Source organism: Dietzia sp. JS16-p6b (genome assembly GCF_003052165.1).
Classification (GTDB): Bacteria; Actinomycetota; Actinomycetes; order Mycobacteriales; family Mycobacteriaceae; genus Dietzia.
Genome location: NZ_CP024869.1, coordinates 1 through 115,343, shown reverse-complemented (window position 1 = coordinate 115,343; position 115,343 = coordinate 1). Strand labels below are relative to the sequence as shown.

The window sequence follows — 115,343 nt, the reverse complement described above, 5'->3', positions numbered from 1 at the left end:
CCGCACCCGACCCCCCGGGACGGGGACTCACCGGGGCGGGGACTCACGGGCCTGACTCACCGCGGGGCGACCTGCGCGAGCAGGCCCGCGAAGTCCTCGTCCCGCGCCTCCAGGAACCGGTGCGCCTGCTCGGCGAAGTCCGCCAGCCCGGTCAGGCGCCCCGAACTGCGGGTCGCGCACACCGCCGCGGCGCCACACGCCCGGTCGAGAGCGGACGCGATCGCCGACCCCCCGGGCAACGCGGCCGCCACCCCCGCCGCCACGTGGGGGAAGGTCACCTCCGCGACGCGGACCCCGGACTCGCGGAACACCGTGACGGCGGAGGCGATCCTGTCCGCGTCCGCTCTGATCGTCCCGTCGGGCATATGCTCACCTCGTCGTCGTGGTCGAGTGGCGGTCATGAGGTACGACGTCCCCGGTTCGTCGGACGGTTCCGCCCGACCGGCTGGTCCCATCCCCGAGGAGAGCACGATGTCCCTGACCTGGACCCCCGCCATCGACCGCGCGCTCGCGGTCGCGGCCCGCTGCCACGCCGGCCAGACACGCAAGGACGACCCGACGCCTTACATCGCCCACCCCGTGGCGGTCGCGATGATCGTGTCCGACTTCACCGACGACCCGGACGTGGCGGTGGCCGCGCTGCTGCACGATGTCCTGGAGGACGTCCCGCCGTCGGTCTACTCGGCCGATGACATGACCGCCGAGTTCGGCGATCGGGTCACCGAGCTCGTCCGCGGCGTCTCGGAGGAGAAGACCGCGGGTGAGACGACCCCGCCCTGGCGGGTACGCAAGGAGGGGTACCTCGCCGCGCTCGCGGAGGACTCCGAGGAGTGCCTGCTCATCTCGGCGGCGGACAAGATCCACAATCTGCGCTCGATGGTCGCCGCCCACGAGCGACTGGGTGACGACATGTGGGGGCTCTTCAACGCCGGTCCGCAGGAGAAGCTGTGGTTCTACCGGTCGATCTCGGATGCGGTCGCCCGACGCCTCGGGGACTGCGCGGCCTCGCGGGAGCTCCGCCGGGCGGTGGACGACGTCGCGGCCCTGGCGCCGGCGGACGGCGGGAGAGTGGTCACACCGCCGGGAACTCGGCCTTGATCCGCAGCAGGGTCTTGGCCTGGGTGCGCCCCTCGAGTCCGAGCACCAGCCCGGCGGACTTGAGGCGCCGGGCGAGGTCCGAGTCCGCGGCGAACTCGGACTCGGACTCGATCGTGATCTCCACGCGCCGGCCGCCGTTGAGCAGCACCGACTGCTTGGCGGCGTCCAGTCCGGGGATGTTGGTCCAGCGGATCGGCCCGGGGTCGCGCGGCGAGGCCCCCGAACCCGAGAAGGAGTAGTCGAAGTCCGTGCTCTGGGTGCGGGTCACCTTGCCCCACCCGGCCATCGGGCCCACCCCCACGCGCGCGGCGACGGCGTTGCGGCGGGCGCTGTAGGTGGCGCACTCGATCTCGCAGGCTCCCAGGGTGTTCATCACTCTCAAGGCTTCCTCGAAGCGCTGCCGCAGGCTCCACGCGTCGTACTGGCCGAACGGCACCAGCAGCGGGCGGCCCTCTATGGGCGCCTGCACGTAGACCACCCGCGGGACCACCTCGCCCTCGACCACGTCATATCCCGACCTGACCTGCATGGGCCGCTGGATGACGTCGGTGAGCAGCCCGCGCCTGTCGGTGACCGGCGCGGTCTCGTAGAAGGACACGAGCTGACTCACTGGCGCTCACCTCACTGTTCGAGGTCGCGACGGGTGCGGGACCTGACCCCCAGCGTATCCGCCGCGGGCCGTCGACCCGGCCACCTCACCCGGCCCAGAACTCCACCATCGGCTGGGAGGAAAGCAGGACACCGCCCTCGTAGATCTCCATCCCACCGGCATCGATCGAGTAGACGACGTCGTTGTTGGACACCCACGCGTAACCCCCGGCCACCACCGGGTCGTCCACCTCGACGCCCGCGCCACCCGACGACCCGCGGTAGTAGTACCGACCGTTGTCGGGATTGACGCAGATCGAGAACGCCGCCTGGGTGGTCCGGCCGATCATCACGGCCGGGTCGCCGGCGTTGCAGCGGGCCTGCCGGTTGTCGGTCCACCCCGAGGCGTCGGCTCCCGTCGGGTATCCCGAGGACCCCTGCGGAGCCCGGGCGCCCGGCGCGGGCCGGGTGACCGTGACGGTCTCGCGCTCGGTCGGAGTGGCGTACGCCGTCTCGGTCACGGGTGGGAGCGCGGAGTCGGACAAAGGGGTCGAGGACGTCGAGGAGGTCGTCAAGGCACGACCGGAGGTCTCCCCTGTCATCCCCCCGGGTCGGAGGAGCAGGTAGGCGAGCGCGCCGAGGAGGACCAGACCCAGGACCGCCAGGATCGCGACCAGGGCGATCACCGCGCCCGACACGGAGCGCCGCGGTTCAGGCCGATAACCCTGCTGCCCCCACCTCTCGCGCGGTCCGTCGGACCCGTCATCCCAGCCATACGACATCGGACCACTCCCCCGCTACGGCCGGCCCGGATCCGGACGGCTCGTACAGTTCTGTAGGGAAGGTAGCAGGCCTCCGCGTCGCTGTCGGCCCCGTCGCGACCCGCCCCCGGGCCGAGTCCCGCGTGCTCACCCGATCGGCCACTCCCCGAGGTCCGTGAGGTCGTCGGCCTCCGCGGTGACGGCGGTGGGTTCGCAGCCGAAACCGACCACCTCCGTGCCGTCCGCCAACGTCACGCGGCCGAGCTGCATCGGCCTGGGCAACTGGTCGAGGAATGTACCGAGTGCCGCCGGGGAGACGCTCCACCTCTCGCCGAGCAGTGGAGCGCCGTCCGGATGCCGCAGGACCCCGGGCTTGGGCGGCTCGGTGGCCAGGCGGTACATCCGGTAGTCGGCGCTGGACCGCACCGGCCCGCGCCAGGCCGCGCCCCTGCTGATGAGCTGGTGTTCGAGAGGGCCCCCGCGACGGTGGGCGCCGAACACGACCAGGTCCACCGTCGGCGCCCCCGCGCTCAGCGGCCACGGAACGAACGGCTCCGCGCCGGATCTCCGTTCCCCGGACAGGGCTGCGGCGATGTCGGCCACCGGCCCGTCGTGGAACGGCCTGCCCACCACGGTCACGCCGAATCGCGCTGTTCCACGGTCCCCCTCGTCGATCTCGGTGGTCGGCACCGCCACCGCACACAGGTCGAAGAGGTTGCAGAAGTTCGTGTACGTCCCCATACGGCTGTTGAGGGCGATCGGATCGGCCTCCACCTCGGCGATGGTCGGGTGGAAGGGCGCGGTGGGGACCAGCAGCGCGGCCGCGCCGAGACGATCGAGTTCGGCCACCGCCTCGGCGCGCAGGGCCTCGACCTCCCGGCGGTCGTGCAGCAGATCGACCGCCGCGATCCCGCGGGCCGGGGTGATGATGGCGCGGACGGTCGGGTCGACGCCCGCGTCCGCGTCCGGGGCGGAGTCGAGGAAGTCACCGACCGCCTCGTAGCGCTCGGCCACGAGCGCGCCGTCGTAGAGCAGCCTCGCCGCGGCGAGGAACGGCCCGAGATCGATCTCCACCACCCGGTACCCGAGCGCGCGGGCCCGGTCGACCGCGTCGGCGAACGCCGCCGCCCACCCCGGGGCCATGGCCACGAGTTCACGCGGAACGGCGATCGTCGCGCCGGGTCCCGCGTCCAGCGGCGTGTCGGTCGGCCAGTGACGGGTTCCCTCCCCGCCGGCCATCACCCCGGTCGCGCGGGCGGCGGTCCGGACGTCGCGGGCGAGGATGGTCACGCAGTCATAGCTCGCGCAGGCGGGGACCACCCCGTCGGTGGAGACGACGCCGAGCGTGGGCTTGATGCCCACGACCCCGTTGAGCCCGGCCGGGACGCGGCCCGACCCGGCGGTGTCGGTGCCGATCGCCAGATCGCAGATCCCCAACGCCACCGCCACCGCCGATCCCGAGCTCGACCCGCCCGACACGTGGTCGGGGCGGTGCGCGGCACGCACGGCCCCGTACGGACTGCGCGTGCCGACCAGGCCGGTCGCGAACTGGTCGAGATTCGTCACCCCCAGCACCACCGCTCCGCCCGCGCGGAGGCGCGCGACGGCCACCGCGTCCCGATCGGGCAGGTAGGCGAACCCGGGGCACGCGGCGGTGGTGGGCACCCCCGCCACGTCGACGTTGTTCTTGACCGCCAGTGTCATCCCGGCGAGCGGGCCCCCCGCGGCGAGGGAGGCCGTCATGTCGTCCACCAGCTCCTCACGCGGTCGGACCTGGATGAACACCTCGGGCCGGTCGGCCTCGGCCAGTCGCTCCAACACGTGGTCGACCTCCGCCTCGGCGCGTGCCCTCAGGTCGGTCCCGGTCGTCTCGGTGCTCATGCGCTCAGCTCCCCACTGGCGGCCCAGCGCGAGAATTCCTCGGCGCGGGCGTGCTCCATCCGGCGTCTGGCGGAGGCGATCGACTCGGCCTCCCGTTCGCAGAACGCGGTGTGTTCGGCCAGCGAGAAGGTGTCGTCGGCGATGTCGACGCGGCCTCGTCCGGCGGCGGTGTCGGCGCGGAGGTCCGCCAGTTCCTCGGAGGTGACGGGGTACCAGGAGATGCGGTCGAAGTGCCGCAGCAGCCACGGGTGCTCGGGGTCGAAGCCCGGCGCCGGTTCGGGGTGACGGTGGTTCCACACCTGGGTGGTGCGGCCCACGAACTGGTAACCGCCCGGCCCCTCCATCCCGTAGATGCACAGGTACGCGCCGCCGATGCCGACGGAGTTCTCTGCGGTCCATGTCCGGGCGGGGTTGTACTTGGTCGTCACCAGTCGGTGGCGCGGGTCGAGCGGCGTGGCCACGGGGGCGCCGAGGTAGACGTCCCCGAGCCCGAGCACCATGTACTCGGCGTCGAAGACCGTGCGGTAGACGTCGTCGGCGGTCTCCAGGCCGTTCATCCGGCGGATGAACTCGATGTTCCACGGGCACCACGGGGCGTCGTCGCGCACGCCGTACATGTACCTCTCGATCGCCTCCTTGGTGGCGGGGTCGTCCCAGCTCAGCGGCAGCCGGACGCGTCTGCTCGACACCGCGAGGTCCTCGGCGGCGGGCAGGGCCGCCTCGGCCTCCCGCAATGCCGCCAGGGTGGCGCCGATCGTGCTGTCGCCGGGCGTGATCTTGACCTGCAGGGAGCGGATGCCGGGCGTGAGGTCCTGCTGACCGGGCACGGGGTTCGCCTGAAGGTGCAGATACAGGGCGTGAGCTCGGGCGCGTAGCTCGAGGTCGAGCTCCATGCGCCCGTACTCCACCAGCACGTTGTCGTCGCCGCCCCGACGGTAGGTCACCTCGGTCCCCCCGTCGGCGGTGTGACCGCGGCCCAGCACGCCGTCGTCGCGGTCACCGCCGTCACCGAGGACGTACGGGCGACCGGCCCCCCGCGCACCGGCGATCCCGGTGCGGCCGCCGACGGCGTCGACCTTGACGCGGACGAACCGCACGGTGTCCCCGGGGGCGAGCTGCCCGAGCTTCCACCGGTCGCCGCTGACCACGGTGACGGGGCAGACGAATCCCCCCAGGCTCGGGCCGTCCGGGCCGAGCAGGATCGGGGTGTCCCCGGTGAAGTCCAGGGCCCCCACCGAGTAGGCGTTGTCGTGCACGTTCGACGGGTGCAGGCCGGCCTCCCCGCCGTCGGGTCGGGCCCACTTCGGTCGTGGCCCCTCGAGCCGGACCCCGGTGCGGTCCGAGTTGAAGTGCACCGTGTAGCTGGCCGCGTAGAGCTCGTCCATCCCCGCGCGGGTGAGGAACTCCGGTGCCCCGTGCGGCCCCTCGGCCACCGCTATGTGCCAGTGGTGGCCGATGGCCGGGACCTCGTCGGCGAGGATCCGGCGCGGCTCGCCCGGTCCGGGCTCCCCGACGGCGAGGGTGTCCCCCGTCGCGAGGGTGCGTCCCTCGTGTCCCCCGAACCGCCCGAGGGTGAAGGTCGACGACGACCCGAGATACTCCTCCACCTCGATGCCACCGGCGACCGCCACGTAGACACGCATACCCGGCCCGTCGAGCACCGGGATGTCGAGCACGGATCCCGCCTCCAGGTGGACCGGCTTCCACTGGGCCACCGGGCGGCCGTCCACCGTGGGCCGCACGTGCGCCCCGCCCACGCAGACCGTGACCGCGGCATCCGGCCGGACCCTGAGGCCGCCCCGGGTGCACTCCAGGCCGGCGGCACCCTCCGGGTTACCCACGGCCGTGTTGGCCAGGCGCAGCGAGTAGTCGTCCATCGCACCGGACGGCGGGACGCCCACGCCCCAGTACCCGATGCGGCCGGGCCAGTCCTGGACGGTGGTGATGAGTCCCGGGTTGAGGATCTCGAGGCGGGTCATGGTGACGTCTCCTGTGGTGGCGGTGTCGCGGGCGGCGGGCTCAGGCGGTGACGATCATCCGCACCGGCGTGGGGTCGAAGCCGTTGCACGGGTTGTTGATCTGCGGGCAGTTGGAGACCAGGACGATCACGTCGCGGTCGGCACGCAGCGCCAGGCGCTTGCCGGGCGCGGAGAGACCGTCCACGATCCCGAGGGTGCCGTCGGGGTCCACGGGCACGTTCATGAAGAAGTTGACGTTGGGGACCAGGTCCCGTTTGCCGAGTCCGTGCCGGGCGCCCTCGCGGAGGAAGTTCTCCACGCAGGCGTGTTGGTGTCGGGTGTGGTGGCCGTACCGCAAGGTGTTGGACTCCTGCGAGCACGCGCCACCGAGGGTGTCGTGGTTGCCCACCTCGTCGGCCGTGATCGTCACGAGGGGCTCGCCGGCGTCGTCCCGCAGGACGCTGTCCGTGGTCAGGAAGATCGACCCCTGGGCGGCGACGGTCGCCGGGGCGCTGTAGCGGCGGGTGGGGTCGTGCGCGTCGTAGAACAGGGTGTCGACGGCCTGGTTGCCCTCGAGATCCACGATGGTCAGGGTCTGCCCCCGGTGCAGGACTCGGGACCATGCGGCCCGGGCGGCGACGATCTCGTCGGCGACCACGGCCCCGCCGGCCAGCGCGAGGTCCTCGGCGGCACCGGTCCGCGGCTCGGTGGTCGGCTGCTCGGTGGTCGGCTGCTCGGTGGTCGGCTGCTCGGTGGTGGCGGTCAGACGTGTCATGGGGTTCTCCTCAGTCGATCTGCGTGGAGGCGCGGTGGGCCGCCTCGGAGTTGGCGACGGCGCGCCGGTACTCGAGGTCGTCCTCGACGCCGGGGAATGAGCCCGCGACGAGCGCATCGAGGTCCTGTGGGGCGCTCCAGGCCAGCAGTTCCACGCTCCCGGCGTGGTACCGCGTCGACGGGTCGAGCGGATGGTCCGCGACCGCGACGGCCACGATGACGGGCAGGTGCAGGACCAGGTCGACGGCCGCCCCGGCCCCGGCGCCGCCGGTGGACACGAGCGCCCCGTCGTCCGCGACCCGGACGCCATGGAAGAACGACACGGTGTGGGGCAGGTCCCGCTCGGCCAACCCGTGCTTGAGAGCGGCCAGCAGCAACAACTCCCGCCCCGCCGGCGACTCGGATTCGGGTGTCCCGGCCCCGTACCGGGCGATGTTGCCGGCGAGCGTCGAGGCGCCGCACAGGGCGTCATGGTGCCCGGAGCCGTCCGCCACGATCGTCGCGAGCACCCGCCCCTGGTCCGAGAGCAGCGGATGGCCGGTCCCGAGGTATGCCTGCCACGGGACCTTGACCGTGTCGGCGGTGTTGAGGCGCTCCCAGGGGGCGTCGGCGCGCCACATCATGAGCGAAGCACAGGCCGTGCCGTCCCGGTCGGTGAGGCGGATCCGGGTGCCCCGGGCCAGGGTGATCGCCGTGTACCGGCCACCGGGGACGGACTCCGCCCAGGTGAGACGGTCGGCCGCCACGTCCGCCGGCGGGTGGGGCCAGTCGGTGGCCGGGACGACCGGCATGGCGTCGGTGATCGCGCCGGCCTGGGCGCGGGCGTGCTGGCGGGCGCCCGAGGTCGTGGACGTGCTGTCGGTGGTGCTGGTTTCGGTCGTGCTGGTCATCAGGTCACTCTCCGATCGTGACGGGTTTGGGATGGGTCTTACCGCGGGGGAAGCACAGGATTCCGAGCCCCACCACGGCGAGGACGGTCAGGACGCCGGCCCATCGCATCCACGGGGTCTGCCCGGAGGGGTCGAAGATCTCCGTCCGCGGCCAGGCGAGGTTGACCGTCATGAGCAGGCCGTACCCCACGGCGAGGACGTTGACGGGGATCCCCCAGCGGCCCAGCGAGAACAGGGGTTTGCCCTCGGCGTCGGTGAGGCGCGGGCCGTTCGGCCATCCCCGGAGTCGGCGCAGGAGCAGCGGCGCGGTCACGCACAGGTAGGCGAGGTAGATGAGGATGATGCACACCGAGGCGAGGGTCGCGAAGATGGCGGCGTTGCCCATGTTGACCAGCAGGATCGCGATGCAGGACACGCCGATGAGCACGGCCGGGGCGATCGGGGTGCCGGTGCGGGGGTTGACGCGGGACAGGGTCGCCGAGAAGGGCAGGCGCCCGTCGCGGGCCATCGAGAACATCAACCGGGTGGCCGCGGTCTGGATGGCGAGGGTGCAGATGAAGATGGCCACGACGACCACCACGAGGAGCACCTTGCCCCAGAAGTTCCCGAGCACCGAGTTCAGGACGTACGGCAGTCCCTCGGTGGCCAGCCGGCCGTCGGTGAGACTGGGCGCGGCCATGAGCGCGGCGAGGATCATGAGTCCGCCACCGAGGGCCGAGACCGTCAGGGCCATCCGGATGGTCCGCGGAGCGACCCTGCGGGGGTTGACGGTCTCCTCCGCCAGCTCACCGGCCGAGCCGAAGCCCACCATCACGTAGGCGGCCATGAGTCCGGAGACGACCCAGGCCCAGATGTACCCGGGCTGGTCCCCCATGCCCGCCGTGTCGAAGACGACCTGCGGTCCGCGGACGGCGTGGGTCACCAGCGCGAGGATCACCGCGACGACACCGACGATCTCGCAGGTCACGCCGATGTTGTTGACGTAGGCCATCCATCTGATGCCGAGGGAGTTGATCGTGGTGGTGATGACGAGCAGCACCGATCCCAGCAGGACGGCGTTCGCCGCACCGGAGGGTGAGGTGAGGGCCGGGTCGTCGCCGATGACCTGGAAGCCGGACCAGATGCTGGGAAGCACGACCTGGAGCGCGATGGCCGCCGCCGAGGCGGTGACGATCTGGGCGAGGATCATGAACCAGCCCCCGAACCACCCGATTATCTCGCCTCCCATCCGCCTCGACCACTGGTAGATCGCTCCCGAGAGGGGATACCGCGCCGCGAGCTCGGCGAAACACAGCGCCACCAGGAACTGGCCCGCGAACACGATCGGCCAGGTCCAGAAGAACGCCGGTCCACCGAACCCGTACCCCAGTCCGAACAGCTGGAAGATGGTGGTGAGGATCGAGACGAAAGAGAACCCGGCCGCGAACGACGCGAAGGTGCCGAGGCTGCGGTGGAGCTGCTGGTCGTAACCGAGGTCGGCGAGGTCGTCGTGGTCGCCCCGACGTGCGGCAGCCGAGGTGGACGCGTCGCTCCGACCAGTGGGGACCGGGGTGGTGAGGCCGGAGGGATCGCTCATGTCCGGGGCTCCTCTCGGGGTGGGGTCCGAGCTGCGCCGGGACCATTTCCTGTCTGCCGATAGTTTTCCCATCGCGTGTGACCCCCGGGTTGCCCGGTGTTTCGATCCGATTAACAGGCCCTCACGCCTTCGCCCACCCCTCGCCGGGCGGCCCGACCGCATGATCGAATGCCCCCATGCCGACCCCTCGTGACCCCCGAGACGAGCGCGCGAGAGCCTGGTCCGATGCGGTGCGGCGCGAGCTCACCGCGCGACTGGGTCCGTCGGTGTCCCCTGCCGTCTGGGTCACCGGATCGGTGGGTCGCGGGGAGGCCGTCCCGGGGAGTGACCTGGAAACCCTCGCCGTCGTCGTCGATCCCGGCGACCCCGGTCGACCCGACGACCGAACGGTGCGCCGCGCTGTCGCCTCCACAGATCTCTCGCACGAACCGTGGTTCGCCGAGACCTCCCCCGCCTCGGCCGCTGATCCCCGTCTGATCAGGAGCGTCGCCGGATGGACGCGGGCCGCCGACGGGTGGGCCGACGCCCCCGCCCGCGACCTGGGGGTCGTCCACCTCGGACTGCTGTCCGACGCCCGGCCGTTGACGGACGACCACGACGACCCTGGACTCCTGCCACGTATCGCCGTCCGGGCCGTGGCCGACCATCCGGTGATCCTCACGGACATCCTCGCCGACGCATTGTCCACCCGCGCGTCGGTGCCGTCCCGGCTCACCCGCGCCCTGCGGTCGGACCCGGTCGTCGACCTCAAGGCCTGCGTCCTCACCCCGGTCGTGAAGCTCGCCCGGTGGGCCGCGCTGCGGGCCGGGGTGACGGCCACCTCGACCGACGCACGCCTCGAACTCGCCGCCGACCCCCGGGTCCTGCCCGACGACCGCTGGGAGGCCCTGCGCGCGGCCACCCGCTTCGCCGCCCGGTTGCGGTGGGAGGTCCGCCTCCGTGCCCGGTCCGACGGCCCCGGGAGCGACCGGGTCCCCCTGTCCGCGCTCACCACCGCCGAGCGCGCCGGACTGCGCTCCACCGCTCGCGAGATCGCGGGCGCGCAGCGCACCCTCGACTACCTGCGGTCCACCGGCGAACTCCGGGAGTCGGGGTGACCCGCCACCCGGCCACCACCGCGATGCTGGCGATCTCGGCACTGGAGGGGTGGAGACCGGAGGAGGACGACGACGAGATCCTCGACCTCGTCGACGGCGCGGCCCCGGGGCGGCTGATCCGCCTCCACGTCCGAAACGCGTTCCCCCCGGAGGCCACCCGGCGTCCCCGGCCGCGGATCCTCGCCCGACGCACCCCTTACCTCATCCGAGGGACATCCGTGCTGGAGAACTCGCTCGGCCTCACCTCGGCCCGGGCACTCGGCCGCGCCGAGGCCCTGCTCGCCGTCGCCGCGGGGGCACGTCTCCTCCGCGATCCCGCCCGCGCCCCCCAAACGGTGTCCGGGGTCCACGCGGCGCTGTTCTGCGACGTGTACGCCTGGGCCGGTCTGCCGCGGATCGTCGGCCTCAGCAAGCAGGGGTCCGCGTTCGCGCCCACGGCCCGCGTCGCCATGATGACCGCGCCGCTCGAGAGCCCCGCGGATCTCATCGCCGACGCCCTGGCCTCGGCGCCCGGTACCGCCGCCCGGGCGACGACGGTCGCGATCGCACTGGCCAACTGGTACGCGCGGTTCAACTACGTCCACCCCTTCCGTGAGGGCAACGGGCGCGCCGCCGCGGTCGCCGCGCTCCTCGCCGCGCGCGCCCACGGGGTGGATCTCGACTTCACCCGGACCGATCGCGGGTCGTGGGTCCAGGCCGCGGTCTCCTCGATGCCGGTGCCCCCTCGCCGGAGCGTCGATCCCACGGCGCACCGGTTCGAGTTCCTCCGTGTCACGATGGATCGCAGCGTCACCCCCTAGGACCCGTATCCCGGGTCTCCATCAGAGAGGAGCACCGTGTCCTCACCCGGACGACCCCGCCTCGTGGACCGGCGGCGTCCCGGGGCCACCCCGGCCGAGGAGATCCTGGACGCGGCGGCGGAGTTGTTCACCACCCGCGGGTACACGGCGACCTCGACCCGGGCCATCGCCGACGCCGTGGGGTTGCGGCAGGCCTCGCTGTACACGCACTTCCCCACCAAGGCCGCGATCCTCGTCTCCCTCCTCGACACAACGGTGCGCCCCACCCTGGACAGGGCCCGGGAGTTGCGCGACGGGTGCCGGGATCCGGTGGAGGTCCTCCTGGAACTGGCGACGATCGACGTCGAGGGGCTTCTCGCCTCGCGCTGGAACATCGGGATGCTGTACGTGCTCCCCGAGTTGGCAGGGGAGGACTTCGACGAGTTCCGCGCCGCCCGCTCCGAGCTGCGGGGGATCTACCGGGAGCTCGTCTCAGGGTGTCGCCCCGACCTCGATCCCCGAGACCCGGTCCTGGACCTGCCCTTCCGTGTGGTCGAGGCGGTGATCCCCCACCGTCAGGACCACCCGGGGATCGCGGTGGACCCCGCGCGGTGGGCGGCGGCCGCGGTCCGCGTGATCGGCACGGGGTGAACCGACCTGTCGTAGTCGTGCGGCACGATGGCGATGTGACCGGCCCCCAGTCCCCCGCCGCCGACTCTCGAGTCGCTGACTCCCCCGTGGTGGCCGAGATCCGTCGACTCCGTGCGCTCGACGCCCTCGGTCGCATCACCGTCATCGTCGCGTCGTTCGGTGCCGCGCGGGACCTGGTCCGGGCGTTGGCCCTGTCCGGCGGGGCGGCGGGCGTCGCCGTGCGGACCGCCGACCAGGTGGTGGCCGACCTGTCCGCACCGGCCCTGGCCCCCCGCGCCGCGCTGCCGTTCCCCCTCCTGGAGGCGGCGGTGGAGAAGGCCCTGGACGCGGACCCCGGCGAACTCCGGGCGGTGGCCGGCGAGCCGGTCACCGGCCAGGCGGTGGCCCGCGCATGCCTGCGGCTGGGAACCGTGGAGGCAGGATCGGTGGCCGCGGAGAACCGGCTCCATTCCGAGGTGCTCCGGTTGTCGGAGCAAGCCCGTGCCATGACCGGCTCCGCCTACTACACGCAGTTCGAGGCCGTCTCGGGCGCGATCGAGAGGCTGGACGGTCTCGGCCGCGTGGTCCTCGCGGCCCCCTTGAGGGGGACGGAGGCCGAGCGACGTCTGCGCGCCGCCCTGCACTCTCGCGGGGTCACGCCGATTCCCGGGACGGGAGCCGACCACCTGGCCTCCGCGGCGGAGCCCGACGGCGACGGCGCCGTCACGGGAACCCATGTCCTGCACGCGTCGGACCCGGATGACGAGGTGCGGGCGGTGGTCCGGTTCGTCCGCTCACGCCTGGCGGACGGGCTCCCGGGGCACCGGATCGGCGTCTATTACCCGTCGCCGGACCCCTATCTCCGACTGCTGATCCGGGCGTTCTCGGAGGCGGAGATCGTCGTCAACGGGCCCTCCGCCACCGATCTCGGTCGCACGACCGCCGGCCGGTCCCTCGTCCGACTGCTCGCGATCGACCCGGACCTCATGCCGCGCGCCGACCTGCTCTCGATCGTGGCCGAGGGGGCCGTGGCACTCCTCGACGACCGGGGCACGGCGGTCTCGTCCCGTAGGCTGGAGATGCTCACCCGCATGCGTGTCCCGGTCATCGGAGCGGGCGACTGGACCCGCCTGGCCGACCACCTCGCGGACCGTGGTGATCAGTCCGGGGACGGGTTCACCGACTCCGACCGGGCGGCCGCCGCGGCGCTCCTACACCTGGTCGACAGGATCAGGTCGACCCTCGGCGCCCTCGAGTCCGCACGGACCTGGTCCGAGGTCGGAGAGACGCTGGACACCCTGCTCACCTCCCTCTTCCGCCAGACCCCCGACCGCGCGGCGGTGCAGGCCGCGGTGGGATCTCTCGCCGACCTCGACACCCTCTCGCCCGCGATCACCCGCGAGCGGATCGTCGGAGCCGTGTCCACCCGGCTGGACTCGATCACCGAGCGGGTCGGCGAGGAGGGGGCGGGCGTGAGCCTGGGCCCGATCGACGACGCGGTCGGCCGGGACCTCGACACGGTGTGCGTGGTGGGCATGGCCGAGGGACTGTTACCCGTCCTGCACCGACCCGATCCGCTGCTGCCCGAGGGAGCGGTCGAGCCACCCGCCTCCGAACTGCTCGACGAGCGGTACCGGGTCCTCCAACTGGCCCTGTCGGCGGGCGCGAACCGACGACTGTGTTCGTTCCCCCGCGGGTCGATGCGGGGTGGCGGACACCGCATCCCGTCCCGGTGGCTCCTGCCCACGCTCTCGCGCCTCTCCGGCGAGCAGGTCCACGCCACCCGGTGGCAGGAGGCCGTCGCGGGGTGCCCCGCCGTCACCGCGGTCCCCTCGTTCGTCGACGGCGTCCTCTCACCCGCGCCCCTCCTGGGCCCCGATCCGGCCACCCCCACCGAGCTGCGCCTCCGTGAACTGGCGGCACGCGGGTGGCGGGCGGGACCCACCGCGCCGGAGCCGCTCATCCGGGCACACGAGATGCGTCGGGACCGGAGGCTCGGTGTGTTCTCGCGGTTCACCGGAGACGTCTCGTCCGTGAACGAGCTGGTCACGGTTCTCGACACACCCGTGTCGCCGACCCGCCTGGAGGACTGGGCCCAGAGCCCCTACCTGTTCTTCCTCGCCACCGTGCTCCGGGTCCGTGTGCTCGACGACCCGGCGGCGGACATCGAGATGGACCTCCGCGACTACGGCGACCTGGTCCACGCGATCCTGCAGAGATACGTGGGCGAGAGACTCGCGCTGGGGGTCGGTCCGGATCGTGACCTGCTCATGCGCGCCCTGTCCGACGAGTGCGACAAGGCCGTCGCCGCGGCTCCCGGGCTGCTCACCCCCCTGTGGCGCCGGCGACGCATGCTCCTCGCCGCCGAGCTCGGCCGGTGGTTCGAGGAGGACAGCGCTGATTCGGACGCGGGCTGGCGTCCCACGGCCACCGAGCTCGGATTCGGACGCGGACTCCCCGGAGAGCCGTCGGCCGGGATCGCGCTCGAGGTGATCACCTCCCGCGGCCCGGAGACCCTGCTCCTGGCCGGATCGATCGACCGGCTCGACGTCCGGGATGGAGCGCAGCGCGTGACCGACTACAAGACCGGGAAGCCACCCGGGGTGGAACTGCGCCCGGGCGAGGACGACCCCACCGTGGCCGGCACCCGGTTCCAGCTCCCCCTGTACGCGGCGGCCGCCGCCTCCGCCAGGCACATGCCCGTGAGCGAGGCCCGCTACTGGTACTGCACCGAACGCGGGGGCTTCGAACAGATCTCCCTCACCATCTCGGATGCCGTCATGGACCGGGTCCGCTCGGACGTCGGCCACCTGGTCGACGCCATCCGGCGGGGATGGTTCCCCCTCAAGGGCGGGCGCGGGTCCTCCCGCGACCTGGCCGACCTGCTCGGAGGCGCGGATCTGGACCGCACGTGGGAGCGACTGTCCCGGCGGGAGCCACTCGCGTCCCATCCCGCGTTCGTCGGCATCGTCGCCGGTGACACGGCCGGGACCGGAACGGAGTCGACCCCATGAGCGCGCTCCACGACCAACCCGCCCGGGACCGGGTCGAACGGGACACCACCGCCACCCTCTTCGTCGAGGCCGGGGCGGGCACCGGCAAGACCCACGCCCTGGTCGGTCGGCTCAGCACCCTCCTGCTCACCGACGGCGTGCCCGTGGACAGGATCGCCGCGATCACCTTCACCGAGAAGGCGGCCGCCGAACTGCGTGACCGGCTGCGGGTCCACCTGGTCGACCGACGGGAGGGGGGAGACCCCCGCGCGGACGCCGCGCTCGCCGGGCTCGACACCGCGGCCATCGGGACCCTGCACTCGTTCGCACTGCGGCTGCTCTCGGAGAATCCGCTCGAGGCCGGGACACCGCCGAAGGTGACCGCCCAGCAGGACACCGCCGAGGCCACGGCCGTGGAAGCGATGTGGCAGGAATGCGCGAGCGTCCTGTTCGGCGGAGACCGGGACGGGTCGCGCTCCGGCATACTGGCCCAGGCGGTCGACGACATGCTCGACGCCGGCGTCGGCACGCATGCTTTCCGCGAGATGGTGGAGGCGCTGCACCGCGACTGGGACCGACTCCCGCGTGGTCCTCTCCACTCCGGCGGGGCTCCCGGTTCCGAGCTTCCCGCCACCCCCGATCTCGCGGAGATCGTCGCCGCGATCGGGTCGATCATCGGATGGCGAGAGTCCTGCCAGGACGAGACCGACAAGCTCTACCAGACCCTCGCCAGGCACGAGGAATGGCTGACGGACCTCCAGTCGGCGGCCACGGATCGGACGGCGTCTCCCACCTGGGTCGAACTCCTCTCCACGCCCCTCGGTCCGGGAAGCGGGGGAAAGGGGCCCAACTGGGGCGGCGCCGACACCGTCAGGGAGATCAAGGAGGAGATCAAGCGACTGCCCTCTATCTGCACCGAGGTCCTGTCCGCCCACTGGCGCCCCCGCATCGCGATCGTCCTGGACGCCCTCATCCCGGTGATCCGCGGACGCGCCGAGGACCGGCGCAGGCGCGGCACGTTGCAGTTCCACGACCAACTCGTCCTGGCGCGTGAGCTGCTGCAGGACCCCGAGGTGCGGGACCGGGTCAGGGCCCGTTACACGCGCATCCTCATCGACGAGTTCCAGGACACCGACCCCATCCAGCTCGACCTCGCCACCCTCCTCACCGCCGAGGACGGCCGACGGGGCGCGGGGTCCACTGGTGGGTCGGCACCGAGCCCGGAACCGGGCTCGGTGTCCGGGAGATTGTTCACCGTCGGTGACCCCAAACAGTCCGTCTACCGTTTCCGCCGGGCGGACATCTCCACCTACCTGCGGGCGCAGCAGATGGACGGGGTCGAGATCGAGCGCCTGAGCACCAACTTCCGGTGTTCGCGGGCGGTGCTGGACTGGGTCAACTCGGTGTTCTCGGAGGTGATGCTCGCCGCGCAGGGCGTGCAGCCCGAGTACCGGGAACTGGAACCGGGTCCCGATCGGCCCCCGTACGACCCCGCGCACGGGCCCCGTCCCTTCGTGTTCCGCACCGAGGACGTGCCCGCGCTGCCCGATCACTGTCCCGCGGACGCGAATGACGACATCACGCGGCACTGGACCGAAGCCTCCGATGTGGCACGGGTGATCGCGACCGCCGTCCGGGAGCAGTGGACACACGAGTCCAAGGACGGTGGCCACACCCCGCTCCGCCTCGGGGACATCGCAATCCTCCTGCCCTCCCGGGGTTCTCTGCCGATGATCGAGAAATGCCTCGACCACGCCGGGATCGACTTCCGGACCGAAGCGTCGTCCATCGTCTACGGCACCCCCGAGATCAGGGACCTCCTCCTCGCCGTGCGGGCCGTGGCCAACGCGGCCGACGAGGCATCGCTCGTCGGAGCGCTCCGCTCCCCGCTCTTCGGATGTGGTGACGACGACCTGCTCCGGTGGCGCGCGGCCGGAGGGGTCTGGGCCCCCGGCGCCCCGGCGCCCGACCACCTCGTGGACTCCCCGGTCGCCGTGGGGATCGACTACCTCTCCGACCTGTCCCGGCGGAGCCGACGACCGGGCGAGATCCTCGAGACACTCGTCCACGAGCGGATGGTCTTCGAATCGGTCGCCGAGTCGCCCCGCCGGCGCGACCTGTGGCGACGCATCCGATTCGTGATCGAACACGCCTGGCAGTGGGAGGACTCCGCCGCCGACCCGGCCCGCGCCGACCTGCGCGAGTACGCGGACTGGGCGCTGGCACTCACCGCCGAGGACGCCCGGGTCCCGGAGGCGGCGATCCCGGAGATCGGGGTCGACGCCGTCCGCATCACCACGATTCACGCCGCCAAGGGGCTCGAGTACCCGATGGTCGTGCTCGCCGGGATGAGCCGCAAGTGGCCGGGTGACCGGGACAGACTGCTGTGGACGGACGACGAGCCTCCCCGACCCGCGGCCTCGTTCTCCACCTCGGTGCGCGATCCCGGGTTCGCACGGGCCGCGGAGCGGGAGGCAGAACACTCGCTGGCGGAGCGGATCAGGCTGCTGTACGTGGCCGCCACGCGCGCGGAGAGTCGCCTCGCCGTCTCCGGACACGGATACGTACTGACCAAGGAGAGGAATCCGAAGCCCCGGAGACTGTGGGGTTCCCTCCTCGGTTCGGTCATGGAGATGCCCGACGCGCCGGAGCTGGTGCCCTACGGGCAGGATCTGCTCGAACCGGCGTCCGCACCCCCCGTCGACGTCCCCGGACGGGACGAGTGGGACGACCGCAGCCGCGAGGTCGTCGCCCGATCCGCCGAGCGAGCCGGGTGGTCGGCGACCCGGATCGCCCATCACCCCGCGGGCGGGCCCGACCCCTCGCTACCCCAGCAACTGGCCGCCGCCCTGCGGGACCGGTTCGCGCCCGCTCCCACACGTGAGGAGGAGCTGCCGCCCGCACCCCGGACGGTCCCACTGGCCTCCGGCACCGACGTCGGCACCGCCGTCCATCACCTGGCCGAACACACCGATCTCGCCGAGCTCCTCACAGCAGCACCCTCTGCGGACATCCGGGAGTGGGAGTCGTGGGCGGCCGATCAGCTCACCTCCCTCGGTCTCGGTGGCGGCGTCCGCGACGCCAGGTCCCCCGAGGCCGTCGAGGAGATGGTCGCCGTCGCCCGCACGGCCCTCACCTCGGACCCCGTGCGCAGGGCCGCTGGCCGTCCGCACTGGGCGGAGCTGCCGGTCGCGGGATCCCTCGCCACGACCAACGGCACGTCCGTCGCGGTGGACGGGGTGGTCGACCTGGTCGTCGACCACCCCGACGGGTCCCTGTCCGTCATCGACTACAAGACCGATGTCGCCGTCACCTGCGCCACCGTGGACGATTACCTGCTCCAGCTGTGCGCGTACGCCGAACTCCTGCGGGCGACCACCGGCCGGACCGTCAGCCGCGTCGAGCTCGTGTTCTGCCGCGGCGGCCGGGCCACCGTCATTGGACGGGATCTCAGTTGAGGTTCGTCCACGCCACGCGTCCGTTCGTCGCGGCGGCGATCGCCGCGTCGCACGATTCGCCGGTGGTCACCGCCCGGTACACCTCCACCAGCAGGTCCACGACCGAATCCCACACCCGGTAGAGCGGTTCGTCTCCGCCGTACGCCCAGACCGCTCCGGCATCCGGACCGTCCCGGTAGGCCACGGCGTACCCGTAGCCCCGCCTCTCCGCGATCGGCCACAGTCGACCCGCCCAGGTCACCCCGGGCCCCGGCTCCGAACCCAGTCCACCGGTGGCCATGGCGTGCTCGAACATCCTCGCCTGCACGTCGAAGCCCCGGGCGGGGTCCACCGGGTCCGCGAACGGTAACAGTCCCTCGACCGCGTCCAGGCCCGTCCGGCGGAGATGCCAGAGAAGCGTGCGGATCCCCACCGAATCGTCGACGCCGCAACTGTCGAGCAACATGCCCGACCGGGAGTCGGAGGCCCGGGGATCATCCAGCCACGCACCGGGCGCTCCCTCCACCTGCACGATCTCGGCCAGCGCGTCGCACAGCTCCCCGACCTGTTCGTCGAGCACCACCGCGGCGTCATCCACGCGGCCGGACCGCGATCGACGAACCACTGGCGCGGTGGATGCGGGAACCCCGGTGGTCACGGACTCCTGGGGAGTCGAACCATCCCCCCTCTCCCCGTCCATCACCCACCGGATCCGTTCGAGGGCTCCGTCGATGTCGGCGGCCCACTCCGGCCGGGCGACGGATGGATCCGGGCCCGCAGGAGCCAGTGCCGGTGCCGATCGGACGTCGTCCTGCCGCAGCGCCGGGATCGACCCGGTGACGTCGGCGAAGAGCTCCAGCCGGTCCCGGCGGCTGTCGCGCATCCGGTCGCGTTCGGATCGGGTGAACGACATCACCGGGAGCGTGAGGAGCAACGCGGCCTGCCTCCCGGAGAACCCGAACCCCGTCTTGAGGGCGCGCCGCGCCTCGACCGGGGAATCCGAGTGCCGGATGGTCTCCATCACGGCGGTGAGGTCCTCACACGCCATGAGCAGCGCCTCGGCCTCGTCGAAGGCCCTCCCGGCATCGTCTCCGGGCTCGAACCACCCTCCCAGTGCACCCGTAGCTGCCACGCCGATCCCCCGATCTTCCCCGCTGTCGAACTAGTCCCGGCCCCCACCGGTTCCAGGCGAGATCCTACGCGGGCGGACACTGTGACGGTCCTGCAGCCGCACGGCCCCGGCAGCTGCCCTAGCCGACGTTGTGACCGATCTCTCCGGCCGAAATACCGCCCTTGACCAGTCCTTTCCATTTTCCGATCAGTTTCCTAAGGTCGCCCGAGCGTTCCCGTGGAAATCGGACGTAGGGTCCTGGACATGAACGGACATCTGACGCTAGAGGACGGGGGCCGGAGCCATTCCGTCCCGGATCCTCCTGCTGAGGGCCCCGGGGCGGAGGCCCGGCCCGGCGTCGACGACCGCGGGATCCGCGACACCGCTCCGGCCGCGGTCTTCCCTGCGCCGCTGACCACGGTCTCGGCCGCGGCGACGGGAGGGTTGATCGGCCTCGGAGCCGTCTACGGCGTCGCGGCACTCCTCGCCGACACCCTGGTGGGTGTGGCGCTGCTGGTGCTGGTGTTCGCGCTGACGATGGCGGGCCCCAGGGTTCATTCGATGGCACGGACCGAGGTGGGCCGCACGGTGGCGGTGGTTCTCGAGGCGATCGCCTTCGGGGGGTGCTCGGCGCGGTCATCGTGGTGTTCTGAGCCGGGCCCCCAACTCGTCCACCAGGCCCTCCTCCACACCGGCGCCCTCCACGAGGTAGCGACGGACATCGCCGAACTCACGGGTCAACGCTGTCAGCGACCGCCTGATGTTGACCTCCTCGACCCCGATGAGCACGTCGATCGCCTCCAGGCGTTCGGGCATCTCCGCGCGGACGTAGGAGCGGATGGCGTCGACGAAGTCGACGGACAGCTCGCGCGTCAGCATGTAGTCGGCGATCACGTCCTCCTCGCGGACGCCGGCGAGCAGCTGCAGGACGGCAGAGGTCCAGCCGGTCCGGTCCTTGCCGGCGGTGCAGTGCACGATCGCCGGGCCCGTCGACCGCGCCACGGCGCGGACCGCGCGTCCGAAACCCGTCCGCTCGGCGTCCCCGACGACGAACCGCTCGTACATGATCGCCGTCTCCCGCCGGGCGTCCTCGACGCTGTACGTGCCGGCCCCGGTGAAGGCGGCGGCGGAGGTGTTCCCGGCGAGGACGTCGATCGCGAGGTAGTGGGCCCCGTCCGGGATCACGTCGGGCTGTCGGACGATCTCCTCGTCGGTCCTCAGGTCGACGACGGTGCTCACCCCGAGCCGGTTGAGCACGCCGAGATCGTCCTCACCCACGGACAAGGTGGTGGACCGGTAGACCAGACCGCGGGCCATGGTCCCGGACGGCTCGAGTGCGTATCCATGGCCGGCGACGTCCCTGAAATTGTGGACGCTGGTGAGTCGGACGTCGCCCGGCGCCGGACCGGACGCGCCGGCCGCTGCGCTGACATCACGGACGACCTCGGCGTCGACCCCGGTGTTCATGCGCGCATCTGCGCCCATTCCGCGTCCCTTCGGCTCCCGCGCGCCCGGATGGCGCGCCGCCCCCTCTCGTTACTACCGGATCGCCGGGACCGGTGCGAGGCGGCGGCGCCGCGTCGGTGGGAGGGGCCGACGACGAGTTCCGCGCGCTGACCGGGGGGAGCGGGGTCGTCAGCTCAGGATGCGCAGCTGGAACGGGTAGTTGATGGTCCGGCCCCGGGTCGCGCGCACGACTCCGATCAGGTGACCGACGATCTGGAGGACGAAGGAGACCGCCAGCAGGACCAGTCCGATGGGGATGCCGATCACGGTGATGATGAAGACCCAGCCGACGATGCTCATGATCCACAGACCGACGTTGAAGTTGAAGGACCCGGCCGCGGCCTGCCGGACGAACGGGCTGCGGTCCTTGTAGATAAGCCACATGACCAGCGGGCCCACGAAGGAGAGCCACCCCGCCGAGAGCGCCATGGCGATGAGGCTGGACGCGTGCGCCAGGGCCGCGGGGGTGCGGTCGTCGGGTCCGGCCACGGGCTGGCCGTACTGGGGTTCGCCGTACTGGGGGGATCCGGGCTGCTGCGTCATGCCCCCAGTGTGCGCCTCTCGGGGGCGTCGGGGCATCAGGGATGTCCCCCGTGTCGCCACTGATCCCCGCCCGTCCCCCTCCCCCGATCCTCTGCCGCCACGGGCCCCCGCCGCCCCGGACCCCCACGACCCCGGGTTTCACCCAGGTGTCACATCCCCCGCCTACCCTGGCGGCCATGACAGACACCGCACAGGATCGCCTCGCACCCGATTCCGGGACCGATCCTCTCGCCCGGGCGGTGGCCCCCCTGCGGGAGGACGTCCGGTTCCTGGGTTCCCTGCTCGGCGACACGATCCGGGAACACGCAGGGGACCGGGTGTTCGATCTCGTCGAGACGGCCCGCCGGACGGCGTTCGCGGTCCGGCGCTCGGAGGCCGACAGGGACGAGGTGTCCGCCCTGTTCAAGGACATCAGCGCCGCCGACGCCATTCCGGTGATCCGCGCGTTCTCCCTGTTCGCCCTGCTCGCCAACGTGGCGGAGGACCTGCATCAGGAGCGCCGCAGGCGGATCCACCGGGCCGCGGGAGAGTCGCCGCCCGACGGGGACCTGGAGGTCACGTGGACCCGGGTCGCGGACCTGCTGGCGGCGGACGACGACGAGCGACTGGCCGCCGTGCGGGCGACCGCCCGCGTGTCCCCGGTGCTCACCGCGCACCCCACGGAGACCCGTCGCCGGATGGTGTTCGAGGCCACCCGCCGGGTGCATCTCCTCATGGGTCGCCGGGACGATCTGCGCTCGAGGGACCAGGACCCGGTGACGGAGGCGGAGATCGCGGAGATCGAGCTCGAGCTGCGCCGCCTCGTGCTCGCGCTGTGGCAGACCGCTCTCATCCGTAACGAGCGTCCCCACATCGAGGACGAGGTGATGGCCGGTCTGCAGTACTACGAGGCCACCCTGCTGGAGGTGATCCCGCCGCTCAACGCCCAGATCGACGACCGCCTCGGGTGCGGGGGTCGTGCGGTGGTGCGGCCCGGTTCGTGGATCGGCGGCGACCGCGACGGCAACCCGTACGTCACGGGTGACGTGGTGCGGTTCGCCACCGACCGGGCGGCCGAGCTGCTGCACGGTCACTACGCCGAGCAGCTGCGACTCCTCGAACGCGAGTTGTCGATGTCGGCCCGGATCGTCGAGGTCGACCCGGGGATAGCCGCGTTGGCCGATTCCCTCGAGGACACCCAGGTCGAGGGGAGCCCGGCCCGGGAGGACGTACCGTTCCGCCAGGCGGTCCGCGTGGTCCGTCGTCGGCTCGCCGCGCGTGCCCGCGCGACCGGGTCGTCGCTGCCCCGCTCGGTACTCCTGTCCGCCGGGCGTCTCATCGGCCTGGACGACGATCCCCCGTACGAGGACCCGGAGGAAATGGCGGCGGACCTCGAGACCATCGACGCCGGACTCTCCGCGGTGGGGTCAGACCTGCTGCGGGCCCCGCGACTGCGGGACCTGCGGTGGGCGCTGAACTCGTTCGGGTTCCACCTGCAGTCCCTGGACATGCGCCAGAACTCGGAGTCGCACGAGGACCTGCTCACCGAGCTGTTCGCGCTCGCCGGGGTGTCCGAGGACTATTCGGCTCTCGACGAGGACGCCCGTGTCGAGCTCCTGCTCGCCGAGCTCTCCCACGATCGCCCGCTGCTGGGCGTCCGTGCGGAGCTCTCGGAGTTCGCGGACAAGGAGATGGGCGTCCTGCGTGCGGCCGCGGAAGCGGTCGCCGGGCTCGGACCGGACGTGGTGCCCCATTACATCGTGTCGATGTGCGGTTCGGTCTCCGACCTGCTCGAACCCGCCATCCTCCTCAAGGAGGTCGGACTGTTCTCCGGTAGCCCGGACGAACCCCGGTCGACCGTGCGCCTCATCCCGTTGCTGGAGACCATCGACGACCTCGCCGGCGGGGCACGGATGCTCGACGCGGTGCTGGCGCTGCCCCAGTTCCGCGCGCTGGTGCGGTCCCAGGAGGACGTGCTCGAGGTCATGCTGGGCTACTCGGACTCCAACAAGGACGGGGGGTACCTCGCCGCCAACTGGTCGCTGTACGAGGCCGAGCTCGCTCTGGTCGACGCGGCCGCCCGTGCGGACGTTCACCTGCGCTTCTTCCACGGCCGCGGCGGCGCGGTGGGGCGCGGCGGCGGGAACTCCTACGACGCGATCCTCGCGCAGCCCCCGGGCGCGGTGCAGGGCGCGCTTCGGATCACCGAACAGGGGGAGATCATCTCCGCCAAGTACTCGGAGCCCGTCCGGGCCCGCCGCAACCTCGAGGCACTGGTGGCGGCCACCCTCGAGGTCTCGCTGCTCGACGTGGAGGGTCTGGGGGACGACGCGGAGCAGGCCTACGCGGTGATGGCCGCCCTCGCCCGCCTCGGTCGCGAGGCGTACGCCGAGCTGGTCCACGAGGACCCGGGGTTCATCGAGTACTTCACCACCTCCACCCCGCTCAGCGAGATCGGCGAGCTCAACATCGGCTCCCGCCCCACGTCCCGGAAGCAGACCTCCTCGGTCGACGACCTCCGGGCGATCCCGTGGGTGTTGTCGTGGTCGCAGTCCCGTGTGATGTTGCCCGGCTGGTTCGGCGTGGGCAGCGCCCTGAAGCGCTGGATCGACGACGGCGGGCCCACGGACTCGGAGGGCCACGACGCGGGGGGCGCCAACGCCGAGGAGCGGTTGGCCACACTGCGCCGCCTCTACCGGGACTGGCCGTTCCTCCGCACCACGCTGTCCAACATGGCCCAGGTCATGGCCAAGGCCGACATGAGTCTGGCGGGCCGGTACGCCGAGCTGGTCCCGGACGCCGAGGTGGGCAGGAGGATCCACGGGGTGATCTCCGACGAGTTCGAGCTCACCCGCGAGATGCTGCTGGCCGTGACCGGTCAGGAGACCCTGCTGGACGACAACCCGGCCCTCGCCCGCTCCGTCCGGAACCGGTTCCCGTATCTCGAACCGCTCAACAGGCTGCAGGTGGAGCTGCTGCGGCGCTACCGCGCGGGCGATCACGACCCCGACGTGCGCACGGGCATCCAATTGACGATGAACGGCCTGGCCACAGCGCTGCGAAACTCGGGCTGACCCGTCCACCGCGCCCGGCCGGCCGGAGCCAGGCCGGAGCCCGGCCGGGGGCGGCCGGGTCGCTACCGCAGTTGCCGCTGCGCGAGCGGGATGAGCAGCACGCACACCACCGCGAGGGCCGCGATCCAGGGCTCCGGGCCACCGAGACGGGAGAGCACCGCGAGCACGTACGGGGTCGCCATACCCAGGTAGGCCAGGACGTAGAACACGGCCACGAGCCCGGCGTGGTCGCGGGGGCCCGACTGGAACTCCACCTCGACCAGGCCGGCCACCAGCAGGGTCGCGTACCCCGCGCCCAGCAGGACCGCCACGGGCAGGAGCCACAGGGCCCGGCCGGGCAGGTCCGGCGAGGCGGCCAGGACCGCGCCGGCGGACATGCCCAGCGCGGCGGCGGTCAGGCCGATGACCGGGGGGCGGGACGGCGGGGAGGACGCGGCGAGCCGGCGAACGGTGGGTTGGACCAGCACCCCGGCTCCGAGGGTGACGCCCACCATCACCCCGGCGTACGCGGTGGGCAGACCGCCTGCATCGCCGCCCAGCAGGTCCGCGAGCACCGCGAACGACATGCTGGCGCACCCGAACACCAGCGGCGCCCAGGGCGCGACCCCCAGCAGGAACCTCCGGGTGCCCGCGCTCGAGGGGATGAGCCCGGCGGGGTCGGCGCCCCCGTGCGGGCGGTAGGGGTCGGCGGCGTTCCAGGCGGCCACCAGGGCGATCGTCCCGAGCACCAGGTGCGGTAGGTAGGCCGAGATCATGGGACCGGGAGCGAACTGGCCCACCAGGCCGCCGACGAGTCCGCCGAGCCCGAATCCGCCCGTCAGGGCGATCGCGGCCCGCCGCGCGCCGGTCCCGGGTGCGGCCCCCGCGGAGAGTTCGCGCACCCACGCGCTGCCCGCGCCGAACGCGGCACCGGATGCGAGCCCGGCCAGGAAGCGGCCGAGGTAGAGCCACAGCGGGTCCTGCGGCCCGAGCAGCATCAGCACGGTGGCGACCAGAGACAGGACGAGGACCGGCCGCATGAGCACGCGTCGACCGTGGGCGTCGGACCACCGGCCCGCCACGAGGAGCGTGGGCAGGAGCCCGACGATGTACACGCTGAACATCGCGGTGACCTCGGTCTGTCCGAGGCCCTGTTCCTCGCGGTAGAGCAGCAACAGCGGTGCGAACTGGTTGGCGCCCCATCCCACGGCGAACACCGCGAGGGCGGCGCGCCACCACGCGCGATCGGAAGGCGCACTTGTCATGTGGCAGAACCTATCGCCCGATCGTCAGGTCAGCGCCTCGATCACGAACGCCACCCCCACCGCCATGAACAGCGTGCTGACGACCACGTCCACCGTCGGCAGGACCCGCCCGACTCGCTCGTTGACGAGTCGGTGCGACGCCGCCACGGCGAGGGTGCAGAACCACATCAGCGCTACGGCGATCATGCCGGCGACGAGTGCAACGGCCTGACCGGGCGGGACCTCGCCGCTCAGGAACGGGGTCAGGACGGCGCCGAAGAACACCAGCGCCTTGGGATTTGCCAGGTTGGTGGCCAGCCCGCGAGCGAAATCGGTCCCCCGCGGACGAGTCCCGGGTGTGGCCGGTGCGGCCGGCGTGGGGGCAGCCGGGGTGGGAGCGGTGGGGGCGGGGTCCGGCGATTCCGCGCCGGTGGGATCGGGTCCGGCGAGCCCCGCCCGTGACCGCGAGCGCCACCAGCCCCGCAGTCCGAGCGCCCCCAGACTCGCCAGCAGCAGCCCTCCCGCGACCTGCAAACCCGTCATGATCTGCGGGTACACGCGCACCAGCGCGGCCAGTCCGGCGAACGCGGCCGCGAGCCAGATCGCGATGCCGGTGACGACCCCGGCCGCCGTGGCGACACCGTGGCGTCGCCCGACGAGCGACCGGTGGAGGACGACGACGAGGTCGGGCCCCGGCGAGATCACCGCGATCACCCAGACGCCGTAGAGCGCGGCGGCCTGTCCCGCGGTCACGCGGCCGACTCCATCGCCAGGAGCCGCTTCTTGACCTCGAGCCCGCCCCGGTATCCGCCGAGGCCGCCGTCCGAGCGCAGGATCCGGTGGCACGGCCACACCAGGGGAAGCGGGTTGGTGGCGCACGCCGTGCCCACGGCGCGGACCGCCCCGGGCTTGTCGAGGGCGGTGGCGATCTCCCGGTAGGTGGCCGTGCGCCCGTAGCCGATCTCGGGCAGTCGGCGCTGGACCAGGCCGCGGAACCCGGTGGCCAGGACGGTATCCAGCGGCAGGGAGAACTCCCGGCGACGCCCGGTGAGGTAGGCCTCGATCTGGGCCGTGGCGTCGTCGAGAACGCGTGCGACGTCCGCGTCGCCGGTGGCCCCGTTCGGCGCCGCGGGGCCGTCCGCGTGCACGACGCGGGGCCCGATCCTCCTGGCGAGCATCTCCAGGACCTCGTCCCGGGGTTCGCCCTCGAACGCCACGTACGCCAGGCCCTGCGGTGTCGCCGCCAGGAGCAGCCCGCCGATCGGTGAGCCGACTGGCCGGACCAGCACGTCCACCAGACCCTCTCGCTGCGCCTCGCGTGCCAGCCGCTCGCGCAGCCGGTCCGTGTCCGCGGAAGCGCCGCGGAGTGTGTCGATCACGTCGTCCCCGGTCATGTCAGCTCCCTGGTCGGTGTCGTCTCGATGGTCGGTGTCGTCTCCATGGTCTGCCTCAGGGCCGCCACTCCGTCGGCCGCCGCGCGCCTCGCGGCCGAGTCGCTGCCCCCGATGAGCGCGGCGATCTCGGCGTACGGCAACCCGCCCAGATACCGGTAGGCCACACAGAGCCGCTGCCGGGTGGGCAGAGTGGCGACCGCATCCCAGATCGCGCGCCCCCCGAACTCGTCGTCATCGCCCCCACCGCCGCCCCTCCACGCGGCTCCGTCGCGCCCGCGGCCTCTCCCCGCCCACTCCCCGAGCACGGCGACATCGTCCGCGCCTCCCGCCGGCGCGTCCGACCGCGACGATCGGCGCACCACGTCCACCGCGCGGCGGTGGGCGACCCGGACCAGCCACGCCTCCACGTTGGTCTCCTCCGGCAGGTCCGGCCAGGCCCGCAGCGCGGACAGGAACGTCTCGGACCAGGCGTCGTCGGCGTCGGGGCCGGACCCCAGGACCGCGCGGCACACGCGCAGGACGGTCGGCCCGTGCCGGACCACCGCACCGTCGAAGGCTGCCCTCATGACTCCGATCTTCCCCTCGTCCTCGCCGCCTCGTTCACACGACCCGGCCAGCCACCTCGCCGACCGGCTCCAGCGAGTAGTCGCCCGCCGCCGCGGAAACGTGAGGTCCGTCCGGTGGGAGTCGAGACCGAGGGCCTCCACACGACGACGACGCCCGCGGCCGGTGCTATCGTCGGACCACCGTCGCCGCTGGTGAGTGGCGGTCCACGGAGGTGAATCGCGGTCATGGACCTTCCCCGCATCTTCAGCATCCGCGAGAGCAGCCATCGAATCCACAATCCACTGACCGAGGACAAGCTCGCCGCCCTCGGGGAAGCCCTCCGACTCGCCCCGGGAACACGCGCGCTCGACCTGGCCAGCGGCTCGGGCGAGATGTTGAGCACCTGGGCGCGTGATCACGGGATCACGGGCACCGGGGTGGACATCAGCACCGCCTTCACCGAGGCAGCCCGAGCCCGCGCCGCCGAACTCGGCGTCGCCGACCGTGTCGAGTTCATCCACGGTGACGCCGCCGGCCATGTGGCGGACGAGCCGGTTGATCTGGCCGCATGTGTCGGCGCCACCTGGATCGGCGGCGGTGTCGCCGGGACGACCGAATTGCTCGATCGCAGTCTCCGGCCCGGGGGCGTGATGCTGATCGGCGAACCGTACTGGCGGCGGACCCCGCCGGACGACGAGACGGCCGTCGCCTCCCAGGCCACCGCCATCGCCGACTTCCGGGAGTTGCCGGACCTGATGGGGTCGTTTCACGATCTCGGGTACGACATCGTCGAGATGATGCTTGCCGACCAGGACAGCTGGGACCGCTACACAGCGGCCCAATGGCTCAACCTGCGCCTCTGGCTCGACCGGAACCCCGACGACGACCTGGCCCCAGAGGTGCGTGAGGAACTCGCCACCGCGCCCGCCCGCTACGCGCGTTTCACGCGTGAGTACCTCGGATGGGGCGTGTTCGCCCTCATGAAGCGCTGACACTCGTCCCCACGCGGTGATCGCGAGCCGCGTCTCCTCGGATCGACACTGATACGGCTTTCCCTTTCCCGTTCAATGCTCGGTACTGTCGGCTATCGGATATCTCCGAGCGGCACGCCGCATCGGACTTGCGTGTGGAGGACAGGGAATGGCATCGATCTTCATCTCGGGCGGAGCGGCTGGGATCGGCCTGGCAACGGCGGAGCGATTCGGCCGCGAGGGCTGGACTGTCGGGGTGTACGACGTCGACAGGGACGCCCTGGCCGAGGTGCAGTCGAAGCACCCCGACTGGATCACCGGGGAGCTCGATGTCCGCGACATGCAGCAGTGGGAGAGGGCGCTGGAGGAGTTCACCTCGCACACCGGCGGCACGCTCGACGTCCTGGACAACAACGCGGGCGTTCTCGTCGCCGGCGACCTGACGGAGATCTCGGCTGAGGCGGTCAAGGCCCAGATCGACATCGATGTGCTGGGCGTGACGCTCGGGGCCAAAGCAGCGTTCCCCTACCTCAAGGCCACGCCTGGGTCGCACCTGGTCAACATCGCGTCCGCGTCGGCGATCTACGGTCAGCCCGGGATCGCCACGTACAGCGCCGCCAAGTTCTACGTCGCCGGCCTGACCGAGGCGTTGGAGCTCGAGTGGGCACCGCACGGCGTCCGGGTGGTGGGGATCTGGCCGCTGTGGGCCAAGACCGCTCTCGCGGACCCCAAGGCCAAGACCACCCGGACCCTCGGCATCAAGATCACCCCCGAGCAGGTCGCGGAGAAGGTGTGGCAGTCCGTCCATCCCACCACCCTCGACCGCCGACTTCATCGCACCTCCTACAGCGTCGGCGAGCAGACGACGGTGCTCGCCAACATCTCCAAGTTCTCGCCCAACTTCGCGACCCGCCTGGTCAACAAGTTCCTGGCCCAGTAGGCCGCACACGTAGGGGTCACGGTCGCCTTCTCGTCGTCGCGCGGTTCATCACGCATCACGAGTGTCGAGCGTGACGTGGGCTGCGAGGGCCGACGTACCGCATCCGGCCCGCCAGGGAGAGTGACCTGGTCATCCTGCAGGACATCGAACGCTCGTGGATCCGATCGGCCGGTGGCGTACTTGTTGGCCGATGTGGTCGACGTCGACGCTCACCTGGGCCAGGTCTCGGTGCACAGCGACTACATGCACTGCGGGATCGGGACAGCCCTGCTGGAGCACATACCTCGCCGAGATCCAGGTGACCGCCCTGTCTCAGTCGGGCGCGAAACCCATCGTCGTCATACCGCTGAGGCCGCCACGACGGGTGTCGAGCCTCGTCACCTGGACGAACACCGGCACATCCGACCGGATGACCATGCCGTACGGTTCACCCAGGAAGACGGCCTGGGGGTCGATCAGATCGTTGACGCGCACGTGCCGCACCCGCTGGGCCGCGACCTGCACCGGGTAGGGCCCGACAGGGTCGCCGTCGGAGTGATAGACCGTCATCTCCAGGCTGGCGTCGGTCTCGCACACGTTGAGGATGCAGAGCTCGTCCCGGCTGGTGTACTCGGGTTCCGGGCCCGTGCTGGTCGACGGGATGTTCCCGCCGGGGAACACCCACAGGGTCCGGCCGGTCTCCTGGTTCATGCCACATCTCCTTCGAACAGCGACCGCAGGTAGTCGTTCATGAAGACGCCGTCCGGATCGAGGCGCCGCCTGACATCGTGGAACGTCTCCCATTCCGGGTACAGACCGCGTAGCTGGTCCGCGCGCATGGTGTGCTTCTTGCCCCAGTGCGGTCGGCCACCGAAGTCCTGCAGGATCGGTTCGATGTCGTTGAAGTACTCCTCGTAGGGCAGCTCGTTGTTCTGCAGAAGCGCGATGGTCATGGTGGGGCGCTGGTAGCAGTTGCTGATCAGCGCGTCGTCGGGCGCGATGGTCCGGACCAGGACGCGCCAGCCCACCTTCTGGCGGTGCCGCTCCTTGATCCGCTCCCGCAGGACCTTGAAGCATTCCAGGCCCTCGTCGAACGGCAGCATGTACTCCATCTCGTCGAACCTCAGGTCACGTGAGTTCGGGATGATGTCGTAGCTCACGCCGGTGGCGTCCTCGTGGACGTGGTCGCCCGGGGGTGTCAGGTCCGGCTCCTGCCCGGGGAGGTTCATCGTTCTGACCTGGGCCTCGTCACTGCGGGGATACCAGTAGAAGTCGAAGTGCCGATTGGACGTCGTGAGTTCGGCGAAGTTGTCCTGTACCCAGTCGATGTGGGTGCACCAGTTGAGGCGGTGCAGCTCGTAGGCGGGCAGCAGGCGCAACGTCAGTGACGTCATGACCCCGAGTGAGCCGAGGGAGACCTGCGCCGCGCGGAGCAGGTCCGCATCGTGGTCCGGCCCGGCGTCCTCGCCGAAGGGCACCACCTCTCCGTCCGCCGTGACCAGCCGGCCACCGACCACGGTCTGGGAGAGGTTGCCCAGTTCCCGCCCGGTCCCGTGGGTCCCCGTACCGATGGCCCCGGCGAGGGCCTGGTAGTCCACGTCGCCGAGGTTCTCCATCGCCAGGTCGTGCTCCGCGAGGAGTTCACCCGCCCGGGCGATGCCCGTCCCAGGGAGCAACGAGGCGCGACCGGCGTCGGTGTCGTGTGAGACCAGCCCGGACATCTCGTCCAGCGTGAGCAGGACGTCCGAGGTCCGCATCAGCGGGACGGAGGAGTGCCCCGAGCCGACCGGCCGGACGGTCCCGCCCTCCTCAGCGGTTCGCCGGACCACCTCCTGCACCGCGGCCTCGTCCGACGGCCGCGCGGTGTCCGACGGGGTGAAGCGCAGACTCCCGGACCAGTTGACGAATTCCTTGGTCATCGGTGTTCCTCCTTGTCTCGGTCTTGCCTCGATGCCACCGCACGGCGCGGTGGCGTGGTCTACAGCGCGAAGCTGAGTGCGAAGACGGTCAGGAAGGCTGTGCCCCCCATGATCGTCTGCATGGCGGTCCAGGTGAGCAGCGTCTGTTTCTCGGTCAGCCCGAGGAAACGGTTGACCAGCCAGAACCCGGAATCGTTGACGTGCGACAGAACCGTCGCCCCCGCACCGATGGCGACGACGACCGCGGCCAGCATGGGTGCCGAGAGATCCTGTCCCCCCAGGGTCTGGGCGACGATCGCGGCGGCGGTGACGGTGGCGACGGTCGACGACCCCAGTGCGACCCGCAGTACCACGGCGGACAGGAACGCCAGGAGCAGGACCGGGAACCCCAGGCCCTGGAACACCTCCTCGATCGCATCCCCGACGCCACTCTGCTCGAGGACCTCGCCGAACACCCCGCCGGCGCCGGTGACGAGCAGGATGAGCCCCACCGGGGTGAACGCGGCCGAGGCCACCGACTGCAGATCGCCGCGGTCCAATCCGTGGCGCATGCCGAGGACGTAGAAGGCCAACAGGACCGCGATGATCAGCGCGACGATCGGATCGCCGACCAGGGCCATCACCTGGGCGATCGGAGTCTCCGGGTCCACCAGTGCTTCGGTGGCGGTGTTGCCGAGGATCAGCAGCAGCGGCACGGCCAGGATGGTCAGGATGAGACCGAAGCCGGGGGCGTTCTCGAGTCGGTCCTCGGAGCTCTGCTCCTCGTCGTCGTCGCCGTCTGCGCCGTCGCCACCCCCCGCCTGGTCCCGGGCTTCCTCCTCCATGCCCTCGGGGACGCCGACGTCGATCCGTGCGCCGATGAAGCGCCCGTAGACGACCCCGCTCAGGATGACGGCGGGAACCGCCGCGACTATGCCGAGGAGGATCACCCAGCCCAGGTCAGCGCCCACGATCCCGGCCGCGGCCACGGGGCCCGGCGTGGGCGGGATGAGGGAGTGGCCGGCGCTCAACCCGGCCAGGAGCGGGAGCGCGAAGATGATGAGCGACTTCTTGAGTCGTGTGGCGAGGGTGTAGACGAGCGGGATCAACAGGACCAGCGCGACGTCGAAGAAGACCGGAATCGCCACGATGAGCCCGGTCAAACCCAGTGACCACGGAACCCGGCGCTCGCCGAAGGCCGTGACCAGCGTGTCGGCGATGCGGTCAGCGGCGCCGGTGACCCTGAGGACCTGCCCGAACATCGCCCCGAGGCCGACGATGATCGCGACGAACCCGAGAACGCCGCCCATCCCGTCCTCGACCACCTCGACGATCTCCGCGGGAGGGATGCCGACGATGAGAGCGGTGACGATACTGACGATCAGCAGCGAGACGAACGCGTGGAGCTTCAGGCCCATGATCAGCAGGAACAGCGTTCCCACGGCGCCCAGTACGGTGAGAAGCAGTGCTGCGGTCGACATGGGCGTCTCCGAGGATCGGGAACGGGTCACCCGCATGGTGACATCCAACCGATGCCGACGCATCCGGCCGCGGCCGCCCGTCAACGGTGCCCGGCCCCCCGGGCGCGCCTGCGGTGACCGTAGGGTTCCCCTGGTCCTGGGGGGACTGGCGGCGTGGGCGTGGAGGCGCGGCCGGGTCTGACACGCTAGCCGATCTGACACTCAGGGAGCGCGGCGCGAGCGATCCTCGCCGCTGGCCCCGAACCACCACCGGCGGGCAGCCGCGGCAAGGAGCAACACCGCGAGAGCGCTCCACAGCAGGACGTCGAACGTGCCGGCCTCGGGGGAGACGAGTTCGACCGCCGCCACCACGAGCGCGCCGATCCCCCCGAGCGTGGTGGCCAGCACGTACGCGAGGGTCTGCGGACCGCGCGGGCCGGGGCGGTGCGCACCGGACCCGGCGGCGGATCCGGAATCGTCCACAGTGGAGTCGCTGCGCGGGTGATCCGAGGGAGTGCGGGAGGTCACGGGGCGACCACCTCGTCGTCGTCGCCCTTCTCCCCTCCCCCGGGATCCGTCGCCAGGCCGTGTCGCAAGCGGTGCTCCACCCTGTCCACCTTTCCGCGCAACTCACCTGAGCGGCCGGGCCTCAGGTCGGCCTTGAGGACCAGGCTCACCCGCGGGGACACCGCCAGCACGGCGTCGGTGGCGGCGCGGATGACGGGCATGACCTCGTCCCAGTCGCCCTCGATGGTGGTGAACATCGACGTGGTCTCGTGGGGCAGCCCGGACGCGCGGACCACCCGGACCGCCTCGGCGACGGCCTCGCTCATGGACGCCGAGTCGTCCGCGGTCGTGGTGGGTGCGACGGAGAACGCGAAGAGCATGTCCCCACGGTAATACCCGGTCCGTCAGGCGCGGGACACCTGCTGCGGCACCCCGGGGTCGTATCCGGCCCCGGCCAGCAGTTCCCGGACACGAGGGATGACCTTGCGCCCGTAGAGATCGATCGAGGTCATGAGGTGCTCGTGCGGGGTCGGCCCGCTGGCGTACTTGAGGTCGAAGCGGTCCAGCCCCAGCGTGCGCACGGTCGCGGCGATCTTCTGCGCGACGGTCTCGGGCGAGCCGACGTACATCGCCCCGGACCGCACCTCGCGGTGGAAGTCGGCCTCGCTCGCGTCCCCCCATCCGCGCTCGCGCCCGATCTGGTTGCGGTTGACCAACCAGTGCGGCAGCGCCAGAGCGGCGGCCTTCTCGTCGGTCTCCGCGACGAATCCCGGCGAGTGCACCGCGATCGGCAGCCGCGGGGCGTCGGTGCCCGCCAGCTGCGCATTCGCCTGGCGGTACAGGTCGGCGAAAGGCGCGAACCGGCCGGCGGGCCCGCCGATGATCGCCAGCATGAGGGGCATGCGGTAGCGGGCCGCACGCACCACGGATTCGGGACTGCCGCCCACCGCGATCCATGCGGAGAGCCCGTGCTCGGTCTCCGGGTAGACGCGCTGGTCTACCAGGGGCCGCCGTAGCTCGCCGGACCACGTCACCGGCGCCTCGGGCAACAGAGCCGCGAACAGGTCCAGTTTCTCGGAGAACAACTGCTCGTACTGCTGGAGGTCGAGCCCGAACAGCGGGAACGACTCGGTGAAGGACCCGCGCCCCAGCACCACCTCGGCGCGCCCGTTCGACAGGGCGTCGATCGTCGAGAAACGCTGGAACACACGGACCGGGTCGTCGCTGGACAGAACGGTGACCGCCGAACCGAGGGTGATGCGCTGCGTGCGGGTGGCGATCCCGGCGAGCACGACATCCGGGGCGGAGACCGCGAAGTCGGGGCGGTGGTGCTCACCCACCCCGAAGGCGTCGACCCCCACCTCGTCGGCGAGCACCGCCTGGTCGACGACATCCCGGATGACCTGGGCATGGTGGACGCGGGCGCCGCTGGAGTCGACCGTGGTGTCACCGAAGGTGTCGAGGCCCAGCGCGACGGACTGTGACGACGACGCGGGGGTGGAGGCGCTGTGATGAGTCATTCCCCCATATTAGTTGACTTGTCAACCATAGTGTTCGCGCAGGTCCCGCACGCCCCTGCCGGGCCGGTCTACAGTTCCTCCATGACGTTCTCGGAGGCCGTGGAACTGGTGGGCAAGACGATCGACGCGGCGGGCGTGGCCGCCATCGTGGTGGGCGCGTTGGTGGCCGCCCTGTTCGCCCTGGACCCGCGCCGCCGGTCCGGCCCGGAGAACGACGCCTACACCGCGTTCCGTCGCCGACTCGGCCGCGCGATCCTGCTGGGGCTGGAGCTCCTGGTGGCCGCGGACATCATCCGGACCGTCGCGATCTCACCGAGCTACGACTCGGTGGGGTTGCTCGCACTCGTCGTGCTCATCAGGACCTTCCTCAGCTGGTCGCTCGAGCTCGAGATCTCGGGCCGGTGGCCGTGGCAGAAGGGAACCGGATCGCGCGGCGGGCGCGCCCGGCATGATGGAGACGACCGGGCGCGAGCCGACGTGCACGAGAGCGAGAGGACCACACCATGACCGCCAGTGATCACGGACCCCACCCCTACGTCGTCAACATCGAGGACGAGACCCTGTCCAACACCAACTACCGCACCACGCTGTGGACCGGAAAGCATATGCAGATGACGGTCATGGCGATCGCTCCCGGGGACGACATCGGCCTCGAGGTACACGAGGACCACGACCAGTTCCTGCGCGTCGAGCAGGGCCGGGGTCGCGTCCAGATGGGGCCGGCCGAGGACCGGCTGGAGTTCGACGAGGAGGTCGGCGACGACTGGGTGATCCTCGTCCCCGCCGGGTCGTGGCACAACGTCACGAACATCGGGGACGAGCCGCTCAAGGTCTACTCCATCTACGCGCCGCCGGAGCACGCGCACGGCACCGTGCACGCGACCAAGGCCGAGTCGGACGCCGACGAGCACTGAACGACGGCGGGTCAGGCTCCGGCGGGATCCGCGCCCCTCCGGAGCCTGGTCGCCCGCACATACCTGGTGAGCATCCGGTCCATCAGCGCCGGCGACAGGCGCTGGAGCCGCCACGTCGCCCGCGCCCGGGCGGGTTCGATCACGAGAGCCCGGTTACTCCGGACCCCGCGCAGCACGCTCTGGGCCAGCAGGTCCGGGTCCAACGGTTCCCGCACACCCTGACCCTCCAGGTAGTAGTGCCGTCCGTCGAAACCCTCGAGCTCGCCCTTGTCCAGGATCGCGGTGTCCACCGCGGCCGGGCAGACCACGGTCACCCCCACGCCGTGGCCGGCCGCCTCCGCACGCAGCGAGAGCCCGAGCCCCACCACGGCGTGCTTGGTCGTGGCGTAGCTGGTGATCAGACCCGCAGGACACAGCCCGCCCATGGAGGCGGTGAGCACGAGCGACCCCGATCCCCGACGGATCATCTCCGGGTACGCGGCGTGGACGCAGTGCACCACGCCGCGGATGTTCACGTCGATGATCGCGTCCCACTGCGCCAGGGTCAGCAACTCGGTGTCCCCGCCCCAGGTGATGCCGGCGTTGGCGAACATCAGGTCCAGACCACCGTGTTCGGCGACCACCTCGCCCACCAGGTCCGACACCGCCGCCGCGTCGGTGACATCGAGCGCGGCCGCCCGGGCGCTCCCGCCAGCCGCGGGGAGCTCCTCCGCCACCCGCCGCGCGGCCGCCGGGTCGATGTCCGTCACCACGACATGGGCACCGGCGGCCGCCAGGGCGCGGGCCAGCGCTGCGCCGATCCCCGAACCGCCTCCGGTGACGATCGCGGACCGACCGGAGAACCCCGGGACAGGGCGGGCGCCCGTCCCGCGGCCGCGGACCGCCCTCACGTGAACGCCTTGGTGGCCAGGCCCAGCACGTCCGGGTAGCGCCGCAGCTGGGCACCGCCGTCGAGCGCCAGGTCCTCCCCCGTCATCCAGGGGGCGTCAGCGAGATAGAGCACGGCCCGAGCCACGTCCTCAGCGGTACCGCGGTGCGGGACCGCCGCGTTCTCGGCGTACTCCTCGGCGAGGCCGGGAATCTGCAACACCGGCTCGGTGAGCGGGGTGACCAGGAACCCGGGCGACACGGTGTTCACGCGGACGCCGCGTTCCCCGAGCTCGAGCGCGGCCACCTGCGCGAGCATCACCAGCCCTGCCTTGGCAGCGCAGTACGCGGCCATCCCCCGGCCGGGCTGCCGGGCGTTGAGCGAGGCGATGGCGACGATCGACCCGCCCTCCGCCACCACCCGGCCGGCGTGTTTGAGCACCAGGAACGCGCCGGTGAGGCACACGTCCACCACCCGCCTGAACTCCGTGGTGTCGTGGTCGGTGACCAACCCCAACGTGCTCACCCCGGCCGTGGTGACGACCAGCTCAGGGGCGGCCCCGGCGAACAACGCCTCCACCGACGCCTCGTCCACCACGTCGACGATTCTGTGATCGTGTCCCCGGCCCGGGGCGTCGGGTGATCCCTGGAGGGCGGCAACGCCCGCCAACTCGGCCGCGCGGGCCTCGGCGAGATCGCCGTTGACGTCGGCGATGGTCACGCGCCACCCCTCCGAGGCGAGACGGCGCGCCGTGGCCCACCCGATCCCGGACGCGCCACCGACCACCACCGCGTGCCGCCCACCACCCATGTCGTCCGCCATGTCCGCCTCCGTCCGGGATGGGGCCCGGGGCGCGGTGCCCCGTCGACGCGCCCCGGGACGCTGTTGACGCCCGTCAATCCCTGGCCATAATCTAGGGCCACACTGTGACTCACGCCATAGCTTTCCGCGCGGCGATCCCCGGCCGAAGAGGTTTCCATGACACCCGTCCCCACCGTCGCCGTCATCGGCGCGGGCATCAGCGGTCTGACCACGCTCAAGATGCTCGACGACTACGGCATCGAGGCGGTGGGGTTCGAGGCCTCCGACCGCATCGGCGGGAACTGGGCGTTCGACAATCCCAACGGGAGTTCGAGCGCGTACCGGTCACTCCACATCGACACCTCCAAACACCAGCTGAGCTTCCGGGACTTCCCCATGCCCGAGGAGTTCCCGGACTTCCCGCACCACTCGCAGATCAAGCAGTACCTCGATGACTACGCGGAAGCCTTCGACCTGCTGCGTCTCATCGAGTTCGAGAACCGGGTCCTGCACGCCGAGCGGCTCGAGGGCGGCGGGTGGGAGCTGACCACCGGACGCACCGGCACCCGCCGCTTCGACGCCCTGGTGGTGGGCAACGGGCACCACTGGGACCCGCGGTTCGGCGACTTCCCGGGCGAGTTCACCGGAGAGATGATCCATTCGCACGCGTACGTGGACCCGTGGGATCCGCTCGACCTGCAGGACAAGCGCATTCTCGTGGTGGGTCTGGGTAACAGCGCCGCCGACATCGCCGTGGAGCTGTCCTCCAAGGTGATGCGGAACGAGGTGGTGATCTCCACCCGGTCCGGCGCGTGGATCGTGCCGAAGTACATCGCCGGCAAACCGGCCGACAAGTACTTCGCCACCTTTCCCTTCCTGCCCTACTCGTGGCAGCGCAAGGCCATTCAGGCCATGCAGCCGATGTCGGCGGGCCGACCCGAGTCCTACGGACTACCCAAGCCCAATCACAAGTTCTTCGAGGCCCACCCCACGCAGTCCGTCGAGTTGCCGCTGAGGCTCGGCTCGGGGGACATCACGGCCAAGGGGAACATCGCCCGTTTCGACGGGCGGACCGTGCACTTCGAGGACGGCACCGCGCAGGAGTTCGACGTCGTCATCCAGGCCACCGGCTACAACACCTCGTTCCCGTTCTTCGACCCGGACTTCCTCAGCGCCGACGCCCACAACCACGTGCCGCTCTACAAGCGGATGTTCTCCCCGGGCATCGACGACCTGGTCATGGTCGGCTTCGCCCAGTCCACTCCCACGTTGTTCCCGTTCGTCGAGGCCCAGGCCAGGCTGGCGGCCGCGTGGGCGGCCGGCCTGTACCGGACGCCGGGGCGCGAGGAGATGGAGCGGGTCATCGTGGCGGACGAGAAGAAGTACATCGGGCACATGCTCGACACCCCGCGGCACCAGCAGCAGGTGGACTACTTCCTGTACGAGCACGACCTTCGGACGCGTGAGATCCCGGCGGGACGAGAACGAGCGGCACGCCTCGGCGGGATGATCCGGACGGCGGCGCACGCGTGAGCGGGAACGCCACCTCCGGTGACGCCGTCGCCAGCTCACCGCGGGGCGACCGGCGTCGGGAGGCCCTGTTGGCGGAGCTGGACCGGCAGCTGCGCACCACCACACTCGATGACATCTCGGTGGCCGACCTCACCGACGCGGCCGGCATCACCCGGTCGGCGTTCTACTTCTACTTCGACTCCAAGGCCGCGGCGGTGACCGTGCTGCTCTCCTCCATCCAGGAGGCCGCCGCCACGTCGAACGGCGTGCTCGTGAACTCCGACGGCCGCTTCCGGTCCCGAGTGACCTCGACGCTGAGCGGCCTCGCGGACCGCATGCTCGACAACGCTCACGTCTACCGGGCCCTGCTCACCGCGCGCACCACGCACGAGCCCATGCGCCGCCTGTGGAACGAGGGGCGGGCGGAACTCGCGGCCCCCATCGCCGAGTACATCCGCTCCGAGCGGGCGGCCGGTCGCGCCCCCGACGGGGCCGATCCGATGGCGCTCGCCACGTCGCTGATCCAGGTCAACGAGTCGGTCCTCGAACATCTCGCCTACGACGCCGGGGCGGATCGCGAACCGATGATCGCCACCGCCTCCGACCTGTGGGTCCGGGCCATCTACGGCCGCCCGGACCCCGCGGTCGACAACCCAGGAGACCCCTCGTGACAAGCCAGATCACCCCCCACGACCTCGAGTTCCGCTCCGGCGGGGACACCTGCCGCGGCTGGTTCCTGCCCGCGGCAGGAACCGATCCCGCTCCGTGCGTCGTTCTCGCGCACGGACTGGGCGGCACGGCCGACTCGGGCCTGCTGCCGTTCGCCGAGGCCTTCGCCGCCGCGGGCTTCGCGGCGTTCGCCTTCGACTACCGCGGGTTCGGCCGCTCCGGTGGCGGGCCCCGGCAGGTCGTCTCGACAACCCGCCAGCAGGACGACATCCGGGCGGCGGTCTCCGCGGTGGCCGCGCGGCCGGACGTCGACGCCGACCGGGTCGTCCTGTGGGGCTGCTCCCTGGCCGGCGGGCACGCGCTCGAGGTGGCCCGCGAGCCGGGCGGGGCGACGGGGATCGCCGCGGTGATCGCGGTGGTCCCTCTGGTGGACGGCCGCGCCGCAGCGGTGGCAGCGGCCCGTCAACACCGGCCGGTCGCCCTGCTCCGTTCCACCGGCACGACCGTCGCCGCCAAGGCCGCGGCGGCGCTGGGGCGGTCGGAGCCGCTGGTCCCCCTGGTCGGACCACCGGGGTCGACCGCGGTGCTCTCCCTGGACGGGTACGACAAGGCCTACCGCTCACTCGCGGGGCCGAGCTGGCGCAACGAGATCGGCGGCGGGGTCGGGGCGGTGCTGGGGTCCTTCCGCCCCGGAGCCAGGGCCGCGGAGCTCGCCGGGACTCCCGTGCTGTTCCAGATCGCCGATCTGGACCGGAGTGCGCCGCCGCACGCGGCGAGTTCCGCGGCGTTCGCCGCCCGTGCCGAGGTGCGTCACTACCCGGGGGATCACTTCGACCTCTTCCCGGGCCGTCCGTGTCACGACCTCGCGGTCTCTCACGCGCTGCACTTCCTCCGGCGCCGGATGGGGTGACCGGCAGCTCCGGACTCCTCTCACCTTCTTGTTGACGCATCACCATCGAGCCGCTACTGTAGGTGATACAACAACCAGTTGCCCCGACGTCTCGTCGGGCGCCACCGAAGGAGACACCATGACCGCGACACTCACCGACCTCACCGGAACCTGGGACATCGACCCCACCCACACGCGCCTCGGCTTCGTCACCCGCCACGCGATGGTCACCAAGGTCCGCGGGTCGTTCAACGACTACACCGGCACGGTCACCGTCCCCGCCGAGGGCATCGACGCCGCGACAGCCGAGGTCGTCATCACCGCCTCGTCGATCGACACCCGCAACGCCGACCGCGACGGCCACCTGAAGTCCAACGACTTCTTCGACATGGAGAACTACCCGGAGATCACCTTCCGCTCGACCACGATCGCGGCCAACGGCTCGGGCGGAGTGGACGTCACCGGCGACCTCACCATCAAGGGCACCACCAAGTCCGTGACGATCCCCTTCGAGTACGCGGGCACCGCCACCGACCCCTTCGGCAACCTCCGCGCCGGCTTCGAGGGCAGCACGGTCATCAACCGTAGCGACTTCGGTCTGACCTGGAACGCCGCGCTCGAGACCGGTGGCGTGCTCGTCTCGGAGAAGGTCACCCTGGAGATCGAGCTCTCGGCCGTCAAGCGGGCCTGACCCCCCGCCCCTACCGGACGACAACGCCCTCCACCTCGTACGAGGTGGAGGGCGTTGTGCTCACGCGACGACGACGAACACGGCGGAATGCGTGCCGTCGGCGTCTCGCCAGGTCCCGCTGAGCGTGCCGGGCGAGCCGATCAGCGGACAGTCCGCCTCGGCGTCGTTCTCCTCCGAGATGAGCCGGATGACCTCCGGTTCGGCAGCCGTCTCCGAGTCGCCGGACGCGCCGTCCCCACCGCCCCGGACATTGACGGGCGACGGGGAGACGGTGCCGTCCGCCACCGCCAGATGGTCGGCGGCGGTGTCGCGATGGCTGATCACCCGCAACACCTCCGACACGTACACGGGGTCCGCCGGTGCGTCGTACACCCAGCGCCGACCGAGAACGGAGTGCTCGAGTGTCCCGACCAGGGCGTCCTGCGCCCCCGGCAGTTCCGCTCCCCTATAGGTCACCGGGACGTGGTACGTCCGGACACCGTCCGTGACGAGGAAGGACTCCATGCCCACCTCGCCGTCGGGGTCGACGAACCGGTAGGAGGTCACCTGCTCCACTCGCGCCGGGTCCCCGTCGAACCAGGACTGGTGTCCGATCCATCCCCGGAGCAGCTCCAGCTTGCCCGGACGGAGGACGGCGTCATAGATCTCGGCGGTTCCACTCATGAGGTAAGCATCCCCGTAGCGACGCGGCGGGGCGGACACTCGGCGAGATGAAGAAGAATTTGTCCCGGCGCCGTCACTGCTGGGCACCGGCCGTTTTGCCTGCTCGTCCGCGAGCGCCGAGTGATGCGTATCACAGCACCGGCCGCCCGTCGCCGTTATGGTCACCGCCGTGACTCCGGGAGAACCCGGCGCTCGATCGAAAGGTGACCACCATGAAGAAGACCATCGCCGTCATCGGTTCCGCCGCCGCCCTGTCCTTCTCCGGCGCAGGCCTCGCCGCCGCGCAGAGCGATCTCCCCGGCCTCGACGGCCTCGACAGCGGGTCGGTGGGTGTCCCCACGGCCGGTGAGACCGACCTCGACGACGTCGAGACGCCCGCCGAGGTCTCGGAGGTCGCGCAGCAGCTGTGCGGCACGATCTCCGCGTACGACTTCCTGGGCTCGGTCGGCGCCGTCGCCCCCGGCCTGTCGGGCGACGAGTGCGAGGCGAACGCCGATCTGGCCATCTCGACCGCGCTGACGGGTGACATCTCCGGCGCCGTCGACATCCTCCGTGGCATCGCCGCCGAGGTCCCCGGTGACACCGACGGCGACGACACCGTCGGCGACGACACCACCACCGGTGACGATGTCCAGACCGGCGACGACGACGCGGTCGCCGAGGACACGGTCGAGACCGACGCCTGACACGACCCACGCCTGACGCCCCTGGCGCCTGACTGCACGGGTCCGGCCCCGGTTTCCCTGGAGGAAACCGGGGCCCAGTCGTGTCAGTGGGTGCCCGCCACGTCTGCGGGTGCCCGTCGGGCCCGTGACCCTACGGGCTCTCGCCGCCGGTGGTGACGAGCTCTCCCATCAGCTGGTGGTCGATGTGACCGGGATCCGTCGACTCCATGAAGTCGACGAGGATCCGTTCGACCGCGGCGGGGTCCTCGACGTGCGGGTAGTGCCCGGTGCCCTCCACGATCGCGAGCCGGCTGCCGGGGATCGCCTCGTGGGTGGTGTGCCCGTGCGAGACGGGGATGATCGGATCGCGGTCTCCCCAGATCAGCTGGAACGGCAGTTGCGCCGCGAGGTACAGCCGGTTGCCGGCGGAGACCGCCTGGCCCTTGTTGTCCACGACCGCGCGGAGGGTCTTGAAGAACGCGCGTCGGTGCCCGGGCCGGCCGAGCGACTCGTACGCCGCCCAGGGCTCCTCGAGGGCGATCGCGCGGACGCCCTTGCCGGTGAGGAACCCGCGGGCCTTGTCCCCGGCGGCCACCAGGAACGGAGCCGCGGCCCCGGTGAGGATCAGTTCGGCGCCGGGGACGGCGAGCAGCCGCAGGATCCAGGTGACCTCCTTGCCCAGGCCGCCGCTGCCGATCAACGTGATGCGCTCGCAGAAGTCGGGGTACTGGTAGACGAACTGCAGGGCCACGCCGCCACCGAGGGACTGCCCGATCACCGTGCAGCGACTGATGCCCTTGACCACCAGCAGGTCCCGCAGAGCGGAGGCCAGGGCGCCGAGTGAGTAGTCGTCGAAGTCCAGCGAACTCTCCCCGTGGCCGGGCAGGTCGGGGGCGATGATGTGGAATCTCGATTCCAGACGGGGTATCAGCTCACGCCAGGTGACGGAACTCCCCGCCATCCCGTGGATGAGCAGCAGCGTGGGCTTTCCCTCGCCGGCTCCGGACTCGCGGTAGGCGAGTTCTCGACCGTGGAGCACTGTCTTCTGCATTTCGGGTTTCCGCATATCGCACTCCCCCTCGGGGATGGTCTCCGCGCCGTACCTCGTCGCCAGGAGTACCTCGGCCCATTGTGCGCCATCCGGGGCCGGGCGAGCAGTTCTCTCTATCACATCCGGCCCGGATGCTCATCCGAACGTCCGCACCAGGCGCCGGTGCCGGTGGTCGAACAGCGCCCCGACCAGCAGTCGGACGACCGATCCGGGAACCAGGGTCCGGGGCACGGCCCGCAGTGTGTCGGTGATCCTGGTCGAGTGGTCCCCCAGCGGGTCGAGTTCGCGACGGTGCTCCCACACCCGACACGATCCGAGCACCGATCGCTCCTGGAAGTACCGTGGGGCCCGGAGCTCGACCAGCATCAGGTCGTCGTACTCCAGCGGCACGACCCCGCCCAGGAGGATCCACGCGCGCCCGAGCGGCCGGCCCAGCGGCACGTCCGCGATCGAGGCCCCCGCCAGTCGCGCCGGGATCCGCATCCGGAGGAGGGGCCGGAACTCGTCGCAGATCCCCTCCGCGGTCACCACATGTGCCCACACCTCGTCCCGAGGGGCGCGGACCACGCTCGACCGCACCACCTCGACCGTCACGGCAACCGCACTCCCGAGATCGCGCGGGCGATCACCAACTGTTGGATCTGCTCGGTGCCCTCGAAGATGTCGTAGATCTTGGCGTCGCGGTGCATCCGCTCGACCGGGTACTCGCGGGTGTACCCGACCCCGCCGAGGATCTGGATCGCGCGCTCGGTGGCCCAGACGGCCGTCCGACCGGCCTTGAGCTTGGACATCGACCCCTCGGCCCGGGCCATGGGGTGCCCGGTCGCACCCATCCACGCCGCCCGGCGCACCAGCAGGCGGGAGGCGTCGATCTCCACCGCCATGTCCGCGAGAAGGAACGAGATGGCCTGGTTCTCGATGATGGGTCGGCCGAACACCACCCGGCCCTTGGCGTACTCGAGCGCGTACTCGTGCGCCGCCCGCGCGATGCCCACGGCCATGGCCCCCACGGTGGGGCGGGTCCGCTCGAACGTGGCCATGGCCGCCTGCCCGCCGGTCCGTTCGCCCTCCCGCGCGCGGGCCAGCTTCTCGTCGAGCTTCTCCTTCCCGCCCAGCAGCGCCGACCCGGGAACACGGACGTCGTCGAAGAAGATGTCCGCGGTCGCCGAGGCGCGCAGACCGTGCTTCTTGATCCTGGAGCCGGTCTCGACCCCGGCGGCCCCGGCCTCCACCACGAAGGCGGCCTGGCCCCGGGACCCGAGATCCGGGTCCACGACCGCCTGCACCACCAGCACGGAGGCCTCGCCGCCGTTGGTCACCCAGGCCTTCTGCCCGGAGATCACCCACTCGTCCGCGGCCTCGTCGTAGCGGGCCCGGGTGCGCATGTTGCCCACGTCGCTCCCCGCCTCCGGCTCGGACGAGCAGAACGCGCCGACCGCGGGGTCGGCCTCGCTGCCGTAGCAGCGGGGCACCCACTCGATGATCTGCTCGGTCGTCCCGGCCGAGGCGATCCCCGCCGCGGCGAGACCGGTGCCCATGATGGACAGACCGATCCCGGCGTCCCCCCAGAACAGTTCCTCGCAGAGGATGGGGTAGGACTGGCCGGTGGTGTCCTGCCGCAGGGTCGCCATGATCTCGTAGCCGTACAGCCCGATCCTGGCGGCCTCCTGGATGATCGGCCAGGGCGTCTCCTCGCGCTCGTCCCACTCGCGGGCGGCCGGCCGGATCACCTCCTCGGCGAAGGCGTGGGCCCAGTCCTGTAGCTCGCGCTGCTCCTCGGTCAGTTCCAGGCTGAAGGTCATCGGGTCCTCTCGGTCAGGGCGTCAGGTCGGCGGGTGGCGGGTGGCGGGTGGCGGGGGCGGCAGGTCAGCGGGTGGCGGGGCCGCCATCGGAGGCAGCGACCGGCGGATCGACCCCGTCGTCGTCCCCGTCGTCCGGTCCGGACACACTGGCCCGGTCGGGCACGGGCCCCGGCCCGTCGATCGGGCCCCCGTCCGGTCCGCCCCCGTCCGGTCCGCCGACGCCCGGGTCGTCACCATTCCCCTCGGCCAGGTATCTCACCACCGTGTTGGCCATGGCGGTGACGGGGACGGCGAACAGCGCTCCCACGATGCCGAACAGGTACGTGCCCGCGGCCACCACGACGATGACGGCCAGCGGATGCAGCGCCACCGCGTGGCCCATGAGGACCGGTTGCAACAGATGCGACTCGACCTGGTGGACCACCAGGACGATCGCCAGCATGGCGATGGCGATCACCGGCCCCCGGTCCACCAGCGCCAAAACCGTGGGGATCAGCCCCGCGACGAGAGTCCCAAGGATGGGAACGAACGACGCGAGGAACACCACCACCACGATGGGGATCACGAAGGGCACGCGCAGCACCAGCGCGCCGAGGCCCACCCCGGTGGCGTTGATCGCGGCCACGGTCAGCTGCGTGCGGGTGTAGGCGCCGAGACTGCCCCAGCCCTGCCGTAGCGCCCGATCGACGGTGAGCCGGCTCGCGCGGGGGAACCACCGGACGAAGAACACCCACAACTTCTCCCCCTGGTAGAGGAAGAAGAACAGGGCGACCAGGCAGATGAGCAGACCGGCCACCGCGTCGACGGCGGTGTGGCCGAACTGGACCGCGCCCGCGGCCACGGCCTCGGAATGGGACTCGATCCAGCTGCGGACCTGGGTGACCGCCTCCTGGAGTCGATCGGCGGTGAGGTGGAGCGGGCCGTCCTCCAGCCACCGCAGTGCGGTGTCGACGCCGCCGCCGATCTTCTCCCTCATCTCCGGAACCCCGGTCGCGAGCTGGGTGGTGACCACCGCCAGCGCCCCGATGACCAGCGCCAGGACACCGAGGACGACGACGAGGGACGCCAGCGCCCGCGGGACCTGCCGGGGCACGCGGTCCACGAGCGGTCGGAGCATGGCCGCGAGCAACACCGCGATGGCGAGCGGAGCCAGGATGATCGCCAACCGGCCGATGGCCTGTCCGAGGATCCACCCGCCCCCGGCGATCAGCAGCAGGCAGGCCGCCCAGGCAGCCGCCAGTACCACCGGATACGGGAGATGGGCTCGGGGGATCACGGTCGTGCCGGTGTCCTCACCGCGGGTTGACATGAGAACACCATAGGCGCGCTGACCTCCGTCGACGTCGGGTTCGTGAGTCCCGGCCACACCGTCGGGGAGGCGCGGGGGGACACGCGGGTGCGGGCGACGAGGCGGCGCAGCGTACGGCAACCGGACCTCCTCCGCGACTGGTTGCGCGGTCCGCGCCGAGTGGGAGAGTCGGTGCGACACCCGTGCACTCACACCCAACCCATCGGAGGAGTCACATGTCTGACAAGAAGTCCGCTGCATCGAAGACGGCCGAAGCGGCCGCCAAGAAGGTCGCCGACGCCGCCGGCAAACTCGCCGACGAGGTCATCGGCGGCAGAGACGTCGTCCCCGGTGTCCCGGCCCCCAAGCCGCCGTCGCTCGAGGAGCCCACCGACCCCACCGGACCGCTTCCCCCCAAGCCGGACCAGAAGGGCGCCACGCCGTACAGCCCCACCGGAGCGGAGTCCTCCGATACCGAGGACGCCGCCCGCCAGCAGGGTGAGTTCCTCACCACCGCGCAGGGCGCGCGACTGGCCGAGACCGACCACTCCCAGAAGGCCGGCCACCGCGGCCCGGTCCTGCTGCAGGATCATCACCTGCGCGAGAAGATCATGCACTTCGACCACGAGCGGATCCCGGAGCGCGCGGTCCACGCCCGCGGCGCCGGTGCGCACGGGGTCTTCGTGGGCAACGGCGCGGCCTCGAGGGTGTGCAAGGCCGGCGTCTTCGCCGACGGCAAGGAGACCGAGGTCTTCGTCCGGTTCTCCACCGTGCTCGGGTCGCGCGGCTCCGCCGACACCGTCCGCGACACCCGTGGTTTCGCGACCAAGTTCTACACCGACGAGGGCACGTGGGACCTGGTCGGGAACAACATCCCCGTGTTCTTCATCCAGGACGCGATCAAGTTCCCCGACGTCGTCCACGCCGCCAAGCCCCACCCGGACCGCGAGATCCCCCAGGCCCAGAGCGCGCACGACACGTTCTGGGACTTCGTCTCCCTGCACACCGAGGCGCAGCACCACACCATGTGGAACATGTCCGACCGCGGCATCCCCCGCTCCTACCGGACGATGGAGGGTTTCGGGGTCCACACCTTCCGGCTCATCAACGACGCGGGGGAGACCAGCCTGGTCAAGTTCCACTGGAAGCCCCACCTCGGCGTGCACTCGCTGGTGTGGGAGGAGGCCCAGATCGCGGCCGGCATGGATCCCGATCTGCACCGCCGGGACCTGGCCGATGCCATCGAGGCCGGCGCGTTCCCGAAGTGGGATCTGGGGATCCAGGTGTTCCCCGACACCGTGGACTCCGACGGCGTCAGCGAGATGTTCCACGGGATCGACCTGCTCGACCCCACCAAGATCGTCCCCGAGGAGCTCGCGCCGGTGCAGGTGATCGGCACCATGACGCTCAACGCCAACCCCAAGAACTACTTCGCCGAGACCGAGCAGGTCGCGTTCCACCCGGGCCACCTGGCGCCGGGCATCGACGTGACCAGCGACCCGCTCCTCCAGGGCCGGCTGTTCTCCTACCTCGACACCCAGCTCACGCGCCTGGGCGGACCGAACTTCGGGCAGCTGCCCATCAACCGGCCGCACGCCCCGGTCAACGACATGCTGCGCGACGGGATGCACCAGACCGCCGATCACGTGGGGGTCGCGCCGTACCAGCCGAACAGCCTCGACGGCGGGTGCCCGTTCCTCGCGGGCACAAGCGACGGTGCGATGGTGGAGGTGGCGCAGCAGATCGCCGACGCGCAGGTGGTCCGGGACGCCCCGGCGACCTTCGACGACCACTTCTCGCAGGCGACCCTCTTCTACGCCAGCATGACCGAGGTGGAGCAGGAGCACATCGCCGCCGCCTACACGTTCGAACTGGGCAAATGCTACGAGGAGAACATCAAGATCCGGCAGGTGGAGCAACTGGCCCGCATCGACCACGGCCTCGCCGTCACCGTCGCGAGCGGTCTCGGGCTCCCCGCGCCCGCCGAGGTGCCCACGGCCGAGGTCGTCACCAGCCCCGCGCTGTCCCAGATCGGGCGGGAGTGGCCCTCCGACGGGCGCCTCATCGGGATTCTCGTCACCGAGACGTCTGACGTCGCCGCCGTCAAGGAGCTCGAACAGGCGGTCTTCGCCGACGACATGGTCCCGCTGGTCATCGCCCCCACCGGTGGCCGGCTGGGCGAGGGCGAGCCGGATGCGACCGTCGCCGTGTCCCGGACGTATCAGACGCAGCGGTCGATCGAATTCGACGCCCTCATCGTGGTGGATCTGCCCACCCACCCGAGGACCGATGTGCTGCTCAGCGAGATGTTCCGGCACAAGAAGGCGATCGCCTCGCTGGCTCCTCTCGACGGTCTCGCGGAAGTGGGGCTCACCACCGACTCCCCCGGTGTCGTGGTGGTGGACGAGGCGGCCGGGGTCCTGCCCGCGCTCAAGCCGCTGCTCGCCACCCACCGCGCATGGGACCGGCCGGACCCCGTACGGGTCTGAGGCGGAACCCACCTCACCACAGCGCCCGGCCGATACCCGGGGGTAGCGTCGACGGCATGACGGACAGCGAACCGACCAGCTCGTCCGGGGCCGCCGACGCCGCCCCCGGGACCCGCCTCGAGGCCAGGCGGGTCATCGCGGCGCCGGCGGAACGGATCTTCGCCGTACTCTGCGATCCCGACGGTCACGTGGCCATCGACTCCTCGGGGATGCTCCAGTCCGCGGAGGGCTCGGTGGTCACGGCCCCGGGCGACCGGTTCGTCGTCCACATGGACCGTGAGTCGCTCGGCGACTACGACCTCGGCCGGTACGACGTGACCGTCATCATCACCCGGTTCGTGCCGGGCGAGGAGATCGCCTGGACCATCGACGGCCAGATCAAGCCGCCCATCGGTCACACCTACGGGTACCGCCTGACGCCGCTCGGCGAGGGGACCGAGGTCGTGAGCTACTACGACTGGTCCGAGGCCCACCCGAAGTGGCGCGACTCCGGCATCCTGCCGGTGCTGGACGCGTCCGCGCTCAAAGCGACCCTGGGCATCCTCGAGCGGGCTGTCCGGAGAGGATACGTCCGTGGCTGATCCGACCGTCCCCGGCCCGACCCCGCCACGACCCGGACCGGCGACGTCCCGGGAGATCACGTTCTCCCGGGGTCGCCTCCGGTTCCGGGCCATCGATTCCGGACCGGCCGATGGCGCGGTCGTGGTTCTCCTCCACGGCTTCCCGCAGCGCACGAGTAGCTGGGACGCGGTGGCCCCCCACCTCCACGCGGCCGGGTTCCGCACCCTGGTCCTGGACCAGCGTGGCTACTGCTCCACCGCCCGCCCTGCGGGACGGCGAGCGTACCGACTCTCCGAGTTGGTTGGGGACGTCCTCGGCCTGCTCGACAGTGCCGACCTGCCCGCCGCCCACGTCGTCGGCCACGACTGGGGCGCGGCCGTGGCGTGGGCCGTGGCCGCCGGGCACCCCGACCGGGTCCTGTCGCTGACGGCGGTGTCGGTGCCCCACCTGGCGGCCTTCCGGCAGGCGATGCTCCGCTCCGACCAACTGCTCCGGTCCTGGTACATCGGACTGTTCCAACTCCCGTGGCTGCCGGAGCGGCTGCTGTCGCGCGTCGGCCTGCCGGAGCGCGCGCTGGCCGGGATGGGTATGACGCCGGAGATGATCGCGCGCTACCGCAGCGAGGTGGTCGGCGACGGTGCCGTGTCCGGCGGACTCGGGTGGTACCGGGCGCTTCCGTTCGCCTCGCCCGGCAAGGCCACCGCCCGGGTCCGCGTGCCCACGACCTTCGTCTGGAGCGATCACGACCCGGCCCTCGGCCGCGGTGGAGCCGAGCGGACGGCCCGGTTCGTGGACGCCGACTACCGCTTCGTGGAGATGGCCGGCGCGAGCCACTGGATCCCGGAGGAGCGCCCAGAGGAGTTGGCCCGCGAGATCGTCGCCCGCGCCGGAGGCTGACCCGGTCCACCGTCCGAGCCGAGCACCGCGTCCGCCACCCCACCTGCGTCGCCCCGGGTGGGTCGCCCCGGGTGCGTGGCCCCGGGTGGGTCGCCCCCGGTGCGTGACCCCGGGTGCGTGGCCCCTTTGACCTGCGCGCGCGGAAGGTCAGGCTGCGACCCGGTTACGCGGCGGGATCGGTCCCGACACGCATCGCAAGTCCGTGGGTGGGCGCGTGGCCGCGTGCCCGCCTGGCCGCCTGGCCGCGGGTCCGCGGCGCTCGCGGGTCAGTCCTCCGACTCCCACGGCGGCGGGATCACGGCGGCGACCGCCGCGGCGGCCAGGGCGACGCCGCACCCGAGCAGCAGGCCCACCCGGAAACCGGTCTCGGTGGGGACGAACAGCCCCCCGAAGTCCACGGACATCTGCGTGAGGATCACGCCGAGGACCGCCGCGGCGGTGGTGGTGCCGATCGAGCGCATGAGTGTGTTGACGCTGTTGGCCGACCCCATCTCGGAGTGCGGCACCGACGACATGATGAGGGCGGGCATGGCGCCGTAGGCCAGACCCACTCCGGAGCTGGTGATGACGGCCGCGATCATGACGCCCCACGTCGACCCCATGAGGAACTGGGCGGAGGCGTACCCGGCCGCGATGACCAGCGATCCCAGGATGAGCGTGGGCTTGGGCCCACGGGTGGTGATGAGCCGTCCGCTCACGGGCGAGACGGCCATCATGGCCAGCCCGCCGGGCGCGATCCACAGTCCCATCGCCACCATCGACTGGCCCAGACCGTGCCCGGTGGCCACGGGGAGCTGGAGGATCTGCGGGATCACGAGCAGCTGCGCGTAGAGCCCCATGCCCACGAGGATCGAGGCGATGTTGGTCAGCAGGACCGGCCGTCGGGCCGCTACCCGCAGGTCGATGAGCGGCGACGGGTGCCGCAGGACCCACCACCCCCACACGGGGAACGCGACGGCGGCCAGGACGAACAGTCCGAGGGTCAGGGGAGAGACCCAACCCCAGTCCGCGCCCTTGGACACCGCCAACAGGAGCGCGATCAGACCGACCGCCAGACCCAGGGCACCGACGGGATCCAGCGTGCCGTCGGGTTTGGCCGCCGGCACCGACCGGATGCGCAGCGCCATCATCGCGATGATCCCCACCCCGAGTACGGCCGTGCCCCAGAACATCCACTGCCATGAGCCGTACTGCGCGAGGGCGGCCGCCGCCGGGAGCCCGAGCGCGCCACCGACCCCCAACGAGGAGCTCATCAACGCGATAGCCGGACCGAGGCGCACGGCGGGCAGGACCTCACGCATCGTCGCGATCCCGATCGGGATCACCCCGATCCCCACGCCCTGGAGCGCCCGGCCGACGAGCATCGGCCACAGCGAGGTGGCCAGGGCGCACAAGACGGACCCGACGACCATCACCGCGGTGACACCGATGAGGACGTTCTTCTTGGGGTAGAGGTCGCCGAGGCGGCCCATCACCGGGCCGGCCACCGCTCCGGCCAGCAGGGTCACGGTGACGACCCACGCCGCGTTGGCCGCCGAGGTGCCGAGGATCGCCGGCAGCATCCCCAGCAGCGGGATCACCAGAGTCTGGGTGAGGGACATGACGATCCCGCCGAAGGCCAGAACGACGACCAACCCGTCCTGCTCCGCACGAACGGCGTCCCCGCCCCGAGTCCTGCCGCCCATCGCCGTGTCCTTCCAGAGACCTGTAGTCGGACACTACAGACAGGTGTCGACCGCGTCCGCTGCCGACCCCGCGCTCTTGTGGTCTGCATCACCCGGTGCCAGCATGGCCGGTGTGAACATCACCGGAAGGTCCCGGCGGTCCGCCCACCGACTCCCCGCCACCATCGTCGCGTCTCTCGCCGCCACGGCCCTCGCCTCGTCGGCCGTCCTCGCGGCCCCGGCCACGGCGCACGCCCAGGGTTCCGCCGAGGCGGTCGTCCAGGTCCTGCCCGCCCCGGACCGTCTGGTCACCTGGGGCGGATCTCCCACCGGCGCGTGCGCCGGCGCGGTGTCCACCTCACTCCGGGGTGACGGGTATCCCGGTACGGCCAGTGTGAGCTGGGCTTTCGCGGTCGCGGGCGTGGGTCCGTGCGCCCTGACCGCCACGCTGTCCTGGCGCAACCTGGACACCGGCGCGCGCGGGGAGAAGGTCGCGCAGATCCCCCACCCGCGGTTCTCCCTCGGTGTCCCGGACCCCGTCGCGCACCCCTACGACGCGATCATCTCCACCGGGTCGGGTCGGGTCGAGTACCGCCTCACCACCACCGGGGGGGCCGTGGCCGGGCCGATCGTCGTCGACACCGTCGCGTACCCGGGCTGAGAGAGGACCGGGAGCGGTCAGTTCAGGAGGCCCTCGGACGCGCGCCGCCAGTCCTCGACCGGCGGGACCAGGACGTTCTCACCGAGCACCTGTACGAGCACCGTGGACGCGCCCGCGTCCAGATGCTCCTGCACCCGGACCCGCGTGGCCTCGATCCCCCGGGTGACCAAGGCCGCCTGCAGGCGGTCGCTGCCGCCGCGGATGTAGTCGGACTCGTCGAAGCCCTGGCGGGTCCACGAGTTCCGGTAATTCGGCAGTCCCGTGTAGATGTTCAGGTGGTCCCGGGCCCGCGACCGCCACAGCTCGTCGTCGTCCTCTACACCTGCGGCGAGCACCGCAGCGTGTTCCACCACCAGCGCCGGCCCGTCATCCCCGGACCCGCCGAGGATGTCGCGCGCCCGCGCGGTGTGCTCGGGCAGGGTCAGATACGGGTGCGCTCCGGAGGTCCGGTCCCGGGACAACTCGAGCATCCTGGGCCCGAGCGCGGCCAGCACCACCGGCGGCATGGTGTCCTCGCCCGCGGCCATGGGCTGGGTCCGGTCGAGCGCGTCGAGGTACTCGCGCATCGCCGACAGCGGGCGACCGTAGTGGTGTCCGCGGTGCCGTTCCACCAGCGGGGCGTGGGAGACTCCGAGACCCAGCACGAACCGACCGGGGTGCAGGGCCTCGATGGTGCGCGCGGCCGCGCCGGCGGCCGAGGCGTCCCGTCCGTAGATGTTCGCGATTCCCGTGCCGATGGCCATGCGGCTGGTGGCCGACAGGTAGAGCTGCGCGGCGGTGAACGCCTCGCGCCCGACGGCCTCTCCGAACCACAGCGACCCCCATCCCTGGTCGTCGAGTTCGCCGAGCAGGTCGGGGATCCCCGCCGGCGGAACGCCCTCCAGCGAACCCGTCCACAGCCCGACCCTCCCCAGCCGGCCGCGGCCGGCCCGGTTGTGGTCAGCCCGGTCGGTCGCATCGTGGGGTGACTCACTCATGCACCCGAGTGTGCCAAACAGTGCGGGCTCCTGTGTGCCTCAGGTCCCGGGAGGCGTTTCACGCCGAAACCACGACCCGCCCGACGGGGGCGCGCCAGACTTCAGGCGGAACACGTTCCAGCAGAACCCTGGGACTCCGAGGAGATGAGGCGTCGATGTTCGAGTGGTCCGAGACCGACCTGATGATCCGAGAGGCCGTACGCGGCTTCATCGACAAGGAGATCCGTCCGAACCTGGACGCCCTGGAGAGCGGGGAGATGACGCCGTACCCGATCATCCGCACATTGTTCGCGGAGTTCGGCATCGACACGATGGCCGCAGACGCGGTCGAGAAGATGCTCGCCAGGCAGCAGGCACGGGAGTCGGGCGGGTCGAGCGGGTCGGGGGGCTCGAGCGGGTCGGAAGGCTCGGGCGGGGCGTTCGAGGGCCAGGACTCGCTGATGGCGGTGGTGATCAGCGAACTCGCGGGAGCGTGCATGGGCCTGGTCTCCGCGCTCGGGGTGAGCATCGGGTTGGGCGCCACGACCATCATGTCGCGCGGGACGTTGGCGCAGAAGAAGCGCTGGCTTCCGGGCATCGTCACCATGGAGAAGGTCGCGTCGTGGGCGATCACGGAGCCGGATTCGGGGTCGGACGCGTTCGGCGGGATGCGGACCTACGTGCGGAGGGACGGCGACGACTACATCCTCAACGGCCACAAGACGTTCATCACCAACGGCCCGCACGCCGACGTGATGATCGTCTACGCGAAGCTCGACGAGGGCACGGCAGCCGGTGTCGAGGACGGTGCCACCGCGACCGCCAAGCGGGACCGCCCGGTCCTGACCTTCGTCCTGGACACGGGGATGGACGGCCTGACCCAGAGCGCCCCCTTCAAGAAGATGGGCCTGCACAGCTCCCCCACCGGCGAGCTGTTCTTCGACGACGTCCGTCTCGGCCGCGACCGCCTCCTCGGGGAGGCCGAGGACCACCGGGGTGGCGACGGGCGCGAGTCCGCCAGGTCCAGCTTCACCGCGGAGCGCATCGGCGTGGCGACCATGTCGCTGGGCATCATCCAGGAGTGCCATCGACTCTGCGTGGACTACTCGCGGGAGCGGACACTGTGGGGCCAGGAGATCGGGCGCTTCCAGCTGATCCAGCTCAAGCTGGCCCGGATGGAGGTGGCGCGGATGAACGTGCAGAACATGGTGTTCAACTCCATCGAGCGCGCCCGGGCCGGAAAGCCCCTCACCCTGGCAGAGGCGTCAGCCATGAAGCTCTACGCCTCCGAGGTGGCGACCGAGGTCGCGATGGACGCGGTGCAGCTCTTCGGAGGCAACGGGTACATGGCCGAGTACCGGGTCGAACAACTCGCCAGGGATGCCAAGTCGCTGATGATCTACGCCGGTAGTAACGAGATCCAGGTGACGCACATCGCCAAGGGGCTGCTCTCGCGCTGAGCATCCGGATGACGTCCCCGTGGCCCGCCCGTACCGTGGACTCACGCCGGTAGCCGGAGGTGGTGTCGCATCGAGTCGGAGAATTCCGCCCACTGGCCCCGGTTGGTCGAGGGCGCGCGCAGGCGCGGGTCCGCATCCTGGGCGAGGGTCGTGCGCTACTCCCCCACCCTGCTTCTCGCGGCGACGGCCGCCGGCCTCGCGTTTCTCCTCGCCGAGCTGGTGTTCGGCCCCCAGAACGCGGTCTTCGCGCCGATCGCCGCGGTGGTCGCGACCGGGCTCTCTGCAGGGCAGCGGCGCGTCCGTGCTCTCGAGATCTCCACGGGCGTGCTCCTCGGGATCGTGGCCGCCGAACTCCTGGCGCGGTGGTTCGGTGTCGGTGCGTGGCAGCTCACGGTGGCGGTGCTCGCGGCCACCACCGCGGCGGTGGCGTTCCGGGCGAGTGGACTGCTGAGCAATCAGGCGGCGGTCGCGGCGGTCGTCGTCATGGTCCTCGTGCCCGTCCTGGAGACCGGCCCGTGGGTCAGGCTCGGGGACGCGGTGATCGGCGGCGCGGTGGCCGTGGTGCTGACCTCGGTGATCCCCCACCATCCCCGCCACAGGGTCACGGCGGTCGCCGCCCGGCACCTGGACCGCTTCGCCTCCGTGCTCATCGCGCTGCGGGACGACCTCGCCTCCGGGTCGCTGTCCGGGGCGGAGCGGCGGCTCGAGGAGATGGACACCCTCGCCGCCGCCCGCCAGGAACTCCTCGACGCCGCATCCGCCACGCGGGAACGACTCCCCGCGGGACCCGGCCGCGCCCGTGCCGAACGACGGCGTGCGCTGCGGGCCTCGGGGAGACTCGGCGACCGGGTGGTGCTGCTGGTCACCTCCGGGCGGGCGCTGTGTCGCGCGGGAGCGAACCTGGTCCGCCACGGCGACCCCGTCGACCCGGCCGTCGTGGACGCGCTCGACCACCTGGTGTCCGCCGTGGAGGAACTGCGCCGATGGACGACCGGCTCCGGAGACGCCGAGCTGGTCCGCCGCCTGGCACTGGGCTCGGCGGTATCGGCCTCCGCCACCTATGCCGCACCGAGCTCACCGGCGGTCAGCGTGGCGGTGGGGCAGATCCGGTCGGCCGTGATCGATCTCCTCCGGATCACCGGGATGTCTCAGCCCGAGGCCGTGGCGGCGTTGGAGGCGGCCGCCGGCCGGGCCACCCGGCCACCCAAGGGCCCGGGTGTCACCGACCATGCCGACGCGCGGGCCGGTGGCGGATACGAGAGCGTTACGTACGTTGGAAGTATGAGCCCTACAAGCGATATCACACGACGTGCCGAGGAGATGACGAACGAGAGCGGCGGGTTCCCGGCCCAGGAACAGCGGCCCCCCGGGCTCAGCTCCGAGATGACCCCGGTCCCCGACCACGGGGAACACACCTATCGCGGATCGGACAAACTCCGGGGCATGAAGGCCCTGATCACCGGCGGTGACTCCGGGATCGGGCGAGCCGCGGCCATCGCCTACGCCCGCGAGGGCGCCGACGTGGCGATCTCTTACCTCCCGGAGGAGGAATCCGACGCCCAGGACACCCGCGGCTGGATCGAGGACGCGGGGCGACGGGCGGTCCTCCTGCCCTGCGACCTGCGCGACGAGACCCAGTGTCGGCAGATGGTCCGGGACGCGGCGCAGCAGCTCGGCGGACTGGACATCCTCGTCAACAACGCCGGCTATCAGCACGCGCGCGGCGAGGGTCTGGAGACCATGGACAGCGAGAACATGGACCGGGTCTTCAAGACCAATCTCTACGCGACGATCTGGGCGAGCCAGGAGGCGTTGGACCACCTCGGGCCCGGGTCGTCGATCATCACCACCACGTCGATCCAGGCTTACCAGCCGGCACCGCCGCTCCTCGACTACGCGGCCACCAAGTCGGCGCTGAACAACCTCACCGTCAACCTCGCCTCCGAACTCGGGTCCCGGGGCATCCGGGTCAACGCGGTCGCCCCCGGTCCCATCTGGACTCCGCTGCAACCGGCCACCCAACCCGGCGAGAAGCTGGAGCAGTTCGGGTCGGACACCCCGCTCGGTCGCGCGGGACAGCCCGCGGAGTGCGCGGGCGCGTTCGTCTTCCTCGCCTCGCCCTCTGACGCCGGCTACGTCTCGGGCACCGTGCTCGGCGTGACCGGCGGCAAGCCCGTCTTCTAGAGATGGCGGGCTCGACGCGCAGTACGCCCCTGGAGGACTACGCGCTGCTGTCCGACCTGCGCACCGGAGCGCTCGTGTCGCGGGACGGGAGCATCGACTGGCTCTGTCTGCCCAGATTCGACTCCCCCGCCGTGTTCTCGGCCCTGCTCGGTGGCCCGGAGGACGGCCGGTGGTGTCTGTCGGTGGTCGACGGTGAGGTGCTCGACCGCCGGTACATCCCGGAGACCTTCGTGCTCGAGACGACCTGGCGGTCCCCGTCCGGCACCGCCCGGGTGACCGACTGTCTCCTGCGGAGCGAGTCGCAGGGGGACCTGATCCGCCGGGTCGAATGCCTCGACGGCGAGGTGACCGTCGAGCACGACCTGCGCCTGCGGTTCGACTACGCACGGGCCACGCCGTGGACACGGGAGATCGCCAGAGACGGGGGGCACCGAGCGCTGCTGGCGCTGGCGGGGCCCGACGGCATCCTGGTGACCGGGCCGATGCTGCGGTGGCCCGACGAGGACGACGACGAGTCGACGCCCAACGACGACACTCACGCCCGCACCGACGTGCGCGACGACGAACGGTCACAGGAGGGCGGGCGCGCCCGCCGGCTCGAGGGGGCGTTCGACGTCCGCGCCGGAGAGCGGTTGGACTGGGACCTGACCTGGTTCCCCTCCCACGACGACGTGCCCGACCCGCCCGACGCCGAGGAGACCATCGCGGCGACCATCAGCGCCTGGACCGAATGGTCGTCGCAGCTGGAGGTCGACTGCGATCCCCGGCCCGAGGTGACCCGGTCGCTCCTGGTCCTGCGAGCGCTCACCAATCTGGACACGGGGGCCATCGTGGCCGCGCCGACCACCTCGCTACCCGAGTACTTCGGCGGGGAGAGGAACTGGGACTACCGCTACACCTGGCTCCGCGACGCGGCCTTCACCATCGAGGTCGTGGTGGCACACGGACTCACCGAGGGCGCCGAGCTGTGGCGGGACTGGCTCCTGCGTGCGGTCGCCGGTGACGTCGACGACGTCAAGATCATGTACGGCGTGGGCGGGGAGCGGCAGCTGATCGAGACGGAGCTCGACCACCTCGACGGCTACGAGGACTCCCGGCCGGTGCGCATCGGCAACGGAGCCGCAGACCAGTACCAGGCCGACGTCGTGGGGGAGGTCATGATCGCCCTGCACGACCTGCGCGAGGCCGGCGTCCACGAGGACGAGTACACCTGGGGACTGCAGAAGGGGCTCCTGCGCTACGCGGAGAGACACTTCGACCGGGAGGACCACGGCATCTGGGAGATGCGCGGGTCGACCCACCACTTCACCCACGGTCGGGCCATGATGTGGGCCGCCTTCGACCGTGGCGTCCGCGCGGTGGAGGACCACGGGCTCGACGGGCCCGTCGAGCGGTGGCGTGACCTGCGGTCCCGGCTGGCCGAGGAGATCGACGAGCACGGATACGACTCCGAGCTGGGCAGCTTCACCCAGACCTACGACAACTCCGAGGTGGACGCCTCCCTGCTCCAGTTGCCCCACACCGGATTCCTGGACTACGACGACCCCCGGATGCTCGGGACGGTGGGGCGCATCGAACGGGACCTCGTCACCGAGGAGGGCTTCGTCCACCGGTATCGGGTCGACAGCGGGATCGACGGCCTGGAGGGCGGCGAGTACCCGTTCGTCCTGTGCACCTTCTGGCTGGTCGAGCAGTACGCCGGGAGCGGCCGCATCGACGATGCGCAGAGCCTCATGGAGACCATGGTGTCCCGGGGCAGCGACCTGGGGCTGTTCTCCGAGGAGTTCGACCCCGGATCCGGCCGCCTGGCGGGGAACTTCCCCCAGGCGTTCAGCCACATCGGGTTGATCCGGGCGGCAGACGCGCTGCAGGCGGCCCGGAAGGCACGAGAGGAAGGCGAACGATGACCACGTACGGGTTCCACGCCTCGCACGAACAGATCCCCCCGGGCAGGTTGTTGCGGGACGTCCAGCAGGCAGAACGGGCGGGCTTCCGGATCGCGATGTGCTCCGACCACTTCTCCCCCTGGTCGACGCGCCAGGGCCATTCGGGCTTCGCCTGGTCGTGGTTGGGGGCGGCACTGGCCACCACCGACATGACGTTCGGCACCGTCTGCGCGCCCGGTCAGCGCTACCACCCCGCCGTGGTCGCACAGTCGTCGGCGACGCTGGCGGAGATGTTCCCCGATCGCTTCTGGGTGGCCCTCGGCAGCGGCCAGAACATGAACGAGCACATCACCGGCGACAAGTGGCCCGACAAGGCCACCCGGCAGGCCCGCCTGGAGGAGAGCGTCGACGTCATCCGCCGCCTGCACCGCGGCGAGGAGGTCACCCACCACGGTCTCGTCGACGTCGAGAACGCGCGGGTGTACTCGCTGCCGGAGACGCCGCCCCGGATCATGGGACCGGCGCTCACCCCGGAGACCGCCGCGCGGGCGGCGAACTGGGCCGATGGACTCATCACGATCAACGACGACCCGGAGTCGGTCCGGCAGATCGTCCAGTCTTACCGGACGGCCGGGGGCCGGGGTCCTCTCGCGCTCCAGGTCCACGTGGCCATCGAGGACACCATGAGCCGCGCCCGGGAGGTCGCCCGCGACCAGTGGCAGAACCACGCCGTGGACCCCCCGGTCGCCCACGACCTGCCCACCCCCGAGGAGTTCGACCTGGTCGCCCGGTACATCCCCGACGAGAAGATCGAGGAGACCGTGATCGTCACCGACTCGGTCGATCACCTCGTCGCCCGGCTCCGGGAGTTCGAGGACCTGGGATTCGACGAGATCTACCTGCACCACGTCTCCCAGGACCAGCTCGGGTTCCTGGAGTTGGCGGAGCAGGAGCTGCTCCCGGCGCTCGCTCGCGGTTGACCTGAGGACCAGACGACGTAACGTCGCCGTCATGGCCACTGAGATGTTGCACACGTACATGCAGGACCACCACGCCGGGGCCGCCGCCGGGGTGGATCTGTTCCGGCGGGTGGCGAAGGACCACGAGGACCCGGAGATCCGCGAGGTCGTCGCCCGCATCGGTGACGAGACGGAGGAGGATCTCCACAGCCTCGAAGAGCTCATGACCCTGGCCGGAACGGCGCCGTCGGCACTCAAGGACCTCCCTGCGCGCGCCGCGGAGAAGCTCGGTCAACTCAAGCCCAACCAGCGGTTCGCCCAGAGGTCGCCGCTCAGCGATCTCCTCGAGCTGGAGGCGCTCACGATCGCGGTCCGGGGCAAGGAGTTGGGGTTCCGGGCCCTGCTGGACATCGGCGACCCGCGACTGCCCCAGCCCACCCTGGAGGCGCTGGTGGAGCGCGCGGTCGAGCACGGCGCGCAGCTGGAGAAGCTCCGGCTGAAGTGCACGGGAGCGCTTCGCGAGAGCTGAGCTGGGCTGGGCTGGTCGGAAACCCGGGCGTACCGTCTCGGGAATGAGGTTCTCGCAGGTCGACGTCTTCTCCCCCGTCCCGTTCCGGGGTAACCCCCTGGCCGTGGTCCACGACGCGGACGCACTGTCCGACACGCAGATGGCGACCATCGCCAGGTGGACCAACCTCTCCGAGACCGCCTTCCTTCTCGCACCCACCTCGGCCGGGGCCGACTACCGGGTGCGGATCTTCACCCCCACCGCCGAGCTGCCGTTCGCCGGCCACCCCACGCTGGGGGCCTGCGCGGCGTGGCGCGCGGCGGGCGGACGGCCCCGCACGCCGGGGAGGATCGTCCAGGAATGCGGGATCGGACCGGTCACCGTCCGCGACGAGGGCGCCGGCGACTGGTCGTTCGCCGCACCGGAGTTGATCAGGTCGGGCCCCCTCGCCGACGCGGAGGTGGAGCGGCTGGCGTCGGGGCTGGGACTGCGCCGCGACGACGTGGTGGACCACTCGTGGGTGGACAACGGCCCCGGCTCCTGCGCGCTGCTCCTGCGCGACGCCGAGACCGTTCTCGCCGCCAGGCCCGACATGAGGGCTCTGGCCGGGGACCGTGTCGGGGTCGTCGGCCCACACCCGACAGCCAGAGGGAACCGACCCGAGGTCGAGGTGCGCTTCTTCCCCGTCTCGGCCGGCATCCCGGAAGACCCCGTGACGGGGAGTTTCCAGGCGGGGTTGGCCGTGTGGCTCACCGGCAACGGCACGCTGCCCGCGCGCTACACCGCCAGACAGGGCACCGCGCTCGGCCGCGAGGGACGCGTGGCGATATCGGCCGGGTCGGACGACGCCCCTGGCACCGGCATCTGGGTGACCGGTCATGTGGCGCACCTCGTCACCGGGGAGATCCGGGCGGGATGACCGGCGCTGGGCGGCCGCGGGGAGGCGAGTGGCGACGCCGGCGGGCTCGGTTCAGCGCATCTCGCCCGCGCCCACGTACGGGTTCAGGCTGATCGTGGGCCTGCCCTCGGCGAACCGTGAGAGGCGGCAGTCCGTCGGGTCGACACCCGACATCGTCGTCGTCCCGTCGAGCAGCAACTCCGCGACCAGTCGACCGACCGCGGGCGACATCTTGAACCCGTGCCCCGAGAAGCCGACCGCCAGGAACAACCCGTCGAGGGGTGACGGGCCGATCACCGGGTTGTAGTCGGGTGTGGTGTCGTACGCACCCACGTAACTGCCGGTGATCGCCGGATCCGGCATATCGGGAAGGCGGTGCATGAGCCGCTCCACGACCTTCTCGATCGTCGAGTCGTCGGCCCGGTTGGAGTAGGAGTCCGGATCGATGTACTGCGGTGAGTGGTGGTCGGAGTTCCCGGCGAGGATCTCCCCGTTGGGCTCGCGGCACAGGTACTGCAGTCCCACCAGGTCCGACAGCGTGGGCACGTGCTGAAGCGGTTCGCCCTGATCCACCAGCACCAGTTGCGCGCGCTGGGCCCGGACGGGCAGGTCCAGACCGACGGTGGCGCCGAGCTGCGGCGCCCACACCCCGGTCGCGAGGATCACCTGCTCGGCGTGCACCGTGGTGCCGTCCGCGAACTCGGCTCCCACCACCCGGTCGCCCCGCCCCCGCAGCAGCGACGTGACCCGGGTGCTCTGGCGAACCCGGACCCCGTGTCGGCGGGCGGCGGCGGCGAACGCCATCCCCGTCATGTACGCCTCCCCGCGACCGCCGCGTGGCTCCCATGCCGCCGCGGCCACGTCGTCGACGTTCAGGCCGGGCCACAGCTCCGCCATCCGGTCCGGCGCGATGAGTTCGGTCTCGATGCCCAGGCTCTGCTGCATGGCCACGTTCGCGCGCAGCGGGATCACGTTCTCCTCGCCGACGATCACCGCGTATCCGCACTGGCGGAACGCCATGTCGTCGCCCAGCAACTCGGACGCGTTCTCGAACACCGGGATGCTGTGCCAACTCAGGGCCGCCATGGTGGGCGAACCGTAGTGGCAGCGGACGATGCCGCTGGACTTGCCGGTCATGCCGGAACACAGGGTGTCCTTCTCGACGACGAGGACGTCGGTCTCGCCGCGCTCGGCCAGGTTCCAGGCGATCGACAACCCTTCGAGTCCCCCGCCGATCACGAGGAACTTCACTGTCTCGGCCCGCTGAGCCGTCTCGGCCCGCTGAGCCGTCTCGGCCGGGTGCGCTGTGTCGGTCATGGGGATCACTCTCTCGTGGTGTGTGGGTCAGGCGGCGTCGGGAGCCGGGAGGTCATCGCAGGTGAGCAGGTCGGAAAGAACGTCGGCCAACGCCTCGGCGCCCCGTTCGGCGTCGGTGTCCTCCACGTGCTCCTCCGGGGAGTGCGACACCCCGGAGGGGTTGCGGACGAACAGCATCGCGGTGGGGACGTGCGCGGCCAGGACACCGGCGTCGTGGCCCGCCCCCGTGGCCAGGACGGGGACCCCGGGCAGGTCGTCGAGCAGCCGGTCACGGAACACCGGGTCGAAGGTCACCGAGCCGCTGAGCGACTCCTGCACGATCGAGCTCCCGCAGCCCTCGCGCGCGGCCGCCACCGATGCCGCCTCCGCGATCTCGTGGACCATCCGAGCGGTGACGGCGTCGTCGGGGTGGCGCACGTCCAGCCACAGATCGACCCGGGAGGCGATGACGTTGGTGCCGCCGGGGGTGGGCACGATCCGTCCCACGGTCGCCCGGGCGCCCCGGTGGGCGCGGGCGATGCGCCGGACGTCGAGGACGGTGCGGGAGGCCGGGATCATCGGGTCGCGGCGGTCCGCCAGCAGGGTGGTCCCGGCGTGGTTGCCCTGGCCGGTGAAGCTGATCCGCCAGCGCCCGTGGCCGATGATGGACGAGGCCACCGCGACCGGATTGTCCAGGTCGATCAGACCCCGGCCCTGTTCCACGTGGAGCTCCACGAATCGACCGATCCGTCCCAACGCGTCCTCGTCGCGGCCCAGGCGCGCCGGATCCAGCCCGTTGGCAGCGCACAGCTCGGCGTAGGTGGTGCCGTCGTCGTCGGTCAGGCGCGCCGCGGTGGCCGCGTCCATGGAGCCGGTGAGCAGCAGCGATCCCAGGCACGCGCGGCCGAACCGTGACCCCTCCTCCTCGGGGAAGACCGTCAGGGCCAGGGCCCGCCGGGGCCGCACCCCGCGGGCCCGGAGATGATCCACCGCCACGAGCGCCGAGGCGACGCCGAGTGGGCCGTCGAAGGCTCCTCCCCCGGGCACGGAGTCCAGGTGGCTGCCGGTGACGACCGCCCCCTCCAGCGGATGGCCGGCCGGATTCCACCAGGCCCAGATGATCCCGTTGCGGTCGGTCTCGGTGTCCAGACCCCGCGCGGCCGCCTCGGCCAGGAACCACTCGCGCAGGTCCAGCTCCGCGCGGGAGTAGACGGGGCGGCTGTACCCGCCCCGCGTCGGGTCGGTCCCGACGTCCGCGATCGCGGACATCAGCGAGGTGACGGTGGTGGCGACCGGGATGGTCATGACGGGCTCCTCGGGGGTCCGGAACGTCCGGACGGTGCGGAAGGTCGACGGTGCGGAAGGTACGGGTGTGTCACGCCCCCTCGGAGGGGACGGTGCGGCGTGGGCGAAGCGGAGTGGGTCGGACTGCGTTGAGCTGGGCGGGCCGGGCAGTTCAGCCGTCGACGCCGTCGGGGTAGGCGGTCACCGAGAGGAAGCGTATGGGCAGTTCCAGCATCGCCACCGGCCCGTGAACGCCCTCCCCGTCGATGAGCAGGGAGTCCCCCGGGCGGAGTCGGTACTCGGACTCGGCGTGGTGGTAGATCATGTCGCCGGAGAGCATGTACAGCAGCTCGGTGCCGGGATGCTGGAAGCGGGGATGGGTCTCCGACTCGGCGGTCAACGTCACCAGGACGGGTTCGATCCGCTTGTTGGGTCCCCGCAGCGCGCCGAGCAGTTCGTAGTCGTGGCCCACCGACGTGCCGCGGCCGACGATCGTCGCCCCCTGCCCGTCCGGGGTGAACACCGCGTCGCGTCGGGTGTCCGCGCCGCGCAGCAGCGAGGTCACCGGCACGTCGAGCCCGGTGGCGAGCTTCGCGAGCATGTTCAGCGAGCACGACGTCTGCGCGTTCTCGATCTTGGACAGCATCGCCTTGGAGATGCCGATCCGCTGGGCCATCTCCGCGACCCCCAGGTTCTCGGCCAGACGCAGCCTGCGGACGTGGAAGCCGATGATCCGCTCGAGATCGTTGCCGGTGGGCACGTCCACGGGGAGCTCACGCGGCGCCGCCTGGTGGACGACCCTCCGCTCGTCATCCCGGCCGGCTGCCATGTCCTCGACGGTAGTCATCGTCGCCGCCCCGCGGAAGTCACCACCCGTGACCGGCGCGGGTCCGGCCCCGGTCCGATCGTCCGGTACGACGGTCATCTACAACTCCCGCCCCGCGCGGCCGGGGATCCAGTCGGTGCCCGCCAACGGCACGCGCGCCATCGCGGCGGCCTCCATCGTCAGCGCCACCAGGTCGTCCGGCTCCAGGTGGGTCAGGTGGGACTTACCGCAGGCCCGCGCGATGGTCTGAGCCTCCATCGTGAGCACGTGCAGGTAGTTGGCCAGGCGCCGACCGGCTGCTTCCGGATCCAGTCGTCGCGCCAGGTCCGGGTCCTGGGTGGAGATCCCGGCCGGGTCGCGCCCGTCCTGGAAGTCGTCGTAGAACCCCGCCGCCGAGCCGAGGGCGCGGTACTCCTTCTCGTAGCGGGGGTCGTTGTCCCCCAGCGCGATCAGCGCGGCCGTCCCGATCGCGACGGCGTCGGCGCCCAGGGCCATGGCCTTGGCCACGTCCGCCCCCGAGCGGATCCCGCCGGAGACGATCAGCTGCACCTTCCGGTGCAGGTCCATCTCCTGCAGGGCCTGCACCGCCTGCGGGATCGCCGCGAGGGTGGGGATGCCCACGTGCTCGATGAACACGTCCTGCGTGGCGGCGGTGCCGCCCTGCATCCCGTCCACGACCACCACGTCCGCGCCGGCCTTCACCGCCAGCTTGACGTCGTAGTAGGTGCGGGTCGCGCCGACCTTGACGTACACCGGCTTCTCCCACCCGGTGATCTCCCGCAACTCGAGGATCTTGATGGCGAGGTCGTCGGGGCCTGTCCAGTCCGGGTGCCGGCAGGCCGAACGCTGGTCGATCCCCCGGGGCAGGGTCCGCATCTGTGCCACCCGGTCGGAGATCTTCTGTCCCAGGAGCATGCCTCCCCCACCGGGCTTGGCGCCCTGCCCCAGGACCACCTCGATGGCATCGGCCTTGCGGAGGTCGACGGGGTTCATCCCGTAGCGCGAGGGCAGGTACTGGTAGACGAGCTTCGAACTCTGGCCGCGCTCCTCCGCCGTCATCCCACCATCACCCGTGGTGGTGGAGGTGCCCGCGGCACTGGCCCCGCGCCCGAGGGCCTCCTTGGCCTGCGCCGACAGGGCACCGAAGCTCATCCCCGCGATGGTCACGGGGATGTCCAGCCGGAGGGGCTTCGTGGCGTGTCGGGTGCCCAGGGTGATGTCGGTGCCGCAGCGTTCGCGGTATCCCTCGAGCGGGTAGCGCGACATGGAGGCGCCCAGGAAGAGCAGGTCGTCGAAGTGCGGCACCTTCCGCTTGGCACCCCAGCCGCGGATGTCGTAGATCCCGGTCGCGGCCGCGCGCTGGATCTCGTGGATCACCGAACGCGGGAAGGTGGCGGATTCGCGCAGGGCCGGGTCGGCGGGGGCGGTCTGCATCTGCGGTGGGGTGGCCTGGTCGGATCGGGTGGGTCCGTCGAAGGGCATGTCGGGCTCCTGTCGGGGGTGCGGCGGGCGGTCAGTAGGCGGAGGCGTTGTCCACGTCGAAGGTGTAGAGGGTGCGGGCGGAGCCGTAGCGCCGGAACTCCCCGGTCGAGACCCCGGTGACGGCAGCACGGTCGAGCAGCTCCCGGAGCTCGGTGTGGTGTTCGGGCCGCATCTCCTTCTCGACGCAGTCGGCGCCGAGGGACTCGACGCGACCCCGGACGTAGATGTGGACCTCGTAGAGCGAGTCACCGAGGGCGTCGCCGGCATCGCCCAGGACGACCAGACGCCCGGCCTGGCCCATGAAGCAGCTCATGTGACCGATCGAGCCGCCGACGACGATGTCCACGCCCTTCATCGAGATGCCACACCGGGCGCCGGCGTCTCCCTCGATCACCAGCAGCCCGCCGTGGGCCGTCGCCCCGGCCGACTGCGAGGCCGACCCGGTGACCCGCACCGTCCCGGACATCATGTTCTCGGCCACCCCGACCCCCACGTTCCCGTTGACCGTGACGTGGGCACCGTCGTTCATCCCGGCGGTGTAGTACCCGGTGGGCCCGTCGATCACGACCTCGTCCGGTTCCGTCAGGCCCACGGCGAGCGCGTGCGCCCCCCGGGGAGCGGTGAGGAGGTATCTGCCGGTGCCGTCGGACTCCCGGAGGATCCGATTGGTCTCGCGCAGCCCGGCCTCCCGGACGTCGATCACGTGCGGGGCGGCGGTCGGCGCGTCGCCGACGGGTCCGAGGTCCCTCGGCGCGAAGGCCTGTTCCGGCGTCACGGTCATCGTTCTTCCTTCCTGGTGGGCACTCCACCGCGGTGCTGCGGTGGAGCTGCGCGGTAGATGGGCTGCGCGGTGGGTGGGCTGCGTGAGGGCGGGGTCAGCGCCGCCAGTGGTACACGCGACCCGGCTCCGGCTCGAAGAGACGTGCGTCGTCGATGCCCGGGAGGTGCGCCATCGCCCGGTACTCCGAGGCCATGGCGACGTAGCGGTCGGTCTCGGCGATCACCGCCGGCTTGCAGGCGATCGGGTCCCGCACGACCGCGAACTCCTCGGCGGTCGACACCAGCAGCGTGTAGAACCCGTCGAGGACGCCGGCCATCTCGGCGAGTGCCTGGTCGATCCCCGCGCCGAGCGCGATCTGGGCGGCCACGAACCGCGCGGCGACCTCGGTGTCGTTGAGGGTGTCGCAGTGGATGTCGCGTCGGGCGAGTTCGCGCCGGACCGAGGCGTGGTTGGAGAAGGACCCGTTGTGGACGATGCACTGGTCCGGGCCCACCGAGAAGGGATGTGAGCCGGCGGGGGTGACCGCCGATTCGGTGGCCATGCGGGTGTGCCCCACGCCCTGCCATCCCGAGGCCCCCGGTAGGCCGAAGCCCGAGGCCAGGTCCAGTGGCAGGCCGACGCCCTTGAGGACGGCGAGCTCGGAGCCCAGGCCCACCAGGACGGCCTCCGGGAGGGCGGTACGGACGGCGGAGGCGAGGGTCTGAGGGTCGGTTCCGGCGGTCAGGAGGACGGTGGCACCCAGCTCGCGGCCCGACACCTCGCGCCCCAGGTGGTCACCGACACGGGTGGCCAGCGTCCGGGCGTCGAGGCCGTCGGTGAGGTCGGCGAGCACGGTGACGGTGGCCGATCCGGCCGGGGTCCAGTCGGGGTTGCCGTAGACGGCGACGCCGGCCGAGTCCGAACCGCGGTCGGTCATCTCGCCGAGCATGGTGGTGAGCAGGTCGCCGAGCCGGGGTTCGAGATCCGGGTCGCGCAGGTGGAGTCCGACGATGCCGCACATGGGGGTTCTCCTGGTGTTGTCGGGTCTGGGGGTGGTGTCTGTCGGGTCGAGCGATACAGCCGCGCGGCGGGGGGCCGCGGCGTGTCACAACGCGGTCAGGTACTCGTCGATCTCCCACTGGGTGACCGTGTTGTGCCAGGAGATGAACTCCTCGCGTTTGAGATCCGCGTAGTAGTCGGCGACCCCGTCTCCACCGATGTCCAGTGCGGCGCGGACGACCTCGTCTCTCCCCAGCTCCTCCACGGCGTGGAGCAGGGTCGGGGGAAGGGTGTGGGTGGCCTCGCCGACCGTGGCCGGGACGCCGGGGTCGAGATCCCTCCGGATCCCGTCGAGACCGGCGGCCAGCTGCACCGCGACGGCCAGATAGGGGTTGGCGGAGCCGTCGCCGCCGCGGAGTTCCACGCGGTTGCCGTCGGGCACGCGGAGGTAGTGGGTGCGGTCGTTGCCGCCGTAGGTCGCGTCCGTGGGCGACCACGTGGCCCCCGACGCCGTCGTCCGTGCGCCGATACGTTTGTAGGAGTTGATGGTGGGGCACAGGATCGCGTGCATACCGGCGGCGTGGGTGAGCACGCCGGCGATGAACGAGTACGCCACGGGTGAGAGCCCGAGCCCGTAGGAGTCCTCGCCGACCGCGGGGAACACCGGGTGCCCGTCGCGCCACAGGGACATGTGAAGGTGCATTCCCGATCCGGTCCGGTCCGAGAACGGCTTGGGCATGAAGGTCGCGATCATGTCCCGCTGTTCGGCCAGCATGGAGATGATGTAGCGCAGCGTCATGACCCGGTCGGCGGTGACCATCGCCTCGTCGTAGGCGAAGTTCTGCTCGAACTGTCCGTTGCCGTCCTCGTGGTCGTTGGCGTAGTTGGCCCAGCCGAGGACGTTCATCGCGTCCGAGACACCCGCGAGGTGCTCGAACATGCGGGTCACGCCCCGGGCGTCGTAACACGGGTGGGACTCGTCGTCTCTGGGGTCGGCGGTGCGCAGCGACCCGTCATCGCTCCTGCGGACCAGAAAGTACTCGACCTCGGCCCCCACCTTGAGGTCGAGTCCGTCGGTCGCCGCGTCGGCGAGCATCCGCCCCAGGATGACGCGCGGTGCGAAGCGCCACGGCTCCCCGCTCACCCAGGGATCGCAGTGCACCAGCGCCAGCCCGGGTTTGATGAAGCCAAGGGGGGTGAACGAGCGGGGGTCGGGGACGACGAGGAGGTCGGGATCCCTGGGCTGTTGGCCGATCGCGTCGGCCGCGTATCCGGCGAACCCGAGCTCCCCGGCCTCGAGCTGGTCGACAGCGGAGGCCGGGACGAGCTTCGCGCACGGCTTGCCCCTGAGGTTGGTGAACACGGCCAGCACGAACCTCGTCCCGGTGTCCGCGACCATCCGGGCGAGAGCGCCGGGGGCGCTCAGGCGGTCACGGTCGGAGTCGAGCGCCGGGAACGACGACTGCCTGCGCGCGCCGTTCGCGCGGTCGGCGACCCCGGCGGAGGGGTCTGCGGTGACTGTCATGACGTCTCCTGATCCACTGTTTCTGCTTGGTGGTCAGAATATACTGCGGCTAAACGAGGGGTTGGTTACCTCGGTGTTACGGGTTTCCGGCCGTCGGGGACGCTTCTGAGCTGGCTCAATCACGAAGACTCGGGCACGAGGCCAGGTGCGTCCGCCGCGCGGTAACCGAATGGAAACTGGCGCGGTACCTGGCAGAAAGCAACAAAGGTTCACACTGTGAAACGCATGGTCCCCACGTCGCCCCGCCCGGGAGTGGCCTCAGAGGAAAGAGAAAGAGATGGACGTAGCCATAGCGGCGGCAGACACCGCCTGGGTGCTCGCGGCCATGGTCGCGGTGGCCTTCATGGTCCCCGGCCTGGCCCTGTTCTACGGCGGCATGGTCAGCATCCGCAGCACGCTCAACATGATGATGATGACGATCGGCGCGGTCGCCGTGATGGCCGTGCTGTGGGTCCTGATCGGGTACTCGCTGACATTCGGCGACTCGGTCGGGGGCGCAGGCCTGCTCGGCGACCCCCTCGAGTACCTGGGACTCCGGGGCATCATGGCCGAACCCGCGGCCCCGGGCCTACCACCCGCACTGTTCGCCGGGTTCCTGATGCTGTTCGCGGGGATCACCGTCGCCCTCGTGGCCGGCGGTGTGGCGGACAGGATGCGCTTCTCCACCTGGCTCGTCTTCGCCATCGTGTGGCCGGTGCTGGTGTTCTTCCCCGTGGCCCACTGGGTGTTCGCGTTCGATTCCGACGACGGTTCGGTCACGGGTGGGTGGATCGCCAACAACCTGGGGGCCATCGACCTCGCGGGCGGCACCGCGATCCACATCAACGCGGGAGTCGCGACCCTCGCCCTGGTGCTCGTGCTCGGCCGACGAGCCGGCTTCCCCACGATCAGCAGGCCACACAGCATCCCCCTGACGTTCCTCGGCGCCGGAATGCTCTTCGCCGGGTGGATCGGTTTCAACGCCGGCTCCGCCGTGGCCGCGGGGAACACGGCCGCGGTGGCCGCGCTCAACACCGTGGTCGCGGGGCTGTGCGGCGCATTGGCCTGGATGATCACCGAGCAGGTCCGCGCCAAGCACCCCACCACCCTCGGTGTGGCGTCCGGGCTCGTCGCCGGACTGGTGGGCATCACCCCGGCCGCCGCGGCGGTCAGCCCACTCGGCGCCATCGCGATCGGCCTGATCTGCGGCGTGGTCTGCCACTACGCGGTGGGCCTGAAGTACCGCCTGGGGTACGACGACTCCCTCGACGTGGCCGGACTCCACATGGTCGCGGGCATCATCGGCACCCTGCTCATCGGTGTGATCGCCGATCCCGCCTCCCCGGCCGGTGAGGCGGGCCTGCTCTTCGGTGGCGGGTTCGGACAGCTCGGCGCCCAGACCCTGGCCACGGCGGCCGTCCTCGCCTACTCCTTCACCATCACCCTGCTCATCGCCTTCGTCCTGGACAAGACGATGGGCCTGCGGGTCACCGAGGAGGACGAACGGGAGGGCCTGGACAAGGCCTACCACCGCGAGATGGCGTACTTCCAGGACGTACTCGAGCGCGACGGGCTCGACGGCGGCGCACTCGAGCGCGACGGGCTCGGGACCGACGCCGCGGCGGTCGGCGAGGCCGGGGAGACGAAGGCGGCCACGGCGTCGCCGCCCGCGTCCTCGACCTAGTCCTTCCGTACGACCCGGTCACCCCGTACGACGACGAGGAGGCGGTCCCGCGTGGGGCCGCCTCCTCGTCGTCGTCCGAGAGCCTGCGAACAGCCCTAACCGCCCGCGCCGACGGGCTGCTCCTTGAGCGCGCCCAGGATGTCGTCGACACGGTCCTTGGCGTCGCCGAACAACATCTGGGTGTTGTCGCGGAAGAACAGGGGGTTCTGTACACCGGCGTACCCGGCGGCCATGGATCGCTTGAAGACGATCACGTCCGTCGCCTCCCACACGTGGAGCACGGGCATACCCGCGATCGGGCTGCCGGGGTCCTCGGCGGCGTCCGGGTTGACGGTGTCGTTGGCACCGATCACCAGGACCACGTCGGTGCCGGTGAAGTCGTCGTTGATCTCGTCGAGCTCGAACACGATGTCGTACGGCACCTTCGCCTCGGCGAGCAGCACGTTCATGTGACCGGGCAGGCGGCCCGCGACCGGGTGCACGGCGAAGCGCACATCCACGCCCCGCTCGCGCAGAGTGCGGGTGAGGTCCGCGACGGGGTACTGCGCCTGCGCGACGGCCATGCCGTACCCCGGGGCGATGATCACCGACGAGGCGCCCGCCAACAACTCGGCCGCGCCGGCCACGTCGATCTCCCTGTGCTCCCCGTGGTCCCTGCCCTCGCCCGCGGCGGCCTCGATGCCGAAGCCACCGAGGATGACCGAGATGAACGACCGGTTCATCGCCTTGCACATGATGTAGGACAGGTACGCACCCGAGGAACCGACCAGTGCACCGACCACGATGAGCAGGTCGTTGCCGAGCAGGAATCCCGTCGCGGCCGCTGCCCACCCGGAGTACGAGTTGAGCATCGAGACCACGACCGGCATGTCGCCACCGCCGATGCTCGCCACGAGGTGCCAGCCCAGGGCCAGCGCAAGGGCCGTGACCAGCGCGAGCATCCACAGCGCCGGCGTGATGACGAACGCGACGGTGAGGGCGACGAACGCCACCAGGATCCCGGCGTTGATGAGGTTCTTGCCCGGCAGCACCAGCGGCGCGGACTTCATCTTCGCCGACAGTTTGAGGTAGGCCACGATCGATCCGGTGAAGGTGATGGCGCCGATGAACACGCCGATGAACACCTCGGCGTGGTGGATGTCCAGCAGCGCGCCGGAGAGGTCACCGTGGAGCTCGGGTTCGAGGTACCCGTTCCACCCCACGAGCACCGCGGCCAGGCCCACGAAGGAGTGCAGCAGGGCGATCAACTCGGGCATCTCGGTCATCTGCACGCGCCGGGCACGCAGCAGCCCCAGCGTCGCGCCGATGAGCACCGCGACCACCATGAGGACGATCCCGGTGGTGGCGGGATGGTGGTCGATCACCAGCGCGACGGTGGCCACGAGCGCCAGCGCCATGCCGGCGATGCCGAAGCTCAGGCCCCGGCGGGCGGTCTCGTGCTTGGACAGGCCGGCCAGGGACATGATGAACAGCAGCGCGGCGACGAGGTAGGCCGCGTTGGCGGCGGTCACGAGTGACATCTCCTCAGGCTCCCTTCGAGAACATGCCGAGCATGCGGCGCGTCACGGCGAATCCGCCGAAGACGTTGATGGACGCGACGAGGATCGCGATGGTGGCCAGGACCTGACCGACGGTGTTGTCGATCCCGATCTGGAGCAGTGCGCCCACGACGATCACGCCGGAGATCGCGTTGGTCACCGACATGAGCGGTGTGTGTAGCGCGTGGTGGACGTTGCCGATCACGTAGTACCCGATCACGATCGCCAGGACGAACACCGTGATGTGGCGCGGGATGTCTCCGGGCGCGACGGCCGTGAGCAGCAGGAGCAGCGCCATCCCCGTGGCGATCAGGCCGAGCCTGGCCCGGGGGGAGAGCTTCTTCTTCTCGGCGGGCGGTTCGAGCGGCTCGGCGGCCGCCGCGGCGGGCGCCGCGCTGACCTGCACGGGCGGGGGCGGCCACAGGACCTCCCCGTCCCGGGCCACGGTCACCCCGCGCTGGACGACGTCGTCCAGATCCAGCGACCACCGCCCGTCCTTGTCCGGGGTGACAAGCTTGGTGAGGTTGACCAGGTTGGTGCCGTACAACTGCGAGGCCTGCGCGGGCAGGCGTCCGGCCAGGTCGGTGTACCCGATGATCGTCACGCCGTTCTCGGTCACCACCACCTCGTCCGCCACGCTGCCCTCGACGTTGCCACCCTGGGCGGCGGCCATGTCCACGATGACCGAACCGCGCCTCATCGACGCCACGTCCGCGGCGGTGAGCAGGCGCGGGGCCGCCCGGCCCGGGATCAGCGCGGTGGTGATGACGATGTCCACGTCGGCCGCCTGGGCCGAGTACAGGGCCGCCGCCGCCCGGTCGTAGGCCTCGCTCGTCGCCTTGGCGTACCCGTCCGTGGAGACGACCTTCTCCTCGTCGGGGACCTCGACCGGCAGGTACTCGCCACCGATCGATTTGACCTGGTCGGCCACCTCGGGACGCGGATCGGTCGCGCGGACGATCGCGCCGAGGCTGCTGGCCGCACCGATCGCCGCCAGACCCGCCACGCCCGCACCGGCCACCAGCACCTTCGCCGGCGGGACCTTGCCCGCCGCGGTGACCTGTCCGGTGAAGAACCGGCCGAAGTGGTGGGCGGCCTCGATCACGGCGCGGTAGCCGGCGATGTTGGCCATGGAGGACAGGACGTCCATCGACTGCGCACGGGAGATCCGCGGAACCGCGTCCATCGCCAGTGCGGTGACCCCGCGCTCGGCCAGGACGGACAGCAACCGCTCGTTCTGAGCGGGCGCCAGGAGTCCGACGAGGGTGGCGCCCGGCCGCAGTCGCGTCACCTCGGTCTCGGTGGGGACGGCGACCTTCATCACGACGTCGCTCGACCAGGCGGTGTCGCCGTCGACCAGGTCGGCGCCGGCGTCGGCGTAGGCCGCGTCGGAGAACTCGGCGCGGGTTCCCGCCCCGTTCTCCACCACGACCCGGTATCCCAGGCCGATCAGCTTCGCCACCGTCGCCGGCGTGGCGGCCACCCGCCTCTCCGAGGGATCGGACTCGGCGACCACGCCGATCACCGAGGGGGCGGCGGCGGGATCCGGCACCTCGGTCTGCGGGGACATATCGGGGATCTCTTCGAGGCTCGAGGCCATGGGGGTTCCTTCGACAGCATTGTGGAAGACAGCGTTGTGGAGGACAGCGTTGTGATGGGGCGACGCAGGTAGACCGGCACGACCGACCACGAACGATGTCCGATCCTTACACGGTTGCCGGCCCCGGCGTGGGGTCATCCGGGATCGCGTCGGAAACCGGTCTCGGGCCTTTCATCACGGGCGATCAGTTCGATGCGAGCCGGGGTACGAGCTCGCGGGCAGGGCGGGCGAGAGGGTGCTCTCTGCTCCGTCCACCTGGTCGGCAATGCCCTCCGGGCCTCGGCATGGTGGTGCCGCTACCCGGGAGCACGTCTGGATGAGCTTACGACACGACAAGAATTGAACTTGATTCAGGTGGGGTGGACGCCGTCCGACCACCCTCCGCCGGAGCTCTGTCGCGCCCGGAAATGCATGAAGCCGGCCTGTCGGCCGGCTTCTCCGGGGCAACCCGGCTGCACTGGATGTGTGGGCGAAGGGGGACTTGAACCCCCACGTCCCGAAGGACACTGGCACCTGAAGCCAGCGCGTCTGCCATTCCGCCACTCGCCCGAGTAACGCCCGAATACGTTAACACGCGCCACACCGGCCGTACCAATCCGCTGGTGGAGCACGGTCACGCGGCCCCCGGGGTGTTCTGAGGCGTGCTTCGGGCCGCTCCCGCCTCTATGATCGACCGGATGCCGCCCACACGAGTGGCGGGGCGGACGAACCAGACGCACACCGCGGAACCGGGCACACACCACAGAAGAGGAGGCACTCATGGGAATCGTCGGCAAGTTCGAACGCACACTCCAGGGTGCGGTGGGGGACGCCTTCGCCCGACTCTTCGGTGGCAAGGTGGTCGCGGCCGAGGTGGAGTCACAGCTACGCAGGCAGGCGGAGGCCTCGCTCAAGGTGGTCGACGGTCACCTGCTCGTCTCCAACAGCTACACCATCACCCTCGCCCGATCGGACTACGCGTCCTTCACGGAGGACGAGGCCCTGGCCGTCAAGACCTTCTCCCGCCACCTCTCGGATCACATCGCGGAGCAGGGGTGGGAGACCTACGGCCCGGTCACGGTCACGTTCGTCGAGCGCGACGACCTCCACACCGGGCAGCTGCGCATCAACGGGGTCGTGGACCCCGACGCGGTCCCCTTCCACATCTCGGCCGCCGCGCCGGCGCCGGCACCGGGCCATCCGGCTCCGTCGTCGCCGGTCCCCGCGCCGCCGGACGCCAGTCAGGAGAGACACCCCATGAAGGCACCCGCCTCCAACTACCCCGTCGCCACCCGCTCCGGATCCGCAGCCCAGAACACCGGGTGGGGCGGCCCGTCCGACGCCCCCACGCAGATCACCCAGGGACGCGCCTCGCTCTCGGTGACACTTCACCTCGAGGACGGATCCGGTCGGACGTTCCGTCTCCAGCGCGGGTCCAACCTGCTCGGACGCGGCCAGGACGCCGCCTTCCGCCTGCCGGACACCGGGGTGTCCCGGCAGCACGCGGACATCCACTTCGACGGCCGCGAGGCGGTCCTGTCCGACCTGGGCTCCACCAACGGGACCACGGTCAACGAGGGCCCCGTGCAGGACTGGCAGCTGGCGGACGGCGACGTGATCCGGGTAGGACACTCGGAGATCACCGTCCGGTTCGACTAGCCTCGACAGGCATGGACCCCCGGGAACCTCCGGGGGCGATCACACGTTGCCCGAGGTGACCTGACCGGAGAGGGAGGACCGAACTCGTGCAGGGACTCGTTCTGCAACTCTCGCGTGGCCTCCTCCTGGTGATGCTGTGGCTGTTCATCTACCTCGTCCTGCGCGCGCTGAAGACCGATGTCTTCGGCAACGTCGGGATGAGGTCGGGTGGCCAGGGTGAGCGTCGTGGTGGATTCCTCGGCCGCGGCACCAAGGCGATACGCCACCTCGTCGTCACCCAGGGCGCCCTGGCCGGAACCCGCATCACCCTCTCCGAGCAGCCGGTCCTGCTCGGCCGCGCCGACTCGTGCACATTGGTGATCGACGACGACTACGCGTCCAACCAGCACGCCAGGCTGTCCCCCCACGGGCCGGACTGGTTCCTCGAGGACCTGGGTTCGACCAACGGCACCTATCTGGACAGATCGCGGGTGACGACACCGGTCAAGGTGGCCGCGGGCACGCCGATCCGGATCGGCAAGACCGTGATCGAGCTGCGCGCGTGACCCCGTCGCTCAGCTACGCCGCCCGCTCACACACGGGGATGGTGCGCGAGAACAACGAGGACTCCGCCTACGCCGCTCCCCGCGTCCTCGTGTTGGCCGACGGCATGGGGGGCCACGCCGCGGGCGAGCTGGCCAGTCAGATCATGGTCGCGACCCTGGCCAGGCTCGACGAGGACCAACCCGGTTCCGACCTCGCCGGCGCGCTCAGCAGGGCGATGAACGAGGGCAACCGGGCGATCGCCGCGCACGTCGAGGCGCATCCGGAGGCCGACGGGATGGGCTGCACGCTGACCGCGCTGCTCTTCGACGGGCGACGCATGGGGCTGCTCCACGTGGGCGACTCACGTGCGTACCTGCTCCGCGACGGCGTCCTCACGCAGATCACCAAGGACGACACCTTCGTCCAGTCACTCGTGGACCGCGGCGAGCTCACCGCCGAGGAAGCCCACGTGCACCCGCGCCGCTCGCTCATCCTCAAGGCTCTGACCGGCGAGCCCGTCGAGCCCACCACCGCCGTCCGGGAAGCCCGGGTGGGAGATCGCTACCTCCTCTGCTCGGACGGCCTGTCCGACCCGGTGAGCACCGAGACCATCGCCGAGACCCTCGCCACCGGCTCCGCCGACGCCGCCGCCGAGCGCCTGGTCCAGCTCGCGCTGCGCTCGGGAGGGCCCGACAACGTGACGGTCGTCGTGGCAGACGTGGTCGACTCCCCACGCGGCGGTTCGGTCGTGCCCGTGGTCGTGGGCGCGGCCTCGACGGACGAGCCCGGCGAGATCGCCGTCAACGCCGACACCGCCGCCGGTCGGGCCGCGGCCTTCTCCCGTGCCCAGGTCGCCTCCCAGAACGGCACGGGAGGCGCCGAGGACACGGCCGACGAGGGGGCGCCGGCCGGGAACACGGAGCAGCGAGCCGCGGACGAGCCGGAACCCGCCGCCCCCCGCGGCACCCGCTGGCGTTTCGCGATGAGCGTCGTCGGGGTGATCGTGCTGATCGCGGGACTCGTCGGGGTCTCCGCGCTGCTCGTGCGGAGCAACTACTTCGTCGCCGAGGAGGACAGCCAGGTGGTGGTGAAGCGCGGCATCTCGGGCGAGGTCTTCGGCATCTCCCTCGCCTCCGTGAGCCAGAAGGCCTGTCTGACCGAGGACGACGAGCTCACCCTTCACGACGCCGGGACGCTCCCGTCGCCCTGCAACGTCTTCGCCATCGGCGATCTGAGCGAGCCGGCCCGCGAATCGGTGCGAGCGGGAATGCCGTCGGGCAGCCTCGCGGACGCCAGGGCCCAGATCTTCCGACTCGCCGAGGACAACCTGCTGCCGCCGTGTGCACCCCGGCGCGACGGGGGCAGGAGCGAGGAGCCGGCGGAGGCCACCACCTCGCCGTCGGCGCCCACCACGTCTCCCACCACCTCCCCCGGCCCCCCTCCGGAGCAGTCACCCGAGCCCTCCCCCGAACCCACTCCACGTCCCGCCCCGGCCTCGGTGCCGGGGGTCGACTGCCGGGCGGTGAGCTGACCTGTGACCACTCCCGCATCCGGAACGCCCGCGGTCACCGTCCCGCCCCGCCGCGGCAAGGAACTCGTCCTCCTCGTCGCCGCGTCGGTGATCGTCGGGTTCTCCCTGTTCCTCGTCCAACTGGCCCAGGAGCAGGAACTGAGCCTGACCCTGCTCTGGCTGACCCTGGCCTACCTGGGCCTGTGCGGGGTGGCGCATCTGCTGATCCGGTGGTTGGCGCCGTACTCGGACCCCGTGCTGCTCCCCGCCGTCGCCCTCCTCAACGGCCTCGGCCTGGTGCTCATCTACCGCCTCGACCTGGCCTACGCGGCGCGCGCCGTGGCCAACGGCAACGACCCGCCGGGGATGGACGTCACCAGACAGTTGCTCTGGACGCTGATCGGCCTGGCCTTCATGGCGGCCGTGTTGTACTTCCTCCGCGACCACCGGGTGCTGTCCCGGTACGGATACACCATGGGCTTCTCCGGCCTGGCGTTGTTGGCGATCCCGGCGGTACTTCCCGCCCGGTTCTCCGAGATCAACGGCGCCAAGAACTGGATCATCCTGCCCGGCTTCACCATCCAACCCGGCGAGTTCGCCAAGATCCTGCTCATCATCTTCTTCGCCTCGATCCTCGTCGAGAAGCGTGAGTTGTTCACCAGCGCCGGACGTCGCATCCTCGGCGTGGACCTGCCCCGCGGGCGGGACCTCGGGCCGATCATCGTGGCGTGGTTCCTCTCCCTGGGAGTGCTGGTGTTCAACACGGACCTGGGAATGGCGTTGCTGCTCTTCGCCACCGTGCTGACCATGCTGTACGTGGCCACCGAGCGGATCAGCTGGCTGCTCATCGGCGTCGTCCTCGTGGGCATCGGAGGCGTGTTGGCCTACGCACTGTTCGGCCACGTGCGGGTGCGGTTCCAGATCTGGCAGGACCCCTTCGCCTACTTCGACACCGGCGGTTACCAGAGCTCACAGGCCCTGTTCGGGCTCGCCTCCGGGGGCATGGGCGGCACCGGGCTCGGCAACGGGCGACCGGACCAGGTGCCGTTCGCGGGTACCGACTTCATCACCTCGACCATCGGCGAGGAGCTCGGCCTGATCGGCCTCGCGGCCGTGCTGATGATCTACGCGATCGTCGTCCTGCGCGGGATCCGGGTGGGCCTGACCATCAGGGACAGCTTCGGCAAACTGGTCGCCGTCGGCCTGGCGTTCACCGTCGCCATCCAGGTCTTCGTGGTGGTCGGCGGGGTCTCCACCCTCATCCCGCTCACCGGGCTCACCCTGCCGTTCATGGCCTACGGCGGGTCGAGCCTCCTCGCCAACTACGCCCTGTTGGCCATCCTGCTCCGGTTGTCGCACGACGCCCGTCGACCGATGCCCACCCCGCGTCAGACACCCGCGCTCGCCGAGGCGGCCACGGGCATGATGCGGACCCCGCTGCTGGCCCGCGTCCGGAAGGCCGGGTGAGCGCCGGGTGAACGCCGCCATCCGCAGGGTCGCGGTCGCCGCCATCGTCATGGTGGTGGCGCTGCTCCTCCAGCTCACCTGGGTCCAGGTCTTCCGCGCCGATGAACTGCGGGCCGACCCCCGCAACACCCGGATGCTGCTCGACGAGTACTCCCGCCAGCGCGGGCAGATCACCGCCGGGGGCCGCGTGCTGGCCATGTCGGTGCCCTCGGACGGCAGGTACGAGTTCGAGCGCACCTATCCCACCAGCCCGGTCGCGTTCGGTCCGACGGTGGGGTACTACTCCCTGCAGTACGCCACCTCGGGGATCGAACAGTCGCAGGACGCCTTCCTCAACGGATCGGACCCCAGGCTGCTCTCCCAACGCATCACCGGACTCATCTCCGGCCGGACCCCCCAGGGCGGGTCGGTGGAGCTGACCCTCGACCCCGCCGCGCAGGAGGCGGCCTTCGGCGCACTGCAACGGGGCGCCGGCCAGGGACCCTTCGTCGGCTCGGTGGCCGCGGTCCGGCCCTCGACCGGGGAGGTGCTGGCCCTGGCCTCCAGCCCGGCGTTCGACCCGAACGCGCTGTCCAGCCAGGAGCAGACCGTCCGCACCCAGGAGATGGAGCGGATCGAACAGAGCCCGGACCGGCCGCTGCTCAACCACGCCACGCAGCAGTCCCTGCCGCCCGGGTCCACCATGAAGGTCATCACGACGGCCGCCGCACTCGAATCCGGGATGGGACCGGAGACGCCGGTGTCCGGTGCGGACCGCACGCTGCTGCCCGGCACCTCCACGTTCCTGCAGAACTACGCAGGCCAGACCTGTGGTGGCGGCACCGTGACCCTCCGCACGGCGTTCGAACTCTCCTGCAACGTGCCGTTCGTGGAGCTCAGCCAGGAGATCGGCACCGACGCGTTCACCGAGATGGCCGAACGATTCGGTCTGGACGGCGGGGAACCGGATGAACTCGGGATCCCCGCGGCTCCGTCCGGCCTGGGCCAGATGGAGGACGCCGCGCAACTCGCCATGAGCTCGATCGGTCAGAGCGATGTCCGCATGACGACCCTGCAGAACGCCATGGTGGCGGCCACCGTCTCCAACGGCGGGGTACGCATGCAGCCCCAGTTGATCCGCTCGCTCACGGCGCCAGACCTCTCCGTGGTGCAGGGGTTCTCCCCCGAGGACGCGGGGCGCGCCCTGACCGACGAGCAGGCCGCCACCCTCACCGAGCTCATGGAGGGCGCGGAACGCAATGCCGGCGGCGGGCTGCCCGGGGTGACCATCGCCTCCAAGACCGGTACCGCCGAGCACGGCGTGGACGCCGCGACGACCGTGCCCTACACCTGGTACATCGCCTTCGTCCCCGGCCAGGACGTGGCCGTGGCCGTGGCGCTCGAGTCAGGTCCCGGCATCACCAGAGACACCGTGGGCTCCACCTACGCCGCCCCCATCGGCCGCGAGGTCCTGGGGGCACTCCTCGGGGGCGCGGGATGAGCCTGAACTCCGGAGCGGTGCTCTCCGGCCGGTACCGACTGCTGCGCCTGATCGCCACGGGCGGGATGGGACAGGTCTGGGAGGCCGCCGACGCGGTGCTGGACCGACACGTCGCGGTCAAGGTCCTCAAGGCCGAGTTCTCCTCCGATCAGGAATTCGTGGAGAGGTTCCGGTCCGAGGCCAAGGTGACGGCGCGGATCTCCCACCCGGGTGTCGCGACGGTCTACGACTACGGGCAGATCGACGACCCGGCCTCGGGAAACCCGCTGTCCTACCTGGTCATGGAGCTCGTGGTGGGCGAGCCGCTCTCCGATGTTCTCGCGCGCGAGGGGTCGCTACCGCTACGCCACACCCTGGACATGCTCGAGCAGACCGGTCGCGCACTCAACGCCGCGCACGCCATCGGGCTGGTCCACCGGGACGTCAAGCCGGGCAACATCCTCATCACGCCCTCCGGGCAGGTCAAGCTCACCGACTTCGGCATCGCCAAGTCGATGGGGTCCGCGGCGGTCACCCAGGCCGGGATGGTCGTGGGCACGGCCCAGTACATCGCACCCGAGCAGGCCATGGGTCACGAGACCACCCCTGCCGGTGACGTCTACTCCCTCGGGGTCGTGGGATACGAGTGCGTGTCCGGGCGCAGGCCGTTCGTAGCCGACTCCCCGGTGAGCGTGGCGATGATGCACGTCCGCGAGACGCCGCCCCCGCTCCCCGACTCGGTACCGCCGTCGGTGCGCAGGCTCCTCTCCGACGCCATGGTCAAGGATCCGAACCGGCGGTACCCCGACGGGGAGGCCTTCGCCGAGGCGGTCTCGGACGTGCGCGCGGGCCGTGACCCGCGGCCCCCGCAGGCGTTCGCCGCGGCCGCCGGGGGGGTCCTCGGTGCGGCCGCCGGCGCGGGCGCGGCCACCGCCGCCACCACCGTCCTGCCCGACGAGACACCCGGGCCGGGCACCGGGTCGCGTCCGGACCCCACCCGGGCGTACACGGGACTCCATCCCGGGTCGGCCGCGCAGGCCCGATCACGCCCGCCGTACCGAACGCAGCGGACACCCGCACAGTCCCCCGCACAGGCGCCTGCACGCCGCCACCCCGCCCCGCCGGTCACGTCCCGGCCCCCCCGACGACGCGGCGGGGCGGGGTGCGCCGGCTGGTTCCTCGTCGTGGTGATCCTGCTCGCGGCCCTCGCCGTCGCGGCCGCGATCGCGCTGTCCAACGCCGGCGTGTTCGGACCCGGAGGCCTGTTCGGAGGGACCACACCCACGACCCCGCCCGCGACCTCGGTTCCGCAGACCCTGACCCAGACCCAGACCACCCAGGTTCCGGCCCCCGCCCCGGAGCCCGCCCCCGAACCCACTCCCCCTCCCCAGCCGACACCGACCGTCACACCCCCGGCGCCCGACCTGCAGGACATGCTCGATTCGCTGACCTCCGAGTTCAACTCCTTCGTCCCGCAGGCCCAGGTCGGGGGCGGCAACCCGGGCGGCAACGCCAGTGGCAACACCGGCCCCGACGCGGCGGCCCCGGCCCACGGCAGAGCAGGTGACCGCGGATGACCACACCCCATCTGCTCGCAGGCCGGTACGAGATCGGCGAGGTCCTGGGCTTCGGCGGGATGTCCGAGGTCCACCGGGGACGGGACACCGTCTTGGGCCGCGACGTGGCGGTCAAGATCATGCGGCCCGAACTGGCCCGCGACGAGACCTTCTACCAGCGCTTCCGCCGGGAGGCCCAGAACTCCGCCTCGCTCAACCACCCCTCGATCGTCGCGATCTACGACACGGGCGAGGAACGCACCGACGACGGTGCGCTTCCGTACATCGTCATGGAACTGGTCGAGGGCGACACCATCCGGGACATCGTCAAGATGGACGGCCCCATGGAGGTGGAACGCGCTCTCGGGGTGATGGCCGACGTCTGCGGTGCTCTCGACTTCTCCCACAAGAAGGGGATCATCCACCGCGACGTCAAGCCCGCGAACATCATGATCTCGCGCGACGGGGCCGTCAAGGTGATGGACTTCGGCATCGCGCGCGCGGTCAGCGACTCGACCTCGACGCTCACCACCACCTCGTCCGTACTCGGCACCGCCCAGTACCTCAGTCCCGAACAGGCCCGCGGCGAGACGGTCGACGCACGATCTGACCTGTACTCGGCCGGCTGCGTGTTGTACGAGATGGTCACCGGAACCCCCCCGTTCAGCGGCGAGTCCCCCGTCGCGGTGGCGTACCAGCACGTCCGGGAGTCCCCGCAGCCTCCGTCGGCGATCAACCCCGAGGTCGGTCGGTACGTCGATGCCGTGGTCATGCAGGCGATGGCCAAGAACCCCGAGAACCGGTACGAGACCGCCGGGGACATGCGCACCGACCTGCTCACCGTCCTGAGCGGTGGTCGTCCCGCCGCGCCGCTGGTGCTCTCCGACGATGAACTCGACGACGGCCAGCGGCCCGACGCCCCCCACGGGTTCGCCGGGGCGGGCTTCGGCTCGGGCCGGCCCGACCGGATCCCGCCGTCCGAGGCGCCGACCGAGGCGCATGCACTGCCCGGGCTCGCCGCCGGTGGGGCCACCGGTGTCGGGGCCTCGCGGGCTCCGGGCCCCGACACCGGTGACGGCGGCCGGGGACGGCCCCGCGCGGCGACGATCGCGATCGCGGCCCTGCTCGTCCTCGCCGTCGTGGCGGGTCTCTCGATCTGGGCGGCGTCCGACCGGAACGGCGGGGTCGTCCAGGTCCAGGAGGTGACCGTCCCGGAGGTCGCGCAGCGGCCCGTGCAGGAGGTGGTCGATGAACTGACCGCCCTCGGCCTGGAGCCGGTACAGAACCCGCAGCCGGACGAGAGGGTCCCCGCGGGCCTGGTGGTCGCCTCTGATCCGATCGCCGGCAAGCGCCTCCCCGTCGGCTCGGAGATCATTCTCCTGGTGTCCACCGGCAGGCCGATCCTCATGGTCCCCAACGTGATGGGGATGTCACCGGTTGACGCGCGGGTGGCCCTCGAGGAGGCAGGGTTCGAGGTGCTCCCGGAGAACGAGGCCCGCCCCTCCACCGCCGAGGACCAGGACAAGGTCGTGGACACCGATCCGCCCCCGGGCGCCCAGGTGCCCTCAGACCGCCCCGTCAGGTTGACGGTGGGGTCCGGCCCCGAGGAGCTGCAGGTGCCGGGGGTGGTGGGGCAGTCCATCGACTCGGCCCGGGCCACCCTCGAGGGCATCGGATTCCGGGTGGACACCCGCAGGGTCGACGGCACCGCGCCGGAGGGCGAGGTGGTGGACCAGTCCACCCCGGCGGGGCAGACGCAGCTCAAGGGAGCCACGATCACGCTGCAGGTCTCGGCGGGTAACCGGTTCCTCATGCCCAACCTCGTGGGCGGCACCGTGCCCGATGCGCTGGCCGCGCTCGAGCGCGCCGGGTGGCGGGGAGGCCGCGGTCAGCTGGTCGAGCTTCCGCAGAACGACCCGGATCTCACCCGGGTGGGGCAGATCTATTCGCAACAGCCGCCTGTCGGCGAGGCCGGGGTGAACGACCAGGTCGTGGTGCGTGTGATCCGCTTCGGGCTGGTACCCGGCCCCGGCTGAGGGCCTCGCGGGGTGCTGCGGCTCAGGCGAGCGCGGCGCCCCGGGCCCGGTCGAGCTCCTGCTCCAGACCCGCCACCAGGGCCTCCTCCGGCTGCTCGCCGCACATCCCCAACCAGTTGGCGAGCATGCGGTGGCCTCCGTCGCTCATCACCGACTCGGGATGGAACTGCACCCCGTGCACCGGCATCTCGCGGTGCCGCATCGCCATGACCAGACCGGACCCGGTCCACGCGGTGGGCACGAGGTCCTCCGGGATGGTCTCCGGCAGCACCGTCAGCGAGTGGTAGCGGGTCGCCGTGAAGGGGCTGGGGATCCCGGCGAGCACGCCGGAGTCGTCGTGGGTGACCCGGCTCGTCTTGCCGTGCATGAGTTCGGCGGCCCGGTCGACCGTGGCCCCGAACGCCTCCCCGATCGCCTGGTGTCCCAGGCACACGCCCAGCACCGGGACGCCGGCGCGTCCGCAGACCCCGATGAGCGGGATCGTGGCCCCCGCCCGGTCCGGCGTACCCGGGCCGGGGCTGAGCAGGACGCCGTCGAACTCCGCGACCACCCCTGCCAGCGACGCCGGGTCGTAGCCACCGTCGGGTCCGGCGAGCCTCACGTCGTCGTTCCTCCACACCTCACACGTCGCTCCCAGCTGGCCCAGGTACTGGACCAGGTTGTAGACGAAGCTGTCGTAGTTGTCGACGACGAGGATGCGCATAGATGCAGCGTACTGCCGTCGGTGGGATGAACGTCCGGGGTGGGGCTTGGTAGACTGCCCTGGATCAGCCCCACCAGTGCAGCCCCACCAGCGCGAGGACGTCATGCCCAAGTCAAAGGTCCGGTCGAAGACCGAGTACACAGACGCGGCCGTCAGCCGCACCCCCGTCAAGGTCAAGGGGACGCCCACGTCGCAGTGGTACATCATCGTGATGTTCGGTCTCATGATCCTGGGGCTCGCGTGGTTGGTGACCTACTACATCGCCGGTGAGCGGATCCCGTTCATGCAGTCCCTCGAGACGTGGCAGAACTTCGCCATCGGGTTCGGTCTGGCTGTCGTCGGGCTCCTCATGACGATGAACTGGCGCTGACACCCGTTCTCACTGAACCCGGTTCCGGGTAATCCACAGTCTTATACACAGGTCACCCCCCGCACTCCGCGGGGGGTGACCTGCATTTTCTTAGCGAGTTGACATCCGCGCAGGTCAAGGTGGTGTATCCGGCGAAGTAACCGCTGTTACCGCTGGTCGGACCCGCCCGCACAGGCTGTGGACAACTCCCTCCACACTGGGGACAAACCCGTGACGACGACGACGCGGACGACTCCGCAGGTCGGGGTGCCGGGCTCTCGAACGCGGATCGAACTCCACCCGTGTGATTCATCCACACTGTGGATTCCGCCTGTGGATGAGAGAGGATGGGGGGATGAGTGAGCCAGCGGCGTCTCCCGGCGGGCACAGTGCGGATCCGCGGGATGCGGATTCGTGGGATGCGGATTCGTGGGGTCCGGGGGTGCTGTGGCCGAGCGCGCAGATCGCCCTCGGTGTCGGCGCCATGGCGGTGGGTGCGGCGAACGGGGACCCGCTCGGGCTCATCCTCACCGGACTCCTGGCGCTGTTCGTGATCCCCGCGGGGGTGATGCAGCTGATACGGCGTCCCCGGATCGAGGTGGTGGACGGTCAGATCGCGATCACCAGGCTCAGGGGCGTGGTGTTCGTCCCGCCCGCTCGGGTCGTCGAGGCGCGGGCACTCGGGGTCGCGAGATGGGGCGTGCGGCAGCACCTCATGCGACTGGAGTACGTGGATGACCGGGGTCGGGAGGTACTCGAGGTGTTCACGCGAGGCGACCTGGGGGCCGACCCGCGTGAGGTGACCGACCGGTTGGTGCAGCTGGGGTTCGGGGGCTCTACGCTCTGAGGAACAGCCCCGGCGACATGGTGTCGGCCGCGTACCAGGCGGCCGTGGCGACGAGCGCCACCAGAACCAGGTAGCCGAGCCACGACACGGCCTGGCGTCCGCCGCGGCCCACCCCTCGCGGTAGCCGACGGGGCAACGACACCACGACCAGCGCGCCGAGCGCACCCACGAGCAGGCCGCCCAGATGCGCGGCCAGCGAGACGCCCGGGACCAGGAAGCTCACGCCGATGTTCAGTACCAGCAGTATCCCGATCCCCTTGACGTCCACGCGCATCGACATCGCGACGATCGCGTAGGCGCCCATGAGCCCGAAGATCGCGCCGGACGCCCCGGCCGTGAGCGCGTTCTGGCCGTAGAACATCACGGCGGCGGACCCGCCGAGGGCCGAGACCAGGTAGAGCGCGAGGAATCGCGCATGGCCGATGCTGCGCTCGACACCCAGACCGAGGATCCACAGCATGTACATGTTGAGCAGCAGATGCATGGGGCCGAAGTGCTGGAACGCCGACGTCATCAGACGCCACCACTCGTCATGGGCCGCGACCAGCGGCGGATACAGCGCCGTGGCCTGGAACAACACGGCGGAATGGTTGGCGAGCAGACTCCGCGACTGGGCGACCGTCGCGGCGTAGACCGCGAGGTTGGCGGTGATGAGCCACGCGGTCACCGGCTGGAGGCGGAAGAAGCGGGAGACGGCGCCACCGCTGTGGGTCTGAGTGGTCATGGCGTGGTGGGGTGTCACCGTTCCTGCATCGTCATGGAGACACAGACGGCGCGGGACCGGGGTACCGGTGCCCGCGCCGCTGGCCGGGTCGTGTCGCCACGACCCCGGGGGTCAACTGTCAGGAGATCTCGATGGACTCGATCACGATGTCCTCGACCGGACGGTCCATGGCCCCGGTCTTGGTGGTGGCGATGGCGTCGATGACCTTCTGCGAGTCGGCGTCGGCGACCTTCCCGAAGATGGTGTGCCGGTTGTTCAGGTGCGGCGTGGGGCCCACGGTGACGAAGAACTGCGAACCGTTGGTCCCCGGGCCCGCGTTGGCCATGGCCAGCAGGTAGGGCTCACTGAACTGGAGCTCCGGGTGGAACTCGTCCTTGAACTGGTAACCCGGACCGCCACGACCGGTGCCCGTGGGGTCGCCGCCCTGGATCATGAACCCCGAGATGACGCGGTGGAAGATCGAACCGTCATAGAACGGGCCGCTCTTCTCGCCCTTGGCGTTGGCCTGCGAGTAGTCCTTCGAACCGTCGGCCAGGCCGACGAAGTTCGCGACCGTCTCCGGGGCGTGGTTGCCGAACAGCTCGACGACGATGTCGCCCTTGGTGGTGTGGATGGTTGCCTTCTGCGTTGCGATGCTCACGGCGACCATCCTGCCACGCGGTACCGGTGGATGTCGGTGAGGTGGTGGTCGGGGTCCGGGCCCTGTGCCACCATCTACCCATGAGCACACGAAGTGATCGAGCCGCTGAACGCAAGGCCATCAAGTCCGCCGAGAAGGACCTGAAGAAGGCCGGCACCGCCGCCCGGAAGGCATTCGACCTCAAGGATCCCCGCTTCCTGGGTGAAGCGGCGGTGGCCGCCACCCGCGGGCCCGCGGGTCTGGCGCTGTTCGGCGCCAGCCGCGGCATCCAGGTGCTGCGCGAACGGCGCGCGGAGCAGGCGGAGATCCTGGGCAACCTCGCCGCGGACGCCAAGGAGCACGCCGAGTCCCTCCGGGAGCAGACCTCCGTTCTCACCGCGCCCCAGGACAAGCCGAAGAGGCGGCGGCGCCTCGCGCCCCTGTGGATCGTCGGACTCGCCGGCGGCGCCGCGGTCGCGGGTGCTGCCGCGTACTTCCTGCGTGGCCAGGAGTACTCCGGGGCCGCGCCCACGACGACCCCCAGGACCACGGCCTCCACCGAACCGGCGGACTCGTCGAGCTCCGCGTCGTCGTCGGCTGCCGCCGCGGGTTCGGCACGCACCGGTGCGGACACCCCGGATGCGGGCACCACCGGTGAATCCGAGACCGGCGAGGACCTCACCATCGAGTCCCCCGATCCCGAGGGCCCCGCGGACCAGCCCGACGGCACGGCACCCGCGGCCGGCAGTGCCGCGCCCGGCCCGGCCGCCGGCTCCGCGCCGCAGCCGTCGGACGACGATCCGGCCGGTGGTTCCCCGGCCGACAAGCCCTGACCTGCAGTTGATGGGTGAGCACGAGTCTCCGTGGAGAGTCGTCGCCTCTCCGCTGACCGGGCTGGGGCCGCTGGACGTCCACGCGCTGTACAAGCTGCGCGTGGACGTCTTCGTCGCCGAGCAGGACTGCCCGTACGCGGAGATCGACGACGTCGATGCCGACCCCGGCACCACGCACCTGATGGCCTGGGCTCGGGCCACCGAGTCCGGACCGGACGAGTTGGTGGCGGCCCTGCGCGTGTTCGAATCGGGGGTCCACGGTGGGGTCATGCACCTCGGCCGTGTGTGTACGGTGCCCGGGTGGCGAGGGCGGGGGATCGCCGGTGCCCTGATCCGTCACGGCATCGGGCTCTGCGGCACGACGCCCGTCGAGATAGGCGCCCAGTCCCACCTCGAGGGGTGGTACGAGCAGTTCGGGTTCCTCCGGTGCGGGCCGGACTACTTGGATGAACGGATCCCGCACCTGCCCATGCGGCGCGAACTCGTAAGATGAGGTGCGGCTCACCCCTCCCGACATCTTCCGAGGACACCACATGACGTCTGATGCTGCACCGCCGGCCACGGAACCTCTGGTCAAGGCTCTGCTCCCCGAGAGCGAGATGCCGACCCACTGGTACAACATCCAGGCCGACCTGCCCGAGCCGATGGCGCCGCATCTGCACCCTGGCACCAAGGAGCCGCTCGGCCCGGAGGACCTCGCCCCGCTCTTCCCCATGGCGCTCATCGAGCAGGAGGTCACCGGCGAGCGGTACGTCGAGATCCCGGAGGAGGTGCGGGAGATCTACCGCCTGTGGCGGCCCTCGCCCCTCATCCGCGCCCGCCGACTGGAAAAGGCGCTCGATACCTCCGCGAGGATCTTCTACAAGTACGAGGGCACCAGCCCGGTCGGCTCGCACAAGCCCAACACGGCCGTGGCCCAGGCGTACTACAACGCCGCGGAGGGAATCACCAAGCTCACCACCGAGACCGGCGCCGGGCAGTGGGGGGCCTCGCTGGCGTTCGCGGGCCAGGCCTTCGGCATCGAGGTGGAGGTCTGGCAGGTCAAGGCATCGTTCGAGTCCAAGCCGTACCGCCGCATGCTCATGGAGACCTTCGGCGCGTCCGTTCACCCCAGCCCCTCCGACCTGACCGAGGCCGGACGGTCCTTCCTCGCCAAGGACCCCCGGACCCCCGGTTCGCTGGGCATGGCGGTGTCAGAGGCGGTCGAGGTGGCCGCGGGCGATACCGAGGCCCGCTACTCCCTGGGGTCCGTTCTCAACCACGTGTGCCTCCACCAGACGATCATCGGCGAGGAGGCCCTCAAGCAGTTGGGAATGTTCGGCGAGACGGCCCCCGACTTCGTGTTCGGGTGCGCCGGGGGCGGCTCCAACCTCGCCGGTCTGGCGTTCCCCTTCATCCGCGAGAACCTGGCCGGCGCGCGGACGAGGATCGTCGCTGTCGAGCCGTCCGCGTGCCCCTCCATGACCGAGGGTGAGTTCCGCTACGACCACGGGGACGTCGCGGGGCTGACACCGCTCATGAAGATGTACACGCTGGGCCAGGACTTCGTTCCGGACCCCATCCACTCGGGCGGACTGCGATACCACGGGATGGCACCCCTGGTCAGTCACGTCAAGCACCTCGGGCTGCTCGACTCGATCGCGGTGGAACAGAACGTCGCCTTCGCAGCCGGTGTGGAGTTCGCCAAGGCCGAGGGAATCGTCCCCGCGCCCGAGTCCACCCACGCCCTCGCCGGAGCCCTCGACGAGGCCCGCAGGCACACCGGCGAGGCCGGCACGGGCCCGTCCATCGTGATCGGCCTGTCCGGTCACGGCTTCCTCGACCTCCCTGCCTACGAGTCGTACGTCCGCGGCGAGCTGGGCTGACCGACCCGCGCCAGCAGGGCACCGCGCCAACAGAGCCACCCCCGACCCGACCGATCCACTCTCACCACCAGGAGCCACCCATGGTCAACCCGATCGATTTCACCGACCGCGTCGCTATCGTCACCGGTGCCGGCGGCGGCCTCGGCCGCGCGTACGCCCTCGCCCTGGCCGAGCGCGGTGCCAAGGTCGTCGTCAACGACCTCGGCGGTGACGTCCACGGCGAGGGCGGCACGTCCTCACCGGCCCAGCGAGTCGTCGACGAGATCGTCGCTACCGGGGGCGAGGCGATCGTCGACGGCACCGACATCACCGACGAGGCCGCGGTCGACGCGCTGGTCTCCTCGGTCATCGACACGTGGGGACGCATCGACATCCTCATGAACAACGCCGGCATCCTGCGCGACAAGTCGTTCGCCAAGATGGACACCGACGACTTCCGCAAGGTCCTCGAGGTCCACCTCATGGGCTCGGTCAACTGCACCAAGGCCGTCTGGCCCCACATGGCCGAGGCCGGATACGGCCGCATCCTCATGACCACCTCGTCCTCGGGCATCTACGGCAACTTCGGCCAGAGCAACTACGCCGCCGCGAAGTCCGGCCTCGTCGGTCTCATGAACGTCCTGGCCATCGAGGGCGCCAAGAAGAACATCAAGGTCAACTCGATCGCGCCCACGGCCGCCACCCGCATGACCGAGGACCTCCTGCCGCAGCGGGTGCTGGACATCATGGGCCCGGAGACCATCGCACCCGGGGCGCTGTTCATGGTCAGTGAGGAGGCACCCACCAAGACCATCCTCGGTGCCGGCGCCGGGGTGTTCGCGGTCTCGCAGATGGTCGAGAGCCGGGGAATCTATCTCCCGGACAACGCCCGGACCCCGGAGGTCGTGGCCGAGCGGTGGAGCGAGATCGCCGACCTCACCGACGCCCAGACCCTGGAGGGCGCATTCGAGCAGACGTCCAAGTACGCCGCCCTCGCGGCGCGTGAACTGGGGCTGCACCTCGAGAGCTGATCACGCCCCCCCGCGCCACCGCGCGGGAGTCGTCACTCCTGGTCGGCGAACTGTGTCTCGTACAGCTCGGTGTACCGCCCACCCGCTGCCAGCAACTCGGTGTGGGTGCCCGACTCCACCACGCAGCCGTCCTCCAGCACGAGGATGAGGTCGGCGGCGCGGACGGTGGACAGCCGGTGCGCGATCACCAGCGACGTCCGGTGGGACATTGCCTCGGTCAGGGCCTCCTGGACCGCGGACTCGTTGGTGGAGTCCAACGCGCTGGTGGCCTCGTCGAGGACCACGACGGACGGCTCCGCGATGAGCAGTCTCGCGATGGTCAGCCGCTGGCGCTCGCCGCCTGACAGACGGTACCCGCGGTCTCCGATGACGGTGTCCAGCCCGTCGGGCAGCGAGCGGACCAGGTCCTCCAGCCGCGCCCGGCGCAGGGCGTCCCACACGCGCTCGTCGGTGACCTCCGGGCGGGCGAAGGTCAGATTCGCGCGGATGGTGTCGTGGAAGAGATGGCCGTCCTGGGTGACCATGCCCACCGTCCGGCGCAGTGACGACGAGGTGACCCGACGCACGTCGAGGCCCGCGACCCGCACCGCCCCCGAGTCCACGTCGTAGAGGCGCGGAAGCAGCGACGCGATGGTGGACTTGCCCGCGCCGGAGGACCCGACCAGGGCGAGCATCTGACCGGGATCGGCACGGAAGCTGATCCCGTGCAGCACCTCCTGGCCACCGCGGGTGTCGAGCACGGCGACCTCCTCGAGCGAGGCAAGGGACACCTTGTCGGCCGAGGGGTAGGAGAACCGGACGTCGTCGAACTCGATGGCGGCCGGTCCCTCCGGCACGTCGACCGCGTCGGGGGCGTCCTTGAGCAGCGGGTCCAGATCCAGGACCTCGAAGACCCGCTCGAAACTGACGACGGCGGTCACCACGTCCATCGGTGCGTTGGCCAGAGAGGTCAGGGGTCCGTAGAGGCGGGTCAGCAGGAGGGCGAGTGCCACGACGGACCCGGCGTCCATCCCGCCGGACAGGGCGAACCAGCCACCGATGCCGTAGACCAGCGCCAGTGCGAGGGTGGAGACCAGCGTCAGCGAGTTCATGAACACGCTCATCAGCAGCGCGGTCCGGACCCCGATGTCCCGAACGCGGCCCGCGCGGGAGGCGAACTCCGCGGATTCGGCGGCGGGGCGGCCGAAGAGCTTGACCAGGGTCGCGCCACCCGCGTTGAAGCGTTCCGTCATCTGGTCGTTCATCGACGCGTTGAGGTCGGAGGCCTCGCGACGCAGTCTGGCCAGACGCCGGCCCACATAGCGCGCGGGGAACAGGAACACCGGCAGCAGCAGCACCGACATGAGAGTGAGTTGCCAGTTGATCCCGGCCATCACGACGAGGGTCAGGATGAGCTGGACGAGGTTGGACACGACCCCGGAGAGGGTGTCCGAGAACGCCCGCTGGGCGCCCATGACGTCGTTGTTGAGTCGACTGACCAGCGCGCCCGTGCGGGTGCGCATGAAGAAGGCGACGGGCATGGTCTGGACGTGGTCGAACACCGCACGGCGGAGGTCGAGGATCAGGCCCTCGCCGATCCGGGCCGACCACAATCTGGTCACCACCGCGTTGACCGCTTCGACGACGCCGATCACCGCGATGGCGGCGGCGAGGAGGAACACCACTCGCACGGCGGTGCCGTCCACGATCGCCGTGACGACGCGGCCGGCGAGCAGCGGGGTCACCACGGCGAGTGAGGCGCCGAAGACCGAGAGGATCAGGAACAGGACGATCCGCCTGGTGTGCGGTTTCGCGAACTGTCCGATCCGCCGGAAGTTCTCGCGGGTGAACACGCTGCGGTCGAGCGTGATGTTGTTGTTCTCGGCCCGCATCAGGGTGCGCATGGCGGCCTGCTGCATCGTCACGTCCGCCACTCCTCCTGCGTCGGAGAGGGGGTTTCCGACGACCTGTCGGTACAACCGCGTGTCCGGTGCCCTTATTCCACGGGTGCTGAGCTGACCGGGCCGCCGAGCCGACGACGCAGATGGGTCACGAAATAGCCACGTCTGGACAAAGTGAGAGATCGTGTCTAGACAACGCCACGGTTTTTGTCTAACCTCGACCACATGAAGTGGCGTATGCCACATCCCGAGTGAACTTCGGAGGTCGTGACGATGTCCAGCACCGAATACATCCGCCCCCGCGGCGGAGCCGATAATCCAGACCGGGACCACATGACGGCTCCCGCGGGGCAGGCCGACTCCCCCGTGGGGGACGCCACCGACGGAGGCGTCGAGCCCTACGCCTGGACCGACGTCAAGCGGTACCTGTGGCTGCTCGGGTTGATCCCTGCCATGGGCCTGTTCCTGTCGATGCCGTTCGTCATCGGGTTCAACTCGCTGGGTCTGGGGTGGGCCGCCACCGCCGCGTGGTTCCTGCTCCCCGTCCTGGTGTACATCGTGATCCCCCTCGGTGACCTGGCGATCGGCGCCGATGGAGAGAACCCGCCGGACGAGGTGATGGACAAGCTCGAGGCCGACCCGTTCTACCGGTGGTGCACCTATCTGTACATCCCCTTCCAGTACGCATCCCTCATCGTCGCCTGCTACCTCTGGACCGCGCAGGACCTGTCGTGGCTCGGGTACGACGGTGGTCTCGGGATCGCGGCGTCGATCGGCGTGGCCTGGACCGTGGCCATCACCGGGGGCATCGGGATCAACACCGCACACGAGCTCGGCCACAAGATCGCCGGGAGCGAGAAGTGGCTGTCCAAGGTCGCCCTGGCCACGACCGGGTACGGGCACTTCTTCATCGAGCACAACCGCGGACACCACGCCCGCGTGGCCACCCCCGAGGATCCGGCCAGCTCTCGCTTCGGCGAGTCGTTCTGGGCGTTTCTCCCGCGCAGCGTCGTCGGTTCCGCACGATCGGCCTGGCACCTCGAGGTCGAGCGTCTCGGCCGTCTGGGCAAGGGGCCGTGGACCATCCGCAACGACAACCTCAACGCGTGGCTCATGACGGTCGTCCTGTTCGGTGGGCTCATCGCGGTGTTCGGCTGGGAGGTCGCGCCGTGGCTCCTCGTGCAGGCGGTCTTCGGCTTCTCGCTGCTGGAGGTCGTCAACTACCTCGAGCACTACGGCCTGAAGCGACAGAAGACGTCTGCCGGCCGCTACCAGCGCTGCCGCCCGGAGCACTCGTGGAACTCCGACCACCTGGTGACGAACATCTTCCTCTACCACCTGCAGCGGCATTCCGATCACCACGCCAACCCGATGCGCCGCTACCAGGTGCTGCGCAGCTTCGAGCAGGCCCCGCAGCTGCCGTCCGGGTACGCCACGATGATGATCCTGGCCTACGTGCCGCCGCTGTGGCGCAAGGTCATGGACAAGCGCGTCCTGGCCCACTACGACGGGGACATCACGCGGGCCAACATCCAGCCGTCCAAGCGTGAGAAGATCCTCGCCCGCTACGGCGTCGACGCGACCCCCGGCGGGACCACCGCGGTGGCGGAGAATGTCCTCGTCGACACCGACATCGCCGCCGACCAGACCTCACCGACCGGCGAGTACGTGTGTCCGAACTGCGGGCACCACTACTCCGAGACCGCCGGTGAGCCCCGCGAGGGCTTCCCTCCCGGTACCCCGTGGTCGGCGATCCCCGCCACCTGGCGGTGCTCGGACTGCGGCGTCCGCGACAAGGTGGACTTCCTGCCCGTGAAGTAGCCCACCACCCCCCGCGGGCATGAGATCAGGAACAATGGACCGCATGCCGCCCCGCCCGTCGACACGTGACCAACGCTCCTCCGGGGACTCCCGGGGGGGGCGTTGGTCGCCCCGCCTCACCGTCTTCGACGCCATGCACCAGCTGCTGGAGTCCCGCGACTGGTCAGCCGTGACCATGTCGGACGTGGCCAAAGCCGCGGGACTGAGCCGGCAGACGCTCTACAGCACCTTCGGCAACCGTCAGGGACTGGCGCAGGCGTATGCGCTCCAGTTGTCGGAGAAGTTCGCCGGTGAGATCCGGGACTCGATCATCAGGCACCCCGGGCAGATCGAGCTCGCCCTGAGTGAGGGGATCAACGGGTTCCTGCGGTCCAGCAGCCGGGATCCGCTGATCCGGGCGCTCGTGACCGGTGACATCAAGCCGGACCTACTGCGTCTGATCACCACCGAGGCCGGGCCGCTCATCGAGCGTGCGACGGAGGTGCTCATGCCGGCGCTGTCGGAGAGCTGGATGCGGATCGAGGCGAGCCAGGCCCGGTTGGCCGCGTCGATCATCGCCCGGATCGGCATCAGTTTCATCTCGCTCCCGCCCGAGGACCCGGACCAGTTGGCCTCGGGCCTGACCGAGGTGATCGCCCCCTACCTACAGAAGGTCGTCCAGGTCGACGTCCAGCAGTAACGGTCCGATCAGGCTCCGTCCCCCACCGTCGACCGCTGATCCGGTCGACCCGGGACCGCGACGCTCGCCTCGAGGAAGAGACCACGGGCCTCCACGCACAACCGCTCCCCCGCGTGGATGGTCGCCTTGGTCCAGGTCTTGCGGCCGTCCACCTCGTCCACCCACGAGCGGAACGTCAGGGGCTTCAGTAGCGGGGTGGGTGAGCGGTAGTCGATCTCGTAGTGGGCGGTCATGCCGTACCGGCCTCCCCAGTGGTTCGCGAACCCCATCATGTGGTCGATGATGAGGGCGCTGATACCGCCGTGAACGCACCCCGGGGGGCCCTGATAGGCCAGTCCGAGCGTGACCTCGGCCGTCACCGAACCGTCATCACACGCGGAGAACCGCACCGGTGGGGCGATCGGGTTCTCCGGCCCGCCGACGGGATTCGCCCTGCGGGAACCGGCGCCCGTCCACATCGTCTCCAGTCGGCGGGCGGGCTCCGGGACGCGCGACTCCAGGAGGTCCGCCACCCCGGCCAACCGGTCGGCGATGTCGTCCAACCGGACTTCCGAGTGGGCCAGTCCGGAGATCGCCTCGCGCAGTCTGCGCAGCTCCACCACCGTGCGATCCAGATCGGGATCCGGGGTGGGGAGGTCGGGGACGGGAACGGGATCGAAGGTCTCCCCCAGCCGCTCCCGCATGCTGCTGAGCTGGAAGTCGTCCACGCCCTCGATTCTCGGGAGGGGACCGCGACCGACTTCGGGACTGTCGTTGTTCTGGGCCATACTCTGAAGACTATGTCGACACCCGTCAGAAAAGGACAGTTCGATCCTTCCGCGTACGGTCCCTGGGCTCTGGTCGTGGGCGGCAGCGAGGGGGTGGGGGCCGAGATCGCCCTCCGCCTGGCCGAGGCCGGGATCTCCTCCGTGCTGGTCGCCCGTCGGACCGGACCCCTGTCAGAGACCGCCGGCGAGGTCCGCGCCAGGGGCGTGGAGTGCCGTGAGCTCTCGGTCGACCTCACCGAACCGGGTGCCACTGACGCGATCGCCGCCGCCTGCGACGGCCTCGACGTGGGGCTGGTGGTTCTCAACGCGGGCGCCAACACCTACGGGGCGGAGTTCGCCGAGTCGGACATGGACCGCGTTCAACAGGTGATCGACCTCAACATCACCTCGCCGCTGCGGATCATCCGCCACTTCGCGCCCAGGCTCCGGGACCGCGGTCGGGGCGGCATCGTGGTGATGGGGTCGATGGCCGGTTACCTCGGGCACGCCGACATGAGCATCTACTCGGCCGCCAAGGCGTTCAGCCGGGTCTTCGTGGAGGGCCTCTGGCTGGAGATGCGCGACCACGGTGTGGACGTGGTCGAGGTGATCCTCGGCGTGACCCGCACCCCGGCCATGATCCGCGCCGGTCTGGACATGGACCTGCCGGGCATGACCGTGAGCGAGCCCGCCGAGGTCGCCGAGGAGGTGCTCGAGTCGATCGGCCGGGGGCCGGTCCACGTCTGCGGAGGGCAGGGCAATCGCGCGGGTGTCGAGTTCAGCTCCGGGGTGGATCGCGGCCGGATCGTGGCCGGGGCGCACAAGCGGATGAAGGCACTGCGCGGGGAGAGCTGACCCCCGCCCGGCTCAGCCCTCGACCGGCCGGTCCCGCTGCGCGTCCGAGATGCCCCTGGGTTCGATGAACAACGCCTCGGCACGCGCGCACAGCGTCTCGCCGGTGTACAGGGTGGCTCTGGACCAGATCTTGCGGCCCTCCACCCGCTCCTGGCGCGCCTCGAACCTCAGGGGTGCATCGAGCGGTGTCGGCGAGGTGTAGATCACCCGGAGGTCGGCGGTCATCCCCACGCTCTTGGCGGCGGCGTTGGCCAGGCCCAGCATCTCGTCGAAGATCAGCGCGACGATCCCGCCGTGCACGCAGCCGGGCGGGCCCTGGTACTCGATGCCCAGTCGCAGATCCGCCCGCACGGTGGCGTCGGGCAACACCATCGGCTCCAACGGAGGGGAGACCGGGTTGCGGCTGCCGATGGCGGGGTTCGAGGCCAGATGCTCGGGGACCCCCCAGGTCACATAGTCCGACGGCCGCACCATGGTGCCGACCGCCTCGAGATGGTCGGCGAGCTCCCGCACCGTCGTGACGGCGTCGTGGACGTCGTCGAAGCGCGACCCCGCCACCAGACCCCGCACCCGGCGCAACTCGCGGGCCAGGTCGGTGGCGCCGGTTGCGTCGTCATCCCAGGGCAGGAACGGGACACCCCTCCCGTCGCCCGGAGCGGTGCCGGTGGTTCCGGGGAGGGGATCGGTGGCGGAGGCATCGGTGGTCACGACAATCGAATCTACTCCGTACTCCCCCGGGCGCCGGGGTCGCCCGCCGCGGGATACCCACCGGCCCCGTGGCCTCGCCGCCCGGGCGATCGGTCACCTACCGGTTCCCTGCGCCGCCCCGCGCCCGGCGCGGCGGCCGAAGAAGGACCCGTCGCCCAGGGAGGTCCCGGAGATGTACCCCTCGCCGTGCAGCCCGTGGGTGCACCGGCCGGCGGCGAACAGACCGGGGATCGCCTCACCCGCCCGGTCCAGGACCCTGGACTGCAGATCCGTGTGGAGCCCGCCCAGGGTGAAGCCCTGCGCCTTGAGGGGGAGGCCGTTGAAGGAGTCCGGCCCCCCGGCCCCGGTGGGATAGGCGCCGAACGGCGGCTCGAGCGGTCGGACCCAGCGCGCGCTCTTGCCGAACTGGGGATCCTCGCCGTTCCGGGCGCCGGCGTTGTATCTGCGCAGGGTGTCGGCCAGCGCCTCCGCCGGAAGCCCGCAGTCCGCGGCGAGCTCCTCGATGGTCTCCGCGGCGTGCATGGGCTGCATCCCCCACAGTTCGCTCTCCGGGACGTCCTCGATGCCCTTCTCGTCGATGATCACCCACACCGGGGGCCGGCGGTGGTGCACGGCGGCGTGGCAGTACAGGCCCGGGTAGACCTCCTCGTTGATGAAGCGCTGGCCGTCGCCGTCGACGAGCATCGCCCCCACCGCCAGGCGGGGGATGATGAGCATCGCCGTCTCGGTCTGGTGCATCCGGCGCACGGCGGCACCCACGTCCATGCCCATCTCGATCCCCGAGCCGTCGTCGCGGCCGTCGGACACCTTGTCCTTGCCGACCTGCTGCGGCGCCCACTGTTCGAGCATGCGGTCGTTGTCGACGAACCCGCCGGTCGCCAGGACAACCCCGCCGGTGGCGCGGTACTCCCGCTCCTCGCCGAACTCCGTCGCCCGCACGCCGACGACCCGTCCGTCGTCCATGATCAACGCTCGAGCCCTGACGTCGCAGTGCAGTGTCACCCCGGCCTTCTGCGCGGTGGCCACCAAAGCATCCATCAGCACGTTCCCGGCGAAGTTCGGGGCGGGTGGGCGGTGACCACGGGCCGCCGGGCGCGCGATCGAGGCGTAGGGTTCGGCTCGCTCACCCATCCACATCAGGCCCGAGTCGTCGCCCGGCATCCACGTGGGGGTGTCCCACAGCTTGGGGTTGAAGACCGCACCGTGGGCCACCAGCCAGTCGTGGTGCTCGACCGCACCCGCGCAGTAGTCGGCGATCTTGGCCTCGTCCGCGTTCGGACCGAGTGCGGCGGTGAGGAAGGCGCGCATGTCCTCCTCGGAGTCCTCCACGCCGAGCGCCCGCTGGGTGGCGGTGCCCCCGCCCAGGTAGACCTCGCCGCCCGACTGGGAGGACGATCCCCCCGGGCCGGAGGCGCCCTCCAGCACGATGACCGACGACCCGGCCTCCGCGGCCTCGATCGCAGCACACGCGCCCGCGATGCCCATTCCCACCACCACCACGTCCGCCGAGTGCACGGTCGGACGGGTGTCTGAACTCTTGTCCGTCATGCGCCACACTCTACGTGTAACGTGTTCCAGTTCGTGCATTACTGTCGGGTTCATGACCCCGGCTCGCGACCCCGACCGTCTGGACGCACTCGAGGCGAGGCTCGGTGCGACCGAGTCCGCTCTCGCCACGATCCGCGACGAACTGGCCCGGGCCACGGACGAACTCGCGATCCTCAGACTCGTCGCCGACTACTCCCCCAGGGTCGACTCCGGGGACGCCGAGGGGGTCGCCGAGCTCTGGGCCGCCGACGGGGTCTACGACGTGGACACCGGCGTGCTCGAGGGCCACACGGACCTCGCGGGGATGGTGCGCGGTGACGCCCACCAGGGTTTGATCGCCCATGGTTGTGGCCACGTGCCCGGCCTGCCGGTGGTCCTCCTCGACGGCGACCGGGCGGTGGCGACCGGGTACACCCAGTTGGTGGTCCGTTCCTCCCGGCCGGGGCGCTACACGGTGACGCGGGTGACGGCGAACAGATGGGAACTCGAGCGTCTCGGTCCGGTGGACGCGTCCGACCGTGGCTGGCGAGTGGTGCTGCGGACCGCCCGGGCGGTCACCGAGGACGGAGAGGGCAGACGCCTGCTCGGCAGATCCCGCGAGGGGTAGCGTGAGACCCATGATCCGCCGACGACCCGCGGTCCCCGACCCCACCCTCCGCGCGGGACGGCTCGCCCTGCTCACCACGTGCGCGGCCCATCTGGGTTTCCAGTCGATGGTCACCTCGGTCGTCTACCCGACGCTGTTCGAGGGCCCGACGCTGGGGATCGGCGAACGCCAGGCCGAACACGCCCGCCGGATCGCCCCGGTGGCCCTGACCCTGTACGCCTCCGGGCTGGGTGCCGCCGCCTGGGCCGCCTACGGATCAGTCCGGTCGCCCGGCCGCGACGGGCTGACCGCCACCGTCGTCGCGTGCCTCACCACCGTCGCCGTGCCGGCCCTCACCGCCGGGGTCGTCCCGCTGCACATGGGGATCGCCCAGGAGCAGGTCACCCGGCACCGCATCCAGACGTTGCTGGCCTCCGACCGGATCCGCACCGGCCTGGCCGCGATCGGGGTGGCGGCCGCCGCCCAGTCACTGAGCAGCTGACTGTCACCGCCGCTGACGGTCACCCCGCCGCTGACGGTCCACTCCCCCGGCCTGGTGGCCGCATCCGGGCCGCCGCCAGCAGAGCACCGACCGCGATCACCGAGACCACCGCCGACATCATGTGGAAGGCGGTGGTGAGGCCGACGACCTCGGCCAGGAGTGCCGCGACGACGGCGGGCACCCCCAGCGACAGGTAGGCCACGACGAACAGGGCGGAGAAGACCTCTCCCCGCGAGCTGGCGGGGGCGTTCTGCGCGACGAGCGACGTGCCCATGAGGAACAGCAACCCCATGCCCACTCCCGCGACCGCCGAACCCACCACGAGCCCGGGCACCGACGCCGCCGCGAGCGCCAGTGAGGCCGCCGCCAACCCCGCGACGAGCGCCACGCCGCCGATGACCACTCCCCTGCGCCACTGTCCCTGACCCGCACGAAGGTTCCACACCAACTGGGCCAGCGCGGCGGCGGCCTGCAGGCAGGCCACCACCAGGCCGGTCACCAGGTAGTCCGATCGGCCGACGAGGCCCTTGGCGATCGCCCCGCCCAGACCGAGGAAGACCCCGCCCACGGACCACGAGGCGATCACACACACCGCGGCGAGGGCGAAGGCCGGACGAGCCGCGGCGGGCACCGCGACCCGTTGGAGCCGCACCGCGTCCCGGAGGGTCTGAGGGCCGGCGCCCGATGTCTCGGGCACCAGGAACACCACCCCGGCGAGCAGAGCGGCCAGTGCGGCGCCCATCACCACGTACGGGTGGACGAGGGGCGACGACGACGCGGTGGCCACCACGCCGGACAGCAGCACGCCGGCCGCGATCCCGAAATTGGTCGTGGAACTACTGGTGAGCGCACCGACGCGGGCGTTCCTGTCCGGATGCAGTTCGATGATCGCCGCCGCCGCCGATCCGGTGACCAACCCGACGCCCAGGCCCTATACCACCCGCGCGGCGATCAGCCAGGCCACCGAGGGTGCGGCGGCGAGCCCGGCCATGCTCAACACCAGCAGCACCAGACCGGTGATCACCACGGGCCGACGACCGATCGCGTCCGACAGTCGCCCCAACAGCAGTAGTGGCACCAGGACGGCCAGTGCGTAGACCGCGTAGACGACCGTGATCATCGTCCCGCCGGTCCCCCACGCCTGCTGGTAGTCGACGTACAGGGGTGACGGCGTCGCGCTCGACATCAGCGCCGCGGTCACGACGAGCGCCATCAGGACGAACGGTGTCCACGAGCGGGGTGTGCTGTCCACGGGCGGTCCTGGGGTCGGGTCCACCACGACCGGAGTCCACACCGGGGCGCACCGGGAGTGGAGTGGAGGGGCGGGAGAGGAGGGAGTGGAGCCTAGGGGATTCGAACCCCTGACATCTGCCTTGCAAAGGCAGCGCTCTACCAACTGAGCTAAGGCCCCGTTCCGCAAAGCGTGAACGCCGGACCGCGGCGGGCGATCCGGCGTCTGCCGTGCGGGGGTGGGCCTAGGAGGACTTGAACCTCCGACCTCCAAATTATCAGTTTGGCGCTCTAACCACCTGAGCTATAGGCCCTCGTACCGAAGCGTTAATCTACCCGACGCCCTCGCCGCCGCCCAAATCGGCGGGTCGGCGCCGGTGGCGGGGTCTCACACCGGACCGCGTCTCAGTACCGACGGTCCCCCAGTGTCACCTGGACCCCACCACCGGTCAGCCCGGCGGCGAGGTTGTAGATGAACACGGCGAGGGTGGCGAGGACGGACAGCAACAGGACGTTGAGCAGACCCACGCCTCCGCTGTAGAGGAAGATCGTCGACGGCCCGATGGCGGCGGCCGATTCGTCACCCGCGACCCCGGAGAGCAGCCCACCGAGCCGGTCCCACACCCCCATGCCGGAGAGCAGCAGGTAGGTGACCCCGATCGCCACCATCCACACCAGGTACAGCGCGAACATCAGCCCGAGCACGGTGGTGAACGCCGACCACGGGTCGATGCGTCGCAGGACGAGCACCGATTCCATGGGGCCGCGTCGCTCAGTCGGCGGGACCATGGGGGCGGCGCGGCCGGCCGCGCCGCCCGAGTGGGCGGTCGCCACGCCACCGGGCAGCCCCTCCGCGCGGTGCTGGGTCGCGGCGGGGAACGACGCGGTCGCGCCCGCGTCGTCGGGGGCGGTCTCCCCGACGGGGGCCTCCGACCCGGTCGGGTATCCGGCCGACCCGCCGAAGCCCGGCGCAGGGGTGGAACCCTTGGGTGCCGGGCCGCTCCCGGGTCCGTCGCTCGGCTCGGTCATCGCCCTCTACTCCTTCTCGGACGCGGCATCGCGCCGGTCGTCGTCGTCGGGCTCGTCGGCGTTGCGGGCGATCGCCAGCAGCGCGTCGTTCTCCGCCAGGTTCATCAGACGCACGCCCTTGGTCTGACGGCCCGCCTTGCGGACCTGTTTGGCGAACGTTCGGATCACGCCACCACTGGAGGTGATGGCGTAGAGCTCGTCCTGCAACTCCACGATCGTCGCACCCACGAGCTTGCCGCGCTTGGGATCGAACATGAGCGTGAGCACGCCCTTTCCGCCCCGGCCCTGGGCCGCGTACTCGGCGAGCGCGGTGCGCTTGGAGTACCCGCGCTCGGTGGCCACCAGGAGGAAGAGCTGGTTCTCGTCCATCTCCGAGCGGACGACCGACATGCTCAACAGCGCGTCGCCGTCATTGAACCGCATCCCCATGACACCGGACGTGGCCCGTCCCATGGGACGGAGCGTGTCGTCGTTGGCGTGGAAGCGGATCGACTGACCCTTCTCGGAAACCAGGAGGAGGTCGTCCTCGGGGCCGGCGAGCGCCGCACCCACGAGTTCGTCACCGTCACGGAGGTTGACGGCGATGAGGCCGCCCGACCGCGGGGAGTCGTAGTCCTCGAGACGCGACTTCTTGACCAGGCCGTTGCGGGTGGCCAGCACGAGGTACGGAGCGTCCTGGTAGCCCTTGATCCGGATGACCCCGGCGATCCGCTCCTCCGGCTGGAACGCCAGGAGATTGGCCACGTGCTGTCCCCGCGCGGTGCGGCTGGCCTCCGGGAGCTCGTAGGCCTTGACCCGGTAGACCCGGCCCTTGGTGGTGAAGAACAGCAGCCAGTCGTGGGTGGAGGAGACGAAGAAGTGCCGGACGATGTCGTCCTGCTTGAGCTCCGCGCCGCGCACACCCTTGCCGCCACGCTTCTGGGCGCGGTAGAGGTCCGTGCGGGTCCGCTTGGCGTACCCGGTCTCGGTGATGGTGACGACGACGTCCTCGCGGGCGATCAGGTCCTCGTCGGTGACGTCGCCGTCGGCGGGGATGATCACCGTGCGGCGGTCATCGCCGTACTTCTCGACGATCTCGCGCAGCTCGTCGCCGACGATGGCGCGCTGACGCTCCGGGCGGGCGAGGATGTCCTTGTAGTCGGCGATCTCCAGCTCGATGGCGGCGAGCTGGTCGACGATCTTCTGCCTCTCCAGAGCCGCGAGACGACGCAGCTGCATGTCGAGGATGGCCTGGGCCTGGTCGTCGTCGATGTCGAGGAGGTCCTTGAGGCCCTCCCGCGCGATGTCGACGGTCTGTGATCGACGGATCAGCGCGATGACCTCGTCGAGCGCGTCGAGTGCCTTGACCAGTCCGCGCAGGATGTGGGCGCGTCGCTCGGCCTCGTCCAACAGATACTGGGTGCGCCGGACGATGACCTCGATCTGGTGCGCGACGTACAGGCGAACCAGCTGGTGGATCGGGAGCGTCCGCGGCACACCGTCGACGATCGACAGCATGTTGGCGCCGAACGAGGTCTGCAGCTGTGAGTGCTTGTACAGGTTGTTCAGCACGACCTTGGCGACGGCGTCACGCTTGAGCGTGATGACGATCCGCAGACCCACACGGTCGGACGACTCGTCGTCGATCTTCGAGATGCCGGCGATCTTGCCGTCGCGCAGCTGCTCGGCGATCGACAGGATCATGTTGTCCGGGTTGACCTCGTAGGGCAGCTCGGTGATCACGATGATGGTGCGGTTGCCGTCCTCCTCGATGGAGGTCTTGCCGCGCATCCGGATCGACCCTCGTCCGGTGGTGTAGGCGTCCTTGATGCCCTGGTCGCCGACGATGAACCCGTGGGTCGGGAAGTCGGGTCCCTTGATGAATCCCATGCAGGCGTCGAGCGCCTCCTCGTCCCCGGCGTCCGGGTTCTCCAGAACCCAGTAGACGGCCTCGGCGACCTCACGGAGGTTGTGCGGCGGAATCTTGGTGGCCATCCCCACCGCGATGCCACTGGATCCGTTGATCAGCAGGTTCGGGACCCTGGACGGCAGGACCGCCGGCTCCGTGGTCTTGCCGTCGTAGTTGGGCTGGAAGTCGACCGTGTTCTTGTCGATGTCCCGCACCATCTCCATGGCGAGCGGGGTCATCTTGCACTCTGTGTAGCGCATCGCGGCCGCGCCGTCGTTGCCGCGCGAACCGAAATTGCCCTGGCCGTCGACCATCGGGTAGCGCATCGCCCAGGGCTGGGCGAGCCGGACCAGGGTGTCGTAGATCGCCGAGTCACCGTGGGGGTGGTAGTTACCCATGGTGTCGGCGACGGGCTTCGCGGATTTGACGTAGCTGCGGTCGGGCCGGTAGCCGTTGTCCCACATCGCGTAGAGGATGCGACGGTGGACGGGTTTGAGGCCGTCCCGGACGTCCGGGAGCGCCCGCCCGACGATGACGCTCATCGAGTAGTCGATGTAGCTTCTCTGCATCTCCGCCTGGATGTCGACCGGCTCGATGCGGTCGTGTCCCCCGGCGTCGGGCGGCAACGTCGTGTCCGTCATGGGCTCCTCTTCGGTTCCTCGTCGCGCTGGCTTCTCTCGCAGACGATGTCGCGGGCACACGCGTGCTCAGACGGCGGCCGTACGACCCACCCAGTCTATAGGTCCTGCGGAAACGGGCTCGAGGGCACGCCTCGGCCACCCGATTATCACCTCGTCGTCAGGCCCACGGTCCGTGTCGTCCCTGTGTCCGGCGTCGTCTCGACGGATTTCCGCGCCCGCGCGATGTGGCGCACGTAACATTTCCGTCATGTCGCCAGTCCTCAGTGAACCCGGTCTCCGCACTCGTCGTCTCGTGGCGGTGGCAGGAGCCGCGGTCTTCGCGCTCGTCAGCGGCGTCCTCGCGACCGCTGGCGCGCAACCCTCGACACCGGTGAGCGCGAACCGGGACAGCGTCCAGTTCGACCGACCGGGTGGCTTCTACGACACCCGGGGCCTCCCCGTCGGCGCCCCGGGAGAGGTCTTGAGAGCCGAGTCCTCCGGACTCCCCCTGGCCGTGTCCCTGCCGGGGCTCCCCGAGGTGCCCTCGCCGCTGCCCGCTCGCGCCCAGCGGATCGTGTACCAGTCCGCAGACGTCGACGGACGACCGGTCGCCACCTCGGGTGCACTGTACGACTCGACCGCACCGTGGAACGGTCCCGGCCCACGGCCCACCATCGTGATCGGTCCCGGCACGCAGGGTCAGGGCGATGCGTGTGCTCCGTCCCGGCATCTCGAGACCGCGCTCGGCGTGAACCCGCAGACCGGGGGCGCGGTGCCCTCGTACGAGCAGGCGTTCGCGCTGGTCCTGGCCGCCCAGGGCTTCCGGGTGATGGTGATCGACTACATCGGCCTCGGTACTCCAGGCGTCCACACCTATTCCGACCGGGTGGAACAGGCGCATGCCATGCTGGACGGCGCCCGGGCCGCACGCGCTCTGAGCGGGGACGCTCCGGTGGTGTTCTGGGGCCACTCCCAGGGTGGAGGTGCCTCCGCGGCCGCTGCGGAACTCGCACCCGTGTACGCCCCGGACGTCGACCTGCGGGCCGCCTACGCCTCCGCTCCCCCGGCGGATCTGCTAGCTGTGCTCGACCATATCGACGGGTCCACGCTCACCGGCGCGATCGGGTACGCCATCAACGGGATGTCCCAGCGCTTTCCCGCCGTCCGGGAGGTGGTCGACCGCCAGGTCAACGACGCCGGGCGGGTCGCGCTCGCAGACATCGCGGGTCTGTGCACCCTCGACCTGCGCTCCGCGTACGGCATGCGTACCACTCACGAATGGACACACTCGGGCCGCAGCCTCGGAGAGCTGATCCGCTCCGAGCCCGAGGCGCTGCGGGTCCTCGATCATCAGCGGATCGGCCGACTCCGGCCGGACGTCCCGGTGATGGTGGCCGGGGGGGTCCACGACGACATCATCCCGCTTCGGCAGGTCGAGCAGCTCGCCCGCGACTGGTGCGAACAGGGAGCGGCCGTGCACTTCCGCTATGAGACGACCCCGCCCGTCGCCGGCGTCACGCACGCCGCGGCGGCCGTGACCAACTTCCCGGCAGCCCTGGATTTCGTCACCCGCCGGCTGGCAGGTGAGCTCGCCCCGAACGACTGCGGGAGCCTGTGACGCAGGGGATCAGACGTCGAGGAAGCGGACGTCGCGAGCGTTGCGGGTGATGAAGTTGCGACGCGCGTCGACGTCCTCGCCCATGAGGATCGAGAACAGTTCGTCGGCGGCGGCGGCGTCCTCGAGGGTGACCAGGCGGAGCGTACGGACCGTCGGATCCATGGTCGTCTCCCACAGTTCCTTGGGGTTCATCTCACCGAGACCCTTGTAGCGCTGGATCCCGTCCTCCACGTTGATCTTGCGCTTCTTCTCCAGGCCGATCTTCAGGAGCTCGTCGCGCTCCCGGTCCGAGTACGCGAAATCCGGCTCGCCCTTACCCCACTTGAGCTTGTACAGGGGCGGCTGCGCCAGATAGACGTTTCCGTTCTCCACCAGTGGCCTCATGAAGCGGAACAGCAGGGTGAGCAGAAGCGTGGAGATGTGTTGACCGTCGACGTCGGCGTCGGCCATCAGCACGATCTTGTGATAGCGCAGCTTCTCGAGGTCGAACTCCTCGTGGATACCCGTACCCAGGGCTGTGATGATGGCCTGGACCTCGGTGTTCTTGAGGACCTTGTCGATCCGGGATTTCTCGACGTTGATGATCTTCCCGCGCAGCGGCAGGATCGCCTGGAACATCGAATCCCGACCCGACTTGGCCGAGCCCCCGGCGGAGTCACCCTCCACGATGTACAACTCGGATTTCGCCGGGTCCTTCGACCGACAGTCGGCCAGCTTTCCGGGGAGCCCCCCGATGTCGGTCGCCGACTTCCGGCGGACCATCTCACGGGCCTTGCGCGCGGCGACGCGGGCCTGGCTCGAGGCGATGCCCTTGTTGACGATCACCCTGGCCTCGGCGGGGTTGGCCTCGAACCAGTGACCGACGTGTTCTGCGACCTGCCGCTGAACGAAACCCTTGACCTCGGTGTTGCCCAACTTCGTCTTGGTCTGCCCCTCGAACTGCGGGTCGGAGATCTTGGCCGAGATGACTGCGGCGAGACCCTCGCGGATGTCGTCCCCCGTGAGATTGGGGTCCTTTTCCTTGAGCAGTTTCTTGTCGCGCGCGTACTTGTTCACCAGCGAGGTCAGCGCAGCGCGGAAGCCCTCTTCGTGGGTTCCGCCCTCGTGGGTGTTGATCGTGTTGGCGAAGGTGTGGACCGATTCCGAGTACCCGGAGTTCCACTGCATCGCGACCTCGACCTCGTGGCCCGTGCCCTTGCCCTCGAAGTAGAGGATCGTCGGGTGGATCGCGGTCTTGGACTTGTTGATCGCCGTGACGTAGTCCTTGAGGCCCTCGGGGTAGTGGAAGGTGCGCTTGCGCTCGCGAACCTTGGCCGCGTCGGGGGCCTCGGTGGTCTGGGTCTCGGACCGTTCGGCCGCGTCGGCGGCGTCGGCGGCGTCGGTTGCCCCCTCGACGAACGCCTTCTCCGCGTCCACCGCGTGCTCGAGGTCCGACCCCTCGTCGGAACCGGGCGCGGAATCGGATCCACGACCTTCGCTGTCCGCGATGGCGTCGAGTTCGGCGGCCTGCTCCGCGCGTGACCGTCGATCGGTCAACGTGATGGTCAGACCCTTGTTGAGGAACGCCATCTCCTGGAGACGTCGGGCGACCACGTCGAAGTCGTACTCGGTGGTCTCGAAGATCGATGCGTCCGCCCAGAAGCGGACGCGGGTCCCGGTCCCCTCCGCGGGGCCGGCGTCCACGAGCTCCTCGGGCTCCGCCATGTTGAAGTCCTGCTGCCACAGGCGTCCGTCACGCTTGATCTGTACCTCGACCCGCGTGGACAGAGCGTTGACCACCGAGATTCCCACACCGTGGAGTCCACCGGAGACCGCGTAGGAGTCGGAATCGAACTTGCCGCCGGCGTGCAGCTGGGTCATCACGACCTGCACGGTGGGCATGCCCTGTTCGTGCATCTCGACGGGGATGCCGCGCCCGTCGTCGATCACCTCGACGCCGCCGTCCTCGAGCAGGGTGACCTTGACGCCCGTCGCGTGACCGGCCATGGCCTCGTCGATCGAGTTGTCGACCACCTCCCAGATCAGGTGGTGCAGACCGCGGGGCCCGGTCGAGCCGATGTACATGCCCGGACGCAGCCGGACGGCCTCGAGTCCTTCGAGAACGGTGATCGACGACGCACCGTAGTCGTTCGCGCCCTGCGTGCTGGCCTTGCTCTTGGCGTCCGCCACGTGCGAACTCCTCGCGTCTCGGGGGTCTGGGACCGGCCCAGTCTACCTGCGACAACCCTCGTGGGGTCCCCGGGCTCGCCAACACGCCCCGATGGACGCCCACCGGGTCCCGCCCGTCAGCCGTAGGTGTCCCGGGGTCCGCGACCGGACACGTGCAACGGGCCCTTCCGCCAACTCGGCTTGTCGGGCCCCTCGATCCTGAGGCGCCGGACGTGACCCGGCCCCATGGCCGCGGCGATCTTGCGGAGGATGTCGGCCGCCACGAGCCGGAGCTGGGTCGCCCACGCGGTGCTGGAGGCGCGGACGTACAACACACCCTCCTCCAGTCGCTCCGGGGTCGCGTGCGCGGACACGTCCTCCCCGACGATGCGGTCCCACTCCGCGAACAGCCTGCCGGTGGCGACCTTGTCGTCCCATCCCCGCCTCCTGGCGACCTGGCCGACGAGCCGCCCGAGCGGCTGGGGATCCCAGGGGTCGGCGCCCGAACCGGTCCAGCCACGTCTGCGCAGGCGCTTGCCGCCCCCTACCGGTCCGGTTCGGCCGCGCCCGATCTGCTTGCCGTCCGCCCGGGCACGACTCCGAGCCTCCTCGAGGGCCTGTCTGGCGATGTCATAACCACGTTTCGGTTCCTCAGACGGTGTTATCGGCCGCCCGGCATGGTCATCGGTCACTAGTGCACCTCACTGTCCGTCGCCGTGATAACCGAATGACGACCGGCTCCCTGGCCCGTCATCACCACGTCATGACGGGTCCCCCTCAGACCGTCCGGCACGTCGTCGCCGACCGCCGCCGTCACCAGGACCTGTTCCACCCCGGTCGCGGCCTCGGCGAGAGCTGCTCGACGATGCCGGTCGAGTTCCGCGAACACGTCGTCGAGGAGCAACACGGGTTCGACCCCGTCCGCGCGGAACAACTCCAGTGACCCGAGGCGCAGCGCCAGGGCGAACGACCACGTCTCGCCGTGGCTCGCGAAGCCCTTGGCCGGTTCGTCGCCCAGGGACAGGACCACCTCGTCCCGGTGCGGCCCGACGAGCGACATCCCCCGGTCGATCTCGTCCTGACGCCGGCGGCCCAACTCGGAGAGCAGAACCGCTTCGACGAGTTCCGGATCGGCGAGCTCGGCCTCGTCCGGTGGGGTGGCGACGCGGAACCGGTAGGCCAGGTCCGCCGGTCGGGACTCCGGAGCCAATCGCCGGTAGGCGTCGGCGACCAGCGGCCGTAGTTCGGCGAGCAGGGCGATCCGCCCCGCGACGATCCTCGCACCGAGGTGGGCGAGGCGGCCGTCCCACACGTCGAGGGTCTCGAGCGCCGCGTCCGCGCCCTCTCCCCTCCCGCGGCGCAGGACGCCGGAGGCGGACTTGAGCAGGGCGGAGCGCTGCCGGAGCACCGAGGAGTACTCGGTGAGGACACCCCCGTGGGCGGGCCGACGCTGGACCTGGAGCTCATCGAGCAGCTTCCGCCGCTCGGCGGGCTCCCCCCGGACCAGTGCCAGGTCCTCGGGTGCGAACAGCACGGACTGCACCACGCCGAGGATGTCCCCGAGGCGGCGGCACGGCGAGGTGTTGAGCCGCGCGCGATTCGCTCTTCCGGAGTTGAGTGCCAGCTCGACGGTGAGTTCACGCCCGGCGTTGTGCGCGAGCGCGGCGATCATGGCCGTCTCCGCACCGGTCCGGATCATCGGAGCCTCGGTGGGCACCCGGTGGGATCTCAGGGTCGAGAGCACGCCCACGGCTTCGAGGACGTTGGTCTTCCCGTGCCCGTTGCGCCCCACCAGTGTGGTGACCCCCGGGTGCAGCTCCAGCTCGAGCAGCGGCCACGAGCGGAAGTCCAGAAGCCTGAGATGACGCAGGTGCATACCGGCGGTGTCGCGACAGCGCGGTCAGCCCGGCAGACGGACCGGCATGAGCAGATACGTGTGGTCCGACTCGACGGGCGCGATGGAACCGTCGGCCTCCGGGGAGGGCAGGGCCTCGGGCGCGGGCCGAAGGACCGCGGGCCGGCTGGCCTGGGTGAATCCGAACGCGACCCGGGCCGAATGCATGCTGCCGAGCCCGTCGAGCAGGTAACCGGGGTTGAACGCGATGGTCAGGGGCTCACCGAGGAAGTCGACCGGGAGGGTCTCGGAAGCCTGAGCCGCGTCGTCGCCGCCCGCGGAGAGTGCGACCTCCCCGTCCGAGAACGCCATCCGGACCTGCACTCCCCGGTCCGCCACCAGGGCGACTCGCTTGATGGCCTGGACCAGGTCGTCGACCTGGACGAGGGCCATCGAGGTGTGTTGGGTGGGCAGGAGTTGGCGCACTTTGGGGAACTCGGCGTCGAGCAACCGGGTCGTGGTGCGCTGGCCGGACACCAGGACGCCCATGATGCCGTCCGCGCCCACCTCGGAACCCGCGCCCAGGCTCAGATCGACTCGCCCTCCCTGACCGGCTGACCGGGTCACGTCGGACAGGGTCTTGGCCGGGATCAGCACCTCGACCGACACGTCCTCGCGAGCGGGTTCCCATTCGAGATCCCGGATCGCGAGGCGGAACCGGTCGGTGGCGATGAGGGTGACACGAGGCCCCTCGATCTCCATCCGGATGCCGGTGAGCATCGGGAGCGTGTCGTCCTTGCCCGCCGCGACCGCGACCTGGGCCACCGCCTCGGAGAACGCGTCGACCGCGGCCGAGCCGGTGACCCCGGGCATCGCCGGGAGCTGCGGGTAGTCCTCGACGGGCATCGTGGGCAGGGTGAACTTGGCGGAGCCACAGGTGATGTACATCTTCTGCGCACTCACCGTCACCTCGACTGGACGGTCGGGAAGGGCCCGCGCGATGTCGGCCAGCAACCGGCCGGACACGAGGGTGCTGCCCGGTTCGGAGACCTCCGCCGGGACCGACACCTGTGCGGAGGTCTCGTAGTCGAATCCGGAGATCGTCAGACCGGAGTCCGCCTCGAGGAGCACGCCACCGAGAATCGGCACGGACGGTCGGGACGGGAGGGTCCGCGCGACCCAGGCCACCGAATCGGCGAAGTCCTCGCGGGTGACGCGGAACGTCGGATCCGTGATCTCCATCGGTGACCTCTTTCTGGGCGGGGTGCACGCCGCCGGCATCCGGACGGCGGGCCTGTTCGCGGCGGTGGCAACTGTGTTCGCTGGTGTCGTTGACTGGCGTCCGACGGGGTCCGGCGGATCATCTCCATGAGAGTAACCGCTCGCACCGACGGTGGACACACGGACTCCTGTAACCCGGTCAAGCAGGCTCGCCGTTCCACATCCCTACTTCTTACAAGAACTCTAGAGAGAGACAAGAAGTAGTAGTAGGTCCTGTGAATTTGTGAACCGACGGCTGTCTGTGCAGGTCAGAGCCAGATCATGCATGTGGACCGATCCGGCTCATCTTGTGACTTGCCCGAGACGACAGTGGAATCACCTGTCTCGGTCCACCGTCTGTCCACCGTCGGTCCACAGAAAACCACAGGGTTGTCCACAGCTGTGAAGGGTGATGCCAGTGGTGTGAGGGGGGTCACATATGGGTATCGGTGCGCGTCGGCTCCGCCCAGCGGGTGGGGTTCTCGTTCCGGACGGCAGTGGTAGACGGACGGTCCGAGACGGCGGCGCAGCGGCCCGGACGCCGGGCTCGGGGCTGGCGGACGCGGTTCGGCGGGCAGGGGCCCGAGACGTGCCAGGAGGATGGTCGGAAGGCGGTCGGAAGGCGGTCAGAGGGACCGCGAGCGTTCCTTGATCCGGGCGGTCAGTTCCTGGATCTGGTCGTACATCCGGCGGTCGTCCTTGATCTCCTTGAGGATCTTGCGCTGGGCGTACATGACCGTGGTGTGGTCCTTACCGCCGAAGGTGACCCCGATCTTGGGCAGCGAGAGGTCGGTGAGCTCTCGGCAGAGATACATGGCGATCTGTCGGGCGCGCGAGAGGGACCGCGTCTTCGAGGTGCCGCAGAGCTCGTCGATGCTGGTCGAGAAGAACTCCGCGGTGACCGCCATGATCGTCGCTGCGGAGATCTGCAGGGAGTCGTCGTCCGAGACGACGTCGCGGAGGACGACCTCCGCCAACGGGACGTCGATATCGTGTCCGTTGAGGGAGGCGAACGCGACGACTCTGATCAACGCTCCCTCGAGCTCGCGGATGTTGCGTTGGACCCGGGTGGCGATGAGCTCCAGGACGTCCCGCGGGACGACGTAGTTCTCCGACTTGGCCTTCTTGTCGATGATCGCGATGCGCGTCTCGAGCTCTGGAGGCTGGATGTCGGTGATCAGACCCCACTCGAACCGGGTACGCAGCCTGTCCTCGAGTGGCTGGAGCTGTTTGGGGGGACGATCGGAGGAGATCACGATCTGCTTCTGCGCGTTGTGGATCGTGTTGAAGGTGTGGAAGAACTCCTCCTGCACCTGTTCCTTACCGATCAGGAACTGGATGTCGTCCACCAGGAGGATGTCCGCCTCGCGGTACCGCTTCTTGAACATGTTCTGGCGGCCGTCGCGCACGGAGTTGATGAAGTCGTTGGTGAACTCCTCCGTCGAGACGTACTTGACCTTCTGCTCGGAGTACATCCGCAGGGAGTAATGCCCGATGGCGTGGAGCAGGTGCGTCTTCCCGAGCCCCGACTCTCCCCAGATGAACAGCGGGTTGTACGCCCGTGCGGGGGCCTCGGCCACCGCGAGTGCGGCGGCGCGAGCGAACCGGTTCGAGTTGCCCTGGACGAAAGCGCTGAACGTGTATCGCTCATTGAGACCCGGGGCGGTCGCCGCTGACAGGGCCTCGTCGCGATCGCTGCCGTGCAGCAGCCGTTCCGCTGCGATCTGCTCTTCGGTCATCCGCGTGGGACGAGGGGTGGAATCGGCCTGCGCCTGCTCCGGCACCGGTCGGTGGATGTCGTCGACGTCGATCGGTGGCTCGTCGACGTCGACGTGGTTGCGCTGGCCGGCGAGCGAAGTGTCGACCTTGACCGCCAGATCGACCGGTTCTCCGAGTTGGGAGCTCAGCGCCCTGGTGATCGGTCCGCGGAGGATCGATTCGATGTTGTCCCTCGCGAACGCCGACGGGGCGGCGAGCATCGCGAATCCGTTGACCACGGCGATGGGTTGGACGAGGCGTAGCCAGGCCTGTTGCTGGCGGGACAGAGCCGGGTTGTCGTCGCTCGCCAGAGAGGGGTCGGTCAGTTTGTCGAGAACCGCGCTCCACACGTGTTCGAGATCGGGAGACACGGTGTGCGGTCTCCTCTCGTCGATGGGAAGCGGTTGCGGGGCACCGGGCGATCTGACCCGACCGGGCACCACACTCTATCCACAGGCTCCGACCCAGGT

At 70.6% G+C, this 115,343-nt stretch carries 101 protein-coding genes and 3 tRNA genes; 46 read left to right on the top strand and 58 right to left on the bottom strand.

Features of this window, described 5'->3' with window-relative positions:
* Positions 1–56: 56 nt before the first annotated feature.
* Positions 57–365: a hypothetical protein gene (locus tag CT688_RS00525; RefSeq protein WP_107755311.1), complete on the bottom strand. Its 309-nt coding sequence runs from the start codon at positions 363–365 to the stop codon at positions 57–59.
* A 106-nt stretch (positions 366–471) separates the two neighbouring features.
* On the opposite strand from CT688_RS00525, the gene CT688_RS00520 reads away from it, so the two are divergent.
* Entirely contained in the window at positions 472–1,098 is a 627-nt protein-coding gene (locus CT688_RS00520; RefSeq protein ID WP_107757903.1) for an HD domain-containing protein, read from the top strand.
* On the opposite strand, the gene CT688_RS00515 is transcribed toward CT688_RS00520, so the two are convergent.
* The 7 genes from CT688_RS00515 to CT688_RS00485 all read right to left on the bottom strand — a co-directional run bounded on the left by CT688_RS00515 (position 1,073) and on the right by CT688_RS00485 (position 9,526).
* Positions 1,073–1,708 (bottom strand): hypothetical protein, encoded by a 636-nt coding sequence (locus tag CT688_RS00515; RefSeq protein ID WP_107755310.1) that lies wholly within the window; start codon positions 1,706–1,708, stop codon positions 1,073–1,075. The two genes, CT688_RS00520 and CT688_RS00515, sit on opposite strands and share 26 nt — an antisense overlap.
* 85 nt (positions 1,709–1,793) lie before the next feature.
* Positions 1,794–2,468, bottom strand: a complete 675-nt coding sequence (locus tag CT688_RS00510; protein WP_182612431.1) for a hypothetical protein — start codon at positions 2,466–2,468, stop codon at positions 1,794–1,796.
* Positions 2,469–2,594: 126 nt separating this feature from the next.
* A complete protein-coding gene (gene atzF / locus CT688_RS00505) occupies positions 2,595–4,328 on the bottom strand; it encodes an allophanate hydrolase (protein ID WP_107755309.1) in 1,734 nt (577 codons plus the stop codon).
* Complete coding sequence (locus CT688_RS00500) at positions 4,325–6,307, bottom strand: 5-oxoprolinase/urea amidolyase family protein (RefSeq protein WP_107755308.1); 1,983 nt, start codon at positions 6,305–6,307, stop codon at positions 4,325–4,327. The genes atzF and CT688_RS00500 overlap by 4 nt, the downstream gene beginning before the upstream one ends.
* A gap of 40 nt (positions 6,308–6,347) precedes the next feature.
* Positions 6,348–7,061 carry an urea amidolyase associated protein UAAP2 gene (locus CT688_RS00495; protein ID WP_228548982.1) on the bottom strand — a complete coding sequence of 238 codons (714 nt, stop codon included), beginning with the start codon at positions 7,059–7,061 and terminating at the stop codon, positions 6,348–6,350.
* Between the two features lie 10 nt (positions 7,062–7,071).
* Positions 7,072–7,950, bottom strand: coding sequence for an urea amidolyase associated protein UAAP1 (locus tag CT688_RS00490; RefSeq protein WP_107755307.1), 879 nt, complete (start codon positions 7,948–7,950; stop codon positions 7,072–7,074).
* A gap of 4 nt (positions 7,951–7,954) precedes the next feature.
* Complete coding sequence (locus CT688_RS00485) at positions 7,955–9,526, bottom strand: amino acid permease (protein WP_107755306.1); 1,572 nt, start codon at positions 9,524–9,526, stop codon at positions 7,955–7,957.
* 176 nt (positions 9,527–9,702) lie between these two features.
* Between CT688_RS00485 and CT688_RS00480 the strand changes: the two genes are divergently transcribed.
* From CT688_RS00480 to CT688_RS00460, 5 genes are read left to right on the top strand one after another with little or no spacing between them, the layout of a single operon-like run.
* The gene (locus tag CT688_RS00480) at positions 9,703–10,623 is read left to right on the top strand and encodes a putative nucleotidyltransferase substrate binding domain-containing protein (RefSeq protein ID WP_107755305.1); all 921 of its coding nucleotides are present in this window, start codon (positions 9,703–9,705) and stop codon (positions 10,621–10,623) included.
* Positions 10,620–11,423: a Fic family protein gene (locus CT688_RS00475; RefSeq protein WP_107755304.1), complete on the top strand. Its 804-nt coding sequence runs from the start codon at positions 10,620–10,622 to the stop codon at positions 11,421–11,423. Before CT688_RS00480 ends, CT688_RS00475 begins: the two co-directional genes overlap by 4 nt.
* A 36-nt stretch (positions 11,424–11,459) precedes the next feature.
* A complete protein-coding gene (locus CT688_RS00470; RefSeq protein WP_231750430.1) occupies positions 11,460–12,053 on the top strand; it encodes a TetR/AcrR family transcriptional regulator in 594 nt (197 codons plus the stop codon).
* 35 nt (positions 12,054–12,088) lie between these two features.
* Positions 12,089–15,046: a PD-(D/E)XK nuclease family protein gene (locus CT688_RS17980; RefSeq protein ID WP_107757900.1), complete on the top strand. Its 2,958-nt coding sequence runs from the start codon at positions 12,089–12,091 to the stop codon at positions 15,044–15,046.
* Entirely contained in the window at positions 15,043–18,483 is a 3,441-nt protein-coding gene (locus CT688_RS00460) for a UvrD-helicase domain-containing protein (protein WP_107755302.1), read from the top strand. The genes CT688_RS17980 and CT688_RS00460 overlap by 4 nt, the downstream gene beginning before the upstream one ends.
* Here the strand turns inward: CT688_RS00460 and CT688_RS00455 are convergent.
* From CT688_RS00455 to CT688_RS00440, 3 genes are all read right to left on the bottom strand, one after another.
* Entirely contained in the window at positions 18,476–19,594 is a 1,119-nt protein-coding gene (locus CT688_RS00455) for a DNA gyrase subunit A (RefSeq protein ID WP_107755301.1), read from the bottom strand. The genes CT688_RS00460 and CT688_RS00455 overlap by 8 nt on opposite strands.
* A 615-nt stretch (positions 19,595–20,209) precedes the next feature.
* The gene (locus CT688_RS00445) at positions 20,210–21,058 is read right to left on the bottom strand and encodes a tyrosine-protein phosphatase (protein ID WP_228548948.1); all 849 of its coding nucleotides are present in this window, start codon (positions 21,056–21,058) and stop codon (positions 20,210–20,212) included.
* A gap of 150 nt (positions 21,059–21,208) precedes the next feature.
* Complete coding sequence (locus CT688_RS00440) at positions 21,209–21,622, bottom strand: DUF4870 domain-containing protein (protein ID WP_107755299.1); 414 nt, start codon at positions 21,620–21,622, stop codon at positions 21,209–21,211.
* Positions 21,623–21,798: 176 nt separating this feature from the next.
* On the opposite strand from CT688_RS00440, the gene ppc reads away from it, so the two are divergent.
* Positions 21,799–24,675, top strand: a complete 2,877-nt coding sequence (ppc, locus tag CT688_RS00435) for a phosphoenolpyruvate carboxylase (protein ID WP_231750429.1) — start codon at positions 21,799–21,801, stop codon at positions 24,673–24,675.
* 62 nt (positions 24,676–24,737) lie between these two features.
* Here ppc and CT688_RS00430 read toward each other — a convergent pair whose 3' ends face one another.
* The 4 genes from CT688_RS00430 to CT688_RS00415 are packed head-to-tail and all read right to left on the bottom strand — an operon-like array spanning position 24,738 to position 27,858.
* A complete protein-coding gene (locus CT688_RS00430; protein ID WP_107755298.1) occupies positions 24,738–25,919 on the bottom strand; it encodes an MFS transporter in 1,182 nt (393 codons plus the stop codon).
* Positions 25,920–25,943: 24 nt separating this feature from the next.
* Positions 25,944–26,651 (bottom strand): LysE family translocator, encoded by a 708-nt coding sequence (locus CT688_RS00425; protein ID WP_107755297.1) that lies wholly within the window; start codon positions 26,649–26,651, stop codon positions 25,944–25,946.
* Positions 26,648–27,292, bottom strand: coding sequence for a methylated-DNA--[protein]-cysteine S-methyltransferase (locus tag CT688_RS00420; RefSeq protein WP_107755296.1), 645 nt, complete (start codon positions 27,290–27,292; stop codon positions 26,648–26,650). The genes CT688_RS00425 and CT688_RS00420 overlap by 4 nt, the downstream gene beginning before the upstream one ends.
* Complete coding sequence (locus CT688_RS00415) at positions 27,289–27,858, bottom strand: RNA polymerase sigma factor (RefSeq protein WP_107757898.1); 570 nt, start codon at positions 27,856–27,858, stop codon at positions 27,289–27,291. The genes CT688_RS00420 and CT688_RS00415 overlap by 4 nt, the downstream gene beginning before the upstream one ends.
* A gap of 225 nt (positions 27,859–28,083) precedes the next feature.
* Here CT688_RS00415 and CT688_RS00410 point away from each other — a divergent pair, with 225 nt between their 5' ends.
* A complete protein-coding gene (locus CT688_RS00410; protein ID WP_107755295.1) occupies positions 28,084–28,830 on the top strand; it encodes a cyclopropane-fatty-acyl-phospholipid synthase family protein in 747 nt (248 codons plus the stop codon).
* 148 nt (positions 28,831–28,978) lie between these two features.
* Positions 28,979–29,749, top strand: a complete 771-nt coding sequence (locus CT688_RS00405) for an SDR family oxidoreductase (protein WP_107755294.1) — start codon at positions 28,979–28,981, stop codon at positions 29,747–29,749.
* A 312-nt stretch (positions 29,750–30,061) separates the two neighbouring features.
* Here the strand turns inward: CT688_RS00405 and CT688_RS00395 are convergent, their stop codons facing one another.
* The 6 genes from CT688_RS00395 to CT688_RS00370 form a co-directional block, all read right to left on the bottom strand.
* Positions 30,062–30,439, bottom strand: a complete 378-nt coding sequence (locus CT688_RS00395) for a sensory rhodopsin transducer (RefSeq protein ID WP_107755293.1) — start codon at positions 30,437–30,439, stop codon at positions 30,062–30,064.
* On the bottom strand, positions 30,436–31,647 hold the full coding sequence (locus CT688_RS00390; RefSeq protein WP_107755292.1) for a D-arabinono-1,4-lactone oxidase: 1,212 nt from the start codon (positions 31,645–31,647) through the stop codon (positions 30,436–30,438). The genes CT688_RS00395 and CT688_RS00390 overlap by 4 nt, the downstream gene beginning before the upstream one ends.
* A gap of 59 nt (positions 31,648–31,706) precedes the next feature.
* A complete protein-coding gene (locus CT688_RS00385; protein WP_107757897.1) occupies positions 31,707–33,107 on the bottom strand; it encodes a GntP family permease in 1,401 nt (466 codons plus the stop codon).
* Between the two features lie 201 nt (positions 33,108–33,308).
* Entirely contained in the window at positions 33,309–33,614 is a 306-nt protein-coding gene (locus tag CT688_RS00380; RefSeq protein ID WP_107755291.1) for a hypothetical protein, read from the bottom strand.
* On the bottom strand, positions 33,611–33,973 hold the full coding sequence (locus CT688_RS00375; RefSeq protein ID WP_107755290.1) for an MTH1187 family thiamine-binding protein: 363 nt from the start codon (positions 33,971–33,973) through the stop codon (positions 33,611–33,613). Before CT688_RS00375 ends, CT688_RS00380 begins: the two co-directional genes overlap by 4 nt.
* A gap of 24 nt (positions 33,974–33,997) precedes the next feature.
* On the bottom strand, positions 33,998–35,113 hold the full coding sequence (locus CT688_RS00370) for an LLM class flavin-dependent oxidoreductase (protein ID WP_107755289.1): 1,116 nt from the start codon (positions 35,111–35,113) through the stop codon (positions 33,998–34,000).
* An 81-nt stretch (positions 35,114–35,194) separates the two neighbouring features.
* Between CT688_RS00370 and CT688_RS00365 the strand changes: the two genes are divergently transcribed.
* The gene (locus CT688_RS00365; RefSeq protein ID WP_107757896.1) at positions 35,195–35,620 is read left to right on the top strand and encodes a DUF1622 domain-containing protein; all 426 of its coding nucleotides are present in this window, start codon (positions 35,195–35,197) and stop codon (positions 35,618–35,620) included.
* Entirely contained in the window at positions 35,617–36,027 is a 411-nt protein-coding gene (locus CT688_RS00360) for a cupin domain-containing protein (RefSeq protein WP_107755288.1), read from the top strand. The genes CT688_RS00365 and CT688_RS00360 overlap by 4 nt, the downstream gene beginning before the upstream one ends.
* Before the next feature lie 11 nt (positions 36,028–36,038).
* On the opposite strand, the gene CT688_RS00355 is transcribed toward CT688_RS00360, so the two are convergent.
* Both CT688_RS00355 and CT688_RS00350 read right to left on the bottom strand, forming a co-directional pair.
* Positions 36,039–36,917 carry an SDR family oxidoreductase gene (locus CT688_RS00355; RefSeq protein WP_107755287.1) on the bottom strand — a complete coding sequence of 293 codons (879 nt, stop codon included), beginning with the start codon at positions 36,915–36,917 and terminating at the stop codon, positions 36,039–36,041.
* Positions 36,914–37,717, bottom strand: a complete 804-nt coding sequence (locus CT688_RS00350; RefSeq protein ID WP_231750428.1) for an SDR family NAD(P)-dependent oxidoreductase — start codon at positions 37,715–37,717, stop codon at positions 36,914–36,916. Before CT688_RS00350 ends, CT688_RS00355 begins: the two co-directional genes overlap by 4 nt.
* 156 nt (positions 37,718–37,873) lie before the next feature.
* On the opposite strand from CT688_RS00350, the gene CT688_RS00345 reads away from it, so the two are divergent.
* The 4 genes from CT688_RS00345 (at position 37,874) to CT688_RS00330 (ending at position 41,457) form a co-directional block, all read left to right on the top strand.
* Positions 37,874–39,229, top strand: a complete 1,356-nt coding sequence (locus CT688_RS00345; RefSeq protein ID WP_107755286.1) for an NAD(P)/FAD-dependent oxidoreductase — start codon at positions 37,874–37,876, stop codon at positions 39,227–39,229.
* Positions 39,226–39,879, top strand: a complete 654-nt coding sequence (locus tag CT688_RS00340) for a TetR/AcrR family transcriptional regulator (RefSeq protein ID WP_107755285.1) — start codon at positions 39,226–39,228, stop codon at positions 39,877–39,879. The genes CT688_RS00345 and CT688_RS00340 overlap by 4 nt, the downstream gene beginning before the upstream one ends.
* Positions 39,876–40,787 (top strand): alpha/beta hydrolase, encoded by a 912-nt coding sequence (locus CT688_RS00335; RefSeq protein ID WP_107755284.1) that lies wholly within the window; start codon positions 39,876–39,878, stop codon positions 40,785–40,787. The genes CT688_RS00340 and CT688_RS00335 overlap by 4 nt, the downstream gene beginning before the upstream one ends.
* Positions 40,788–40,905: 118 nt before the next feature.
* Positions 40,906–41,457: a YceI family protein gene (locus tag CT688_RS00330; protein WP_107755283.1), complete on the top strand. Its 552-nt coding sequence runs from the start codon at positions 40,906–40,908 to the stop codon at positions 41,455–41,457.
* A gap of 60 nt (positions 41,458–41,517) precedes the next feature.
* On the opposite strand, the gene CT688_RS00325 is transcribed toward CT688_RS00330, so the two are convergent.
* Complete coding sequence (locus tag CT688_RS00325) at positions 41,518–42,120, bottom strand: hypothetical protein (RefSeq protein WP_107755282.1); 603 nt, start codon at positions 42,118–42,120, stop codon at positions 41,518–41,520.
* A 212-nt stretch (positions 42,121–42,332) separates the two neighbouring features.
* On the opposite strand from CT688_RS00325, the gene CT688_RS00320 reads away from it, so the two are divergent.
* The gene (locus CT688_RS00320) at positions 42,333–42,806 is read left to right on the top strand and encodes a hypothetical protein (RefSeq protein WP_107755281.1); all 474 of its coding nucleotides are present in this window, start codon (positions 42,333–42,335) and stop codon (positions 42,804–42,806) included.
* Between the two features lie 130 nt (positions 42,807–42,936).
* On the opposite strand, the gene CT688_RS00315 is transcribed toward CT688_RS00320, so the two are convergent.
* The 4 genes from CT688_RS00315 to CT688_RS00300 form a co-directional block, all read right to left on the bottom strand.
* Positions 42,937–43,836 carry an alpha/beta fold hydrolase gene (locus tag CT688_RS00315; protein WP_107755280.1) on the bottom strand — a complete coding sequence of 300 codons (900 nt, stop codon included), beginning with the start codon at positions 43,834–43,836 and terminating at the stop codon, positions 42,937–42,939.
* 135 nt (positions 43,837–43,971) lie between these two features.
* On the bottom strand, positions 43,972–44,430 hold the full coding sequence (locus tag CT688_RS00310) for a hypothetical protein (protein WP_107755279.1): 459 nt from the start codon (positions 44,428–44,430) through the stop codon (positions 43,972–43,974).
* Entirely contained in the window at positions 44,427–45,638 is a 1,212-nt protein-coding gene (locus CT688_RS00305; protein WP_107755278.1) for an acyl-CoA dehydrogenase family protein, read from the bottom strand. The genes CT688_RS00310 and CT688_RS00305 overlap by 4 nt, the downstream gene beginning before the upstream one ends.
* Before the next feature lie 64 nt (positions 45,639–45,702).
* Positions 45,703–46,947 carry an AI-2E family transporter gene (locus tag CT688_RS00300; RefSeq protein WP_231750427.1) on the bottom strand — a complete coding sequence of 415 codons (1,245 nt, stop codon included), beginning with the start codon at positions 46,945–46,947 and terminating at the stop codon, positions 45,703–45,705.
* 215 nt (positions 46,948–47,162) lie between these two features.
* Here CT688_RS00300 and CT688_RS00295 point away from each other — a divergent pair, with 215 nt between their 5' ends.
* Genes CT688_RS00295 through CT688_RS00285 form a run of 3 tightly spaced genes read left to right on the top strand, consistent with a single transcriptional unit; the run spans position 47,163 to position 50,873 of the window.
* Positions 47,163–49,415 carry a catalase gene (locus CT688_RS00295; RefSeq protein WP_107755276.1) on the top strand — a complete coding sequence of 751 codons (2,253 nt, stop codon included), beginning with the start codon at positions 47,163–47,165 and terminating at the stop codon, positions 49,413–49,415.
* A gap of 56 nt (positions 49,416–49,471) precedes the next feature.
* Positions 49,472–49,996: an SRPBCC family protein gene (locus CT688_RS00290; protein WP_107755275.1), complete on the top strand. Its 525-nt coding sequence runs from the start codon at positions 49,472–49,474 to the stop codon at positions 49,994–49,996.
* The gene (locus CT688_RS00285) at positions 49,989–50,873 is read left to right on the top strand and encodes an alpha/beta fold hydrolase (protein ID WP_107755274.1); all 885 of its coding nucleotides are present in this window, start codon (positions 49,989–49,991) and stop codon (positions 50,871–50,873) included. The genes CT688_RS00290 and CT688_RS00285 overlap by 8 nt, the downstream gene beginning before the upstream one ends.
* A gap of 266 nt (positions 50,874–51,139) precedes the next feature.
* Here the strand turns inward: CT688_RS00285 and CT688_RS00280 are convergent, their stop codons facing one another.
* Entirely contained in the window at positions 51,140–52,558 is a 1,419-nt protein-coding gene (locus tag CT688_RS00280) for an MFS transporter (RefSeq protein ID WP_107755273.1), read from the bottom strand.
* A 103-nt stretch (positions 52,559–52,661) separates the two neighbouring features.
* Between CT688_RS00280 and CT688_RS00275 the strand changes: the two genes are divergently transcribed.
* On the top strand, positions 52,662–53,198 hold the full coding sequence (locus CT688_RS00275; protein WP_194305543.1) for a hypothetical protein: 537 nt from the start codon (positions 52,662–52,664) through the stop codon (positions 53,196–53,198).
* A gap of 17 nt (positions 53,199–53,215) precedes the next feature.
* Here CT688_RS00275 and CT688_RS00270 read toward each other — a convergent pair whose 3' ends face one another.
* A complete protein-coding gene (locus CT688_RS00270) occupies positions 53,216–54,175 on the bottom strand; it encodes a TIGR03620 family F420-dependent LLM class oxidoreductase (RefSeq protein WP_107755271.1) in 960 nt (319 codons plus the stop codon).
* 155 nt (positions 54,176–54,330) lie between these two features.
* Between CT688_RS00270 and CT688_RS00265 the strand changes: the two genes are divergently transcribed.
* The 6 genes from CT688_RS00265 (at position 54,331) to CT688_RS00240 (ending at position 62,070) form a co-directional block, all read left to right on the top strand.
* The gene (locus CT688_RS00265) at positions 54,331–55,614 is read left to right on the top strand and encodes an acyl-CoA dehydrogenase family protein (RefSeq protein WP_107755270.1); all 1,284 of its coding nucleotides are present in this window, start codon (positions 54,331–54,333) and stop codon (positions 55,612–55,614) included.
* Positions 55,615–55,764: 150 nt separating this feature from the next.
* Positions 55,765–57,798, top strand: coding sequence for an SDR family oxidoreductase (locus CT688_RS17975; RefSeq protein ID WP_156607041.1), 2,034 nt, complete (start codon positions 55,765–55,767; stop codon positions 57,796–57,798).
* Between the two features lie 2 nt (positions 57,799–57,800).
* Positions 57,801–59,705 (top strand): glycoside hydrolase family 15 protein, encoded by a 1,905-nt coding sequence (locus tag CT688_RS00255; RefSeq protein ID WP_107755268.1) that lies wholly within the window; start codon positions 57,801–57,803, stop codon positions 59,703–59,705.
* Positions 59,702–60,664 (top strand): TIGR03885 family FMN-dependent LLM class oxidoreductase, encoded by a 963-nt coding sequence (locus CT688_RS00250; RefSeq protein WP_107755267.1) that lies wholly within the window; start codon positions 59,702–59,704, stop codon positions 60,662–60,664. The genes CT688_RS00255 and CT688_RS00250 overlap by 4 nt, the downstream gene beginning before the upstream one ends.
* Before the next feature lie 31 nt (positions 60,665–60,695).
* Complete coding sequence (locus CT688_RS00245; RefSeq protein ID WP_107755266.1) at positions 60,696–61,172, top strand: hypothetical protein; 477 nt, start codon at positions 60,696–60,698, stop codon at positions 61,170–61,172.
* Positions 61,173–61,215: 43 nt separating this feature from the next.
* Complete coding sequence (locus tag CT688_RS00240; protein ID WP_107755265.1) at positions 61,216–62,070, top strand: PhzF family phenazine biosynthesis protein; 855 nt, start codon at positions 61,216–61,218, stop codon at positions 62,068–62,070.
* A 51-nt stretch (positions 62,071–62,121) separates the two neighbouring features.
* Here the strand turns inward: CT688_RS00240 and CT688_RS00235 are convergent, their stop codons facing one another.
* From CT688_RS00235 to glnT, 7 genes are all read right to left on the bottom strand, one after another.
* Complete coding sequence (locus CT688_RS00235) at positions 62,122–63,366, bottom strand: FAD-binding oxidoreductase (RefSeq protein ID WP_107755264.1); 1,245 nt, start codon at positions 63,364–63,366, stop codon at positions 62,122–62,124.
* A 27-nt stretch (positions 63,367–63,393) separates the two neighbouring features.
* Positions 63,394–64,650, bottom strand: a complete 1,257-nt coding sequence (locus tag CT688_RS00230) for an allantoate amidohydrolase (RefSeq protein ID WP_107755263.1) — start codon at positions 64,648–64,650, stop codon at positions 63,394–63,396.
* A gap of 151 nt (positions 64,651–64,801) precedes the next feature.
* Positions 64,802–65,458, bottom strand: a complete 657-nt coding sequence (locus tag CT688_RS00225; protein WP_031264431.1) for an XRE family transcriptional regulator — start codon at positions 65,456–65,458, stop codon at positions 64,802–64,804.
* Positions 65,459–65,554: 96 nt separating this feature from the next.
* Positions 65,555–66,889 (bottom strand): FMN-binding glutamate synthase family protein, encoded by a 1,335-nt coding sequence (locus CT688_RS00220; RefSeq protein WP_107757894.1) that lies wholly within the window; start codon positions 66,887–66,889, stop codon positions 65,555–65,557.
* Positions 66,890–66,968: 79 nt separating this feature from the next.
* Positions 66,969–67,718, bottom strand: coding sequence for a protein glxC (locus tag CT688_RS00215; RefSeq protein ID WP_194305646.1), 750 nt, complete (start codon positions 67,716–67,718; stop codon positions 66,969–66,971).
* A gap of 94 nt (positions 67,719–67,812) precedes the next feature.
* Positions 67,813–68,718 (bottom strand): glutamine amidotransferase, encoded by a 906-nt coding sequence (locus tag CT688_RS00210; RefSeq protein WP_107755262.1) that lies wholly within the window; start codon positions 68,716–68,718, stop codon positions 67,813–67,815.
* An 84-nt stretch (positions 68,719–68,802) separates the two neighbouring features.
* The gene (gene glnT, locus CT688_RS00205) at positions 68,803–70,095 is read right to left on the bottom strand and encodes a type III glutamate--ammonia ligase (protein WP_228549341.1); all 1,293 of its coding nucleotides are present in this window, start codon (positions 70,093–70,095) and stop codon (positions 68,803–68,805) included.
* A gap of 403 nt (positions 70,096–70,498) precedes the next feature.
* Between glnT and CT688_RS00200 the strand changes: the two genes are divergently transcribed.
* Positions 70,499–71,884, top strand: coding sequence for an ammonium transporter (locus tag CT688_RS00200; protein WP_107755260.1), 1,386 nt, complete (start codon positions 70,499–70,501; stop codon positions 71,882–71,884).
* 95 nt (positions 71,885–71,979) lie between these two features.
* Here the strand turns inward: CT688_RS00200 and pntB are convergent, their stop codons facing one another.
* From pntB to CT688_RS00185, 3 genes are all read right to left on the bottom strand, one after another.
* Positions 71,980–73,404: a Re/Si-specific NAD(P)(+) transhydrogenase subunit beta gene (gene pntB, locus CT688_RS00195; protein WP_107755259.1), complete on the bottom strand. Its 1,425-nt coding sequence runs from the start codon at positions 73,402–73,404 to the stop codon at positions 71,980–71,982.
* Between the two features lie 4 nt (positions 73,405–73,408).
* Positions 73,409–74,992, bottom strand: coding sequence for a Re/Si-specific NAD(P)(+) transhydrogenase subunit alpha (locus tag CT688_RS00190; RefSeq protein WP_107757892.1), 1,584 nt, complete (start codon positions 74,990–74,992; stop codon positions 73,409–73,411).
* Positions 74,993–75,488: 496 nt separating this feature from the next.
* Positions 75,489–75,571: transfer RNA gene (locus tag CT688_RS00185), tRNA-Leu, on the bottom strand.
* A 210-nt stretch (positions 75,572–75,781) separates the two neighbouring features.
* Between CT688_RS00185 and CT688_RS17970 the strand changes: the two genes are divergently transcribed.
* The 7 genes from CT688_RS17970 (at position 75,782) to pknB (ending at position 85,213) form a co-directional block, all read left to right on the top strand.
* Positions 75,782–76,660 carry a DUF3662 and FHA domain-containing protein gene (locus tag CT688_RS17970; RefSeq protein WP_107755258.1) on the top strand — a complete coding sequence of 293 codons (879 nt, stop codon included), beginning with the start codon at positions 75,782–75,784 and terminating at the stop codon, positions 76,658–76,660.
* Positions 76,661–76,746: 86 nt separating this feature from the next.
* On the top strand, positions 76,747–77,205 hold the full coding sequence (locus CT688_RS00175) for an FHA domain-containing protein (protein WP_107755257.1): 459 nt from the start codon (positions 76,747–76,749) through the stop codon (positions 77,203–77,205).
* Positions 77,202–78,716, top strand: coding sequence for a PP2C family serine/threonine-protein phosphatase (locus tag CT688_RS00170; protein WP_107755256.1), 1,515 nt, complete (start codon positions 77,202–77,204; stop codon positions 78,714–78,716). Before CT688_RS00175 ends, CT688_RS00170 begins: the two co-directional genes overlap by 4 nt.
* A 3-nt stretch (positions 78,717–78,719) precedes the next feature.
* Positions 78,720–80,162 carry an FtsW/RodA/SpoVE family cell cycle protein gene (locus tag CT688_RS00165; RefSeq protein ID WP_107755255.1) on the top strand — a complete coding sequence of 481 codons (1,443 nt, stop codon included), beginning with the start codon at positions 78,720–78,722 and terminating at the stop codon, positions 80,160–80,162.
* A 7-nt stretch (positions 80,163–80,169) separates the two neighbouring features.
* Complete coding sequence (locus CT688_RS00160; protein ID WP_107755254.1) at positions 80,170–81,642, top strand: penicillin-binding transpeptidase domain-containing protein; 1,473 nt, start codon at positions 80,170–80,172, stop codon at positions 81,640–81,642.
* Positions 81,639–83,198 carry a serine/threonine-protein kinase gene (locus tag CT688_RS00155; RefSeq protein ID WP_107755253.1) on the top strand — a complete coding sequence of 520 codons (1,560 nt, stop codon included), beginning with the start codon at positions 81,639–81,641 and terminating at the stop codon, positions 83,196–83,198. The genes CT688_RS00160 and CT688_RS00155 overlap by 4 nt, the downstream gene beginning before the upstream one ends.
* A complete protein-coding gene (gene pknB, locus CT688_RS00150; RefSeq protein ID WP_107755252.1) occupies positions 83,195–85,213 on the top strand; it encodes a Stk1 family PASTA domain-containing Ser/Thr kinase in 2,019 nt (672 codons plus the stop codon). Before CT688_RS00155 ends, pknB begins: the two co-directional genes overlap by 4 nt.
* Before the next feature lie 22 nt (positions 85,214–85,235).
* Here pknB and CT688_RS00145 read toward each other — a convergent pair whose 3' ends face one another.
* Entirely contained in the window at positions 85,236–85,916 is a 681-nt protein-coding gene (locus tag CT688_RS00145) for an aminodeoxychorismate/anthranilate synthase component II (protein WP_107755251.1), read from the bottom strand.
* Positions 85,917–86,019: 103 nt separating this feature from the next.
* On the opposite strand from CT688_RS00145, the gene crgA reads away from it, so the two are divergent.
* Together crgA and CT688_RS00135 are read left to right on the top strand one after the other, a co-directional pair.
* Positions 86,020–86,286 (top strand): cell division protein CrgA, encoded by a 267-nt coding sequence (gene crgA, locus CT688_RS00140; protein ID WP_031264343.1) that lies wholly within the window; start codon positions 86,020–86,022, stop codon positions 86,284–86,286.
* Positions 86,287–86,620: 334 nt separating this feature from the next.
* Complete coding sequence (locus CT688_RS00135; RefSeq protein WP_231750426.1) at positions 86,621–87,112, top strand: PH domain-containing protein; 492 nt, start codon at positions 86,621–86,623, stop codon at positions 87,110–87,112.
* Here CT688_RS00135 and CT688_RS00130 read toward each other — a convergent pair.
* On the bottom strand, positions 87,102–87,836 hold the full coding sequence (locus CT688_RS00130; protein WP_107755249.1) for a rhomboid family intramembrane serine protease: 735 nt from the start codon (positions 87,834–87,836) through the stop codon (positions 87,102–87,104). The two genes, CT688_RS00135 and CT688_RS00130, sit on opposite strands and share 11 nt — an antisense overlap.
* 118 nt (positions 87,837–87,954) lie before the next feature.
* On the bottom strand, positions 87,955–88,485 hold the full coding sequence (locus CT688_RS00125; RefSeq protein WP_017835116.1) for a peptidylprolyl isomerase: 531 nt from the start codon (positions 88,483–88,485) through the stop codon (positions 87,955–87,957).
* Positions 88,486–88,556: 71 nt separating this feature from the next.
* Here CT688_RS00125 and CT688_RS00120 point away from each other — a divergent pair, with 71 nt between their 5' ends.
* The 4 genes from CT688_RS00120 (at position 88,557) to CT688_RS00105 (ending at position 92,163) form a co-directional block, all read left to right on the top strand.
* A complete protein-coding gene (locus CT688_RS00120; protein WP_107757891.1) occupies positions 88,557–89,288 on the top strand; it encodes a hypothetical protein in 732 nt (243 codons plus the stop codon).
* 10 nt (positions 89,289–89,298) lie between these two features.
* A complete protein-coding gene (locus CT688_RS00115) occupies positions 89,299–89,781 on the top strand; it encodes a GNAT family N-acetyltransferase (protein ID WP_107755248.1) in 483 nt (160 codons plus the stop codon).
* Positions 89,782–89,821: 40 nt separating this feature from the next.
* Complete coding sequence (locus CT688_RS00110; RefSeq protein ID WP_107755247.1) at positions 89,822–91,153, top strand: TrpB-like pyridoxal phosphate-dependent enzyme; 1,332 nt, start codon at positions 89,822–89,824, stop codon at positions 91,151–91,153.
* An 80-nt stretch (positions 91,154–91,233) separates the two neighbouring features.
* Positions 91,234–92,163 (top strand): SDR family oxidoreductase, encoded by a 930-nt coding sequence (locus tag CT688_RS00105; RefSeq protein WP_107755246.1) that lies wholly within the window; start codon positions 91,234–91,236, stop codon positions 92,161–92,163.
* Positions 92,164–92,195: 32 nt separating this feature from the next.
* On the opposite strand, the gene CT688_RS00100 is transcribed toward CT688_RS00105, so the two are convergent.
* Positions 92,196–94,061, bottom strand: a complete 1,866-nt coding sequence (locus CT688_RS00100) for an ABC transporter ATP-binding protein (protein WP_107757890.1) — start codon at positions 94,059–94,061, stop codon at positions 92,196–92,198.
* A gap of 255 nt (positions 94,062–94,316) precedes the next feature.
* Here CT688_RS00100 and CT688_RS00095 point away from each other — a divergent pair, with 255 nt between their 5' ends.
* Both CT688_RS00095 and CT688_RS00090 read left to right on the top strand, forming a co-directional pair.
* Positions 94,317–95,864: a fatty acid desaturase gene (locus CT688_RS00095; RefSeq protein ID WP_194305850.1), complete on the top strand. Its 1,548-nt coding sequence runs from the start codon at positions 94,317–94,319 to the stop codon at positions 95,862–95,864.
* 43 nt (positions 95,865–95,907) lie between these two features.
* Entirely contained in the window at positions 95,908–96,543 is a 636-nt protein-coding gene (locus tag CT688_RS00090) for a TetR/AcrR family transcriptional regulator (protein WP_231750425.1), read from the top strand.
* Positions 96,544–96,551: 8 nt separating this feature from the next.
* On the opposite strand, the gene CT688_RS00085 is transcribed toward CT688_RS00090, so the two are convergent.
* A complete protein-coding gene (locus tag CT688_RS00085; RefSeq protein WP_107755244.1) occupies positions 96,552–97,310 on the bottom strand; it encodes a PaaI family thioesterase in 759 nt (252 codons plus the stop codon).
* Between the two features lie 12 nt (positions 97,311–97,322).
* Between CT688_RS00085 and CT688_RS00080 the strand changes: the two genes are divergently transcribed.
* The gene (locus CT688_RS00080) at positions 97,323–98,144 is read left to right on the top strand and encodes an SDR family oxidoreductase (protein ID WP_107755243.1); all 822 of its coding nucleotides are present in this window, start codon (positions 97,323–97,325) and stop codon (positions 98,142–98,144) included.
* A gap of 12 nt (positions 98,145–98,156) precedes the next feature.
* Here CT688_RS00080 and CT688_RS00075 read toward each other — a convergent pair whose 3' ends face one another.
* Positions 98,157–98,852, bottom strand: a complete 696-nt coding sequence (locus tag CT688_RS00075; protein WP_107755242.1) for a PaaI family thioesterase — start codon at positions 98,850–98,852, stop codon at positions 98,157–98,159.
* Between the two features lie 93 nt (positions 98,853–98,945).
* Complete coding sequence (locus CT688_RS00070; RefSeq protein WP_107755241.1) at positions 98,946–100,400, bottom strand: FAD-dependent oxidoreductase; 1,455 nt, start codon at positions 100,398–100,400, stop codon at positions 98,946–98,948.
* Positions 100,401–100,452: 52 nt separating this feature from the next.
* Here CT688_RS00070 and CT688_RS00065 point away from each other — a divergent pair, with 52 nt between their 5' ends.
* Together CT688_RS00065 and CT688_RS00060 are read left to right on the top strand one after the other, a co-directional pair.
* Positions 100,453–101,007, top strand: coding sequence for a nuclear transport factor 2 family protein (locus CT688_RS00065; protein WP_107755240.1), 555 nt, complete (start codon positions 100,453–100,455; stop codon positions 101,005–101,007).
* A gap of 10 nt (positions 101,008–101,017) precedes the next feature.
* Entirely contained in the window at positions 101,018–101,488 is a 471-nt protein-coding gene (locus CT688_RS00060; RefSeq protein ID WP_107755239.1) for a hypothetical protein, read from the top strand.
* A gap of 19 nt (positions 101,489–101,507) precedes the next feature.
* On the opposite strand, the gene CT688_RS00055 is transcribed toward CT688_RS00060, so the two are convergent.
* The 6 genes from CT688_RS00055 to gyrA all read right to left on the bottom strand — a co-directional run bounded on the left by CT688_RS00055 (position 101,508) and on the right by gyrA (position 106,276).
* A complete protein-coding gene (locus tag CT688_RS00055) occupies positions 101,508–102,404 on the bottom strand; it encodes an MFS transporter (protein WP_231750424.1) in 897 nt (298 codons plus the stop codon).
* Positions 102,405–102,419: 15 nt separating this feature from the next.
* Positions 102,420–102,740 (bottom strand): MFS transporter, encoded by a 321-nt coding sequence (locus CT688_RS17570; protein ID WP_231750423.1) that lies wholly within the window; start codon positions 102,738–102,740, stop codon positions 102,420–102,422.
* 86 nt (positions 102,741–102,826) lie between these two features.
* A tRNA-Ala gene (locus CT688_RS00050) sits at positions 102,827–102,899 on the bottom strand.
* 59 nt (positions 102,900–102,958) lie between these two features.
* Positions 102,959–103,032 (bottom strand) — tRNA-Ile (locus CT688_RS00045).
* Positions 103,033–103,123: 91 nt separating this feature from the next.
* A complete protein-coding gene (locus tag CT688_RS00040) occupies positions 103,124–103,747 on the bottom strand; it encodes a DUF3566 domain-containing protein (protein WP_107755238.1) in 624 nt (207 codons plus the stop codon).
* Between the two features lie 6 nt (positions 103,748–103,753).
* Positions 103,754–106,276 (bottom strand): DNA gyrase subunit A, encoded by a 2,523-nt coding sequence (gyrA, locus tag CT688_RS00035; RefSeq protein WP_107755237.1) that lies wholly within the window; start codon positions 106,274–106,276, stop codon positions 103,754–103,756.
* A 247-nt stretch (positions 106,277–106,523) separates the two neighbouring features.
* On the opposite strand from gyrA, the gene CT688_RS00030 reads away from it, so the two are divergent.
* Positions 106,524–107,873, top strand: coding sequence for an alpha/beta fold hydrolase (locus CT688_RS00030; protein ID WP_194305359.1), 1,350 nt, complete (start codon positions 106,524–106,526; stop codon positions 107,871–107,873).
* Positions 107,874–107,882: 9 nt separating this feature from the next.
* Here the strand turns inward: CT688_RS00030 and gyrB are convergent, their stop codons facing one another.
* The 5 genes from gyrB to dnaA form a co-directional block, all read right to left on the bottom strand.
* A complete protein-coding gene (gyrB, locus tag CT688_RS00025) occupies positions 107,883–110,042 on the bottom strand; it encodes a DNA topoisomerase (ATP-hydrolyzing) subunit B (RefSeq protein WP_107755235.1) in 2,160 nt (719 codons plus the stop codon).
* Between the two features lie 116 nt (positions 110,043–110,158).
* Positions 110,159–110,713: a DciA family protein gene (locus CT688_RS00020; RefSeq protein ID WP_194860356.1), complete on the bottom strand. Its 555-nt coding sequence runs from the start codon at positions 110,711–110,713 to the stop codon at positions 110,159–110,161.
* Entirely contained in the window at positions 110,713–111,897 is a 1,185-nt protein-coding gene (recF, locus tag CT688_RS00015; protein WP_107755234.1) for a DNA replication/repair protein RecF, read from the bottom strand. Before recF ends, CT688_RS00020 begins: the two co-directional genes overlap by 1 nt.
* Positions 111,898–111,921: 24 nt before the next feature.
* On the bottom strand, positions 111,922–113,097 hold the full coding sequence (gene dnaN / locus CT688_RS00010; RefSeq protein WP_107755233.1) for a DNA polymerase III subunit beta: 1,176 nt from the start codon (positions 113,095–113,097) through the stop codon (positions 111,922–111,924).
* Between the two features lie 644 nt (positions 113,098–113,741).
* Positions 113,742–115,244: a chromosomal replication initiator protein DnaA gene (gene dnaA, locus CT688_RS00005; RefSeq protein ID WP_107755232.1), complete on the bottom strand. Its 1,503-nt coding sequence runs from the start codon at positions 115,242–115,244 to the stop codon at positions 113,742–113,744.
* Positions 115,245–115,343: the final 99 nt, after the last annotated feature.

Bases quoted from the DNA above. Each gene is read 5' to 3' on its own strand.
- CT688_RS17970 (WP_107755258.1), top strand. From the start codon at position 75,782: ATGGGAATCGTCGGCAAGTTCGAACGCACACTCCAGGGTGCGGTGGGG.
- CT688_RS00030 (WP_194305359.1), top strand. From the start codon at position 106,524: ATGTCGCCAGTCCTCAGTGAACCCGGTCTCCGCACTCGTCGTCTCGTG.
- CT688_RS00060 (WP_107755239.1), top strand. From the start codon at position 101,018: ATGATCCGCCGACGACCCGCGGTCCCCGACCCCACCCTCCGCGCGGGA.
- CT688_RS00510 (WP_182612431.1), bottom strand. From the start codon at position 2,468: ATGTCGTATGGCTGGGATGACGGGTCCGACGGACCGCGCGAGAGGTGG.
- CT688_RS00200 (WP_107755260.1), top strand. From the start codon at position 70,499: ATGGACGTAGCCATAGCGGCGGCAGACACCGCCTGGGTGCTCGCGGCC.
- pknB (WP_107755252.1), top strand. From the start codon at position 83,195: ATGACCACACCCCATCTGCTCGCAGGCCGGTACGAGATCGGCGAGGTC.
- glnT (WP_228549341.1), bottom strand. From the start codon at position 70,095: ATGGTCGCGGACACCGGGACGAGGTTCGTGCTGGCCGTGTTCACCAAC.
- CT688_RS00410 (WP_107755295.1), top strand. From the start codon at position 28,084: ATGGACCTTCCCCGCATCTTCAGCATCCGCGAGAGCAGCCATCGAATC.
- CT688_RS00395 (WP_107755293.1), bottom strand. From the start codon at position 30,439: ATGAACCAGGAGACCGGCCGGACCCTGTGGGTGTTCCCCGGCGGGAAC.
- CT688_RS00130 (WP_107755249.1), bottom strand. From the start codon at position 87,836: ATGACCACTCAGACCCACAGCGGTGGCGCCGTCTCCCGCTTCTTCCGC.
- CT688_RS00445 (WP_228548948.1), bottom strand. From the start codon at position 21,058: ATGGGCGCAGATGCGCGCATGAACACCGGGGTCGACGCCGAGGTCGTC.
- CT688_RS00375 (WP_107755290.1), bottom strand. From the start codon at position 33,973: ATGCTCTTCGCGTTCTCCGTCGCACCCACCACGACCGCGGACGACTCG.
- CT688_RS00220 (WP_107757894.1), bottom strand. From the start codon at position 66,889: ATGCAGACCGCCCCCGCCGACCCGGCCCTGCGCGAATCCGCCACCTTC.
- CT688_RS00240 (WP_107755265.1), top strand. From the start codon at position 61,216: ATGAGGTTCTCGCAGGTCGACGTCTTCTCCCCCGTCCCGTTCCGGGGT.
- CT688_RS00115 (WP_107755248.1), top strand. From the start codon at position 89,299: ATGGGTGAGCACGAGTCTCCGTGGAGAGTCGTCGCCTCTCCGCTGACC.
- CT688_RS00230 (WP_107755263.1), bottom strand. From the start codon at position 64,650: ATGACCATCCCGGTCGCCACCACCGTCACCTCGCTGATGTCCGCGATC.
- CT688_RS00210 (WP_107755262.1), bottom strand. From the start codon at position 68,718: ATGTGCGGCATCGTCGGACTCCACCTGCGCGACCCGGATCTCGAACCC.
- CT688_RS00485 (WP_107755306.1), bottom strand. From the start codon at position 9,526: ATGAGCGATCCCTCCGGCCTCACCACCCCGGTCCCCACTGGTCGGAGC.
- CT688_RS00370 (WP_107755289.1), bottom strand. From the start codon at position 35,113: ATGACTCATCACAGCGCCTCCACCCCCGCGTCGTCGTCACAGTCCGTC.
- CT688_RS00110 (WP_107755247.1), top strand. From the start codon at position 89,822: ATGACGTCTGATGCTGCACCGCCGGCCACGGAACCTCTGGTCAAGGCT.
- CT688_RS00095 (WP_194305850.1), top strand. From the start codon at position 94,317: ATGTCCAGCACCGAATACATCCGCCCCCGCGGCGGAGCCGATAATCCA.
- CT688_RS00480 (WP_107755305.1), top strand. From the start codon at position 9,703: ATGCCGACCCCTCGTGACCCCCGAGACGAGCGCGCGAGAGCCTGGTCC.
- CT688_RS00500 (WP_107755308.1), bottom strand. From the start codon at position 6,307: ATGACCCGCCTCGAGATCCTCAACCCGGGACTCATCACCACCGTCCAG.
- CT688_RS00135 (WP_231750426.1), top strand. From the start codon at position 86,621: ATGAGTGAGCCAGCGGCGTCTCCCGGCGGGCACAGTGCGGATCCGCGG.
- CT688_RS00360 (WP_107755288.1), top strand. From the start codon at position 35,617: ATGACCGCCAGTGATCACGGACCCCACCCCTACGTCGTCAACATCGAG.
- CT688_RS00430 (WP_107755298.1), bottom strand. From the start codon at position 25,919: ATGACAAGTGCGCCTTCCGATCGCGCGTGGTGGCGCGCCGCCCTCGCG.
- CT688_RS00070 (WP_107755241.1), bottom strand. From the start codon at position 100,400: ATGACGGACAAGAGTTCAGACACCCGTCCGACCGTGCACTCGGCGGAC.
- CT688_RS00120 (WP_107757891.1), top strand. From the start codon at position 88,557: ATGAGCACACGAAGTGATCGAGCCGCTGAACGCAAGGCCATCAAGTCC.
- CT688_RS00190 (WP_107757892.1), bottom strand. From the start codon at position 74,992: ATGTCCCCGCAGACCGAGGTGCCGGATCCCGCCGCCGCCCCCTCGGTG.
- CT688_RS00385 (WP_107757897.1), bottom strand. From the start codon at position 33,107: ATGTCGACCGCAGCACTGCTTCTCACCGTACTGGGCGCCGTGGGAACG.
- CT688_RS00440 (WP_107755299.1), bottom strand. From the start codon at position 21,622: ATGACGCAGCAGCCCGGATCCCCCCAGTACGGCGAACCCCAGTACGGC.
- crgA (WP_031264343.1), top strand. From the start codon at position 86,020: ATGCCCAAGTCAAAGGTCCGGTCGAAGACCGAGTACACAGACGCGGCC.
- CT688_RS00390 (WP_107755292.1), bottom strand. From the start codon at position 31,647: ATGACCAAGGAATTCGTCAACTGGTCCGGGAGTCTGCGCTTCACCCCG.
- CT688_RS00420 (WP_107755296.1), bottom strand. From the start codon at position 27,292: ATGACCGGGGACGACGTGATCGACACACTCCGCGGCGCTTCCGCGGAC.
- CT688_RS00295 (WP_107755276.1), top strand. From the start codon at position 47,163: ATGTCTGACAAGAAGTCCGCTGCATCGAAGACGGCCGAAGCGGCCGCC.
- CT688_RS00225 (WP_031264431.1), bottom strand. From the start codon at position 65,458: ATGGCAGCCGGCCGGGATGACGAGCGGAGGGTCGTCCACCAGGCGGCG.
- CT688_RS00235 (WP_107755264.1), bottom strand. From the start codon at position 63,366: ATGACCGACACAGCGCACCCGGCCGAGACGGCTCAGCGGGCCGAGACG.
- CT688_RS00525 (WP_107755311.1), bottom strand. From the start codon at position 365: ATGCCCGACGGGACGATCAGAGCGGACGCGGACAGGATCGCCTCCGCC.
- CT688_RS00520 (WP_107757903.1), top strand. From the start codon at position 472: ATGTCCCTGACCTGGACCCCCGCCATCGACCGCGCGCTCGCGGTCGCG.
- CT688_RS00415 (WP_107757898.1), bottom strand. From the start codon at position 27,858: ATGAGGGCAGCCTTCGACGGTGCGGTGGTCCGGCACGGGCCGACCGTC.
- CT688_RS00215 (WP_194305646.1), bottom strand. From the start codon at position 67,718: ATGACCGTGACGCCGGAACAGGCCTTCGCGCCGAGGGACCTCGGACCC.
- CT688_RS00330 (WP_107755283.1), top strand. From the start codon at position 40,906: ATGACCGCGACACTCACCGACCTCACCGGAACCTGGGACATCGACCCC.
- atzF (WP_107755309.1), bottom strand. From the start codon at position 4,328: ATGAGCACCGAGACGACCGGGACCGACCTGAGGGCACGCGCCGAGGCG.
- CT688_RS00085 (WP_107755244.1), bottom strand. From the start codon at position 97,310: ATGGCCCAGAACAACGACAGTCCCGAAGTCGGTCGCGGTCCCCTCCCG.
- CT688_RS00490 (WP_107755307.1), bottom strand. From the start codon at position 7,950: ATGACCAGCACGACCGAAACCAGCACCACCGACAGCACGTCCACGACC.
- CT688_RS00495 (WP_228548982.1), bottom strand. From the start codon at position 7,061: ATGACACGTCTGACCGCCACCACCGAGCAGCCGACCACCGAGCAGCCG.
- CT688_RS00065 (WP_107755240.1), top strand. From the start codon at position 100,453: ATGACCCCGGCTCGCGACCCCGACCGTCTGGACGCACTCGAGGCGAGG.
- CT688_RS00315 (WP_107755280.1), bottom strand. From the start codon at position 43,836: ATGCAGAAGACAGTGCTCCACGGTCGAGAACTCGCCTACCGCGAGTCC.
- recF (WP_107755234.1), bottom strand. From the start codon at position 111,897: ATGCACCTGCGTCATCTCAGGCTTCTGGACTTCCGCTCGTGGCCGCTG.
- CT688_RS00245 (WP_107755266.1), top strand. From the start codon at position 60,696: ATGGCCACTGAGATGTTGCACACGTACATGCAGGACCACCACGCCGGG.
- CT688_RS00250 (WP_107755267.1), top strand. From the start codon at position 59,702: ATGACCACGTACGGGTTCCACGCCTCGCACGAACAGATCCCCCCGGGC.
- CT688_RS00270 (WP_107755271.1), bottom strand. From the start codon at position 54,175: ATGAGTGAGTCACCCCACGATGCGACCGACCGGGCTGACCACAACCGG.
- CT688_RS00290 (WP_107755275.1), top strand. From the start codon at position 49,472: ATGACGGACAGCGAACCGACCAGCTCGTCCGGGGCCGCCGACGCCGCC.
- CT688_RS00080 (WP_107755243.1), top strand. From the start codon at position 97,323: ATGTCGACACCCGTCAGAAAAGGACAGTTCGATCCTTCCGCGTACGGT.
- CT688_RS00320 (WP_107755281.1), top strand. From the start codon at position 42,333: ATGAAGAAGACCATCGCCGTCATCGGTTCCGCCGCCGCCCTGTCCTTC.
- CT688_RS00145 (WP_107755251.1), bottom strand. From the start codon at position 85,916: ATGCGCATCCTCGTCGTCGACAACTACGACAGCTTCGTCTACAACCTG.
- CT688_RS00155 (WP_107755253.1), top strand. From the start codon at position 81,639: ATGAGCCTGAACTCCGGAGCGGTGCTCTCCGGCCGGTACCGACTGCTG.
- CT688_RS00365 (WP_107757896.1), top strand. From the start codon at position 35,195: ATGACGTTCTCGGAGGCCGTGGAACTGGTGGGCAAGACGATCGACGCG.
- CT688_RS00305 (WP_107755278.1), bottom strand. From the start codon at position 45,638: ATGACCTTCAGCCTGGAACTGACCGAGGAGCAGCGCGAGCTACAGGAC.
- CT688_RS00090 (WP_231750425.1), top strand. From the start codon at position 95,908: ATGCCGCCCCGCCCGTCGACACGTGACCAACGCTCCTCCGGGGACTCC.
- CT688_RS00125 (WP_017835116.1), bottom strand. From the start codon at position 88,485: ATGGTCGCCGTGAGCATCGCAACGCAGAAGGCAACCATCCACACCACC.
- CT688_RS00345 (WP_107755286.1), top strand. From the start codon at position 37,874: ATGACACCCGTCCCCACCGTCGCCGTCATCGGCGCGGGCATCAGCGGT.
- CT688_RS00350 (WP_231750428.1), bottom strand. From the start codon at position 37,717: ATGGCGGACGACATGGGTGGTGGGCGGCACGCGGTGGTGGTCGGTGGC.
- CT688_RS00325 (WP_107755282.1), bottom strand. From the start codon at position 42,120: ATGAGTGGAACCGCCGAGATCTATGACGCCGTCCTCCGTCCGGGCAAG.
- CT688_RS00105 (WP_107755246.1), top strand. From the start codon at position 91,234: ATGGTCAACCCGATCGATTTCACCGACCGCGTCGCTATCGTCACCGGT.
- gyrA (WP_107755237.1), bottom strand. From the start codon at position 106,276: ATGACGGACACGACGTTGCCGCCCGACGCCGGGGGACACGACCGCATC.
- CT688_RS00275 (WP_194305543.1), top strand. From the start codon at position 52,662: ATGGCCGGTGTGAACATCACCGGAAGGTCCCGGCGGTCCGCCCACCGA.
- CT688_RS00280 (WP_107755273.1), bottom strand. From the start codon at position 52,558: ATGGGCGGCAGGACTCGGGGCGGGGACGCCGTTCGTGCGGAGCAGGAC.
- CT688_RS00405 (WP_107755294.1), top strand. From the start codon at position 28,979: ATGGCATCGATCTTCATCTCGGGCGGAGCGGCTGGGATCGGCCTGGCA.
- dnaN (WP_107755233.1), bottom strand. From the start codon at position 113,097: ATGGAGATCACGGATCCGACGTTCCGCGTCACCCGCGAGGACTTCGCC.
- ppc (WP_231750429.1), top strand. From the start codon at position 21,799: ATGACAGACACCGCACAGGATCGCCTCGCACCCGATTCCGGGACCGAT.
- CT688_RS00255 (WP_107755268.1), top strand. From the start codon at position 57,801: ATGGCGGGCTCGACGCGCAGTACGCCCCTGGAGGACTACGCGCTGCTG.
- pntB (WP_107755259.1), bottom strand. From the start codon at position 73,404: ATGTCACTCGTGACCGCCGCCAACGCGGCCTACCTCGTCGCCGCGCTG.
- CT688_RS00265 (WP_107755270.1), top strand. From the start codon at position 54,331: ATGTTCGAGTGGTCCGAGACCGACCTGATGATCCGAGAGGCCGTACGC.
- CT688_RS00300 (WP_231750427.1), bottom strand. From the start codon at position 46,947: ATGTCAACCCGCGGTGAGGACACCGGCACGACCGTGATCCCCCGAGCC.
- CT688_RS00460 (WP_107755302.1), top strand. From the start codon at position 15,043: ATGAGCGCGCTCCACGACCAACCCGCCCGGGACCGGGTCGAACGGGAC.
- CT688_RS00040 (WP_107755238.1), bottom strand. From the start codon at position 103,747: ATGACCGAGCCGAGCGACGGACCCGGGAGCGGCCCGGCACCCAAGGGT.
- CT688_RS00100 (WP_107757890.1), bottom strand. From the start codon at position 94,061: ATGCAGCAGGCCGCCATGCGCACCCTGATGCGGGCCGAGAACAACAAC.